General features: G+C 64.9%; 110 protein-coding genes and 1 pseudogene (2 of these 111 running past the window's edge). 49 read left to right on the top strand and 62 right to left on the bottom strand.

What is annotated here, in order from left to right:
* The 4 genes from ptsP (GCT19_RS10270) to GCT19_RS10255 form a co-directional block, all read right to left on the bottom strand.
* Positions 1 to 2,265: the 5' portion of a phosphoenolpyruvate--protein phosphotransferase gene (gene ptsP, locus GCT19_RS10270; protein ID WP_152851804.1), read on the bottom strand. The gene continues 333 nt to the left of window position 1, outside the view; the window shows 2,265 of its 2,598 coding nt (coding positions 1–2,265); its start codon is at positions 2,263 to 2,265; the stop codon falls past the left edge of the window.
* An 11-nt stretch (positions 2,266 to 2,276) separates the two neighbouring features.
* Positions 2,277 to 3,293, bottom strand: coding sequence for an SIS domain-containing protein (locus tag GCT19_RS10265; RefSeq protein ID WP_193727390.1), 1,017 nt, complete (start codon positions 3,291 to 3,293; stop codon positions 2,277 to 2,279).
* A complete protein-coding gene (gene nagA, locus GCT19_RS10260) occupies positions 3,277 to 4,380 on the bottom strand; it encodes an N-acetylglucosamine-6-phosphate deacetylase (RefSeq protein WP_152851803.1) in 1,104 nt (367 codons plus the stop codon). Before nagA ends, GCT19_RS10265 begins: the two co-directional genes overlap by 17 nt.
* A gap of 75 nt (positions 4,381 to 4,455) precedes the next feature.
* Positions 4,456 to 5,190 carry a GntR family transcriptional regulator gene (locus GCT19_RS10255; protein WP_013088293.1) on the bottom strand — a complete coding sequence of 245 codons (735 nt, stop codon included), beginning with the start codon at positions 5,188 to 5,190 and terminating at the stop codon, positions 4,456 to 4,458.
* Between the two features lie 367 nt (positions 5,191 to 5,557).
* Here GCT19_RS10255 and GCT19_RS10250 point away from each other — a divergent pair, with 367 nt between their 5' ends.
* Entirely contained in the window at positions 5,558 to 6,484 is a 927-nt protein-coding gene (locus GCT19_RS10250; protein WP_152851802.1) for a bifunctional helix-turn-helix transcriptional regulator/GNAT family N-acetyltransferase, read from the top strand.
* A gap of 77 nt (positions 6,485 to 6,561) precedes the next feature.
* On the opposite strand, the gene GCT19_RS10245 is transcribed toward GCT19_RS10250, so the two are convergent.
* Positions 6,562 to 7,374 carry a MetQ/NlpA family ABC transporter substrate-binding protein gene (locus GCT19_RS10245; RefSeq protein ID WP_152851801.1) on the bottom strand — a complete coding sequence of 271 codons (813 nt, stop codon included), beginning with the start codon at positions 7,372 to 7,374 and terminating at the stop codon, positions 6,562 to 6,564.
* Between the two features lie 274 nt (positions 7,375 to 7,648).
* Here GCT19_RS10245 and GCT19_RS10240 point away from each other — a divergent pair, with 274 nt between their 5' ends.
* Complete coding sequence (locus tag GCT19_RS10240) at positions 7,649 to 7,939, top strand: YciI family protein (RefSeq protein ID WP_018434713.1); 291 nt, start codon at positions 7,649 to 7,651, stop codon at positions 7,937 to 7,939.
* Between the two features lie 75 nt (positions 7,940 to 8,014).
* Here the strand turns inward: GCT19_RS10240 and GCT19_RS10235 are convergent, their stop codons facing one another.
* From GCT19_RS10235 to GCT19_RS10215, 5 genes are read right to left on the bottom strand one after another with little or no spacing between them, the layout of a single operon-like run.
* A complete protein-coding gene (locus GCT19_RS10235; protein ID WP_152851800.1) occupies positions 8,015 to 8,644 on the bottom strand; it encodes an SCO family protein in 630 nt (209 codons plus the stop codon).
* 4 nt (positions 8,645 to 8,648) lie between these two features.
* Complete coding sequence (gene cyoE, locus GCT19_RS10230) at positions 8,649 to 9,554, bottom strand: heme o synthase (RefSeq protein ID WP_026228536.1); 906 nt, start codon at positions 9,552 to 9,554, stop codon at positions 8,649 to 8,651.
* A 5-nt stretch (positions 9,555 to 9,559) separates the two neighbouring features.
* The gene (locus GCT19_RS10225) at positions 9,560 to 10,669 is read right to left on the bottom strand and encodes a COX15/CtaA family protein (RefSeq protein WP_152851799.1); all 1,110 of its coding nucleotides are present in this window, start codon (positions 10,667 to 10,669) and stop codon (positions 9,560 to 9,562) included.
* Between the two features lie 22 nt (positions 10,670 to 10,691).
* Positions 10,692 to 11,378: an SCO family protein gene (locus tag GCT19_RS10220; RefSeq protein ID WP_176136910.1), complete on the bottom strand. Its 687-nt coding sequence runs from the start codon at positions 11,376 to 11,378 to the stop codon at positions 10,692 to 10,694.
* A 51-nt stretch (positions 11,379 to 11,429) separates the two neighbouring features.
* Complete coding sequence (locus GCT19_RS10215) at positions 11,430 to 12,146, bottom strand: SURF1 family protein (RefSeq protein ID WP_018434717.1); 717 nt, start codon at positions 12,144 to 12,146, stop codon at positions 11,430 to 11,432.
* Positions 12,147 to 12,257: 111 nt separating this feature from the next.
* On the opposite strand from GCT19_RS10215, the gene GCT19_RS10210 reads away from it, so the two are divergent.
* Complete coding sequence (locus tag GCT19_RS10210) at positions 12,258 to 12,467, top strand: twin transmembrane helix small protein (RefSeq protein ID WP_018434718.1); 210 nt, start codon at positions 12,258 to 12,260, stop codon at positions 12,465 to 12,467.
* Positions 12,468 to 12,658: 191 nt separating this feature from the next.
* Here GCT19_RS10210 and GCT19_RS10205 read toward each other — a convergent pair whose 3' ends face one another.
* The 8 genes from GCT19_RS10205 to GCT19_RS10175 form a co-directional block, all read right to left on the bottom strand.
* The gene (locus GCT19_RS10205) at positions 12,659 to 13,516 is read right to left on the bottom strand and encodes a cytochrome c oxidase subunit 3 (RefSeq protein WP_018434719.1); all 858 of its coding nucleotides are present in this window, start codon (positions 13,514 to 13,516) and stop codon (positions 12,659 to 12,661) included.
* 125 nt (positions 13,517 to 13,641) lie between these two features.
* Positions 13,642 to 13,851 (bottom strand): DUF2970 domain-containing protein, encoded by a 210-nt coding sequence (locus tag GCT19_RS10200; RefSeq protein WP_018434720.1) that lies wholly within the window; start codon positions 13,849 to 13,851, stop codon positions 13,642 to 13,644.
* Between the two features lie 50 nt (positions 13,852 to 13,901).
* Complete coding sequence (locus tag GCT19_RS10195; RefSeq protein WP_018434721.1) at positions 13,902 to 14,537, bottom strand: cytochrome c oxidase assembly protein; 636 nt, start codon at positions 14,535 to 14,537, stop codon at positions 13,902 to 13,904.
* A gap of 42 nt (positions 14,538 to 14,579) precedes the next feature.
* Positions 14,580 to 14,714, bottom strand: coding sequence for a cytochrome oxidase small assembly protein (locus GCT19_RS43290; RefSeq protein ID WP_018434722.1), 135 nt, complete (start codon positions 14,712 to 14,714; stop codon positions 14,580 to 14,582).
* 123 nt (positions 14,715 to 14,837) lie between these two features.
* Positions 14,838 to 16,451, bottom strand: coding sequence for a cytochrome c oxidase subunit I (ctaD, locus tag GCT19_RS10190; protein ID WP_013088281.1), 1,614 nt, complete (start codon positions 16,449 to 16,451; stop codon positions 14,838 to 14,840).
* A gap of 44 nt (positions 16,452 to 16,495) precedes the next feature.
* A complete protein-coding gene (gene coxB, locus GCT19_RS10185) occupies positions 16,496 to 18,124 on the bottom strand; it encodes a cytochrome c oxidase subunit II (RefSeq protein ID WP_152851797.1) in 1,629 nt (542 codons plus the stop codon).
* Between the two features lie 64 nt (positions 18,125 to 18,188).
* Positions 18,189 to 18,665 carry a DUF2244 domain-containing protein gene (locus GCT19_RS10180; RefSeq protein WP_018434724.1) on the bottom strand — a complete coding sequence of 159 codons (477 nt, stop codon included), beginning with the start codon at positions 18,663 to 18,665 and terminating at the stop codon, positions 18,189 to 18,191.
* Positions 18,666 to 19,060: 395 nt separating this feature from the next.
* A complete protein-coding gene (locus GCT19_RS10175; protein ID WP_152851796.1) occupies positions 19,061 to 20,026 on the bottom strand; it encodes a methyltransferase domain-containing protein in 966 nt (321 codons plus the stop codon).
* A gap of 121 nt (positions 20,027 to 20,147) precedes the next feature.
* Here GCT19_RS10175 and GCT19_RS10170 point away from each other — a divergent pair, with 121 nt between their 5' ends.
* Together GCT19_RS10170 and trmL are read left to right on the top strand one after the other, a co-directional pair.
* Positions 20,148 to 20,894, top strand: coding sequence for a ComF family protein (locus GCT19_RS10170; RefSeq protein WP_321576782.1), 747 nt, complete (start codon positions 20,148 to 20,150; stop codon positions 20,892 to 20,894).
* Positions 20,895 to 20,912: 18 nt separating this feature from the next.
* Positions 20,913 to 21,383, top strand: a complete 471-nt coding sequence (gene trmL / locus GCT19_RS10165; protein WP_152851795.1) for a tRNA (uridine(34)/cytosine(34)/5-carboxymethylaminomethyluridine(34)-2'-O)-methyltransferase TrmL — start codon at positions 20,913 to 20,915, stop codon at positions 21,381 to 21,383.
* Here trmL and GCT19_RS10160 read toward each other — a convergent pair.
* The 5 genes from GCT19_RS10160 to GCT19_RS10140 form a co-directional block, all read right to left on the bottom strand.
* Positions 21,356 to 21,916, bottom strand: coding sequence for an O-acetyl-ADP-ribose deacetylase (locus tag GCT19_RS10160; protein ID WP_152851794.1), 561 nt, complete (start codon positions 21,914 to 21,916; stop codon positions 21,356 to 21,358). The two genes, trmL and GCT19_RS10160, sit on opposite strands and share 28 nt — an antisense overlap.
* Before the next feature lie 96 nt (positions 21,917 to 22,012).
* Positions 22,013 to 23,011, bottom strand: a complete 999-nt coding sequence (locus GCT19_RS10155; protein WP_152851793.1) for an NAD(P)H-dependent glycerol-3-phosphate dehydrogenase — start codon at positions 23,009 to 23,011, stop codon at positions 22,013 to 22,015.
* A gap of 22 nt (positions 23,012 to 23,033) precedes the next feature.
* Positions 23,034 to 23,510: a protein-export chaperone SecB gene (gene secB, locus GCT19_RS10150; protein ID WP_013088273.1), complete on the bottom strand. Its 477-nt coding sequence runs from the start codon at positions 23,508 to 23,510 to the stop codon at positions 23,034 to 23,036.
* Between the two features lie 147 nt (positions 23,511 to 23,657).
* Complete coding sequence (grxC, locus tag GCT19_RS10145; protein ID WP_013088272.1) at positions 23,658 to 23,918, bottom strand: glutaredoxin 3; 261 nt, start codon at positions 23,916 to 23,918, stop codon at positions 23,658 to 23,660.
* Positions 23,915 to 24,340 (bottom strand): rhodanese-like domain-containing protein, encoded by a 426-nt coding sequence (locus GCT19_RS10140; protein ID WP_013088271.1) that lies wholly within the window; start codon positions 24,338 to 24,340, stop codon positions 23,915 to 23,917. The genes grxC and GCT19_RS10140 overlap by 4 nt, the downstream gene beginning before the upstream one ends.
* Before the next feature lie 137 nt (positions 24,341 to 24,477).
* On the opposite strand from GCT19_RS10140, the gene gpmA reads away from it, so the two are divergent.
* The 3 genes from gpmA (at position 24,478) to GCT19_RS10125 (ending at position 28,145) form a co-directional block, all read left to right on the top strand.
* Positions 24,478 to 25,224, top strand: coding sequence for a 2,3-diphosphoglycerate-dependent phosphoglycerate mutase (gene gpmA, locus GCT19_RS10135; RefSeq protein ID WP_018434731.1), 747 nt, complete (start codon positions 24,478 to 24,480; stop codon positions 25,222 to 25,224).
* Between the two features lie 356 nt (positions 25,225 to 25,580).
* Entirely contained in the window at positions 25,581 to 27,164 is a 1,584-nt protein-coding gene (locus tag GCT19_RS10130; RefSeq protein ID WP_152851792.1) for a S41 family peptidase, read from the top strand.
* Between the two features lie 222 nt (positions 27,165 to 27,386).
* Complete coding sequence (locus tag GCT19_RS10125) at positions 27,387 to 28,145, top strand: HesA/MoeB/ThiF family protein (protein ID WP_152851791.1); 759 nt, start codon at positions 27,387 to 27,389, stop codon at positions 28,143 to 28,145.
* A gap of 97 nt (positions 28,146 to 28,242) precedes the next feature.
* Here the strand turns inward: GCT19_RS10125 and ptsP (GCT19_RS10120) are convergent, their stop codons facing one another.
* From ptsP (GCT19_RS10120) to GCT19_RS10090, 7 genes are all read right to left on the bottom strand, one after another.
* Positions 28,243 to 29,988: a phosphoenolpyruvate--protein phosphotransferase gene (gene ptsP / locus GCT19_RS10120; RefSeq protein ID WP_013088267.1), complete on the bottom strand. Its 1,746-nt coding sequence runs from the start codon at positions 29,986 to 29,988 to the stop codon at positions 28,243 to 28,245.
* A 400-nt stretch (positions 29,989 to 30,388) separates the two neighbouring features.
* On the bottom strand, positions 30,389 to 30,658 hold the full coding sequence (locus tag GCT19_RS10115) for an HPr family phosphocarrier protein (RefSeq protein ID WP_013088266.1): 270 nt from the start codon (positions 30,656 to 30,658) through the stop codon (positions 30,389 to 30,391).
* Positions 30,659 to 30,782: 124 nt separating this feature from the next.
* Positions 30,783 to 31,310: a PTS sugar transporter subunit IIA gene (locus GCT19_RS10110; protein WP_018434734.1), complete on the bottom strand. Its 528-nt coding sequence runs from the start codon at positions 31,308 to 31,310 to the stop codon at positions 30,783 to 30,785.
* Positions 31,311 to 31,579: 269 nt separating this feature from the next.
* A complete protein-coding gene (gene gshB, locus GCT19_RS10105) occupies positions 31,580 to 32,536 on the bottom strand; it encodes a glutathione synthase (protein WP_152851790.1) in 957 nt (318 codons plus the stop codon).
* 103 nt (positions 32,537 to 32,639) lie between these two features.
* A complete protein-coding gene (gene gshA / locus GCT19_RS10100; protein WP_018434736.1) occupies positions 32,640 to 33,929 on the bottom strand; it encodes a glutamate--cysteine ligase in 1,290 nt (429 codons plus the stop codon).
* A gap of 245 nt (positions 33,930 to 34,174) precedes the next feature.
* Positions 34,175 to 35,683, bottom strand: coding sequence for an ammonium transporter (locus tag GCT19_RS10095; protein ID WP_152851789.1), 1,509 nt, complete (start codon positions 35,681 to 35,683; stop codon positions 34,175 to 34,177).
* Positions 35,684 to 35,728: 45 nt separating this feature from the next.
* Complete coding sequence (locus GCT19_RS10090; protein ID WP_013088261.1) at positions 35,729 to 36,067, bottom strand: P-II family nitrogen regulator; 339 nt, start codon at positions 36,065 to 36,067, stop codon at positions 35,729 to 35,731.
* A 387-nt stretch (positions 36,068 to 36,454) separates the two neighbouring features.
* On the opposite strand from GCT19_RS10090, the gene GCT19_RS10080 reads away from it, so the two are divergent.
* Both GCT19_RS10080 and GCT19_RS10075 read left to right on the top strand, forming a co-directional pair.
* Positions 36,455 to 36,709 (top strand): accessory factor UbiK family protein, encoded by a 255-nt coding sequence (locus GCT19_RS10080; RefSeq protein WP_026228952.1) that lies wholly within the window; start codon positions 36,455 to 36,457, stop codon positions 36,707 to 36,709.
* Between the two features lie 121 nt (positions 36,710 to 36,830).
* Positions 36,831 to 38,453 (top strand): YifB family Mg chelatase-like AAA ATPase, encoded by a 1,623-nt coding sequence (locus GCT19_RS10075; RefSeq protein ID WP_152851787.1) that lies wholly within the window; start codon positions 36,831 to 36,833, stop codon positions 38,451 to 38,453.
* Between the two features lie 332 nt (positions 38,454 to 38,785).
* On the opposite strand, the gene GCT19_RS10070 is transcribed toward GCT19_RS10075, so the two are convergent.
* Positions 38,786 to 39,340, bottom strand: coding sequence for a hypothetical protein (locus GCT19_RS10070; RefSeq protein WP_152851786.1), 555 nt, complete (start codon positions 39,338 to 39,340; stop codon positions 38,786 to 38,788).
* A gap of 301 nt (positions 39,341 to 39,641) precedes the next feature.
* Here GCT19_RS10070 and GCT19_RS10065 point away from each other — a divergent pair, with 301 nt between their 5' ends.
* On the top strand, positions 39,642 to 40,178 hold the full coding sequence (locus GCT19_RS10065; RefSeq protein ID WP_013088257.1) for a TlpA disulfide reductase family protein: 537 nt from the start codon (positions 39,642 to 39,644) through the stop codon (positions 40,176 to 40,178).
* 60 nt (positions 40,179 to 40,238) lie between these two features.
* Here the strand turns inward: GCT19_RS10065 and GCT19_RS10060 are convergent, their stop codons facing one another.
* The 7 genes from GCT19_RS10060 to GCT19_RS10030 all read right to left on the bottom strand — a co-directional run bounded on the left by GCT19_RS10060 (position 40,239) and on the right by GCT19_RS10030 (position 48,472).
* Positions 40,239 to 41,588, bottom strand: coding sequence for a sigma-54-dependent transcriptional regulator (locus GCT19_RS10060; protein ID WP_018436770.1), 1,350 nt, complete (start codon positions 41,586 to 41,588; stop codon positions 40,239 to 40,241).
* A gap of 31 nt (positions 41,589 to 41,619) precedes the next feature.
* Positions 41,620 to 43,716 (bottom strand): sensor histidine kinase, encoded by a 2,097-nt coding sequence (locus tag GCT19_RS10055; RefSeq protein ID WP_026228954.1) that lies wholly within the window; start codon positions 43,714 to 43,716, stop codon positions 41,620 to 41,622.
* A gap of 40 nt (positions 43,717 to 43,756) precedes the next feature.
* Positions 43,757 to 45,037, bottom strand: coding sequence for a dicarboxylate/amino acid:cation symporter (locus tag GCT19_RS10050; protein WP_184132022.1), 1,281 nt, complete (start codon positions 45,035 to 45,037; stop codon positions 43,757 to 43,759).
* A 377-nt stretch (positions 45,038 to 45,414) separates the two neighbouring features.
* Positions 45,415 to 46,167 carry a glycerophosphodiester phosphodiesterase gene (gene ugpQ / locus GCT19_RS10045; RefSeq protein ID WP_176137026.1) on the bottom strand — a complete coding sequence of 251 codons (753 nt, stop codon included), beginning with the start codon at positions 46,165 to 46,167 and terminating at the stop codon, positions 45,415 to 45,417.
* 111 nt (positions 46,168 to 46,278) lie between these two features.
* The gene (gene lipA / locus GCT19_RS10040; RefSeq protein ID WP_018436774.1) at positions 46,279 to 47,286 is read right to left on the bottom strand and encodes a lipoyl synthase; all 1,008 of its coding nucleotides are present in this window, start codon (positions 47,284 to 47,286) and stop codon (positions 46,279 to 46,281) included.
* 13 nt (positions 47,287 to 47,299) lie between these two features.
* Complete coding sequence (lipB, locus tag GCT19_RS10035; protein ID WP_018436775.1) at positions 47,300 to 48,025, bottom strand: lipoyl(octanoyl) transferase LipB; 726 nt, start codon at positions 48,023 to 48,025, stop codon at positions 47,300 to 47,302.
* Positions 48,026 to 48,145: 120 nt separating this feature from the next.
* On the bottom strand, positions 48,146 to 48,472 hold the full coding sequence (locus tag GCT19_RS10030) for a DUF2917 domain-containing protein (RefSeq protein WP_013088248.1): 327 nt from the start codon (positions 48,470 to 48,472) through the stop codon (positions 48,146 to 48,148).
* Between the two features lie 98 nt (positions 48,473 to 48,570).
* Here GCT19_RS10030 and GCT19_RS10025 point away from each other — a divergent pair, with 98 nt between their 5' ends.
* Positions 48,571 to 49,554 carry a transcriptional regulator GcvA gene (locus GCT19_RS10025; protein WP_152851785.1) on the top strand — a complete coding sequence of 328 codons (984 nt, stop codon included), beginning with the start codon at positions 48,571 to 48,573 and terminating at the stop codon, positions 49,552 to 49,554.
* Positions 49,555 to 49,575: 21 nt separating this feature from the next.
* Here GCT19_RS10025 and GCT19_RS10020 read toward each other — a convergent pair whose 3' ends face one another.
* From GCT19_RS10020 to GCT19_RS09975, 10 genes are all read right to left on the bottom strand, one after another.
* Entirely contained in the window at positions 49,576 to 49,845 is a 270-nt protein-coding gene (locus GCT19_RS10020) for a DUF493 family protein (RefSeq protein WP_013088246.1), read from the bottom strand.
* Positions 49,817 to 50,776 (bottom strand): D-amino acid aminotransferase, encoded by a 960-nt coding sequence (locus GCT19_RS10015; protein WP_152851784.1) that lies wholly within the window; start codon positions 50,774 to 50,776, stop codon positions 49,817 to 49,819. Before GCT19_RS10015 ends, GCT19_RS10020 begins: the two co-directional genes overlap by 29 nt.
* 13 nt (positions 50,777 to 50,789) lie before the next feature.
* A complete protein-coding gene (locus GCT19_RS10010; protein WP_013088244.1) occupies positions 50,790 to 52,019 on the bottom strand; it encodes a D-alanyl-D-alanine carboxypeptidase family protein in 1,230 nt (409 codons plus the stop codon).
* Between the two features lie 321 nt (positions 52,020 to 52,340).
* A complete protein-coding gene (locus tag GCT19_RS10005; protein WP_018436779.1) occupies positions 52,341 to 52,985 on the bottom strand; it encodes an alpha/beta hydrolase in 645 nt (214 codons plus the stop codon).
* Positions 52,986 to 53,017: 32 nt separating this feature from the next.
* Positions 53,018 to 53,341 carry a (2Fe-2S) ferredoxin domain-containing protein gene (locus tag GCT19_RS10000; RefSeq protein WP_013088242.1) on the bottom strand — a complete coding sequence of 108 codons (324 nt, stop codon included), beginning with the start codon at positions 53,339 to 53,341 and terminating at the stop codon, positions 53,018 to 53,020.
* 136 nt (positions 53,342 to 53,477) lie between these two features.
* A complete protein-coding gene (locus GCT19_RS09995; protein WP_018436780.1) occupies positions 53,478 to 54,635 on the bottom strand; it encodes a VanZ family protein in 1,158 nt (385 codons plus the stop codon).
* 31 nt (positions 54,636 to 54,666) lie between these two features.
* A complete protein-coding gene (locus GCT19_RS09990) occupies positions 54,667 to 55,293 on the bottom strand; it encodes an ABC-type transport auxiliary lipoprotein family protein (protein ID WP_152851783.1) in 627 nt (208 codons plus the stop codon).
* A gap of 30 nt (positions 55,294 to 55,323) precedes the next feature.
* The gene (locus GCT19_RS09985; protein ID WP_018436782.1) at positions 55,324 to 56,301 is read right to left on the bottom strand and encodes an MlaD family protein; all 978 of its coding nucleotides are present in this window, start codon (positions 56,299 to 56,301) and stop codon (positions 55,324 to 55,326) included.
* A gap of 46 nt (positions 56,302 to 56,347) precedes the next feature.
* A complete protein-coding gene (locus GCT19_RS09980) occupies positions 56,348 to 57,226 on the bottom strand; it encodes an ABC transporter ATP-binding protein (protein WP_018436783.1) in 879 nt (292 codons plus the stop codon).
* On the bottom strand, positions 57,223 to 58,356 hold the full coding sequence (locus GCT19_RS09975; protein ID WP_018436784.1) for an MlaE family ABC transporter permease: 1,134 nt from the start codon (positions 58,354 to 58,356) through the stop codon (positions 57,223 to 57,225). The genes GCT19_RS09980 and GCT19_RS09975 overlap by 4 nt, the downstream gene beginning before the upstream one ends.
* 147 nt (positions 58,357 to 58,503) lie before the next feature.
* Between GCT19_RS09975 and GCT19_RS09970 the strand changes: the two genes are divergently transcribed.
* The 3 genes from GCT19_RS09970 to GCT19_RS09960 all read left to right on the top strand — a co-directional run bounded on the left by GCT19_RS09970 (position 58,504) and on the right by GCT19_RS09960 (position 60,596).
* Entirely contained in the window at positions 58,504 to 59,442 is a 939-nt protein-coding gene (locus tag GCT19_RS09970; RefSeq protein WP_152851782.1) for a biotin--[acetyl-CoA-carboxylase] ligase, read from the top strand.
* A complete protein-coding gene (locus GCT19_RS09965; RefSeq protein WP_152851781.1) occupies positions 59,439 to 60,278 on the top strand; it encodes a type III pantothenate kinase in 840 nt (279 codons plus the stop codon). Before GCT19_RS09970 ends, GCT19_RS09965 begins: the two co-directional genes overlap by 4 nt.
* A 78-nt stretch (positions 60,279 to 60,356) precedes the next feature.
* Entirely contained in the window at positions 60,357 to 60,596 is a 240-nt protein-coding gene (locus GCT19_RS09960; protein ID WP_152851780.1) for a hypothetical protein, read from the top strand.
* Positions 60,597 to 60,665: 69 nt separating this feature from the next.
* Here the strand turns inward: GCT19_RS09960 and rfaE2 are convergent, their stop codons facing one another.
* The 6 genes from rfaE2 to GCT19_RS09930 form a co-directional block, all read right to left on the bottom strand.
* On the bottom strand, positions 60,666 to 61,148 hold the full coding sequence (gene rfaE2 / locus GCT19_RS09955) for a D-glycero-beta-D-manno-heptose 1-phosphate adenylyltransferase (protein ID WP_152851779.1): 483 nt from the start codon (positions 61,146 to 61,148) through the stop codon (positions 60,666 to 60,668).
* 153 nt (positions 61,149 to 61,301) lie between these two features.
* Positions 61,302 to 62,180, bottom strand: a complete 879-nt coding sequence (locus tag GCT19_RS09950) for a ferritin family protein (protein ID WP_013088232.1) — start codon at positions 62,178 to 62,180, stop codon at positions 61,302 to 61,304.
* 620 nt (positions 62,181 to 62,800) lie between these two features.
* The gene (locus tag GCT19_RS09945; protein ID WP_152851778.1) at positions 62,801 to 63,646 is read right to left on the bottom strand and encodes a PhaM family polyhydroxyalkanoate granule multifunctional regulatory protein; all 846 of its coding nucleotides are present in this window, start codon (positions 63,644 to 63,646) and stop codon (positions 62,801 to 62,803) included.
* An 82-nt stretch (positions 63,647 to 63,728) separates the two neighbouring features.
* Entirely contained in the window at positions 63,729 to 64,586 is an 858-nt protein-coding gene (locus GCT19_RS09940) for an enoyl-CoA hydratase/isomerase family protein (protein ID WP_152851777.1), read from the bottom strand.
* A gap of 54 nt (positions 64,587 to 64,640) precedes the next feature.
* Positions 64,641 to 65,894 (bottom strand): ABC transporter substrate-binding protein, encoded by a 1,254-nt coding sequence (locus GCT19_RS09935; RefSeq protein ID WP_152851776.1) that lies wholly within the window; start codon positions 65,892 to 65,894, stop codon positions 64,641 to 64,643.
* Between the two features lie 196 nt (positions 65,895 to 66,090).
* Positions 66,091 to 67,074: a fumarylacetoacetate hydrolase family protein gene (locus tag GCT19_RS09930; RefSeq protein WP_013088227.1), complete on the bottom strand. Its 984-nt coding sequence runs from the start codon at positions 67,072 to 67,074 to the stop codon at positions 66,091 to 66,093.
* A gap of 160 nt (positions 67,075 to 67,234) precedes the next feature.
* On the opposite strand from GCT19_RS09930, the gene GCT19_RS09925 reads away from it, so the two are divergent.
* From GCT19_RS09925 to GCT19_RS09895, 7 genes and pseudogenes are all read left to right on the top strand, one after another.
* Positions 67,235 to 68,161 (top strand): IclR family transcriptional regulator, encoded by a 927-nt coding sequence (locus GCT19_RS09925; RefSeq protein ID WP_018436794.1) that lies wholly within the window; start codon positions 67,235 to 67,237, stop codon positions 68,159 to 68,161.
* 41 nt (positions 68,162 to 68,202) lie between these two features.
* Entirely contained in the window at positions 68,203 to 69,486 is a 1,284-nt protein-coding gene (locus tag GCT19_RS09920; protein WP_152851775.1) for a DUF3108 domain-containing protein, read from the top strand.
* 151 nt (positions 69,487 to 69,637) lie between these two features.
* Positions 69,638 to 70,426, top strand: a complete 789-nt coding sequence (locus tag GCT19_RS09915; protein WP_018436796.1) for an alpha/beta fold hydrolase — start codon at positions 69,638 to 69,640, stop codon at positions 70,424 to 70,426.
* A gap of 120 nt (positions 70,427 to 70,546) precedes the next feature.
* A complete protein-coding gene (locus GCT19_RS09910) occupies positions 70,547 to 70,804 on the top strand; it encodes a BTH_I0359 family protein (RefSeq protein ID WP_013088223.1) in 258 nt (85 codons plus the stop codon).
* Between the two features lie 292 nt (positions 70,805 to 71,096).
* Complete coding sequence (locus GCT19_RS09905; protein WP_013088222.1) at positions 71,097 to 72,167, top strand: homocysteine S-methyltransferase family protein; 1,071 nt, start codon at positions 71,097 to 71,099, stop codon at positions 72,165 to 72,167.
* 80 nt (positions 72,168 to 72,247) lie between these two features.
* Positions 72,248 to 74,974: pseudogene (gene metH / locus GCT19_RS09900) on the top strand (methionine synthase); the annotation flags it as partial.
* 189 nt (positions 74,975 to 75,163) lie between these two features.
* Positions 75,164 to 75,361, top strand: a complete 198-nt coding sequence (locus tag GCT19_RS09895) for a hypothetical protein (protein ID WP_018436798.1) — start codon at positions 75,164 to 75,166, stop codon at positions 75,359 to 75,361.
* A gap of 132 nt (positions 75,362 to 75,493) precedes the next feature.
* Here the strand turns inward: GCT19_RS09895 and GCT19_RS09890 are convergent, their stop codons facing one another.
* Entirely contained in the window at positions 75,494 to 75,820 is a 327-nt protein-coding gene (locus GCT19_RS09890) for a DUF1840 domain-containing protein (RefSeq protein ID WP_013088219.1), read from the bottom strand.
* Positions 75,821 to 76,288: 468 nt separating this feature from the next.
* On the opposite strand from GCT19_RS09890, the gene argS reads away from it, so the two are divergent.
* From argS to GCT19_RS09850, 8 genes are all read left to right on the top strand, one after another.
* Positions 76,289 to 78,079, top strand: a complete 1,791-nt coding sequence (gene argS, locus GCT19_RS09885) for an arginine--tRNA ligase (RefSeq protein ID WP_152851774.1) — start codon at positions 76,289 to 76,291, stop codon at positions 78,077 to 78,079.
* A gap of 61 nt (positions 78,080 to 78,140) precedes the next feature.
* On the top strand, positions 78,141 to 78,980 hold the full coding sequence (locus GCT19_RS09880; RefSeq protein ID WP_152851773.1) for an SPOR domain-containing protein: 840 nt from the start codon (positions 78,141 to 78,143) through the stop codon (positions 78,978 to 78,980).
* Between the two features lie 176 nt (positions 78,981 to 79,156).
* Positions 79,157 to 79,795, top strand: coding sequence for a thiol:disulfide interchange protein DsbA/DsbL (locus GCT19_RS09875; RefSeq protein WP_152851772.1), 639 nt, complete (start codon positions 79,157 to 79,159; stop codon positions 79,793 to 79,795).
* Between the two features lie 15 nt (positions 79,796 to 79,810).
* Positions 79,811 to 80,584, top strand: coding sequence for an SDR family oxidoreductase (locus GCT19_RS09870; RefSeq protein ID WP_152851771.1), 774 nt, complete (start codon positions 79,811 to 79,813; stop codon positions 80,582 to 80,584).
* Positions 80,585 to 80,587: 3 nt separating this feature from the next.
* Entirely contained in the window at positions 80,588 to 81,406 is an 819-nt protein-coding gene (locus tag GCT19_RS09865; RefSeq protein ID WP_152851770.1) for a helical backbone metal receptor, read from the top strand.
* 281 nt (positions 81,407 to 81,687) lie between these two features.
* Entirely contained in the window at positions 81,688 to 83,274 is a 1,587-nt protein-coding gene (locus GCT19_RS09860) for an ABC transporter substrate-binding protein (protein ID WP_152851769.1), read from the top strand.
* Between the two features lie 225 nt (positions 83,275 to 83,499).
* Positions 83,500 to 84,246, top strand: a complete 747-nt coding sequence (locus GCT19_RS09855; RefSeq protein ID WP_152851852.1) for a LysM peptidoglycan-binding domain-containing protein — start codon at positions 83,500 to 83,502, stop codon at positions 84,244 to 84,246.
* Positions 84,234 to 84,677 (top strand): lysozyme inhibitor LprI family protein, encoded by a 444-nt coding sequence (locus GCT19_RS09850; protein WP_152851768.1) that lies wholly within the window; start codon positions 84,234 to 84,236, stop codon positions 84,675 to 84,677. The genes GCT19_RS09855 and GCT19_RS09850 overlap by 13 nt, the downstream gene beginning before the upstream one ends.
* A gap of 102 nt (positions 84,678 to 84,779) precedes the next feature.
* Here the strand turns inward: GCT19_RS09850 and GCT19_RS09845 are convergent, their stop codons facing one another.
* A complete protein-coding gene (locus GCT19_RS09845; protein WP_152851767.1) occupies positions 84,780 to 85,853 on the bottom strand; it encodes an MBL fold metallo-hydrolase in 1,074 nt (357 codons plus the stop codon).
* A gap of 158 nt (positions 85,854 to 86,011) precedes the next feature.
* Between GCT19_RS09845 and GCT19_RS09840 the strand changes: the two genes are divergently transcribed.
* From GCT19_RS09840 to bioB, 11 genes are all read left to right on the top strand, one after another.
* On the top strand, positions 86,012 to 86,416 hold the full coding sequence (locus GCT19_RS09840; RefSeq protein ID WP_018436808.1) for a MerR family transcriptional regulator: 405 nt from the start codon (positions 86,012 to 86,014) through the stop codon (positions 86,414 to 86,416).
* A gap of 39 nt (positions 86,417 to 86,455) precedes the next feature.
* Complete coding sequence (gene aceK / locus GCT19_RS09835) at positions 86,456 to 88,273, top strand: bifunctional isocitrate dehydrogenase kinase/phosphatase (RefSeq protein WP_152851766.1); 1,818 nt, start codon at positions 86,456 to 86,458, stop codon at positions 88,271 to 88,273.
* A 72-nt stretch (positions 88,274 to 88,345) separates the two neighbouring features.
* On the top strand, positions 88,346 to 89,554 hold the full coding sequence (locus GCT19_RS09830; RefSeq protein WP_152851765.1) for an acetyl-CoA C-acetyltransferase: 1,209 nt from the start codon (positions 88,346 to 88,348) through the stop codon (positions 89,552 to 89,554).
* Positions 89,555 to 89,581: 27 nt separating this feature from the next.
* Positions 89,582 to 90,259 (top strand): SDR family oxidoreductase, encoded by a 678-nt coding sequence (locus tag GCT19_RS09825; protein ID WP_018436811.1) that lies wholly within the window; start codon positions 89,582 to 89,584, stop codon positions 90,257 to 90,259.
* Between the two features lie 33 nt (positions 90,260 to 90,292).
* Complete coding sequence (locus GCT19_RS09820; protein ID WP_018436812.1) at positions 90,293 to 91,423, top strand: acyl-CoA dehydrogenase family protein; 1,131 nt, start codon at positions 90,293 to 90,295, stop codon at positions 91,421 to 91,423.
* A gap of 7 nt (positions 91,424 to 91,430) precedes the next feature.
* Positions 91,431 to 91,886 (top strand): YchJ family protein, encoded by a 456-nt coding sequence (locus GCT19_RS09815; protein ID WP_152851764.1) that lies wholly within the window; start codon positions 91,431 to 91,433, stop codon positions 91,884 to 91,886.
* Positions 91,887 to 92,511: 625 nt separating this feature from the next.
* On the top strand, positions 92,512 to 93,819 hold the full coding sequence (locus GCT19_RS09805; protein WP_152851762.1) for a dienelactone hydrolase family protein: 1,308 nt from the start codon (positions 92,512 to 92,514) through the stop codon (positions 93,817 to 93,819).
* A gap of 446 nt (positions 93,820 to 94,265) precedes the next feature.
* Complete coding sequence (bioA, locus tag GCT19_RS09800; RefSeq protein ID WP_152851761.1) at positions 94,266 to 95,627, top strand: adenosylmethionine--8-amino-7-oxononanoate transaminase; 1,362 nt, start codon at positions 94,266 to 94,268, stop codon at positions 95,625 to 95,627.
* On the top strand, positions 95,627 to 96,811 hold the full coding sequence (gene bioF / locus GCT19_RS09795) for an 8-amino-7-oxononanoate synthase (protein ID WP_152851760.1): 1,185 nt from the start codon (positions 95,627 to 95,629) through the stop codon (positions 96,809 to 96,811). Before bioA ends, bioF begins: the two co-directional genes overlap by 1 nt.
* On the top strand, positions 96,808 to 97,548 hold the full coding sequence (bioD, locus tag GCT19_RS09790; protein ID WP_152851759.1) for a dethiobiotin synthase: 741 nt from the start codon (positions 96,808 to 96,810) through the stop codon (positions 97,546 to 97,548). The genes bioF and bioD overlap by 4 nt, the downstream gene beginning before the upstream one ends.
* A gap of 52 nt (positions 97,549 to 97,600) precedes the next feature.
* Positions 97,601 to 98,701, top strand: a complete 1,101-nt coding sequence (gene bioB, locus GCT19_RS09785; protein ID WP_152851758.1) for a biotin synthase BioB — start codon at positions 97,601 to 97,603, stop codon at positions 98,699 to 98,701.
* A 107-nt stretch (positions 98,702 to 98,808) separates the two neighbouring features.
* Here the strand turns inward: bioB and GCT19_RS09780 are convergent, their stop codons facing one another.
* Positions 98,809 to 99,846, bottom strand: a complete 1,038-nt coding sequence (locus tag GCT19_RS09780; RefSeq protein WP_152851757.1) for a sulfate ABC transporter substrate-binding protein — start codon at positions 99,844 to 99,846, stop codon at positions 98,809 to 98,811.
* A 101-nt stretch (positions 99,847 to 99,947) separates the two neighbouring features.
* Positions 99,948 to 100,550 carry an RBBP9/YdeN family alpha/beta hydrolase gene (locus GCT19_RS09775; RefSeq protein WP_152851756.1) on the bottom strand — a complete coding sequence of 201 codons (603 nt, stop codon included), beginning with the start codon at positions 100,548 to 100,550 and terminating at the stop codon, positions 99,948 to 99,950.
* Positions 100,551 to 100,866: 316 nt separating this feature from the next.
* Between GCT19_RS09775 and GCT19_RS09770 the strand changes: the two genes are divergently transcribed.
* The 6 genes from GCT19_RS09770 to GCT19_RS09745 all read left to right on the top strand — a co-directional run bounded on the left by GCT19_RS09770 (position 100,867) and on the right by GCT19_RS09745 (position 105,041).
* Positions 100,867 to 101,808 carry a 2-hydroxyacid dehydrogenase gene (locus tag GCT19_RS09770; RefSeq protein ID WP_152851755.1) on the top strand — a complete coding sequence of 314 codons (942 nt, stop codon included), beginning with the start codon at positions 100,867 to 100,869 and terminating at the stop codon, positions 101,806 to 101,808.
* 116 nt (positions 101,809 to 101,924) lie between these two features.
* Positions 101,925 to 102,851 carry a hydroxymethylglutaryl-CoA lyase gene (locus GCT19_RS09765; RefSeq protein ID WP_152851754.1) on the top strand — a complete coding sequence of 309 codons (927 nt, stop codon included), beginning with the start codon at positions 101,925 to 101,927 and terminating at the stop codon, positions 102,849 to 102,851.
* A gap of 33 nt (positions 102,852 to 102,884) precedes the next feature.
* Positions 102,885 to 103,406 (top strand): YbaK/EbsC family protein, encoded by a 522-nt coding sequence (locus tag GCT19_RS09760; RefSeq protein WP_152851753.1) that lies wholly within the window; start codon positions 102,885 to 102,887, stop codon positions 103,404 to 103,406.
* A gap of 5 nt (positions 103,407 to 103,411) precedes the next feature.
* Positions 103,412 to 103,657 (top strand): DUF1289 domain-containing protein, encoded by a 246-nt coding sequence (locus tag GCT19_RS09755; protein ID WP_152851752.1) that lies wholly within the window; start codon positions 103,412 to 103,414, stop codon positions 103,655 to 103,657.
* Positions 103,654 to 104,127: a MaoC family dehydratase gene (locus tag GCT19_RS09750; RefSeq protein WP_152851751.1), complete on the top strand. Its 474-nt coding sequence runs from the start codon at positions 103,654 to 103,656 to the stop codon at positions 104,125 to 104,127. Before GCT19_RS09755 ends, GCT19_RS09750 begins: the two co-directional genes overlap by 4 nt.
* Positions 104,124 to 105,041 (top strand): MBL fold metallo-hydrolase, encoded by a 918-nt coding sequence (locus tag GCT19_RS09745; RefSeq protein WP_152851750.1) that lies wholly within the window; start codon positions 104,124 to 104,126, stop codon positions 105,039 to 105,041. The genes GCT19_RS09750 and GCT19_RS09745 overlap by 4 nt, the downstream gene beginning before the upstream one ends.
* Positions 105,042 to 105,340: 299 nt before the next feature.
* Here the strand turns inward: GCT19_RS09745 and GCT19_RS09740 are convergent, their stop codons facing one another.
* Positions 105,341 to 106,279, bottom strand: coding sequence for a DMT family transporter (locus tag GCT19_RS09740; protein ID WP_013088189.1), 939 nt, complete (start codon positions 106,277 to 106,279; stop codon positions 105,341 to 105,343).
* Between the two features lie 113 nt (positions 106,280 to 106,392).
* Between GCT19_RS09740 and GCT19_RS09735 the strand changes: the two genes are divergently transcribed.
* Positions 106,393 to 106,863 (top strand): Lrp/AsnC family transcriptional regulator, encoded by a 471-nt coding sequence (locus tag GCT19_RS09735; protein WP_018436828.1) that lies wholly within the window; start codon positions 106,393 to 106,395, stop codon positions 106,861 to 106,863.
* Between the two features lie 38 nt (positions 106,864 to 106,901).
* On the opposite strand, the gene GCT19_RS09730 is transcribed toward GCT19_RS09735, so the two are convergent.
* On the bottom strand, positions 106,902 to 107,792 hold the full coding sequence (locus tag GCT19_RS09730) for an alpha/beta fold hydrolase (RefSeq protein ID WP_152851749.1): 891 nt from the start codon (positions 107,790 to 107,792) through the stop codon (positions 106,902 to 106,904).
* 314 nt (positions 107,793 to 108,106) lie between these two features.
* Here GCT19_RS09730 and GCT19_RS09725 point away from each other — a divergent pair, with 314 nt between their 5' ends.
* A complete protein-coding gene (locus GCT19_RS09725; protein ID WP_018436830.1) occupies positions 108,107 to 109,066 on the top strand; it encodes an NAD(P)H-dependent flavin oxidoreductase in 960 nt (319 codons plus the stop codon).
* 38 nt (positions 109,067 to 109,104) lie between these two features.
* Here GCT19_RS09725 and icmF read toward each other — a convergent pair whose 3' ends face one another.
* Positions 109,105 to 112,497: a fused isobutyryl-CoA mutase/GTPase IcmF gene (icmF, locus tag GCT19_RS09720; RefSeq protein ID WP_152851748.1), complete on the bottom strand. Its 3,393-nt coding sequence runs from the start codon at positions 112,495 to 112,497 to the stop codon at positions 109,105 to 109,107.
* A gap of 118 nt (positions 112,498 to 112,615) precedes the next feature.
* Positions 112,616 to 112,710 carry the end of a LysR family transcriptional regulator gene (locus GCT19_RS09715; protein ID WP_152851747.1) on the bottom strand. 838 nt of this gene lie beyond the right edge of the window, so only the last 95 of its 933 coding nucleotides appear in the window; its start codon lies off the right edge, out of view; it ends in the stop codon at positions 112,616 to 112,618.

The raw sequence follows: 112,710 nt of genomic DNA, 5'->3' as shown, positions 1-112,710 counted from the left end.
TGCGAGCGTGTATTGAGTCAGGTCGTTGGTGCCGATCGACAGGAAATCGGCGTGCTGTGCGAGCTGATCGGCGAGCAATGCAGCCGACGGCACTTCGATCATCACACCTACTTCGACCGGCTCGGTGCTGCCCGCTTCGCGTGCAAGCTCGTCGATACGCTTGCGGATGCGGATCAGTTCGCCCGCGTCGGTGACCATCGGCAGCAGGATGCGCACGGCGCCGATCGGACGCACCGCGAGCAGGCCGCGCAGCTGGTCGTCGAGCAGATCGGGGCGCACCTGCGCGAGGCGCACGCCGCGCAGGCCGAGCGCGGGATTCGGCTCAGGCGGCAGCGTCAGATAGTCGACTTCCTTGTCCGCGCCGACGTCGAGCGTGCGGATGATCGCGGTGCGGCCGCGCAACGCATCGACGATCGCCTGATAGCTGTGGCGATGCTCGTCCGCGCTCGGCGCGGCCGGGCGGTGGATGAACAGCAGCTCGGTGCGCAGCAGACCGACCGAGTCGGCGCCGTTATCGACCGCGGCGTTCGCGTCGTCGAGTGTGGCGATGTTCGCGGCCACTTCGATCGCGCGGCCGTCGGCGGTCGCCGCTGCCTGTTGCGACGTGCGGCGATTCGCTTCGCGCACGTCGGCGAGGCGGCTGCGTTCGCGCCGGGCGCGTTCGACGTCGAGTTCGGTCGGCGCGAATTCGAGCCGCCCGGTGCTCGCGTTCACCACCACCTGAGTGCCCTCGGGAATCGCATGCAACGCGTCGCCGACCGCGACCAGCGCAGGGATGCCCGCCTGCCGCGCGAGAATCGCCGCATGCGAGGTCGCGCCGCCGCGCGCCATCACGAGCGCGGTCACCCGCGTGCGGTCGAGCGACGACAGATCCGACGGCGTAAATTCGTCGGCCGCGAGCACCGCTTCGTCCGGCAGTGTGCGGGCCGCGCTGCTCGTGTAGCCGAGCGCGCGCTGCACGCGCTTTTCGATGTCGCGCAGATCGGCGGCCCGCTCGGCGAGCAGTGCATCTTCGACATTGCTCAGGATGTCTATTTGCGCGCGGATCGCCTCGCGCCACGCAAAACCCGCGCTCTTGCCAAGACTGATCAGATCGCGCGCGGCGTCGAGCAGCGTCGGATCTTCGAGCAGCACGCGATGCACCGCGAAAATTCCCGCCTCGCCGACCGAGCCGCGTTGCGACGCATCGCGCACGATCGTGTCGAGATCGGCGTCGACGGTCGCGATCGCCTTGTCGAGCAGACGGCTCTCCGCCGCCGACGTGCCGCTCGCCTGCTCCGGCGGATCGACATCAGCGTCGTCCCAGCGCACCAGCTTGCCGACCGCGACGCCCGGCGCCGCGCACACGCCCGCGAGCGTATTCGGCGTGAGCGGCTCGCCCGTGGCGGGCACGGCAACCACGGTCGTCGGTGCTGCCGCCGGCTTCTGTTCGCGCTTCTGCTCGACTTCGCCGTGCGCTTCGCGAGTCAATTCGTGAGCAATCGCATCGACCGCCGCCTGCGCCTGCGGACCGACGCCGAGCAGTTCGACGCTCGCGCCTTCGCCGGCACCGAGTCCCAGCAGACCCACGACGCTTTCGATCGGCGCCTTGCGGCCGTCGTAGCGCACCTCGACGCGCGCGTCGAAGCCGCGCGCCGCTTCGCGCGCTCGCGCCGCGGGCCGCGCATGCAGACCGCCCGCGTGCGTCAGCGTGATCTGTCGGCGCGCTTCGTCCATCACCTGAGCGGCGCACGCCTCACGCACTGCGTCATGACTGACGCCGTCGCGCGCGCGCAGCACCAGCAGCGGCGTTTCGCCGGCCTCGGCGTGCCCGTTTGGCGCCCGCTCGATGACCTCGAACGTTTCCGAATTCGCGATCGCGACCACCGACACGAGGCTCGGCGCATTCAGCGCGACCTGATCCTGATCGAACTCGATCAGCACGTCACCAGCGCGGACCTGCGCGCCCTGCGCGACCATCGGCGCAAAACCCTTGCCGTTCAGCCCGACCGTGTCGATACCGATATGCAGCAGTATCTGCGCGCCTTCGGCGCTCTCCAACGTCACCGCGTGGCCGGTGCGCGCGAGATGCGTGACGACGCCGTCGCACGGCGCGACGAGCCGCCCCTCGAGCGGATCGACGCCGATGCCGTCGCCGAACATGCCGCCCGCAAACACCGGGTCCGGCACCTTCGCGAGCGGCACGACCGGACCGGTCAGCGGTGCAAGCAAAACAATGTGATCTTCGGAATGGCTCATCAGGTTGGACTTCTCGACACGTCGCATCGTCGTTCTCGTCAGTGAGTTTCGGTGACTTTGTTCAGATGGCGTGGCGCGTCGGGATTGCGCCCGCGCGCGGCGGCAAGATCCGCGGCCATCACGTAAAAGGACAGGATGGCGGCGATCGGATCGAGCGCCGCGTGTGCGGTGGCGACGAGCGGCAGCGAAGCTTCCGCGACGTCATCGGGTGCCGCGAGCAACACGCGCGCGCCGCGCGCGCGCATGTCGTGCGCCAGTTGCAGCAGACCCGCCTGCTCCGGCCCGCGCGGTGCGAACACGAGCAGCGGATAGTCGCGGTCGATCAGCTCCATCGGACCATGACGCACTTCCGCGCTCGAAAACGCTTCGGCCTGAATGCCGGAAGTTTCCTTCAGCTTCAGCGCGGCTTCCTGCGCGATCGCGAGGCCAAGGCCGCGGCCGATCACGATCATCCGCTCGATGCCGCGCAACTCGTTGACGGCCATCGACCAGTCGAGCCGGCCCGCGCGTTCCAGCGCGTCGGGCAGCGTATTCAGTCCGGCGAGCAACTCGGCGTCGTTCTGCCAATGCGCGATCAGTTGCGCGGAGATCGACAGCATCGCGATGTAGCTTTTGGTCGCCGCGACGCTCAGCTCGGGACCGGCGACGAGCGGCAGGTGCCACTCGCACGCGTCGGCGAGCGGCGAGTTCGGTGCGTTGACGGCGGCGACCGTCAGCGCGCCGGCTGCACGCAACGCGTTCATCGTGCCGACGAGGTCGGGGCTCTTGCCCGATTGCGAAAACGCGAGCGCAAGCTGATCGCGCACCTGCAGCGGCGCCTGCTGCAGCGTCGCCACCGACATCGGCAGCGACGCGACCGGCACGCCGAGGCGGCTCATCGTCAGCGATGCAAAGTAACTGGCGGCATGGTCCGAGCTGCCGCGCGCGACGGTCAGCGCGACGTGGCGCGGCTGTTGCGCGAGCTTCGCGGCGAGCGCCGCGACGCGCGAGGTGTCCTTGAGCTGCTCGGCGACCGTTGCGGCCGACGCGAGCGCTTCTTTAAGCATATTCGACAATGGCTTCTCCTTCGACGTAGGTTGCGCTAAGCGCCAGCTCGCGGTCGAAGACGACCACGTCGGCCCACGCGCCACGCGCGATGCGGCCGCGGTCCTCGATGCCGAGATAGTCGGCGGCGTAGCGCGACAAACGGTGGGATACATCGGCGATCGGCAGGCCGATCGAGACAAGATTGCGCAGCGCCTGATCCATCGTCAGCGTGCTGCCCGCGAGCGTGCCGTCGGCCAGACGTACGCCGCCCAGACACTTGGTCACGTGCTGGCTGCCGAGGCGGTACTCGCCGTCGGGCATCCCGGTGGCCGACGTGCTGTCCGTCACCACGTACAGGCGCGGAATCGCGCGCAGCGCGGTGCGGATCGCGCCCGGATGCACGTGCAGCAGGTCGGGAATGATTTCCGCGTATTCGGCGTGCGCGAGCGCCGCGCCGACGAGGCCTGGATTGCGGTGATGCAGCGGCGACATCGCGTTGAACAGATGCGTGAAGCCGCATGCGCCGTGCTTGAGCGCGGCGACCGCGTCGTCGTAGGTGCCGAGCGAATGGCCGAGCTGCACGCGCACGCCGCGCGCCGCCATCTCGGAGATGATCTCCATGTGGCCGGCGATCTCGGGCGCCAGCGTGACGACCCGAATCGGCGCGATCGACAGATACTTGAGCACCTCGTCCAACACCGCCGAGACCGCCGCGTCGGGCTGCGCGCCGAGCTTGCCGGGGTTGATGTACGGCCCTTCCAGATGCACGCCGAGCACACGCGCGCAACCCGGCGTGCGCAGCCGCGTGACGTTGCCGAGCCCGGCGACGACGTTCATCAGCTCGTCGCGCGGCGCGGTCATCGTCGTCGCGAGCAGGCTCGTGGTGCCGTAGCGCGCATGCGTGCGCGTGATCGTTTCGATCGCGTCGCCGGCTTCCATCACGTCGGCGCCGCCGCCGCCATGCACGTGCAGATCGATGAAGCCGGGCAGGATGTACGGTGCGTCGTTCGTCGACGGATCGACGCGCTCGCCTGACAGCGCCGTGATGCGGCCGTTTTCGTATTCGAGCGTGCCGTGGATCCACCCTTCGGTGGTGAGTATGTTTCCGGTCAGCATGAGTCTCTCTGGTGCGTGATACGTATGCGGCAAAAGTGCGTTCGCCGGACTTGCGGCCTATGCGGCCCGCGCAGTTCAGGTGCGCAGTTCAGCGACGAAGTCGTAGTAGTCGTCGCGGCAATAGGTGTCGGTCAACTCGATCGCGCGTTGATCCGCGCTGTAACCGATACGGGTAATGACCAGCAGTGCGGTGCGCGGTTCGATGTCCATCAGCGCGGCGATTTCGCTCGACGCGTTGACCGCGCGGAAGTGCTGCAACGCGCGCACCACAGCAGCGCCGCGTTGCTCGAGATAGCTGTACAGCGAGTCGCCGATCACGAGCGGATCGGGCACGATCGCGACCGGCAGCGCCGAATGCTCGACCGCCATCACGATGCCGTCCGCGCGCCGCAGCCGCCGCAGGCTCGCGACGGCCGCCCCCGGCGACAGGCCGAGGTGCAGCAGTTCGTCGCGATTGGCGGCGCGCACGTCACGTTCGAGCCATACCGAATCCGGGCGGAAACCGCGCTGCTGCATCTTCTTCGTGAAGCCGGTGAGACGCGACAGCGGGTCTTCGACGCGCGGCGTGATGAAGCTGCCGGCACCGCGCGAGCGCCGGATCAGTCCTTGCTCGACCAGCAGCTCGATTGCCTTGCGCGCGGTGATGCGCGATACGCCGATCGCGTCGGACAGTGTGCGCTCGGAAGGCAGAGCCTCGCCGGCCGACCAGACGCCGCAATGGATCGCCGTCGCCAGGTTGCGCGCGAGCTGCAGGTAGAGCGGCGTGACGTTACGCACGTCAGGCATCAATGCGGACCAGCGAGTTTCCATGGGGCTCCAAGGACGCCGCGAGCAGCACGGCCTCGAAAAATGAGAGCCCATTATATAACCAACATAATACCAGTCAACGGACTGGCTTCACTCTGGTCCTGCTCCCCTAAAAGCCTTGCCAGATAAGGCTCACAGGCAATTTTGAGGGCTGCCGACGTGGGGATTCGCAGACCAGGACTTTCCCGAATCACACCACTAGACGATACCAGCGAGCGGTTATCGGCCTTTAGTGGTATCAAAACTCTGTCTATGCTCAATACCTGTTTAATACCAGTTGGCGTCTGGCCGCGATGGACTGGCTTTGTAAATAAGGGTCGCGCCGATATAGTGCGCTGTACCGACCATCAAAGTTTCGGGGGAGCTGTCCTTGACTGATTCCGAGGCGCTGCGGCGCGCTCAGGCCGTCCGCCATTTCAATCGCTTCTATACCCAGTGCATCGGTGCCCTGCACGAGCATCTGGCGCGAAGCGAGTTCTCGCTGACGGAAGTGCGCGTGCTGCACGAGCTATCGCGCGCCCGTGCGCAAACCGCATCGGTGCTCGGGCGCGCGCTCGGGCTCGATAGTGGCTATCTGAGCCGCCTGCTGACCAGTTTCGAGCGACGCAACCTGATCTCGCGCCGCCCGTCCGACACCGACGCGCGCCAGTCGCTGATCGCGCTCACTGAGCACGGCCACGCGACCTACGCGCCGCTCGACGCCGCTGCCATCCACGAAGCACTCGGCTTGCTCGACAAACTCAGCGCGTTATCGCAGGAGCAGTTGATCGCCGCGATGAAGCTGATCGAGCGGCTGCTCGGCGACAAGCCGAAGCATGAACTCGTGGTGCTGCGTCAGCCGCGCGCCGGCGAATGCGGCTGGCTGGTGCATCGTCAGGCGCAGTGGTTCGCCGCGCAGTACGGTTGGGATCACACGTTCGAGGGCTTGCTTGCGCGCGTCGTCGCCGAGTACGCTCAGCGCAACGACCCACTGCGCGAGAAGTGCTGGATCGCCGAACAGGAAGGTCTGGTGGTCGGCTCGGTTTGCCTCGTCGGGGTCTCGACGACAGTCGCGGGCATACGGCTGCTGTGGGTCGAACCGGACGTGCGGCGGCTAGGCATCGGCACGCAGCTGATCAGCGAATGCGTGCGCTTCGCGCGGCGCGCGGGCTACACGAAGCTCACGCTGACCACCGCGAGCGCATTGACGGAGCCGCGCCGGCTTTGCGAGCGCGCTGGGTTCAAGCTGGCCGATAGCACGACGCAGCGCCGCTTCGGCCACGATCTGATGATCGAAAGATGGGAGTTGGAGCTATAAAAAAAGCACGCACCTGTACGGCGCGTGCTTTTCTCGATGCTATGCGACTGCGCGGGTGATCGCGCTGAACGCGTCGCTTAGAACGACGGCACCATCGATCCCTTGAACTGCGTCTTGATGAACTGGCGCACGTCTTCCGACTGATACGCGGCGACCAGCTTCTTCACCCATGGCTGATCCTTGTCCTTCGCGCGCACGGCGATCAGGTTCGCGTACGGGCTGTGGATGTCTTCGAGCGCGATCGCGTCCCTGGTCGGCTGCAGGCCGGCGGCCAGCGCGAAGTTCGTGTTGATGACGGCAGCATCGACGTCGGCGAGCGAACGCGGCAGTTGTGCGGCATCCAGTTCGACGAACTTGATCCTCTTCGGATTGTCAGCGACATCGAGCGGCGTCGCGTTGTTGCCGCCCGTGGCTGCGCCGTCCTTCAGCTTGATCAGGCCTTGCGCCTGCAGCAACAGCAGCGCGCGATTTTCGTTCGACGGATCGTTCGGCACCGCGACCTTCGCGCCTTGCGGCAGGTCCTTCAGCGACTTCAGTTTCTTCGAGTATGCGCCGAGCGGCGAGATGTACGTGAGGCCTGCATTGACGAGTTTGTAGCCGCGCTGCTTGATCTGGCTATCGAGATACGGCTGGTGCTGGAAGCTGTTGGCGTCGAGGTCGCCGGCGTCGAGCGCGGCGTTCGGCTGGATGTAGTCGTTGAACTCCACGACCTTCACGTTCAGGCCTTCGCGCTTCGCAACCTTGGTGACGACTTCCCAGATCTGCGCGTCCGGGCCGCCGATCGTGCCGACCTTGATGAGCTTGTCGTCGGCGTGCGCGCCGAAGCTGGTCAGGATCGCCGCACCGGCGACGACTGCGGTGAGAGCCTTGAGGATATTTCTGCGCTGCATGTGTTTCTCGCTGTTGCGGTTCGACTTTTTGAGTCGATGGCTCCGATGGATGCCGGAGTCGGATGAAAATGGGCGGCGCTCCAGTTCGTGCCGGTGCGCCGTCGGCCAAGCCCTAAATTGTTTCATACGGGCGGCACGTTGGGGAAATACCCTTAGCGCATATGGATATGCAGAGCGCGAGCGCGCTGGCTAGCGCGACGCAAAAACCGCAGCTAATCGATAATCCGGAGCCGTGGCCTCGCACGGCCCCACTCAACCGCCACTGAGAACGACCATGTATGTGATCAACCTGATCTACACCGCCCCGCTCGATCGTATCGACGACGCGCTCGACGCGCATCGCGCGTTTCTCGCGAAGCAGTTTGACGCGGGTATCTTCGTCGCGGCCGGTCCGAAAGTGCCGCGCGACGGCGGCATCATCCTCGCGGTGCGTATCGAGCGCGACAGGCTGGATCGCATTCTCGCTAGCGATCCGTTCGCCGAGCAACAGCTCGCGCGCTACGAGGTGACGGAGTTCAAGGCAACGCGTATCGCGCCGGGGCTGAATTTGCCGACGCCGGTTTGAGCGCGAGTTGCGAAGAGGAGATCGATGCGGGGACGCGTGAGCGGCGTCGCTATAAAAAGCCGCCTGCGATGCGCGTCAATCGAGCAGAAGCTTGAAGTCGTGCACCCACGGCGTCGCGCCCTGACCATCGCGCGCGAACAGACGCAGCTTGCCGTCCGTGTCGAACACATAGCTCGCGGCCGTGTGGTCCATCGTGTAGCTGTCGGGCGTCTTGCCCGGCACCTTCGCGTAGTAGACGCGGAAGTCTTTCGCGAGCTTCGCGAGCTGCTCTTCGCTGGCAGGACGCAAGCCCACGAAGCTCGGATTGAACGCCGGCACGTATTGCTCGAGCAACTGGGGGGTGTCGCGCTCGGGGTCGAGCGTGACGAACAGCACCTGCACCCGCTTCGCGTCTTCCGGGCCGAGTTGCTGCAACGCCTGTGACAGCTCGGCCATCGTCGTCGGGCAGACGTCCGGGCAATGCGTATAGCCGAAGAACAGCACGACGACCTTGCCTTTGTAGTCGGCAAGCGTGCGAATCTTGCCGGACGTGTCGGGCAACGAGAAATCGCTGGCGAATTGTGTATTGCCGGTGATGTCGAGATTCGTAAAAGCCGGCGGCTGCTTGCCGCAACCGGTCATCAGCAGTGTGCCGCCGAGCGCCGCGCCGAGCGCGCAAGCGATCACAGCGGCGCGCGCGACGCGCGCAAAGCGGTTGTTGAGCATGGTGTTATGCGCCGATCACGACGCGCGCATAGTGGTCGATCAGCAGCGCGGCGAACAGCAGCGACAGATAGACGATCGAATAACGGAAGGTTTTGCGCGCGAGCTCGTCCGAATACTCCCGGTAGATCTTCCACGCATACGCGAGAAACACGGCGCCCAGTAGCACCGCCGCCGCGAGATACACGACGCCGCTCATGCCGGAGATGAACGGCATCAGCGTGACCGCGAACAGAATGACCGTGTAGAGCAGGATATGCAGGCGCGTGTACTTTTCGCCGTGCGTGTTCGGCAGCATCGGCAGGCCGGCGTTTTCGTAGTCCTTGCGGCGATACAGCGCGAGCGCCCAGAAATGCGGCGGCGTCCATACGAAAATGATCAGCACCAGAATCCATGCATCGCCGGGCACGTGGCCGGTGACCGCTGCCCAGCCGAGCGCCGGCGGCATCGCGCCCGACGCGCCGCCGATCACGATGTTCTGCGGCGTGGCCGGCTTCAGCAGCAGCGTATAGATGACCGCATAGCCGACGAACGTGGCGAGCGTCAGCCACATGGTCAGCGGATTGGCGAACGTGTACAGCGTCCACATGCCGAGGCCGCCGAGCACGGCCGAGAACAGCAAAATCTGCGGGGTGGTGATTTCGCCGCGCGCCGACGGACGCCACGACGTGCGGCGCATTTTTGCGTCGATCTGCTGCTCGACGAGGCAATTGATCGCGAACGCAGCGCCGGCCAACAGCCAGATGCCGACGGTGCCGCCGATCAGGACGGTCCACGGCACCATGCCCGGCGTCGACAGAAACATGCCGATGACCGCGCAGAACACCGCAAGCTGCGTAACACGCGGCTTGGTGAGAGCGAGATATTGGGAGACCCGGCTGCCGGGCGTTTGGGAGAGTGTTGTGCTGTCCATGTGAGTCACGCTGGCGCGGCTTCGCGCGCAGGGATCGCAGCGCGGCCGGGACGGCTATAAGCGATCCGAAAGTTTAACATAACGAGCAGTAGCAGCAGGATCGCGGCCCCGCCGTTATGGGCGACCGCGATCGGCAACGGCCATTGCAGCACGATGTTCGACAAGCCGGTGACGAACTGGATCAGCACCACCAGCAGCACGCCGTTGGCGGGTCGCCGCAGCGACTCGAAACGTCGCATCTTCACCGCGAACCACACCAGATAGGCGATTACGGCGAATGCGAACGTGCGATGCGTCCAGTGAATCGCGACCAGCGCATCCTGCGTGATCACGTCGCCGTCGCCGGTCATGCCGAGCGCGCGCCACAGGTGAAAGCCGTGCGCGAAGTCCATCGGCGGAATCCATTGGCCGTTGCAGGTCGGGAAGTCGGTGCACGCGAGCACCGCGTAGTTCGTGCTGACCCAGCCGCCCAGCGCGATCTGCAGCACCAGCAGCGCGAGACCCGCTAGCGCCGCCGCGCGCCAGCGCGCGGCCTCCGGCTCATAGGCGGGCAGCGGCGTCAAGCGCGCTGCGAGCCAGCCGAGCGTGCCGAGCAGCGCGAGGCCGAGCAGCAGATGCGTGGTCACGATGATCGGCTGCAGCTTCATCGTCACGGTCCACGCGCCGAACGCACCCTGCACGACGATCAGGAGCAGCAGCGAAGTCGGCCACCACGGTGACACATGCAGCGAACGTCGCTTGATGCGCGCAGTCCACGCAATGAGCGTCTGCGCGATGATCAGCACGCCGATCGCCATCGCGAAGTAGCGGTGGATCATTTCGATCCACGCCTTCGTCATGCTGACGGGGCCGCTCGGCATCGCCTGATAGGCGGCGGAGATCGCCGCGTGCGCGATGAACGGCGACGACGTGCCGTAGCAACCGGGCCAGTCCGGGCACCCGAGGCCCGAATCGGTGAGGCGCGTGAAGCCGCCGAACATCACGAGATCGAGCGTCAGGAAGGTGGTGAGCCAGACCAGCTTGCGGAATTTGTTGTCGTCGGCCTTGACCCATACGTAGGACAGCGGCAACAACGCGATACACAAGCCGATCAGGCCCAGTTGCAATACGAACATCTCATTTACCCAGGTTGCGGCATCAGCCGATGGTCGACCATTTGAGCAGCTTGGTCAGGTCGCCTTTGATCTTGCTCGGGTTCGCATCCTTCGGAAAACGCATCATCAGATTGCCGTTCGGATCGACCAGGTAGATGTGGTCGGTAATCTGTGTGCCGGTGTCGGCGGGCAGCCACGCGGCAACCTGCGCCGGATCAGCGATCAGCATGTCGGTGTTGGGGTAGGCGGTTTGTACCACATCGGCGACCTTGTCCGCATCGGTGCGCAGCCACACCTCCACGACGCGCTCCCGTTCCGGGCCCTGAGCTGCGCGGATTTGTCGCATGAAGTACAGCTTCGTCACGCAGGCTTTGTCGCACGCGCTGTTGTCGACCGAGATCATCAGCCAGCGGCCGTGCAGCGACGCGAGCTTCAGCGGCTTGCCGTCCTCGCCGGTGACGACGAGCGACTCGGGGATCGGCCGTTGCGGGTCGATCAGTGCGCCGTAGTTCGTGCTGCCGCCGGTTGGCTTGACGACGTAGTACATGAAGTACGAGATCGCGATCGGCGCCGCGCAGATCACCGCGAGCAGCAGCAGCACCCAGCGGCCGCGCCGCCACGAGCCCGGGCCGTTCGGTTGGCCGGGCATCGGCCTGGCCGCGGCGGGTTTGCCGGTGGGATTGCCAGCGGATTTGCCAACTTCCGGCGAACGGGGAGTTTGAGTCGACACTACAGAACCTCTTTCAATGTTTGGACGGCGGCGAGCCGTGCCGTGCGTTCCTCACGCGCCCGGCGCGTGTTCTTTTTTGCCCGCGCGGCGCGCCGCATACAAACCGAACGCGAGCGCCGCGGCGGCCATGCCCCACCACTGCAGCATGTAGCCGTAGTTGCGCTCGACGCCGGTGGTCGGCGCGGGCCAGTCGCGCACCAGACCGTCGCGGGCGTCGCCGATCTGCTGGATCACGAACGATTGCAGCGGCAATCCGGTCTCCGCCGCGTACGCGGCGACATCGAGATTTTGCCGGATCAGGTGATGCGCGGCCGATCCACCCTCGCCGAGTTCGAACGCGCGCGACGCGTCGGCACGCGCAATCCCTTCGATCTCGACCTCGCCCGACGGCGTCGCGTACGGCGCGATGGCCTCTCGATTGCTGAGGTTGCGCGGCAGCCAGCCGCGATTGACGAGCACATAGCCGCCGTCAGCGAGTCTAAAAGGCATCACGACGTAAAAGCCCGGTTGATCGTTATACGGACGATTATCGAGGTACACGACCTTGTCCGCGACGAAGCTGCCGCGCGCTTTCACGCGATGAAACTCGACGTCCTTCAGCGCGAGCGGCGCCGCGCTGACCGGCAGCGCGGGCGCGTTCTCGAACTGCGTGATGCGCGCCTCGAGCGCTTCCTTCTGATGCGCGCGATCGCGCTGCCAGAAGCCGAGCCGCCCCGTCACGACGACGACCAGCAGGATCAGCAGCACGGGAATCAGGCGAAACTTCATTGCAGGTACTCCGTCATCACTTTCCGGGCCGCCGGGAACCTGCGGCAGACGCCCGCTCGCGGTGCGATAATGAGTGTTTTGCCACTGCGCTTTCCGGTTTCAGTTGGTTCCATGCACATTATCGTTCCCATCGCCTTTGCTCTGATCATCGCCAGCATGGTGTCGGCGCTGTATTTCATGATGCACGACAAAGGCAAGACCAAGCGGATGGTCTGGTCGCTCGCCACGCGGGTAGGCCTGTCGATCTCGCTGTTCCTGTTCATCCTGTTCGCATACTGGATGGGCTGGATTCAGTCGACCGGGATTCCGTACGGGCGCTGACGCTCGCGGATAGGTCGTCGGCGCAAACCGTCCGCGGCAAAATTTCCCCGCCATCAAACAAAACGCCGCCCTGACAGGTCGAGGGCGGCGCTGCATTCATCCTTGCATACTGCTCGTGCGCGCCGCCTGACAGCGGTTGCGCGCACGTCCCGCGCCTGCGCCGACGAGCGACGCGCGCGGGTCTGACCGCATTACAGCCAGTACACGACGACGTACAGACCGAGCCACACGACGTCGACGAAGTGCCAGTACCAGGCCGCGCCTTCGAACGCGAAGTGATGTTCCGCTGTGAAATGACCACGAATCAGGCGCACCAGCACGACGGCCAGCATCGTGCCGCCGAGGAACACGTGAAAGCCGTGGAAGCCGGTCAGCAGGAAGAACGTCGAACCGTAGATGCCCGAAGCCAGCGTCAGGTTCAGCTCCTTGTAGGCATGGAAGTATTCGAAGCCCTGCAGGAACAGGAAGCACACGCCCAGCACGAGCGTCGCCGCGAGCCATGCGATCGCCTTCTTGCGATGGTTGTCGCGCAGCGCGTGGTGCGACACCGTCAGCGTCGCACCCGACGACAGCAGCAGCGCCGTGTTGATGGTCGGCACCGGCCACGGCTGCATCGACTTGTAGGTGCCCACGAGCTCGGCCGGGCCGTTGTTCGGCCACACCGCCGTGAAATCCGGCCAGATCAGCTTGAAGTCGAGGCTGCCCAGCTGATGCATCGCGATTTCGCGCGCATAGAACAGCGCGCCGAAGAATGCGCCGAAGAACATCACTTCGGAGAAGATGAACCAGCTCATGCTCCAGCGGTACGAGCGGTCGACGTTCTTGCCGTACATGCCGCCTTCCGACTCGGCGATCGCGTCACCGAACCAGTGCCACAGCGTAAAGAGTAGCCACAGCAGACCGATGAGCACGCCGAGCGGCGCCCACGTGTGGTCGTTGATCCAGGCCGCAAGCGATCCGAGCATGACCAGCAACCCGGTAGCGGCGCTGATCGGATGCCGCGACGGATGCGGTACGAAATAGTACGGGCTCTCGTTTTGACCGCTCATTCTTGATTCTCCACTTCAGTCCAGTTGTTCCGGAATCACCGGCTGTATCTTCGGCGGCGCGTCGATACCGCACCGCTTCTCTCTAATTCGTGGGCTCTTCTTTGCTGCTGTGCCCTGCTACTGCCTCAACCGACCACGAGGCGCACGACCAGAATCAGCACCCCGATCAGGATTGCCGCGCCGATCAGCGCCGCCACGATCACATGCAGCGGGTTTAGCTGCGTCGCGTCCGCTTCGAGATCGCGGCGCTTGCGCACGCCGAAAAACGACCAGAACACCGCGCGCATCGACTGACCGAAACTGCTCTTGCGCGGACTGCCGCCGTTATCGCTCATCTCGCTTCGTCTTCCTTCGTTCGTCCGCGTCTCGCACCGTCAAAGCTGCTTCAGGCCGGCTTCGCGGGAGTGGCTGCCGCGTTCACTGCATTGTTCACTGCATTCGTCTTCGGCACCGCATCGTCCTCGTTCGCCGCCGCCGGCGTGTTCAACTCGAAAAACGTGTACGACAGCGTGATCGTCTTCACGTCCTTCGGCAACTTCGGATCGACCACGAACACCACCGGCATCCGCTTCGTCTCATTCGCGTTCAACGTCTGCTGCGTGAAACAGAAACACTCGATCTTCCTGAAGTACTCGGTCGCCTGCTTCGGCGCGTAGCTCGGAATGGCCTGCGCACGGATCGTGCGCGACTGCTCGTTGCTGACGTCGTACATCACCGTCGTCACTTCGCCGGGATGCACGTCGAGACTGCGCTGCTCCGGCTTGAAACCCAACAGGCCGCGTGCGTTCGCATCGAATTCGATCGATATCGTGCGGCTCATGTCGACCTGCGTATTCTTCGCCTCGCGCGCCGAAACGTCGCGCTGCACGAGGTTGTTCACGCCGGTGATCTGGCAGATCGCGCGATACATCGGCACCAGCGCGAAGCCGAAACCGAACATCATCAAAGCGACGACGAACAGCTTGATCAGCATCGAACGGTTGAAAGAGCGGTCGGCCTCGGCGGGCGGTTGCGTCGACATCTGAATCCTCAACAAACCTGCATACGGACTGCGACTGCGGCGTTAGCTGAACCAGCACTGCTTCACAATGATGCTCGCGAAAAACACCGCGGCGATCGCGAACATCACCAACCCTATCCGCCTGTTGCCCGCGCGAATCTTCTCCGGCGTACGTCTTTCCTGTGGATTGCGCGTCATGCTCGACTTTCTGAATACAGTTCTTGACTGGTGAGACCGCCCGACCGCAGCCGCCTCGCGAAGCACCCGGTTCCGGTGGCGGCATCTCGCGCCGCCGGAACCGGGCACCTCGCCTTGAGATGCTTACTCGACGGTAGGCGGATGCTCGAACGTGTGAAACGGAGCCGGGCTCGGCACGGACCACTCGAGGCCCGTTGCGCCGTCCCACGGCTTGTCGCCCGCCTCGACGAGCTCACCGCCGCCACGGTAAGCCGGCAGCGCCACCGCGAACAGGAAGTAGACCTGAGACAGACCGAAGCCGAAAGCGCCGATCGAGATCACCTGGTTCCAGTCGGTGAACTGTGCCGGGTAGTCCGCATAGCGACGCGGCATGCCCGCGAGACCGACGAAGTGCATCGGCAGGAACGCGAGGTTGAAGAAGAACATCGACGCCCAGAAGTGGATCTTGCCGCGCGTTTCGTTGTACATCCAGCCGGTCCACTTCGGCGCCCAGTAGTACCACCCGGAGAACAGCGCGAACAGTGACCCCGCCACCAGCACGTAGTGGAAGTGCGCGACTACGAAATAGGTGCCGTGATACTGGATGTCGAGCGGCGCCATCGCGAGCATCAGACCCGACAGGCCACCGAACGTGAACACGATCAGGAAGCCCACCGCGAACAGCATCGGCGTTTCGAACGACAGCGCACCGCGCCACATCGTCGCGACCCAGTTGAACACCTTCACGCCGGTCGGCACCGCGATCAGCATCGTCGCGTACATGAAGAACAGCTGGCCGGTCACCGGCATGCCGGTCACGAACATGTGGTGCGCCCAGACCATGAACGACAGGATCGCGATCGACGCCGTTGCGTACACCATCGAGCTATAGCCGAACAGCGGCTTGCGCGAGAACGCCGGAATCACCTGCGAGACGATCCCGAACGCCGGCAAGATCATGATGTACACCTCGGGGTGTCCGAAGAACCAGAAAATGTGCTGGTACATGACCGGGTCGCCGCCGCCTGCCGCATTGAAGAACGACGTGCCGAAGTGGCGGTCGAACAGCACCATCGTGATCGCGCCCGCCAGAACCGGCATCACGGCGATCAGCAGGTACGCGGTGATCAGCCATGTCCAGACGAACATCGGCATCTTCATCAGCGTGAGGCCGGGTGCGCGCATGTTCAGGATCGTCACGACGATGTTGATCCCGCCCATGATCGACGACGCACCCATCAGGTGAACCGCGAAAATCGCGAAGTCCATGCCCGGGCCCATCTGCGTGGACAGCGGTGCGTACAGCGTCCAGCCTGCGGCGGTCGCGCCGCCCGGAGAGAAGAACGAGCCGACCAGCAGAACAGCCGCGACTGGCAGCAGCCAGAAGCTGAAGTTGTTCATCCGCGCGAAAGCCATGTCCGATGCACCGATCTGCAGCGGCACCATCCAGTTCGCGAAGCCGACGAACGCCGGCATGATCGCGCCGAACACCATGATCAGCCCGTGCATGGTGGTCAACTGGTTGAAGAACTCGGGACGCATGATCTGCAGGCCCGGCTCGAACAGTTCGGCACGGATCATCAGCGCCATCACGCCCCCGGACAGGAACATGGTGAACGAGAAGATCAGGTACAGCGTACCGATGTCCTTGTGATTGGTGGCGAACAGCCAACGGCGCCAGCCGTGCGGCGTTTCGTGGGCATGGTCGCCGTGCACGTGCTCGTGGCCCGCGACTACATCGTGTCCGATGCTAGACATGACAATCTCCTAAAGCGAATTCTGCGGTGCTGACCATGAACACGTCAGGCTGCCGGGCTGATCTGAACGCGCCGGGCTTCCTTCGCGTCGGTGCCGCCGGTGATCGTTTCCGGCTTCTTCAAAATAATATGGTCTTCGGCAATGCCGGCTGCTTTCAGTGCGTCGCGAACGGCCTCGGCACGACTCTTCGCGAGCTTCGCGTTGACGTCGGCGGAGCCGGTTGCGTCGGTGAAGCCTGACAGCGTGAATTTCGCGTCCGGATGCGCCTTCGCGTAGGCCGCGGCCGCGTCGACCGCCGCTTTCGCGTCGGCCGGCAGCGTGCTCTTTCCGGTCTCGAAGTAGACGCTCGCCGGCAGCGTGGCCTCTGCGCTATTCGCAGCGGCCGCGCCAGCGTCAGTGCCCGATGCAGCCGAAGCCGCTTCCGCACCCGACGCCGCCGCCGCGCTGCTTGCCGCGGCACCCGCGGCGGCCAGATGGTCGCCGCCTTCCGGCAGCTTGCCGTTGCGCGCGTCGGTGACTTGCTTGGGCTGCAGGATGTCGCCCGTGTGGTTGCCCCACGAGTTACGTTCGTACGTGACCACCGAGGCGATTTCGACGTCGTTCAACGTCGGCGCCCACGAAGGCATTGCGTTCTTGCCCTTCAGCACGAGGCTCACGTGCTGACCGATCGGGCCGTTGGCGATCTTGCTGCCGTCGAGCGCCGGGAATGCGCCCACGCCCTTGCCGGTCGGCTGATGGCAGACCGCGCAGTTCGTCGCGTAGACCTTGCCGCCGCGCTCCATCAGCTCGGCCATCGTGTAGGTCTTGTTCGGATCGTCCTGGCCGGCGGCCATTTTCTTCTTTTCCTGGTCGACCCACTTCGCGTAGTCGTCGGCCGACAGCACCTCGACGACGACCGGCATGAACGCGTGTTCCTTGCCGCACAGCTCGGTACAGAAGCCGCGGAACGTGCCGGTGCGGGTAGCCTTGAACCACGTGTCGCGCACGAAGCCGGGGATCGCGTCCTGCTTCACGCCGAAGGCCGGCACGTACCAGGAGTGGACCACGTCGTTCGCGGTGGTGATGATGCGGATTTTCTTGTCTACCGGCACCACGAGCGGGTTGTCGACCTCCTGCAGATACAGCGTGGAGATCGGCTCGCGGCCTTCAGTTTGCGCGCGGGGCGTGGCGAGCGTGGACAGGAAGCCGATGCCCTCGCCCGGACCCTTCACGTAGTCGTAGCCCCACTTCCACTGGTAGCCGGTGACCTTGATCGTGAGATCGGCGTTAGAGGTGTCCTTCATCGCGACGACGGTCTTGGTGGCGGGCAGCGCCATCAGCACGACGATGATGAACGGCACGATCGTCCAGATGATTTCGACGGTGGTGCTTTCGTGGAAATTGGCGGCCTTGTGGCCTTTCGATTTGCGGTGCGCGAAAACCGAATAGAACATCACGCCGAATACACCGATGAAAATGACGGTGCAAAGGCCCAGCATGAACATGTGGAGGCTAAACAGCTCCTCAGCGATTTTCGTTGCAGGCGGCTGGAGATTGATCGCGTTGACGGCGGGGCCGCCCGGAGCATCGCCCACTGCCAGGGCAGCACCGGCGAAAAGCAGTCCGCTCGTCGCCAGCACGCTCATGAGCGCTCGCTTGATTGTTTTCATAGCTTCCTTACCCAAATTTTCCATTCAAACCCCTCGACCCCGCTGGCAGCGTGTCGCGCCCCCTTGAACGCCGCGCGTCCGGCACCATCTAACAACGTGCCAGCCACATACGCAGTTCGCCTGCGAACTGCGTGCGCCGATTCTGCGCGAGATGTTGCCCGATCATGATCGTCTGCCCGCGCGAGACCAGCTTGATCTGATCGCGCGGCGTTGCGCCCGGCTCTATCCGCACCCAGCGCGGATTGAATTCGAACTGCGTAATCTGCTCGGCGCTGACCTGCTCGATCACGAGCCGGTTCGGAAACAACCGGATGCGCTCGTAATCGACAGCATGACGCGCATATATTGCAAACGCGATACCTACCGCCAGCAATTCGATTCCGGTGAACGGCAACACCAGCCAGGCGCCGACCAGAACCAGCATGAATGCAATTGCCAACGAGAACAACGCAAGCGACACGTACAGACAGACGAACTGCCGCGGCGACATCGAACAGTTGCGCTTCATGGTCCAGTCCTTGAGGACCGGCTCAGAATCCGCCAGCAGATGATCTGATGCGCCCATCGCTGCCTCCTGCGATTCGTCGCGTCCGGCCTGCCTTCTTTTACTTCCGGATGCATCTCGCGGCCGCCGCTCATGTCACTGTTTACAGCATCAATCGCGACCGCGCCAACCCCTACCGCATCACTTCATTTTGCAGCCCTGCGCCTCGGGCTTGCCACCGTAAATGTGGGAACGTCGGGTGACAAACTGACGCATTATAGGCGCGATCCATAGCATCGACAAGCAAGCCCCGATCGGCCCGCAAGCCCGGCGCGACAAGCCTTCGCGCCATTTTGCCCGGCATTTTGCGGCTCTTTCGGAGGGCAAATCCCAGGCATAACGGATGTCCTCTTTACCGCTTTTGCAACAGGTCAACCGCACCGTCGGCAAGCAGTTGATGAGCGCGCCGCAATCTGCTACCCACGCTTGCCCGGACCTCGTCCGATGTCCTCGAGCCGCACGATGCCATGTCCTTCGGCCGTGGTGCGCGGCACCGCTTTCCATGCGTGTCCGTAGATCACCTCGAAGGTCAGCGCGATCGTACCGTCGGCGCGCCGGCGCGCTTCGAGCGCGGCGAGCAAGGCTTTGTGCAACCGACGCGCGAGCGCACCGTCATGCGCATCGCGCTCGAACGGGTATGCGCCCCAGCGGCGCACGTCCGCGAGCAGCGACTCGGGCGACTTGTAGGTGATCGTCAGCGTCTCCTGGTCCATCACCGGAATCTCGAAGCCGGCCTCGACGAGCATGTCGCCGAGATCATGCATGTCGACGAAGTCGATCACATGCTTGCGCGACGCGACGCCGTGCGCGGCCTCGATCTCGGCGTAGGCGCCGCGCAATTCCTTCAGCGTGTCGGGGCCGAGCGTACTGAACATCAGCAGGCCGTTGACCTTCAACACGCGCTGCCATTCGGGAAAGACCAGATCCGGCCGCGAGTGCCAGTGCAGCGCAAGGTTGGACCAGATGAATTCGAATGCGCCGGCCGCGAACGGCAGCGCGGAGAAATCAGCTTGCGCGAAGCGCGGACCACGCGCGCCGAGCGCCTTGCCGAGCGAAGGGGGAAGAAAGCGCCGCCAACTGGTGTCACCGGCGTCGTGACGCAGCGCGCGGCGGAGCATGCCGTGCGACAGATCGGCGCCGAACACGGGCGCCTCGGGGAAGCGGGCGCGCAATGCCGGGATGTCTTCGCCCGCGCCGCAGCCGGCGTCGAGCACGCTCGAGGGCGCGACCTTGATGTAATCGAGACGCTCGCGCATGCGCTGTGCAATCTCGCGCGGCAGGAACGCAACGTCATCGAAGATGGCGGCGCGACGGTCGAAAATACGCCTGAGGCGCCGTGAATCGTAGGCCGGACGGCCAGATTGAGCGGATGTTGGGGACATGTGTGTCGTGCTGGCGTGAGCTCGAAGTATACTCGTTCGTTCCCCTCCATTCAGCGTGAACGGCTTTCAGCGGCACTCACTCGTGCGATTCCAGTCATTTTCTTCATCGTGTCGAAATCAGGTGGCGCGTGTCGCGCGCGGTCTGTATTCGGCATGGCCACGCGCCTTGAACGTCGCGCTGCCGAACCTGTGCGCGTTATGCGGCAATATGTCGCATAAGACGCTGTGCGACGGTTGCGACGCGGCCTACTGGAACGAGAGCCGCCTGCGCTGCAGCGTTTGTGCGGTGCCCTTGCCGGCGTCACGCTGGGTCGCTCAGGCGCGGTATCGCTGCGCGGATTGCGTGGCCGAGCCGCCGTCGTTCGACGCGAGCTTCGCGCTCGCGGACTATCGGGCGCCGCTCGATACGCTCGCTGTCGGCCTGAAGTTCCGCGCCCGGTTGATGCTCGCGCGCGACTTCGCGCAACGTCTCGCGCGGCTCGCTCGGGACAACTGGCGCGACGCGGCCGAGCGGCCCGACGTGATCGCGCCCGTGCCGCTCGCCAGTCGCCGTCTGGTCGAGCGCGGCTATAACCAGGCCTGGCAGATTGCGCGGCCGCTCGCGGGGGCGCTCGCCGTGCGCAGCGACGCGACGCTGCTCGAACGAACGCTCGACACCGTGCCGCAATCGCGCCTCGATCTCGATGCGCGCCGGCACAACGTCGGGCGCGCGTTTCGCATTGCGCGCCCGGTGCGCGGCTCGCACGTCGGCATCGTCGACGACGTGATGACGAGCGGCGCGACGCTCGAAGCGCTCGCGCATACGCTGAAGGCCGCAGGCGCGCGGCGGGTCACGAACTTCGTCGCGCTGCGCACTCCGAAAAACTAGCTTTTACGTGGTCCCCTTATGTTCAACGTCGTTCTCGTAGAACCAGAAATTCCGCCCAACACCGGCAACGTGATTCGCCTGTGCGCGAATACCGGCGCCCGACTGCACCTGATCGAGCCGCTCGGCTTCCCTCTCGACGACACCAAGATGCGGCGCGCCGGCCTCGACTATCACGAGTACGCGGAAATGCACGTTCACACCGATTGGGACGCGTTCATCGCGAAAGAAACGCCCGACCCGTCGCGCATGTTCGCGTTCACCACACGCGGCTCGGGGCGCTTTCACGACCACGCGTTTCAACCGGGCGACTGGTTCGTGTTCGGCGCCGAAACGCGCGGCCTGCCCGACACGGTGCTCGAGCGCTTTGCGAACGAACAGCGCGTGCGTCTGCCGATGCGTCCTGGCAATCGCAGTCTGAATCTGTCGAATACGGTGGCGGTCGTGGTGTTCGAAGCGTGGCGTCAGGCCGGCTTCGAGGGCGGCGCCTGACGGCGTTCGAGCTCGGCCTCGTAGCGCGCGAACATCGCGTCGTCGAAACACGCGAACGTCACGTGCTTCATGTGGGGCGTGCGCGGCAACGTGTTGAGCACGGTCCCGACCGCGATGCTGACCGCATCGTCGGCGGGGAAACGGTAGATGCCGCAACTGATCGCGGGAAACGCAATGCTCGTGCAATGCGTCTCGCGCGCGATTTCGAGCGAGCGCTGATAGCACGATGCGAGCAGGTCGGCTTCGCCATGCGCGCCGCCGCGCCACACCGGACCGACCGCATGGATCACATGCTTCGCGGGCAGCCGATAACCAGCGGTGATTTTGGCGTCGCCGGTCGCGCAGCCGCCGAGCGTTTCGCATTCGCGCAGCAACTCCTTGCCGGCCGCGCGATGAATCGCGCCATCCACACCGCCGCCGCCGAGCAGCGACGTATTCGCGGCATTGACGATCGCATCGACGGCGAGCGTCGTGATATCGACCACGCGCGCTTCGAGCGTGCATGTGCCGTGACTAAGATTGAAGGTGGGCATGGGAACCTCGCTGACCCGAGTTTCGATAACGAAGTGGACAGCCAGGTGAGGCAGCCGTTCAACGCGAAATGCGCTAAACGGCTGAAAGAAAAGACTTTATTCGGCCTTCGAATCGCGCCGCAGCAGCGCGCTGACCGCATCGCGCGGCGCCACGCCGTCGAACAGCACCGCGCAGACCGCTTGGGTGATCGGCATTTCGATTGCATGGGCGCGTGCGATCGACAGGACCGCCTTCGCGCAGCGCACGCCTTCGGCAACGTGACCGAGGCCGCCGAGAATGTCGTCGAGCGTGCGGCCCGTGGCGAGTTGCAGGCCCACGGTGCGGTTGCGCGACAGATCGCCAGTCGCGGTCAAAATCAGATCGCCCAGGCCGGTCAGCCCGGTAAAGGTTTCCGCGCGCCCACCTAGCGTCACGCCAAGACGCGACATTTCGGCGAGGCCGCGGGTGATCAGCGCCGCGCGTGCGTTGAGGCCGAGGCCGAGGCCATCGGCGATGCCCGTCGCTATGGCGAGCACGTTTTTCACCGCGCCGCCCACTTCGACGCCGACGACGTCATCGCCGGTATAGATGCGCATCGCGCCGTGATGGAACGCCGCGACCGTGCGTTCGCGGCACGCCGACGACGAACTCGCGATCGTCAACGCTACCGGCAGCCCCTGCCCGACTTCGCGCGCGAAGCTCGGTCCGGACAACACGCCGTTGCTCGCATGCTCGGGCAACTCCGCCGCCACCGCCTGATGCGGCAACAACTGTGAATCCGCTTCGAAACCCTTGCACAGCCACACGATATGCGCGGGCACCTTGCCCGCATCGCGCATCGCACGCAACAGACCGCGCAGGCCAGCCACGGGAGTCGCGACCACGCACAGCGCAGCGTCGGCGAGCGCGTGATCGAGCGCCGCATTGAGATCCGCTTCGTAGCGAAGCGCGGGCGGCAACGCGACGCCCGGCAGATAGCGGGCGTTTTCGTGCGAAGTGGAAAGCTCGGTGATGAGCGCGGACTCGCGCGCCCACAACACCGTGTCGTGCCTTACGGCCAGATGGCCAGCGAGGGCGGTGCCCCAGGCGCCAGCGCCGAGAACGGCGACCTTCATAGCCGGCACTACCTGCGGCGCCTTAATGCGTGACGCCGTTTTGCGCCGCGCCGCCCTGCTGGGCCGCGCTCATTTGCGCGAGACGCTGCTCGTACAGCGCCTGGAAGTTGATCTCGGCGAGGTGGATCGGCGGGAAGCCGGCGCGGGTGATCGCGTCGGCGATGTTCGAGCGCAAGTACGGGAACAGGATGGTCGGGCACGCGATGCCGACGAGCGGATCGATCTGCTCGGCAGGAATGTTGCGAATGTCAAAAATGCCGGCCTGTTTCGCTTCGATCAGGAACGCGACCTTGTCCGACACCTTGGCCGTGACCGTGCCCGTCACCAGGATCTCGAACACGGATTCCGCGAGGCGCTCGGCCTTCACGTCGACTTCGACTTCGACCGACGGCATTTCCTGCTCGAGGAAGATCGCCGGCGAATTCGGCTGCTCGAGCGACATGTCCTTCAGATAAATGCGCTGGATGTTGAAGAACGGCTGGTTATTCTCGTCGGACATGATGGTGATTCCTGATAGGTATGCGTGGCGGCGGCCGATGCACGCATGGGCCGCCAGATTATTGCGCCGGCTCGCCGGCTCCGCGAGGAGCGCACGCGCCGGCTTATCGAATGGTCCGCCCGCTCGCGCGGCGCGAAACGCGCGAACTCAGGCTGCTTCGAGCAGCGGCGTCAGACCGCCCGCGCGATCGAGCGCGGAAAGATCATCATAGCCGCCGACATGCGTCTCGCCGATGAACACCTGCGGCACCGTGCGACGACCGGTCCGGGTCATCATCTCCTCACGACGGGCCGGGTCTTTATCGATCAGTACTTTCTCAACGTGCTCGACGCCGCGCGACTTTAAAAGACGTTCGGCCATCTGGCAATACGGGCACACCTGGGTGCTGTACATGATCACTTTGTTCACTTGGCTGCTCCTTGTTTCACAACCGGCATACCGGCTTTCTGCCAGGCGTCGACGCCGCCCTCGAGAACATGGACTTCCGCGTATCCCGCTTCCTGCACGATACGCGCTGCCTTGTTCGACTGCTGGCCGGTCTGGCATACCAGCAGCACCGGGTTGCTCTTGTTCTTCGCGAGTTGCGTGACTTTCGCCTGCAACTCCGCGAATTCGAAATGCCGTGCCGAGGGCAGGTGCCCCTTGGCGTAATCGGCGGACGGCCGCAGATCGATGACCGCCGCGTTGCGCCGGTTGATCAGTTGGGTAGCTTCAGCGGCCGACAGGCCGCCACGTCCACGCCGACTGATGGTCGGCCACAGCAGCAACCCACCAGAGATAAGGACGATTGCGATCAGGACAAGGTTTGTGTATTCGGTGAAAAACTTCACGGAAGATCCGCCGGAAAGAGAGAAATCGAAAAGGTCAACCCGAGCATTATAAAATAACCGTTTGACGCGATGGCGATGCGCCGCCAGAGGCACCGCACAGCGCAAGACCGCTTCCTCACTACCGACCGGCAACTCACATGTACAAACTCGTTCTCATCCGCCACGGCGAATCGACGTGGAACAAGGAAAACCGCTTTACCGGCTGGGTCGACGTCGACCTCACCGAGCAGGGCAACCTCGAGGCGCAGCAGGCGGGCGTGCTGCTCAAGGAATCTGGATACACGTTCGACATCGCCTATACGTCGGTGCTGAAGCGCGCGATCCGCACGCTGTGGCACGTGCAGGACAAGATGGACCTGATGTACCTGCCCGTCGTGCATTCGTGGCGCCTGAACGAGCGCCACTACGGCGCGCTGTCGGGTCTGAACAAGGCCGAAACGGCCGCCAAATTCGGCGACGAACAGGTGCTGGTCTGGCGCCGCAGCTACGACACGCCGCCGCCCGCGCTCGAGCCGACCGACGAGCGCGCGCCGTACACCGACCCGCGCTACGCCAAGGTGCCGCGCGAGCAACTGCCGCTGACCGAGTGCCTGAAAGACACGGTCGCGCGCGTGCTGCCGCTGTGGAACGAGTCGATTGCGCCGGCCATCAAGTCAGGCCGCAGCATCCTGATCGCCGCGCACGGCAACTCGATCCGCGCGCTGGTCAAGTACCTCGACAACATCTCGGACAGCGACATCGTCGGCCTGAACATTCCGAACGGCGTGCCGCTCGTCTATGAACTCGACGAAGATCTGAAGCCGATCAAGCACTACTATCTCGGCGACCAGGACGCGATCGCGAAGGCACAAGCCGCGGTCGCGAGCCAGGGCAAGGCGGGCTGACCGAGCGTTTCCGGCCGCGGGCCCCTCGCGACGAAAGCGCGCGGGGCCGCACGGAGACAACCGGCCCGGCAAGAAATACTGTATTGCGCCCGGCGGTCAGATTTAGCGGTCCGCCGCAGAGATCACCGTAGCGGCGACCGCATCCGCTGGCCTTCTGCGGCAAGTGTCGGTTCCGCACCGTCGGGTGACATATCGCACCGCTCGCCATCCGCGGGCCGGTTCGCAAGAACCAGGACCTTCCCGTACTGTCGAAGCACGATTGCCTGCACCGCGCCCTGAGCAGGCGGGTGTGCAGTTATACTTGTCCGTCCAATCTTTATCGACGCTGCCACGCGCTTCCGACCGCAACAGACTCTATGCGAAAGAACCTGAAAAATTTCGGCCTGATTGCCGCGGGCCTTGCTACCGGTGTCTTTGCCACCTTGCAATTCTCCGCCTCGGCCCAGCAACCCGCTAGCGCCGCGATCGCTCCGCTGCCGCTAGACCAGCTCAGGCTCTTCGCCGAAGTGTTCGGGCAGATCAAGCACGAATACGTCGAACCGGTCGACGACAAGAAGCTCCTCACCGCCGCGATCAAGGGCATGGTGTCGAGCCTCGACCCGCACTCGTCGTACCTCGACAAGACCGACTACGAAGAGCTGCAGGAGCAGACCAAGGGCCGCTTCGCGGGCCTCGGCATCGAAATTTCGTCGGAAGACGGCCTGATCAAGGTGATTTCGCCAATCGAAGACACGCCCGCGTTCCGCGCCGGCATCCGTCCGGGCGACCTGATCACGCGCATCAACGACAAGCCCGTGCGCGGCATGACGCTCGACCAGGCGGTCAAGCAGATGCGCGGCGAGCCGGGCACCAAGGTCACGCTGACCATCTTCCGCAAGACCGACGACCGCACGTTCCCGCTCACCGTCACGCGCGCAATCATCAAGGTGCAGTCGGTGAAGGGCAAAATCGTTGCGCCGGGCTTCGCGTACGTGCGCATCACGAGCTTCCAGGAGCGCACCACGCCTGACCTCGCGGCCAAGCTGCAGGATCTCGCGCGCCAGGAGCCGAACCTGAAGGGCCTCATCCTCGACCTGCGCAACAATGGTGGCGGTCTGCTGCAAAGCGCGGTCGGCGTCGCGGGCGCGTTCCTGCCGCCGAATTCGGTGGTGGTGTCGACCAACGGCCAGATTCCGGATTCGAAGCAGATCTATCGCGACACCTACGATAACTACCGTCTGCAATCGTTCGACAGCGATCCGCTGAAGGACGTCCCGGCCATCTTCAAGACCGTGCCGATGATCGTGCTGACCAACGCGTACTCGGCGTCGGCATCGGAAATCGTCGCGGGCGCGCTGCAGGATCAGCACCGCGCGCTGCTTCTCGGCAAGACCACGTTCGGCAAGGGCTCGGTGCAAACCGTACGCCCCATGACGGCGGACACCGCACTGCGACTGACCACCGCGTATTACTACACGCCGAGCGGCCGTTCGATCCAGAACAAGGGCATCCGCCCCGATCTTCCGGTCGATCAATACGCGGACGGCGATCCGGACGACGCGCTCGTTACCCGCGAAGTCGACTACTCGAATCACCTTGCGAACACGCAGGACCCGAACGAGAAGAAGGAAGCGGAGAAACGCGAGTCGGAGCGCATGGAGCAGTTGCGTCAGCTCGAAGAGCAGAACGACAAGAAGACGCCGGAACAGCGCCAGAAGGAACGCGAACGCAAGCCGGTCGAGTTCGGTTCGAACGACGACTTCATGCTGCAGCAGGCGGTCGGCAAGCTCGAAGGCAAGCCGGTTCAGGAATCGAAGTCGCTGATGGAACGCCGGCTCGCACAGAACAAGCCGGGCACGTCGGCCTCCGCGCCGGTGGCGGTGAAGCCGACGCAACCGGTGCCGGGCGCATCGGGACCGGCGCCGGCTTCGGCTCCGGCTCCGGCTCCCGCTGGCAAATAAGCAGCGAACCCGCGCGTGTCTTCGCAGCACAATAGTCTGCGAAGACACGCCGCAGCAGTTTCAGCAAAAGCCGCCGCTCAACCGGCGGCGCCTCACGGCAAACCGCAACATCCACCCTCCCCGCGCGATTAAAATAACAGCCACGAATGCGCGCCGCGGCCCCTCGGCCTGCCTCTCCTTGCGCGACACCGCGACCTAGCGACACACCCCACGCGCCCCGCCATGAACGACGATCAACTCCTTCGCTACTCCCGCCACATCCTTGTCGACGAAATCGGCATCGAGGCACAGCAGCGTTTTATCGACGCCCACGCGATCATCGTCGGCGCGGGCGGGCTCGGTTCGCCGGCCGCGATGTATCTCGCGGCGGCGGGCGTCGGCCGTCTGACGCTCGTCGATGCCGATACCGTCGACCTGACCAATCTGCAGCGCCAGATCCTGCACGTCAGCGCGTCGGTTGGACGCAGCAAGGTCGAATCCGGGCGCGAAATGCTCGCGCAGATCAATCCCGAGGTCGTCGTCAACGCTGTGGCTGAGCGCGTCGACGATGCGTGGCTCGATCGCGAGGTGCCCCACGCGAATGTCGTGCTCGATTGCACCGACAACTTCGCGACGCGTCACGCGATCAACCGCGCGTGCGTCAAGCATCGCGTGCCGCTCGTGTCGGGCGCTGCGCTGCGCTTCGACGGCCAGATCAGCACTTTCGACTTCCGCGACGAAGCGTCGCCATGCTACGCGTGCGTGTTTCCCGAAGATCAGCCGTTCGAGGAAGTCGCCTGCTCGACGATGGGCGTGTTCGCGCCGACGGTCGGCATCGTCGGTTCGATGCAGGCTGCCGAAGCGCTGAAGCTCATCGGCGCAATCGGCACCCCGCTCGTGGGCCGCCTGACGATGCTCGATTCGCTGCGGATGGAATGGAACACCATGCGCATCGGACGTCAGCCGGATTGCCCGGTGTGCGGCCGCGCGCACGGGTCCTGAGGCCGTTCTACACTGCCCGTCCGAGCGACACCGAAATAGAAAAACGCCGCACATTGCGGCGTTTTCGTTCAGCGAGGCGCGACGAAGCGCGTCGGATTCAAACCAGTGCGACCCGCTTGAGCGCCGCCTGCACCTCTTCCGGCTCGAACGAAGCCAGCACGTCGGCCACGGGCTTTTCGAGCGTCTTCAGATGCGAGCGCAGCACCTCCTGCTTGACCTCGAGCAGTTGGCTCGGATGCATCGAAAACTCGGTCAGGCCCATGCCGAGCAACAGACGCGTCAACGCCGGATCGCCCGCCATCTCTCCGCACACGGAGACGGGCACACCTGCCCGCTTCGCCTCGCGCAGCGTGAACGCGATCAGATGCAGCACGGCCGGATGCAGCGGGTCGTATAGATGCGCGACCGCGTTGTCCGCGCGATCGATCGCGAGCGTGTACTGGATCAGATCGTTGGTGCCGATCGACAGGAAATCGAGTCGCTTCAGGAACAGCGGCAATGCGATCGCCGCGGCCGGAATCTCGATCATCGCGCCGACCTGCACGTTCGGATCGTAAGCGATACCCGCGTCGTCCAGTTGACGCTTGGCTTCGCGGATCAGATCGAGTGTCTGGTCGATTTCCTGCGCGTGCGCGAGCATCGGGATCAGGATCTTCACCTTGCCGAACGCCGACGCGCGCAGGATCGCGCGCAGCTGCGTGAGGAACATCTGCGGCTCGGACAGGCTCCAGCGAATCGCGCGCAAACCGAGCGCCGGATTCACGGCGGTCTCGTAGCCGTCGCCGCCGCCCATCGAATCGAGCGGTTTGTCGGCGCCGACGTCGATCGTGCGGATCGTGACCGGCAAGCCGTTCATCAGCTCGACCGCGCGACGATACGCGCTGAACTGCTCCTCCTCTTCGGCCATCCGGTCCTTGTGATTCATGAACAGGAACTCGGTGCGAAACAGACCCACGCCGGTCGCGCCCGATTCGATCGCCGCGCGCGCGTCGTCCGGCAACTCGATGTTCGCGCACAGTTCGATGCGCGTGCCGCACAGCGTTTGCGTCGGCGAGAACTTGAGCCGTTGCAGTTTGCGCTGCTCGAGCTCCTTCTCGCTTTGGCGATACGAGTATTCCTCGAGCACGATCGGCGCGGGGTCGACGATCACGATGCCGTGGTCGCCATCGACGATGATCAGATCGTCCTGGCGGATCAGCGCGCTCGCATGCTGCACGCCGACCGCGGCCGGAATGCCGAGGCTGCGCGCGACGATAGCGGTATGCGACGTGCGCCCGCCGAGATCGGTGACGAAGCCCTGGAACGTCTGCGTCTTGAACTGCATCATGTCGGCGGGCGCGATGTCGTGCGCGACGACGATCATTTCATCGCACGCGCCATGCACGTTGTCGACGATGCCCGGCGCGCCCGCCAGCGCCTTCAGCACGCGCTCGACGACCTGTTCGATGTCGGCTTTGCGTTCGCGCAGGTATTCGTCTTCGATGTCGTCGAAATGGCGCGAGAGTCTTTCGAGCTGTTCGGTCAGCGCCCACTCGACGTTGTAGCGGCGCGTGCGGATCAAGTCGATGGTTTCCTGAACGAGCATCACGTCGTTCAGGATCATCATGTGAACGTCGATGAACGCGCCCATTTCAGTAGGAGCATCCGCGGCGAGATCGGCGCGCAATACGTTGAGTTCTTCATGCACGCGTTGCTGAGCCGCGCGAAAGCGCCCGACCTCCCCTTCGATCTGCGCGGGTTCGATCAGATAGTGGTCTACGTCGAGTGCTGCCGGGGCGATCAGATAGGCCCGCCCAATGGCGATACCGCGTGACACGGGAATTCCATGCAGCGTGAATGACACGCGCACCTCCTCTAGTTGTGTAATGCCGCGGCAAACCGCTGCAATGCTCTCAGACTGTACTTGGCATTATAAATTCCGCGCCTTTTTGAAGTATGCCGGCGGTGTGTGCAGCGCAGCACGGGTAATCGCAATCAGGTGTCCTCGTACCGGCGAAGCTTCGCTCTATACGCGTCGCGCAGAACAATGGTTTAAACATTGAAAACGCGTGTCACCTTACGCGCATGTCGCCATACACGCGTGTGGCCTTACGCACTCTTCCCTGCGGCTTTCGCGCCGCTTGTACATCCCTTTAATGTCGATTAACCGCGGGCCTCTTCTGATATTCAAATGTCGGCGGCGAAAAAAAACCGCGGACTGAGCCGCGGCATTTTCGGAATTGTCGAACGCAAAGCGCGCCGCGTTATTGACCTTCGCCAAATTTATCGGCAATCAGTTTCAACAGCGCGTCCATCGCTTCCTGTTCGTCGGTACCTTCCGTTTCGATCAGCACGGTACTGCCGATGCCCGCGGCCAGCATCATCACGCCCATGATGCTCTTCGCGTTGATACGACGGCCATTGCGGCTCATCCAGATTTCCGCCTGGTAGTTGCCCGCGAGTTGCGTCAACTTGGCCGACGCGCGCGCGTGCAGCCCCAGCTTGTTCACAATTGTCGTTTCCTGTTGCAGCATGTGATGGTCCGAAGCGCGGGTGAATGAAATGGTGAAAGGTGAAACTGCAAAGCGGCTGCAATGTGCCTCACGCCGTTGCGATACCGCTTGAATCCGTCGAAGTTCGCCTCCGAACCAGCCCGAGTTACAAGCCGGGCGCGTCCGGCTTCTGCGTCAGATCGGCATCGGCCGGCAACGCGGGAACACAGTCGGCGGGCGCCGCGTCGGGCGGCAGCGCCGGCAGGCAATCGGCCGGGCACGCTGGCGCCGTGACCGGTTCCGGCGTCGCCGGTCCGATCGCGTGCACACCCTTGGTCGCGCCGGCGAGCGCCTTGTCGACGAGCGTGTCGAGCGGCGTCGCGCGATAGCAGACCGCGCGCACCAGCATCGGCAGATTGACGCCGCACAGCACGCGCACGTCCGGGACGGCGGCGAGCCGGCCTGCGATGTTGGCCGGCGTCGCGCCGAACATGTCAGTCAACACGAGCGCGCCGTTCTCTTCCTTCAACCGCGCGACTTCCGAATCCGCGAACGCGACGACCTGCGCGGGATCGCAATCCGGCGACACATCGATCACGCCGATACGCGCCGGCAAACCGCCATAGATGTGGGAAATGCAATCGCGCAACGCGGTGGCGAATGGAGCGTGCGCAATGATCAGAATGCCTGCCATGTCAGCCTTACTGCAAAAGAAACGGCCCCAAACCGTGGACCGGGACTAGAGCCCGGTTCGCCATCGCCCCGGACCGGCCGTGGGTCGCGAGGGCGCAGATGCATCGTCGGGCGAGCGGGCATTGTAGCAGCCTCATTTTCGCGCCAATCCCGACGGCGCGCCTGATGCGGATTTACTACCCAGATTGGGGGGTGCGGCCGGGCAATCAAGGCCGCTCGAGTCGCCGCTCAAGTCGGCGCGCGAGGCGTGTGCGCAGCCAGCGCCGCGCGTCAGCCGACCGCGCGCTCCAGCGCGTCGACGAACATCGCGGCGACGTCGAAGCCGGTCTGATCCATGATCTCGCGGAAACACGTCGGGCTCGTGACGTTGACTTCGGTGAGCCAGTCGCCGATCGCATCGAGCCCCACCAGCAGCAAGCCGCGCGCAGCCAGCACCGGCGCGAGGGTATCGGCGATCTTGCGATCCTGCTCGCTGAGCGGCCGCGCGACACCCAGTCCGCCGGCCGCCAGATTGCCGCGCACCTCATTACCCTGAGGAATGCGCGCGAGCGAGTACGGCACCGCTTCGCCGCCGATCAACAGGATGCGCTTGTCACCCTCCTTGATCTCGGGGATGAATTTCTGCGCCATCACCGAGCGCGCGCCGTCGTGGCTCAGCATTTCGACGATCGAGCCGAGGTTCATGCCGTCAGCCTTCACGCGGAACACGCCCATGCCGCCCATGCCGTCGAGCGGCTTCAGGATCACGTCGCCATGCTGCTCGTGAAACGCGCGCAGACGCGCCGGATCGCGCGTGACCACCGTCGGCGCGACGAACTGCGCGAACTCGCCGATCGCGAGCTTCTCGGAATGATCGCGAATCGCCTGCGGCTTGTTGAAGACGCGCGCGCCGCCACGCTCGGCCAGCTCGAGCAGCCACGTCGACGTCACGTATTCCATGTCGAACGGCGGGTCTTTGCGCATCACGACCGCGCCGAAGCTCGCCAGCGCGCGCGGCGCAGCGACATCGGCGGCGAACCAGACGTCACGATGCAGATCGGTGGTATCGCCGGTGATCGCGATGCGCTGCACGTTCGCTTCGACATCGCCGCCCGTCCACGCCAGATGCTTCGGCTCGCAGGTGTACACCGTGTGACCGCGGCGCGCCGCTTCGGCCATCATCGCGTAGGTCGAGTCTTTGTAAATCTTGAAATGGGCGAGCGGATCGGCGATGAAAAGAATGTCCATGAAAGTCCCGGTGCGCCCTGACGGGCGTGACATTGTTCGTCAATATAGTCTTTGAAGACGGCGATGGCGGCACGCATGCCGCCATCCTGCCGCACGAGGTGGCTTAGACCTGGATCGCTTCCGGATCGGTCTTCTCGAGTTCGACCGAGGCGGCCAGCAACCCGAGCCGCGCCACGACGCCATACATATAGAAGCGGTTCGGCGGCGCCGCGCCGGGCTTCGCGTGCGCATCGGGCAGCGCCGTATGTTCGAAGCCGAGCGGCACGAAGTGCATGCCCGGCGCGTTCAGATTCTGGTCGCGCTCGCGGCTGCCGTGCACGCGATAGAAGCCGCCCACCACATAGCGGTCGATCATGTAGACGACCGGCTCGGCGACTTCCTCGCCGATGCGCTCGAACGTGTACACGCCTTCCTGCACGATCACGTCGTGCACTTCGAGGCCGTCTTTGGTCGCGGCCATGCGCGTGCGTTCGCGCTTCGTCAGCGCGGCGACTTCCGACGCGTCGTGCACGGTCATCACGCCCATGCCGTAAGTGCCCGCATCCGACTTGATCACGACATACGGTTTTTCGGAGATGCCGTACTCGCGATACTTGCGCGCGATCTTCTTCAGCACGCCGTCGATCGCATCGGCAAGCGCTTCCTCGCCGGTGCGCTGCTGGAAGTCGACGCCCTCGACGTGCGCGAAGTACGGATTGATCATCCACGGATCGATCTCGACCATCTTCGCGAACTTCTTCGCGACGTCGTCATAGCACGAGAAATGCGTCGACTTGCGGCGCACCGCCCAGCCCGCGTGAAGCGGCGGCAGCAGGTACTGCTCGTGCAGATTCTCGAGCACGGGCGGAATACCGCCGGACAGGTCGTTGTTCAGCAGAATCGAGCAGGGGTCGAAGTTCTTCAGCCCCAGGCGCCGCTGCGAGCGCTCGAGCGGTTCGAGCACCAGTTTCTGGCCGTCGGACAACGCGATCGTGACCGGGCCGTTGATGGTTTCGTCGAGCGTGCCGAAGCGTACGTTCAGGCCCGCCTGGCGCATGATCGACGCGAGCCGGGCGACGTTTTCGAGGTAGAACGCGTTGCGTGTGTGGCGCTCCGGAATCACGAGCAGATTCTTCGCGTCCGGGCAGATCTTTTCAATCGAGGCCATCGCGGCCTGCACCGCGAGCGGCAGCACTTCCTGCGGCAGATTGTTGAAGGCGCCGGGAAACAGGTTGGTGTCGACCGGCGCGAGCTTGAAGCCCGCATTACGCAGATCGACGGAACAATAGAACGGCGGCGTGTGCTCCTGCCATTCAAGCCGGAACCAGCGTTCGATAGCGGGCGTGGCGTCGAGGATCTTCCGCTCGAGGTCGAGCAGCGGGCCGTTTAACGCCGTAACTAGGTGCGGAACCATTGATCACTCGCAGACTGGAGAAAAAAGATTGTAGAGCAAATGCTTTGTCCATTTGGGGACGGTTTCTCCATTCGCAAGCAGACTCGAATGCATTCTCCCTATCTCGATGATAGGCGCGGAAAATTACCGTTCGCAACCCGATCAGCAAGAAAAAAGCCCGCCATGAAGGCGGGCGAATTTGCTGCGCTTAACTTTTCCTGACTGGCGGGCCCGGGAGCGCGGGCCCGAAGCGGGACAGGTTTCCGTTATTCGACTTTCTCGCCGTGCAGGCTCACGTCGAGGCCTTCGCGCTCCTGCTCTTCGGTCACGCGGATGCCGATCACCATGTCGATGATCTTCAGCAGCACGAAGCTCACCACGCCGCTGTAGATCAGCGTCGTCAGCACGCCCTTCGCCTGCAGGATCAGGCTGCCGTCGAAGCCGCTAATGTCCTTGACCGCGAACACGCCGGTCAAGAGCGCACCAATGATCCCGCCCACGCAGTGCACGCCGAACGCGTCGAGTGAATCGTCGTAGCCGAGCTTGTGCTTGAGCCACGTGGCCGACCAGAAGCAGAGCACACCGGCGACAATGCCGATCACCAGCGCGCCAAGCGTGCCGACGAAGCCCGACGCCGGCGTTACCGCCACCAGACCCGCGACCGCGCCCGACACGATACCGAGCACCGACGGCTTACCCTTGGCCGCCCATTCGGCGAACATCCACGCGAGCGCCGCCGCGGCGGTCGCCACCTGCGTCGCGAACATCGCGAAGCCGGCACGGCCGTCCGCCGCCACCGCCGAACCCGCATTGAAGCCGAACCAGCCGACCCACAGCATCGCGCCACCGATCAGCGTCAGCGTCAGGTTGTGCGGCGCCATCGCCTCCTTGCCGTAGCCGATGCGCTTGCCCAGCACCAGACAGCAGACCAGACCTGCGATACCCGCGTTGATGTGCACCACCGTGCCGCCCGCGAAGTCGAGGATGCCCGCGGTAGCCAGCCAGCCGCTCGGCTCCCACACCATGTGCGCGATCGGCGAGTAGACGATGATCGACCACAGCGTCATGAACACCAGCATCGCCGAGAACTTCATGCGGTCAGCGAACGCACCGGTGATCAGCGCCGGCGTGATGATCGCGAAGGTCATCTGATAGACGAAGTAGACCGTCTCGGGGATCGTCGGCGCGAGATGGCTGACGGTCAGGGTCGTGGCCTTGTCGCCCTTGATGTAGTTCATGCCCGTCATGAACACCCGCGAGAAGCCGCCGATGAACGAGTTGCCCGGCGTGAACGCGATGCTGTAGCCCACCACGGTCCAGACGATCGTCACCAGACAGGTGATCGCGAAGCTTTGCATCAGCGTCGCGAGCACGTTCTTCTTGCGGACCATGCCGCCGTAGAACAGCGCGAGACCCGGGATCGTCATGAACAGCACCAGCGCGGTCGAGGTCAGCATCCACGCGGTGTCGCCGGAGTTGATCTTCGATGAATCGACCGAGAACGGGGCGGTCGGCGCGGCCGGCGCGGCGGCAGCGGCGGCCGATGCGTCGGTGGCGGCCGGTGCGCTTGCGGCCGGCGCGGCGGACGCATCGGCGGCGGGAGCCGAGGCAGCCGGGGCAGCAGCTGCGGCGGAGGCGTCCGGAGCAGGCGCGCTCGCCGTCGTATCGGGGGCGGAGGCGGCCGCGGGAGCGGACGCGTCGTCAGCCAGGGCGGTGCCGACACCGGCCACGAGCAGCGAGCCGGCCATCAGCAGGGACATCATTAGTTTGCGCATCTTGGTTTTCCTCTTGTCGCTATCCGTGTCGCTATGCTCTGATCTTTACAGAGCGTCCGCGCCGGTCTCGCCGGTGCGGATCCGAACCACCTGCTCGATCGGCGTGACGAAGATCTTGCCGTCGCCGATCTTGCCGGTACGCGCGGCGCGCTCGAGCGCCTCGATCGCCTGGTCCACGATGTCGTCCGATACCGCTGCTTCGATCTTCACCTTCGGCAGAAAGTCGACGACGTATTCGGCGCCCCGATACAGCTCGGTGTGGCCCTTCTGCCGCCCGAAGCCTTTGACTTCCGTGACCGTGATACCCGACACGCCGATTGCCGACAGGGCTTCGCGCGCTTCATCCAGCTTGAACGGCTTGATGATTGCGGTGATGAGTTTCATGAATTCCTCGCTAGTTGTTGCTGAACCGTTGCTGCCCGTTGCGTACCCCTTGACCGCGGTCTCCTGCGCTCCCGGTAAAAGTGCCCTGGCAGTGCGCGCGCGGCAGTAACAGCAACTCCTATGCCATGTTGTGTCAGACTGCGCGTCGCGCGCGTGGCGCAGCGCGCCCGGACGGCCTTGTCCGAACGGCCAGCGGCGCTGTCGGCGGTGGCGCGGCGGGGGGATCGTTGCTAGAGTGTTCGAACGTTCTGAACGCGAGGCGCGCACCAAACGCGCTCACGCGGCCGCGGCAGCGAAGGAGCCGCGCGCACCAGGATCGCCCATTCGCTGCCACGGAGAACGGGCGCAATGAAACATGCACATTTTTTGTGCACCAAGGGGAACACGATGAAACAACCGAACGACGTTTTTAACGACTTCCAGGCTCGCGTCAGCGATCTGTTCAAGAATTCGCCGGCCAAGGATGTCGAACGCAACGTCAAGGCAATGCTGTCGCAGGGCTTCTCGAAGCTCGATCTGGTCACGCGCGAGGAATTCGATACGCAGACCCAGGTGCTCGTGCGTACGCGCGCGCGCCTCGAAGAACTCGAGCGCCGCGTCGCCGAGCTCGAACAGAAACTGCCGCTCACGCAGACGCCGTAAGCACTGGTTGCAGCCTTCGCGCTGCGCAGTGCCGCACATCACCGGCAAGCGGGCCGTGACGTCATCAGCGTTTTAGGGGATATGCGCGCGAAATGAGCGCGCCGTCCGACGGGAGGGGAATATGTCGCTTGCCGTGGTGCGCAGCCGCGCGCCGGCCGCTGGCCGTGCGCCCGAAGTGACCGCCGAGGTTCACCTCGCCAATGGACTGCCGTCCTTTGCGATCGTCGGCCTGCCCGACCTGGAAGTGCGCGAGAGCCGTGAGCGCGTGCGCGCGGCGCTGCAGAACTGCGGTTTTGATTTCCCGGTGCGCCGCATCACCGTCAACCTCGCGCCCGCCGATCTACCCAAAGAATCCGGTCGTTTCGATCTGCCTATCGCACTCGGCATCCTCGCCGCGAGCGGGCAAATTCCGGCCGAATCGCTACTCCATCGCGAGTTTGCCGGCGAGCTGTCGCTGACCGGCGCGCTGCGGCCGATGCGCGGCGCGTTCGCGATGGCATGCGGCACCGCGCGGGGCGCTCTGGCGAGCGCTGAAGCCGCCGGCGCAGACGCCGACGCATCATCTGAAACGCGTTCTGCGTTGCCAGCACTCGTCGATCAGGTAACCGCCCAGGCGTTCCACACCCCACAGCTTTACCTGCCGGCCGCCAGCGCGGCGGAAGCGGCGCTCGTACCCGGCGTCGACGTGTTCGGCGCTGCCGATCTGCCGTCGCTCTGCGCGCATCTCGCAGGCGCGCCGGACGCGCGTCTTAGGCCGGTCGCCGCGCCCGAGCTCGACGTGCACGCCGCCGCCCCGGCACCGGACATGGCCGACGTGATCGGCCAGCGCGCGGCTCGGCGCGCACTCGAAGTCGCGGCGGCCGGTGGCCATCACGTGCTGCTGATCGGGCCGCCCGGCGCCGGCAAGTCGATGCTAGCGGCTCGCCTGCCCGGCCTGCTACCGCCCATGACCGACGACGAAGCGCTCGCTTCAGCCGCGCTGCTGTCCGCGAGCCGCATCGGCTTCAAGCCGTCGCAGTGGCGGCAGCGGCCGTTTCGCGCGCCGCACCATTCGTCGAGCGCGGCGGCGCTGGTCGGCGGACGCAATCCGCCGCAGCCTGGCGAGATCACGCTCGCGCATCTGGGCGTGCTGTTTCTCGACGAGCTTCCCGAATTCGATCGTGTGGTGCTCGAAACGCTGCGCGAGCCGCTCGAAGCCGGGCGCATCACGATCTCGCGCGCCGCGTGGCAAGCGGATTTTCCCGCCGCCTGCCAACTGATCGCCGCGATGAACCCGTGCCCGTGCGGCTGGCGCGGCGATCCGGGCGGGCGCTGCCGCTGTACGCCGGAAGTTGCCGCGCGCTATCTGCGTAAATTGTCTGGACCGCTGCTCGACCGCATCGACATCCAGCTCGAAATTCCAGCACTGACCGCCACCGAACTCGCGGCCCGCGCCGCCACGGCCGGCGAAGCAAGCGCGGCGATCGCATACCGCGTGAGCGCTGCACGCGAGCGGCAACTGGTCCGGCAAGGCAAGACCAACCGCGAGCTGGACGGACGCGAAGTCGACGATGTGTGCCGCCCGGACGCGGCCGGCGAGGCACTGCTGCGCGAAGCCGGCGAGCGCTTTGGCTGGTCGGCGCGCGCGTACTACCGGGTGTTGAAGGTCGCGCGCACGGTCGCGGATCTGGCTGGCACGGCGATGCCGAGCGCCGCGCAGGTCGCAGAGGCAATCCAGTACCGCCGCGCTTTTGGCTCGTTATGAGGAGAAAAATCTACTGTCAAGACTTGACTTATTCACACAGCCACGCTCCTGTTAGATTTTGATACAACCCGAAAGCGCGCAGACAGGCATCTCACGAAGGCATTGATTTCATTGAGTTTTTTAAAATACCGTACGCTCGTGAATTTTGACGAAAGGCCCGCCTGATGGGCTTTTGCGGCCATTGAGGCCGACTTCTCAACAGAGTTATCCACAGGTTGTGCGCGTAACTCAAAAAGCTCAACGTAAACCAATAATTAGCGCGCAAAGCTGCGAAGGAACTTTCACTGCGTTCGGCGTTCTGAGGCGCGTCCGCTCGGCCAAAAATACCGCGTTCAGTACAGCTGGAACGACGAAAAAAACTGGTCGACCTGGTCTTGCGGCAGCGGTTGATCGGCGATGATCGCCGCCTGATAGACATGTCGGCCGCGCGCGACGAGCCGGGCATACACGGTGCGCGGCTCGTGTTTGGCGCCCGCCGCGCCGCTCACCGTCATTTCCAGCCCGGAGGTCTTGCCGCCCGCCGCCAGCGGGATCTGCACCGCGTGAGCATCGGGCGTCGCGCCGACGTTGCGCGCCAGTCCCGCGCGCAGGAAATTGAGCGCGGCGCGCTGCGTCGCGTCGCTATCGTCGGGCAGCATCACGGTGCCGACCGCGAAGACCGCATTGCCCGCTTCGGCGGTCTGCATCGCCATCTGCATGGGTGTGCCGTCGATCTGCACCGCGCGCTGGTCGTTGCCCGGCTTGGCCGGGAAGTCGACCGTGTAGCCCTTGTCGTTGTTCATCACGGTGCGCCAGTCGAAGGTCGGCGAGCAGGCGCTGAGCGCGACGCCGAGCGCCAATGCGGCCGTCGCCGAGCCAAGTACTGTACGAGCGCGCCCCGGTCGCATGACGACACCCGCGCCGCGGGCGGGCAATCGATTGATCAACGGAAAATGGCACGAAACGCGGGTAACTAAACGGCAGATACGACGAACGGTTTGGAGCATGGGCGAAAGATCGGGCTTGCGGAGCATAAAGCGCCATTATCCGCTGATCCGCTGCCGGCCCGGCGCGTCGAGCCGCGCGCTCGCGCCATTTCGGCGCAGCCGCCGCGTTGCAGCTACAATAGAAAAGCTATTCAGCACAGGCCAGAGCGCCATTACACCGCCCCATTGTTCCGCGCCGCGCGCGACTCACGAGGTCCCGTCCATGAGTTCAACTTCACCGACCGCCGCCCGGCGCACGAGCCCGCTTCGCTATCTAATTGCGGTGGCCGTGGCCATTGCGCTCGCCGTCGCCGGTTACTTCGCGTTTGCCGGCCAGCAGCGCGTGCCCGATGCAACCTTCACGCTGCTATCCGGACAGAAGCTCACGACCGCCGACCTGAAAGGCAAGGTTTATCTCGTCAATTTCTGGGCAACGAGCTGCGACACCTGCATGAAGGAAATGCCGCAGATGGTCGAGACCTATAACCGCTTCAAGGGCCAAGGCCTCGAATTCGTCGCGGTGGCGATGAATTACGACGCGCCGATGTACGTCACCAATTACACGCAAACGCGTCAGTTGCCGTTCAAGGTCGCCATGGACGACGGCTCGGCCGCCAAGCAGTTCGGCAATGTGCAGCTCACGCCAACCACCTTCGTCATCGATAAAGACGGCAAGATCCTGAAGCGCTATGTCGGCGAGCCGCAGTTCGCGGAACTCGACCAGTTGCTCGCGAAGGCGCTGAAGGCTGGCGCGGCTTAAGCCGGTTCAAGCAGATCCTCAACGCGCCGGCGCACTCTCCCGCCGCCGGCGCCGCTCTCGTCACCGCTCCCCTTCCCCTTTGGCCGCAAGGCCATATCGCTTGATCTTCTCGTAGAGCGTCGCCTTGCCGAGCTGCAGCCGGTCCGCTGCGACCGCGACCGCGCCGCCCGCCTGCTCCAACGCCTCGGCGATCATCGCGCGCTCGAACTGCTCGACCCGCTCCTTCAGCGGATGGGTCGTCCCGTCGTCTTCGCCGAACGACAGCACCGGTTCGTCGGCGATGCCGAGCACGAAGCGGTCGGCGGCATTGCGCAGCTCGCGCACGTTGCCCGGCCAGTCGCGCTGCATCAGGCTCGCACGCTGGCGATCGGTGAGCATCGGCGCTGGCCGCTGATAGCGGACCGCCGCATCGAGCAGGAAATGCTCGAACAGCGGCACGATATCCTCACGACGCTCGCTCAACGGCGGCAGCGCGATCGTCACGACGTTGAGCCGGTACAGCAAATCGCGCCGGAACGAGCCGTCCGCGACGTGCTCGGCCATATCGCCTTTCGCCGCCGCGACCACGCGGCAATCGACGCGAATCGGCTGATTCGAGCCGAGCCGCTCGAGCACGCCGTCCTGCAGCACGCGCAGCAGCTTGACCTGCAGCGCGAGCGGCATGCTCTCGATCTCGTCGAGAAACAGCGTGCCGCCCGACGCGTGTTCGAGCTTGCCGATCCGCCGTTTCGCCGCGCCGGTGAACGCCCCCGGTTCGTAGCCGAACATCTCCGATTCGAACATTGGCTCGGGCAGCGCGCCGCAGTTCACCGCGATGAACGGCTTGTCGCGCCGCGGCGACAGCTCGTGAAGGCTGCGCGCGATCAGCTCCTTGCCCGCGCCGGTATCGCCGTTGATCAGCACGGACGCATCGGTCGGCGCGACGTTGGCGATCAGCCGCCGCACCTGCTCGATCGCCGGACTGCGGCCGATGATGCGCGGCGCGACCGCGTTCTGCCCAGCCAGCTCACGGCGCAACGCGAGGTTTTCGAGCACGAGCTTGCGGCGCTCCAGCGCGCGCCGCACGGTTTCGATCAGCCGCTCGGACGCGAACGGCTTTTCGATGAAGTCGTAGGCGCCGTCGCGCATCGCCTGCACGGCCATCGAGATATCGCCGTGGCCGGTGACCAGAATCACCGGCACGTCGGGCGCGCGCTCGTGGCACTGCGCGAGCAGATCGAGGCCGCTCGCGCCGGGAAGCCGGATATCGCTGACGATCACGCCGGAAAAGTCCGCGCTGATCAGCTTCGCCGCCGCCTCGACCGATGCATGGCCGATCACGTCGAAGCCCGCCAGTTGCAAGCTTTGCACGCTCGCGCGCCGCACCAGTTCGTCGTCTTCGATATACAGCACTTGCAGGCCGTCGTTCATTGCGTGTTCCGGGTGATGCTTCGGGGTGAAATCAGGAGCCAGCGGTCAGCGGATCGTGCGAGGGGCTGGTCTGCACGCGCGCGCGACGCAGCGTCAACACGAATGATGCACCGCCTTGCGGCGCGTTGCGCGCGACCAGCGAGCCGCCGCAATCACGCGCGATCGACGATGAAATCGCGAGGCCGAGGCCGAGCCCCTGGCCCATTTCCTTCGTCGTGAAGAACGGTTCGAACAGGTGGGGCAACACGTCGTCGGGAATGCCGGGGCCGTTGTCGCCGACCGCGATCGACAGGTTCGCGGCGCCGGCCTCGACTTCGACCGTGATACGCGGGGGGTTCATGCCGGCGGTGGCGTCGAGCGCGTTGCCGAGCAGGTTGATCAGCACCTGTTCGAGCCTAAGATCGTCGCAATTCGCGACCAGCTCCGGATGATCGTCGGCGAGATTCAGCGGCATGCGCGCGCCGCCTGGCGCAGCGGCGGCCCCGGCGTCGATGTCCGCCTCGGCATCGATCAGCACGAATTCGAGCTCGACGCCCTGCAGACGCTTTTGCAGCAATGCAACGACGTTGCGCAGCGCCCGCACGATCGACGCGCGTGCGCTACGCGGCCGCGCGCGGCCGACGAACAGCTTCAGCTGGTTGGTGATCTTGCCCATGCGCTCGGTGAGCGCCGCGATCGCTTCGAGATTCTCGCGCGCCGATGCCTGATCGCCGCGTTCGAGCAGCACGCGCGTGTTGTCGGAGAAACTGCGCAGCGCCGCGAGCGGCTGGTTCAGCTCGTGCGTGATGCCGGCCGCCATCTGGCCGAGCGCGGCGAGCTTGCTCGCCTGGATCAGTTCGTCGTGGGCGGCGCGCAGCTCCTGCTCGGCGCGGGTACGCTCGGCGACTTCCTTGTGCAACTGCTCGTTCGCCTCGGACAGATCCGCGGTGCGCTCGGCGACGCGCTGGTTCAGCTCGGCATACGCCTTCTGCAGCAGCGCGCGGCTGCGCATCACTTCGCGCACGCGCGCGCGCCGCATGCGCCAGTAGAACGCGAGCAGCACCAGCGACACATAGCCGAAACCGGTGACGATGGTCGCCTTGCGCGCGTCGGCATCGACGGGATCGACCGGCGACATTGTGATCAGATGCCAGTCCGGCTCGCCCATCGCGTGCCGCGACGCGAGGTAGCGCGGCGCTAAGCGCCCGCCGCCGATGCGCAGAATCTGTGCGTTGCCTTCGAGCATGCGCTCGACCGTCACCGGCAGCGGCTCGATCGGCTGCTGCGCGTACTGGCGCGCCTGGTAGATCGAATCGGCGATCCGGCCGGGCAGCGGCCGGATCGTGTGGTACTTCCATGCCGGCACCGACGACAGAAAGATCACGCCATGATCGTCGGTGACGACAAGCGGCTCGGACGCGTCGACGCCCTGAAACCATTCGAGATCGAGCTTGACGACCGCTACGCCGACGATCTTGCCGTCGCGCCGCACCGGCTGCGAGATGTAGTAGCCGGGCGCCTGCGAAATCGTGCCGATGCCGAAGAAGCGGCCGACGCCGCCATTCATCGCATCGACGAAATACGGCCGGAACTGATAGCCGGCGCCGACGAAGCTGCCCGGGCCGCGCCAATTGCTGGCGGCGACGCAGTAGCCGTCGAGCGAAATGATGTAGGTGACCGTCGCGCGCGCGTGGCGGTTCAGGTCTTCGAGATAGAGATTCGCGCGCTTGACGTTGGCGGGAGACGGATCGATCAGCACGTCGTGCACGATCGGATGCTCGGCGAGCAGGTAAGGCAGCGATTCATAACGCTCGAGCGTGCTCTTGAGCGCGCTCGCGGTGCGCTCGGCGCGCACGGCGGCGTTGCGCCTCAGCGTGTCGACACCGCTTTTCCACGCAAGGCTGTAGGTGAGCCAGCATGCCACCACGAGCCCGGATGCGAGCGCGAAGAGAATCAGCAGGCGGCGGGTCACGTTGGCAAGGTCCGATCGATGGGCATCGGACATTGTGGCATAGGGCGGCAAGAGATCGCCGCCGAACGGGTCGCGGGCATAGCCGCGGGTTCGGCTGGCGGTCTCGCCGGAGGTAGGCGGGGAAAGCTCCGGGGAGGCCGGAGACGCCCCGGAAGAATGCGCGGACGCCGGTTTCATGCTTAAGCGTCCGCGCTGGTCACGACAGGGCTGGCGAGGCTCAAACGCCGGCCGGCTCTTTGACGGCCACCTCGCCGCGCAGCACCTTGTTCAGCCTGCTGCGATCGAGCTCCTTTTCCCAAGCGGACACGACGACCGTCGCGACACCGTTGCCGACGATGTTCGTCAGCGCGCGGCACTCGCTCATGAAGCGGTCGATGCCGAGGATCAGCACCATGCCCGACAGCGGAATCGTCGGCACCACGGCCAGCGTCGCGGCGAGCGTGATGAAGCCCGCGCCGGTCACGCCGCTCGCACCCTTCGAGGTCAGCATCGTCACGGCGAGCAGCGTCAGCTGCTGGCCCCACGAGAGGTCGGTGTTGGTCGCCTGGGCGATGAACAGCACCGCCATCGTCATGTAGATGTTGGTGCCATCGAGGTTGAACGAGTAGCCGGTCGGCACCACGAGGCCCACCACCGAGCGCGAGCAGCCGAGATTTTCGAGCTTTTGCATCAGTTGCGGCAGCGCGGCTTCGGACGAGCTCGTGCCGAGCACGATCAGCATCTCTTCCTTGATGTACGCGACGAAACGCAGGATGTTGAAGCCCACCATCCGTGCGATCGCGCCGAGCACGACCACCACGAACACGATCGAGGTCAGATAGAACGTGCCGATCAGCTTGAGCATCGGCAGCAGCGAGCCGATGCCGTACTTGCCGATCGTGAAGGCCATCGCGCCGAACGCGCCGATCGGCGCGAGCTTCGTGATGATGCGCACCATGCCGAACAGGATGTGCGACAACCCTTCGATGAAGTTCGTGACGGGCTTGCCCTTCTCACCGGCCGTCGCGAGCACGGCGCCGAACAGCAGCGCGATCAGCAGAATCTGCAGGATCTCACCCTGCGCGAACGCCGACGACAGCGTGTCCGGAATCAGGTGCATGAAGAAGTCGACGGTCGACTGGCCGTGCGCCTTCGCCGCATACGACGCGACCGCGCGGCCGTCGAGCGAGGCCGGGTCGACGTTGAAACCGGCACCGGGCCGCAGCAGGTGCGTGGCGACGAGGCCGAGCACCAGCGCGAACGTCGAGACGATTTCGAAGTACAGCAGCGCCTTGCCGCCGACGCGTCCGACCTTCTTCATGTCTTCCATGCCGGCGATGCCCGTCACGACCGTGCAGAAGATGATCGGCCCGATCACCATCTTGATCAGTTTGATGAAGCCGTCGCCGAGCGGCTTCATGTCGATGGCGAGGTTCGGGTAGAAATGCCCGAGAACGATGCCGATGATGATCGCCACGATCACCTGGACGTACAGCACTTTATGGATAGGTTTCTTCACGATGGTTCCTGCGAGGGATATGAGCGAATGACTTGCCGCGACGCGCGACACGCAAACGAAAGGTCGTCACGTGCGCGCACGATAGCGGGCCGCTGCAAAGACGACGAATTCAGAAATACCGGGAAGGGAAATCGGACATCGGTGTCTCCTTGCTTTTTTGTCGGACCGTGGCGGCCACGCGTTTTAATTCGCAAGGTCGATGCCAGTTTGATTTCAGACTGAGAGCCTTGATTTTTATGGATTTTCCGGCAAGGCGCGGCGCGTGCCGTCCGGGATTCCGGAAATCCGGACAAATGCTGTCGGGGAATCCGGAATCCGGTGCGCGCGCGGTTGCGGGAAAACCCGCAGCGGTTGGGGCGAAGCTTGCGAGCGCGACTTCAGGTCAACAGATCGATCCGATCCGTGCAAATCATGTCCACGCCCCATTCTTCGAGCACCCGCGCGCGCGCCGGATCGTTCACCGTGTAGGCGAGCACGCGCAGCCCGGCCGCGCGGATTTGGGCGACCAGCGGCTCGCTCAGATAACGGTGACTCGCATGCAGCGAAACGCAGTCGAGCTCGCGCACGATGCTCAACCAGTCCGCCGGCACCTGCTCGAACAGCATGCCGCGCGGCAGCGACGGCGCGGCCGCGCGCGCAGCGGCGAGCGCGTCGAACGAAAACGACGACAGCAGCGGCGGAGTCTGCCCTTGCCAAAGCTCGAGCGCGCCTTGCGCGACCAGCGTGCCGGTGATGACTTCGCGGCCCGGACACGGCTTGATCTCGATGTTCGCGGCGATGCCGTCGCGCGCACAACGCTCGGCCGCGTCGGCGAGCGCCGGCAACCGCGTGCCGGCGAACTCAGCGCCGCGCCACGCGCCGGCATCCAGAGCGGCGAGTTGCTGCCACGTATGCGTGGCAGCAGGCCCGTGGCCGTTGGTCGTGCGATCGAGCGTGTCGTCGTGCAGCAGGAACAGCGCGTTGTCGGCGGACAGCTTCGCGTCGAATTCGACCATGCGATAACCGTAGCGCACGCAGGCGTCGAAACCGGCCAGCGTGTTTTCCGGCGCGAGGGTGCCGCCGCAGCGGTGCGCGATCAGCCGCGGATAAGGCCATTGTGCGGAGGTCCCGCGATCGATCCCAGTTGCCACGTGTCGTTTCCTTACTGATAGATGAACAGTTCAAAAAAAAGCCCGCACATCGGCGGGCTTTTTCGTTTTTGCGGGCGTGAAGCGAGGCAACAGCCGCGAGGCGCCAGCGCGTCAAACTACGCCGGCTCCATGCGCCTGCACGTCGGCGTGATAGCTCGAACGAACCATCGCGCCCACCGCGGCGTGCGTGAAGCCCATCTTGTACGCCTCTTCCTCGTACATCTTGAAGGTGTCCGGATGCACGTACGCGCGCACCGGCAGATGGTGCTCCGACGGCTGCAGATACTGGCCGATCGTAAGCATGTCGACATCGTGATCACGCAGATCGCGCATCACCTGCAGGATTTCCTCTTCGGTTTCGCCGAGGCCGACCATCAGGCCGGACTTGGTCGCGACGTGCGGATGCAGCGCCTTGAAGTCCTTCAGCAGCTTCAGCGAATGCGCGTAATCGGAACCCGGGCGCGCTTCCTTGTACAGACGCGGCACCGTTTCGAGGTTGTGGTTCATCACGTCGGGCGGCGCCGCGTTCAGAATGCCGAGCGCGCGGTCGAGGCGGCCGCGGAAATCCGGCGTCAGGATTTCGATACGCGTTTCCGGCGACAGCTCGCGCGTCTGACGAATACATTCGACGAAGTGCGCCGCGCCGCCGTCGCGCAGATCGTCACGGTCGACGCTGGTGATCACCACGTACTTCAGCTTCAGGGCGGCGATGGTGCGCGCGAGATTGGCCGGTTCGTCGGCGTCGAGCGGATCGGGACGGCCGTGGCCGACGTCGCAGAACGGGCAGCGGCGCGTGCACTTGTCGCCCATGATCATGAAGGTCGCGGTGCCCTTGCCGAAGCATTCGCCGATGTTCGGGCAGCTCGCCTCTTCACACACCGTGTGCAGGTTGTGCTCGCGCAGGATCTGCTTGATCTCGTAGAAGCGCGAATTGCCAGTGGCCGCCTTCACGCGGATCCAGTCCGGTTTCTTCAGCTTTTCGATCGGGACGACCTTGATCGGGATGCGCGCGGTCTTGGCTTGCGCTTTCTGCTTCGCGGTAGCGTCATAGGCGGCGGGGGCCGGCACGCCTTCGGGCGCGGAGGTGGCTGCTGCGGAGTTCGCGGTTACGTCAGTCATTCGTTCGATCCAGTCAGGCGGTGAGCGCACCGGTCTGCGGTTGGGCGACGGCCGCGGGTTTGCCGTCGAGGTTTGCGGTGAGACTTGCTGCGAGGGTACGGGCCACGTCGTCCCAGCCGGCGGCGACGCCGAGCGTCGCCATGTCGACTGTTTCGAGCCCCGCGTAGCCGCATGGATTGATCGCGAGAAACGGCCGCAGGTCCATGTTCACGTTCAGACTCACGCCGTGATAGCTGCAGCCGTTGCGGATTTTCAGGCCAAGCGCCGCGATCTTGGCGCCGGCATGCGGCCCGGCCTCGGGCCCGGGCGCCACGTAGATACCGGGGGCGCCCGCCTTGCGTTCTCCGGCGAGATTATACGCCGCCAGGGTGTCGATCACGGCCTGCTCGATCCGCGTAACCAGCTCGCGCACCATCAGCTTGCGCCGGCGCAGGTCGAGCAGCAGATAAGCGACCACCTGGCCGGGCCCGTGATACGTGATCTGACCGCCTCGGTCCACCTTGACGAGCGGAATGCTGCTGTCGGCGGCGAGCAGGTGAGCCGGATCACCGGCCTGGCCGAGCGTGAAGACGGGTGGATGTTCGACGAGCCAGATTTCGTCGGGGGTGTCGGCGGTGCGGGCGTCGGTGAACGCGCGCATCGCGTCGAAACTGGCTTCGTAGGGTTCGCGGCCGAGCCAGCGCAGCGTGGGCGGCTCGATGGCAGCAAAAGGAGACGGAGAAACCGGGGTGGCGCACATGATCCCGGGAGTTTACCGAAATCTGGGAACCCGCGCCCGAGGAGACAGGGAACTCGACACAGCGGGGCTGGCGCGCCGCCAGCCCCATCGCAAGACGCGGCGCAGCCGCCGCGCCCACGCTCAAACTGTGCGCCAGCCGCCGCGCACGCGCATCATCCAGCGCTCGCCGATGCGCGCGAACCAGTTCAGCGCGCGCTTGTCGCAGCGGGTCGGCACCGAGAACGTGACCTTCGCGAACGTGGCGCCCTCGGCGCTGAGCCAGAGCCGCTCCCCGCGCCGCAGATGCAGCGTCTGGCCGGGCTGCAGCCAATAGTCTTTCGTGTCGTCGCTGCGCGTGACCCACACCGCGCCGCCTCGCACAGTCAGCTTCGTGCTGCGCGCGACCTTCAGCGGCAGCGTGTCACCAGTGCGGATTTCATATGCAATGCTAGAGGAAATTTCTCGCATGAGGCCCTCGCCAAAAATCGTTTCCTGACTAGAATCCTAGGTGCACCAAGGATTGGGGCAAAACGATCAATTTTCACGTCTATGTGAGAAATATTGCGATGGACCTGCGTCAACTCCCCGCCCTGAACGCGATCAAGGCGTTCGAAGCCGCCGCCCGCCACGAGAGCTTTTCGCGCGCCGCCGACGAGCTCTTCGTCACGCACGGCGCGGTCAGCCACCAGATCCGCGCGCTCGAGGCCGAGCTCGGCGTGTCGCTGTTCGCGCGTGACGGCAAGCGCGTGCGCCTCACCGAAACCGGCCGCCGCTACGCCACCCAGGTGCGCGCCGCGCTGATGGAGCTCGCCGATGCGACCCGCGCGATTCGCGCCGGCGACCGCGAGCGGCGCCTCGTGATATCGATGCTGTCGTCGTTCGCGGCGCGCTGGGTGACGCCGCGCATCGGCAGCTTTATCGAGGCGCATCCGCAGTGGGATCTCGAGCTGCTGACCACCAATGCGCTGACGGACTTCGCGCGCGACGACGTCGACGTCGCGATCCGTTTCGGCTTCGGCAAATATCCGGGACTGCACGCGGAGCTGCTGCTCGACGAGATTTTCTTCCCGGCCTGCTCGCCCAACTTCAACGGCGGCAAGCTGCCGCAAACCCCGGCCGATCTCGCCAAAGTCCCGCTGCTGCGCTCCGACGACGAGCTATGGCGCCCCTGGTTCGACGCCGCCGGCCTCACCGACTGGCCGGAGCCGAAACGCGGCGTGCTGTATCAGGATTCGTCGAATCTGCTGCAGGCGGCCGTCGACGGCCAGGGAGTCGCACTCACGCGCCGCTCACTCGCGATGCACGAAATCGCAGCAGGCCGGCTCGTGCGGCTCTTCGACGTGGATGGGCCCAGCCCGTGGCAATACTATTTGGTCTGCCTGCCGCAAACGCTGGAGACCGCGCGGGTCAAGGCGTTTCGCGACTGGGTGGTCGACGAGGTGGCGCGCTTCAGGCAGCTGTTCGATCTCGCCTGCGCGGCGGGGCCCGAGGCGAGCGCGCGCCTGGCGGCAGAAGGGGCGACGGCGGACGCGTTGCGCGTCGCGCCGTGAGGTGAAAAACCGCGCGCGGTGTTACAGCACGACCTTGACCATCGGATGGCCGGTCAGCGCGCGATAGATGTCGTCGAGATGCGCGCGGCTCGTCGCGCGCACGTGCACGGTCAGCCCCGTGTAGGTGCCGCTGCTCGACGGTCGCGTCTCGACGCGCGACGCATCGACCTCGCTATCGAACTCGCGCACCACTTCGACGATCGTCGCGGCAAACTCAGGATGCGATTTGCCCATGATCTTGATCGGGAAATCGCAGGGGAATTCAAACAGTGAGTCGTTCTCGGGATTCATTCTCTACTCCTTCTTGCGCCGCGGCGGCTTCGGCCGCCTTGGCTCGCTGATACGCCGCATACAGCGCCGCAAACACCGCGCCCGGCTGGCCCGCGCCGACCGGCGCGCCGTCGAGCCGCGTGACCGGCAGCACTTCCTTGGTCGCCGAGCTGACGATGATTTCATCGGCCGCGCGCACTTCGGCCTCGGTGATGTCGCGCGCCTCGAAGCGGATGCCGCATTCGGCCGTCAATTCCTCGATGAGCCCGTAGCGGATCCCTTCGAGAATCTTGTTGCTGCGCGGCGGCGCGGCCAGCACGCCGTCTTTAGCGATCCACACGTTCGACGACGACCCTTCGGTCAGCAAACCATCGCGGAACTGCAGCGTCTCGAAGGCGTCGTTTTCGGCCGCGTATTGCGCCATCAGCACGTTGCCGAGCAGTGACACCGACTTGATGTCGCAATTGAGCCAGCGACGATCCTCGGCGCTCACGCATGCGACACCGCTCGCGCGCTGCGCGGCGCCGGGCAGGCTCAGCGGGGTGACCATCACGAACACGGTCGGCTTCACGCCGGCCGGAAACGCGTGACCGCGCTTCGCCACGCCGCGCGTGACCTGGATGTACGCGATCGCGTCCTGATCGGCACGCAAGCCGCCGTCCGTTTCGTTGGCCTCGGCCACCCGTCCGATCAGCTCGTGCCAGCCGGCGTCGTCGAACGGATTGGCGATGCCGATCTTGCCGACCGAGCGCGCGAGACGCGTCAGATGCTGCTTCAGACGAAACGCGGTGCGGCGGCCGCTCGCATGCGCGTACAACGGCGCCACTTCGTAAATGCCGTCGCCGAAAATGAAACCGCGGTCGAGCACCGGCACGCGCGCTTCGGACAACGGCACCAGTTCGCCGTTCAGATAAACGATCGGGTCCGGCGAGACCTCGGAGACAGCGGTCATTGCGGCGTAGCCCTTACTTCTTCTTGTTGAACATCAGCATCAGCGAATCCCACACGCGGCCGACCACACCGGCTTGCGGCACTGGCTGCAGCGCGACGACCGGGAACTGCGCGAGCACCTTGCCGTCGGCGACGAGCTTGGCGGTGCCGATCTGCTGCCCGTTCGCGATCGGCGCGATCAGCGGATCGTTCAGTTCGATCTGCGGCTTGGCCTTGTCGCCGGCACCCTTCGGCAGCGTGATGTACTGGTCGCTCTTCACGCCGACCTGCACGCTGTCCTGCGAACCCTTGTAGACGCGCGGCGTGGCCACGACCTGGTTCGCCTTGTACAGGCGCGTCGTGTCGTACGCGGTGTAGCCGTAGTTCAGCATCTTCAGGCTGTCCTGCACGCGATCGTGCTCCTTGGTCTCGCCCATCATCACCGAGACGAGACGGCGCGACGCGTCGGTCGTGCCCGGCAGCGGACGCTTCGCGCTCGCGATCAGGCAGTAGCCGGCCGCTTGCGTGTGGCCGGTCTTCAGACCGTCGACGGTCGGATCGATCCACAGCAGACGGTTGCGGTTCGGCTGCTTGATCTTGTTGTACGTGAATTCCTTGACCGAGAAGATGTTGTAGTAGTCAGGATAGTCGCGGATCAGGCGCGCCGACAGGATCGCGAGATCGCCCGCGGTCGTGTAGTGCTGCGGGTCGGGCATGCCGTTCACGTCGGCGAAATGCGTGTTCTTCATGCCGAGCTTCTGCGCTTCCTTGTTCATCATGTCGACGAACTGCGCCTCGCTGCCGCCCACCAGTTCGGCGAGCGCGATCGCCGCGTCGTTGCCCGACTGCACGATCATGCCGTACACGAGGTCGTGCACGGTCACCGGCTTGAGCGCCTCGATGAACATGCGCGATTCGTCGTTGCGCACGCGCCGCACGGCTTCGCTCGGCTCGATGCTCTGATCCATCGTGATCTTCTTGGTGTCGAGCGCCTCGAACACCAGATACGCGGTCATCAGCTTGGTCAGCGATGCCGGCTCGACGCGTTCGTCGGCATTGGCGGACGCGAGCACCTGGTTGCTGGTCGCGTCGACGAGCACCCACGAGCGCGCGTTGACGCCCGGCGGCGGCACCTGCGCGAACGCGGTGCTCGCGACCAGCGTGGCCGGCAGCACGAGGCCGACGGCGATGGCACGATTGAGCGAAGTGGGAATGAAAGAAGCGACTGACGGGAAGGACGTGCGGCCAGAGGAGGAGAAACGCATAGGGTCGATTCGTGCAGAAAGATACGTTGCGCGACAGCGCGCGGAGTTGGGGGAGCCGGTCGGCGGGGCGTCTGGCCGTAAAACGGCGGGCGCCCGTTGGACTGATGGCGACGCAATCGGTTCGCGAGCACAGCGCTGCGCACCCGGCCGCGCCCCCCCGCGAAATGATTCCGCGGCGCGCGATTCTGCCGGCTGGGCGGCGCTGTGCCCAAAAAAAGAGCGCTCATTATACGCGCGCTACCTGGTCAACTCCGCGCGTGTGTCGTCGATTTGCACACGTTTGCGCGTACCTGTCCCCCGCAAAACGCGCGTCGCGCGTTTTCAGCGCCAGGCGTCGACGATGATGCGCTTCAGGATGTGAAGCTTGCGATGCAGAAAGTGCTCGGCGCCCGGAATCACGACGACCGGCAGTTCCTGCGGCCGCGCCCAGTCGAACACGGATTGGATCGGAACGGTCTCGTCGACTTCGCCGTGAATCACGAGTGTGCCTTCGGGCACCGGCGCGACGTCCCAGCGGCTCGCCGCGGTACCGACGAACACGATGCGCTCGATTTCCCGGCCCTCGTCGCGCAGCTTTGCCGCGACGTGCGACAGCACCACGGTGCCGAACGAAAAGCCCGCGAGCACGAGCGGCAGATCGCCGTAGTTCGGATCTGCGCGCATGTGCTCGAGCACCGCGCGCAGATCGTCACGCTCGCCGACGCCCGCGTCGTGCTCGCCCTGAGTCTGGCCGACGCCGCGGAAATTCGACCGGTAGGTGACGTAGTTCAGTTGCACCAGCGTACGCGCGAGCGTCTGCGCGACCTTGTTGTCCATCGTGCCGCCAAACAGCGGATGCGGATGCGCGACGAGCGCAATGCCGCGCGGCGCGGCGCTTTTATCGCGCACGTCGTCGGGCAGGTCCAGCGCGACCTCGATCTTGCCGACCGGGCCGTCGATCAGATACTTCTTCGTGTTGACGTTCATCGGGATGCCTGTGGATCGTTTCGTGGTTCGCGTTATTGATCGATCTTCAGACGCTCGACGATCTTGCCGTTCACGAGATGCGATTCGACGATTTCATCGATGTCGCTCTCGTCGACGTAGGTGTACCAGACTGCCTCGGGATACACGACGAGCGCCGGGCCGAGTTCGCAGCGATCGAGGCAGCCGGCCTTGTTGATGCGCACCTGGCCGGGACCGGCGAGGCCCAGTTGCTTCACGCGTTTTTTCGCGTACTCCTGCATCGCCTGCGCGTTGCAGTTCGCGCAGCTCGGACGCTCGGCGCCGGGGTCGCGTTGATTCAGACAGAAAAAAACGTGGTGCTTGTAGAAGGAATCCATGATGTTCGGGAGGCGAGCCTGAAAGGAAGTGCAATGGCGCCGTCAACATGCGGTATGCCGCAGCGCCCGTCGTGCGGACGATTATAGCGACCGGGCTGTGCAGGCGCCGGAGCCTGGCGTCGGGCACGCGAGCACGTCAGGCCGGCTTCGCGCGCCGCTTCAGCCATGCCCGCTCGACCGCGAACGCGAGCCACACCAGCGCCGCATAAGGCCACATCCACGCGAGCCAGCGCGCGAGCCCGTTGAAATGCAGGTAGCGCCCCTGCCGCCAGTCGGCGAGCACCGCGTCGAAATACGGGTTCACCGGCAGCAGATTGACGAACACGAGTGCGATCACGAGTGCGACGCCCGCGAGCGTCGCGCGCACGCGCCGCCGCAGCGGCAGCGCGACGAGCGCCGCGACGGTGCCGCACACGAGTCCGAGCAACGCGCCGGGCGTCGCCCAGTCGAACGCGAGGCCGGATTGCGATTGCAGGAACGTCGCGCCGGCCTTCACGCACAAGGTCGCGACGATGAACACGAACAACAGACGCACGCGCGGCGCATGACGGCGCATCGGCAGCGACGCAAGCGCGAGCGCCGCGAACAGGTTCAGCGTCGTGATCAGCGCTTCCCACGTGTCGTCGTCCAGCCACGCGGCGGCCGCCGCCGGCCATACGCCGACGTGCCACGCGGACGGCGTCCACGCGAGCAGCGCGTCCTGGGTGGCCGGATCGACGCTCAGCCACAGCGCGCGCGGCCAGTTGCCGAGACCGAACAGACGCGGCGCCGGAAACATCGTCGCGAACGGCCACGCGGCGACGACGCACGCGAGCGTCGCATGGCCGCGCTCGAACCACAGCAGCCGCAGCCGCCTGAGCAAGCCGCGATCGAGCAGCGCGCCGGTCAATGGCGACATCATCGCCGCGCCGACGAGCGCGCCGAGCGTGTTTGCGGCAAGGTCGAGATTGGACGCGACGCGGGCCGGCAGATAGGTCTGCACGGCTTCCATCGTGCCCGACAGCAGCCCTCCCGACACGAATGCGAGCGCGACCGCCAGCGTGCCTCGCCAGCGTGGATACACCGCGAGCACCACCAGCGCGCCGAACGGCATATAGCCGAGCACGTTGGTGACGACGTCGAACGCCGTCAGGTACTGCGGCATCGGATCGAACAGATAGGCGAACGGCGCGATGCCGAGCGAGCGCCAGCCCGAGAACGGATACCACGATCCGTACACGATTAGCGCCGCGTACAGCAGCAGCGCTCGACGGGCCAGCGTCGACGGGCGGCGCAGCCAGGGGCGTTCGCTCATGCAGCGCTCCGTTGCGTGCGCTGCTCGCCCGTCATTGCGCGGCGACCAGCGCCTGCGAGCCGAGCCACGTGGCGATCTGCGCGACCAGGTCGTCGCTGGCCGCGGCGAGCGCGCGCGCGCCGCCGGCCGCATCCGCCGAATGCGCTGGCGCGTGCGCGACGAAAGTGTGCTGGCCGACCACCTTGCCGCCCTGCATCAGGGTGGCGCGCGCGGTGATTGCGCCGTGGCTGTCCGTGGGGCTGGCGAACACCTGCTCGAACTCGGTCAGATCGACCCGCAGCACCGGCGCACTCACGCCGTCCGCGCCCGTCAGCACGGTGCCGCGCTCGCTCATCGCGTTGCGCAGGCGCTGCGTCAGCAGTTGCGACGGCATCATCGTCCAGTGGCTGTTGGCGTAGGCGGCCGTCTGCTGCGCATCGGCGTAGCTCAGCCGATAGGTCAGCCGGTCCGATTCGAGCACGGACGGCGCGCTGACCTCGAGCACCTTGACGGCCGGCAGCCGGCTCACGGCGGCGCTCTGAGGCGGCGGTCCGAAGTCGTAGCGGACGTCCGACACGACCGCGGACGTGCCCGCGCAGCCCGCCGCCAGCACGCCGAACGCGAGCAGCGCCGCGAACGCGGCACGCGAGGACAACAGTCGGTGAATCGAGCGTGACATGGGCATCTTCCTCTGTTCTAGCCTGCGAATTTAATGGGCTGCGGGGGCTGTGGGCGCGGCGGCGGCGGGCCACGCGAAGCCGGCCTCGCCCGGACCCGGCGCCGCGCGCGGCGCGCCGAACAGCACGCTGCGCGGATTGGTATTGAAGGTGTCGGCGGCGCGATCGATCGATTGCGCCGCCGAGCGCACGTCCTCGGTCAGCGAATTGACGCGCGGCAGCGTCTCGAAGCCGACCCGCGCGGACAGGTCCTGCATCGTCGTGTTCATCTGCGTGAGCGCCTCGCCCGCCTGCTGCGCGGCCGTGCCGACCTTGTTCAGATTGCGCTGGAGGGGCCCGTCCGGGCGGTTCAGGCCGGTGATCATCTGGTTGGTCGACGCGAGCGTGTGGTTCAACTGATCGATCGTGCCGGGCAGCTTGCTCGCGACCGGCGCCATCTCACGAGTCAGCGTCGCGACGCCCGAGGCCGCCTGCGCGATGCTCGCCGCCGTCTCGTGCAGCTGTTCGACCATTTCCGGCGACAGCATGTCGTTCACGTTGTCGGTGACTTTTTCGAGCTTGCGCAGCAGCACGTCGCCGCGTTGCTGCAACTGATCGAGCAAACCGGGGCGCATCGGCAATTGCGCGACCTGGTGCACCGACGAGTGCAGCGGAGTCAGGTCGCGCCCGGTATCGTCGAGCTGGATGAACGCGATGCCGGTCACGCCCTGCAAGCCGAGGCTGCCGAACGTCGAATGCGTGATCGGCGCGTGCTCGTCGACCATGATGCGGATCAGGATCTGCCCCGGATGTGTCGGATCGAACTTGATCGACTGTACGCGGCCGACGTCGAGCCCGCGAAAGCGCACCGCCGCGTCCGCGAAGAGGCCGGTCACGTTGGTGCGCGCGATCAGGTCGTACGGCACCCGCACGGTGCGGTCGACATTGAACAGATATGCGGCCAACGCAATCGCCGCTGTCAGCACGACCGTAAAGAGTCCGGCCCAGAACGCATGTGCTTTGTTTTCCATTGTCAGTTTTCCTGGTTCATAGCGGCCCGCTTCGCGGCGACCGGCCTCACAGCGACAACTCGGACGACGCCGGCTCGAGCGCCGCCCGCGGCAGCTTCGCGCGACGCTCGGGCGGCAGCGCCTGCAGCGCGCGGCGCCCGCGCAGGCCGAGGAAATATTCGCGGATGAACGGATGGTCGACGCCCGCGGCCTCCTCGACCGGCGCGTTGACGAGCACCTTGCGATCGGCAATCACCGCCACCCGCGTCGACAGCGCGACCATCGTGTCGAGGTCGTGCGTGACCATCACGACCGTCAGACCGAGCGCGCGATGCAGCCCGGAGATCAGCTCGACGAATTCGTCGGACGCCTGCGGGTCGAGGCCGGCGGTCGGTTCGTCGAGGAACAGCAGTTCGGGTTCGAGCGCGATCGCGCGCGCGATGCCGACCCGCTTGATCATGCCGCCCGACAGCGCCGACGGCATCTTCGACGCGTGCTTGCAGGGCAGCCCGACCATTTCGAGCTTCAGCATCACGATGTCGCGCAGCAGGTCTTCGGGCACCTTGCCGAGCTCGCGCACCGGTTGCGCGACGTTGTCGAACACCGACAGCGACGAGAACAGCGCGCCGCGCTGGAACAGCATGCCGGAGCGGCTGCGCATCAGCAGCGCGGTCTCGGGCGAGATCGTGGCGAGGTCTTCGCCGAACAGCTTGATCGTGCCCCGCGACGGCCGCTCGAGGCCGAGAATCTGCCGCACCAGCGTGGTCTTGCCCGAGCCCGAGCCGCCGACGATCGACACGATCTCGCCGCGCCGCACGTCGAGGCTCAGATGCTGATGCACGATGTTGCGGCCGTAGCGCTTGGTGATGTCGATCACCTCGATCACCGGCTCGGCGATCGACGGTACGGGCTGGCCGCGTACGGCTTCGGTTAGTGGCGCAATCATCCGAGCCCCACATTCTGAAAGAGGATCGCGAACACCGCGTCCGCGAGAATCACGATGGTGATCGACGTGACCACCGAGGTCGTCGTGCCTTCGCCGAGACTCTGCGAATTGGCCTTGATACGGAAGCCGAAATGACAGCCGGCGATCGCGATCAGCATGCCGAACACCGCGCCCTTGCCAAGGCCGATCCACAGGTTCGCGATCGGCACGACGACCGGCAGTTGCCGCGCGAAGAAGCTCATGTCGATGCCGAGCACGAGCTTCGCGGCGAGCGCACCGCCCGTCAACGAAATTACGTTGGTCCACATCACGAGCAGCGGCATTGCGACGGCCAGTGCGATCACGCGCGGCAGGATCAGCCGCAGGCCGTGCGGGATGCCCATCACGCGCATTGCGTCGAGCTCCTCGGTCACGCGCATCACGCCGATTTGCGCGGTGATCGCCGAGCCCGAGCGGCCCGCCACCAGAATCGCCGACAGCACCGGGCCGAGTTCGCGAATCACCGCGAGCCCGAGAATATTGACGATGAACTGGTTCGCGCCAAAGATGCGCAATTGCTGTGCCGACAGATAGCTCAACACGATGCCGATCAGGAACGCGACGAGCGCGGTGATCGGCAGCGCACGGGCGCCGGCGTTGTAGATGTTCGCGGAAATCTCGGTCCACGGCGTGAGTTTCGGCTTGCGCAGGATCGCCAGCAGATCGAGCACGAAGCGCCCGAGCATCGCGACGCCGCCCTGCATGTGCTCGACGAACGAGAAGATGCCAAGGCCGAGACGCGTGAAGGGATCGAAGCGCGTGACCGGCTCGGCGCTCTCGCGCACCGTGTCGAGCAGCGCGATGCGCTCGAAGATGTCGCGCTGCGTGTCCGTGAGCGCGGTGCCCGGCGGCAATTTGCGGCCCCACACGCGCCACAGCGCCTGCCCGCCGACGTGGTCCATGCTGTCGACGCGCGACAGGTCCCACCCGCCGATGCCTTGCGCACCGGTCAGCGAACGCAGTTGCGGAATCACGTGCCCGGTGTCGCGATCGCGCGCGAGCGCGAGCGCCGTCCACTGGCCCGAGAGACGGACGATCTTGCCTTGGCTGCCGGCCGCGACTTCAAGGCCGGGCGGAATGTCGTAGTTCAAGGATCGCGTGAATCTGGTTATCGGATTAGCGGCCATTGTAACGAAGGCTCGGCCGCCGGTCCGCCAGGATGTGCATCGATCCGCGTCGCCTCCTCGCCGGTCCGCATTCGGGTCCCGGGCGGGTTTGCTGTGGCTACAATACGAGGCATGAATGCCTCCAAAACTCCCGCCTCTCGGTCCGCTGCGGCAAGCGCGGCCGCGGCCTCGTCGTCGGCTTCGGCGGACTGGCGCATCGATCGCGAACGCGCGGTCAAACTGTTCGGCGCGCATGCGCATGACTGGCCGATCGAAATCGTCGAAGAAACCGGTTCGACCAACGCCGATCTGATGGCCCACATGAAAGCACTACCGCGACACGCGAACGCGCTGCCGCGGCCGATCGTGCGCGTCGCTTATCTGCAGACCGCCGGGCGCGGCCGTCGCGGGAGGCCGTGGTACGCGGAGCCCGGCAACGCGCTGCTGTTTTCGGTCGCGTGCGTGCTGCCGCGTCCGCTCGAAGGGCTCGCGGGCTTGAGCCTCGCGGTGGGTGTCGCGCTCGTCGACGGGCTGCGCTCGCTACCGGTCGCGGGTCCCGGACAAATCGCGCTGAAGTGGCCGAACGACGTACTGCTCGAAGGCGACAAGCTCGCCGGCATCCTGATCGAAACCGCGTGGAGCACGGACGACGCGAGCGCGGTCGTGATCGGCATTGGCACCAACGTGAAGGGCGCCGACGAACTCGCGGCGAAAGTCGGCGCGCTGAACGCCGAGGTACCGCCGCAGGCGCGCGGCACCGTGCCGACCGCTTTGCAGCGCGCGCTGCCTAACGCGAATCTGACCGATACGCTGGCCGCCGAATTGAGTGCGCTCGAACCGATGCTGCAGCGCTTCGGCGCTGAAGGCTTCGCGCCGTTCCAGCCGCGTTGGAACGCGGTGCATGCGTACGCGGGCCGCGATGTGGTGCTGCTCGAGCAAGGTCAAGAACTCGCGCGCGGCGTGGCGGCGGGCGTCGACGAACGCGGCCAGTTGCTGCTCGATACGGCCGAAGGCCGCCAGAGCATCGCGACCGGCGACGTGTCGCTGCGCCTCGCCGACGGTGCCGCATGACGCAGCGCGCGCCTTTTCTGCTGATCGACGCAGGCAATAGCCGGATCAAGTGGGCGCTGGTGCAGCCGGACGGGACGCAGTTGGCGAGCGGTGCGCTCGCGCATCACGACGTTGCCGGGCCACGCGCGCAGTCAGGTTCGCAAACCGGGTGGGCTGACTTGCCGGCGCCATGCGGCGCATGGCTCTCCAACGTCGCGGGCGCGGAGATCGCGGCGCACATCGCCGCGTTCGTCGATGCGCACTGGCCGCAACTGCCTCTCACGACGATCCGCGCGAGCGCTCATCAATGCGGCGTGACCAATTGCTATACGACACCGCAGTCGCTCGGTAGCGACCGCTGGTGCGGCATGATCGGCGCGCACGCGGCCTTTCCCGGCGAACATCTGCTGCTCGCGACCTTCGGCACCGCGACGACGCTCGAGGCGTTGCGCGCGGACGGCGCGTTTATCGGCGGATTGATTGCGCCGGGCTGGACGCTGATGATGCGCTCGCTCGGCGAGCACACCGCGCAACTGCCGACGCTCGACGCCGCGCACGCGCGCGGTCTGCTCGATGGAGCCGATACGGCCGACGCGGCTCGACGCGGTCCGTTCTTCGCAACGGATACGCCGCGCTCGCTGTCGGCGGGCTGCACGCTGGCGCAGGCCGGATTGATCGAGCGAATGTGGCGGGATCTGCTGGATGAGTGGCGGGTGCCGGTGCGTCTCGTGGTCAGCGGCGGCGCCGCCGACGAAGTGGCGAGCGCGCTGAAAGTGCCGCATACTCGCCACGATTCGCTGGTGCTGTCGGGGCTCGCGCTGATCGCCGCCGAGGATACGGCGCGCCGAAGCGGTTGATTGCCTGCCGGGCGCGTGCGCCCGAGTTGCGCTCTCGGACCCCTGGCTCAACTTCTCTCTGGATTGGAAACACCCACAATGCTTCGCTGGTCGATCGCCATTCTGATTGTTGTCAACGTGCTGGCTTTCGTCGCGCTGCGTGGCGCGTTCGGCCCGATACCCACCGCCAGCGGACGCGAGCCGAATCGTCTGCACCGCCAGATTCATCCGAACTGGCTGAAGGTGCGCCCGGTCAGCGCCGCCGATGCGGCCGACCAGGCCGTGGTCGGCGGACCCGCGCCGCAGGCGCCGATTTATACATCGGAGTTGCCGCAGTAATCAGGTGAGCGACGCGGTCGCGTTAGAGCTTAAACATTGCGCCGCACGTTCTCGCGGCAACGCGCGGCATCAACCCTGCGTGCGCACCTTCTTCAACAACGCGGTGGTCGAGCGATCGTGCTCGAACGCAATCGCGAGCGCCTTGCCGCCCCAACCGCGCACGAGCGCCGATTCGGGCAGCGCGTCCATGTCGTAGTCGCCGCCTTTCACGAGCACGTCCGGGCGCAGCGCGGAGATCAACTCGACCGGCGTCTTCTCGCCGAAGCCCACCACGTAGTCGACGCTTTCCAGCGCCGCGAGCAAGGCCATGCGGTCGGCCTCGTTGTTGATCGGCCGGTCGTCGCCTTTGCCGAGCATCCGCACCGATGCGTCGCTATTCACACCGACGATCAGGCACGCGCCCAACGCCTTCGCGTCGGCCAGATAGGTCACGTGACCACGATGCAGGATATCGAACACGCCGTTCGTAAATACGACGGGCGCGCGCAGCGAAGGACGCAGCTTCACCAGGGCATCGCGCGTCAGAATCTTGCGTTCAAAGATGGCGGTCATCGCACGGTCACAGAGTTGGGGAGTTACGGAGTTGCGGGAAGAGGAAGGCCGAGTGCCGCCACGATACACGCTGGGCGGCTCGAAGCAAAACGGTCCGGCAAGCTCACGCTTGCCGGACCGCCATTTGAAACGGTGCTGAAACCGCCCGAGCCGTTACGCTGGTTGCTGCTGCGCCGGGCTTTGTTCGGCGGCTTGCAGACGCGCGACCACTTCCTTGCGATAACGATTCAGTTCCTGCGCGGTGGTGAACGTGCGTTCGAACAGCAGCGACAGGTTGTGCAGAATGCGCTCGACGACCTTCTTTTCCCAGCCGTCGTCGAAACGGATCTGCTCGTCGAGCCAGCGCTCGAGCCATTCCGGGTCCGGCAGACGCGACTGGATCGTGTCGCGCGGGAACAGCGCCTGGTTCACGTGCAGGTTGGTGGGGTGCAGCGGCTTTTCGGTGCGACGCGCCGACGCCATCAGCACGCCGATCTTGGCGAAGGCGGCACGCGCGATGTCACCGGTCTGCGCCATCGCTTTCTTCATGTAGCGCAGATACGCGCCGCCGTGGCGCGCTTCGTCGCGCGAGATGGTTTCGTAGATGTGCTTGATGACCGGTTCGGTGTGCCATTCGGCGGCGCGGCGATACCAGTGATTCAGGCGGATTTCGCCGCAGAAGTGCAGCATCAGCGTTTCGAGCGGCGGCGCGGGATCGAACTCGAAGCGCACCGCGTGCAGTTCTTCCTCGGTCGGGACCAGTTCCGGCTTGAAGCGACGCAGGTATTCCATCAGCACCAGCGAGTGCTTCTGCTCCTCGAAGAACCACACGCTCATGAATGCGGAGAAATCGCTGTCGTGATGGTTGTCACGGAGAAACATTTCCGTGGCGGGCAACGCCGACCATTCGGTGATCGCGTTCATCTTGATCGTCGCGGCCTGCTCGTCGGTCAACAGCGATGCATCGAATTTGTCCCAGGGAATGTCCTTCTCCATGTCCCATCGAACGGATTCGAGCGATTTGTAAAGTTCCGGATAAAGCATGGTGTTCATAGTCCCACCCCTGTTCTGCACATACTGTGTGTGTCTGTTGCTGCTACGTGTAGCCGTTTTTACCTGCGACGAACGGACGTGCCGTTCATCGGCCAAGCATTCAATTTTACGCGTTAATCGGCCGCCCAGAAGCATCGGGCAGCAAAGAAGTCCGGGCTGTTGTATTGGCGCCTGAAGCGTGAATCAGGCGCCGCGGCCAACCGTGGGTGAGGAATACCCTTTGCCTGAGGTCGAGCCAGTCTGGGCGATAACCACACCGTCCAGCCCTGCACCGGTAGCGCCGGCGGCGCATGACGCAAGGGCGGCGGGATTGGTAGTTTTCGGCACACGCCCCAAAGCCAGATCAAGCTTACACAATCATAGCACGCGCCTCCCGCCAAACCCGTGACAGAAGCGGTGCGAGCGCGCTATGGCATTGACTTCTCTCAACAAAATTGGCAATTCACACGCGAGAAAATCGCCGGCGCTGAAATCCGGCGAAAACGTAGGCGATGGGTTGTCCTCGTCATCGGGCACTCATTCGCGGGCGACAGGTGGAGCAAGCGCGGGCTTCACCGCCCTCCTTTTTTCGTTGCTGTCGCTGCCACACCGGGCGCGAGCAAGTTGCCCGCACCGCCCGCTCACGTGGATTTTTTCGGCGTTGCCGCGCTCGTGCCCTCGCCGGACGCGCGTTTGGCCGATGTCGATGTCGCGGCGCGTTTCGCGGCCGGCCGTTTGGCGGCGGGCTTCGCGCTTTGCGCGGCGGCGCCCGACGCACCGCTCGACGGATCGCCGCTCGACGGATCGCCGCCCGACGGATCGCCGCCCGACGGATCGCCAGCCTTCGACGACTCCGGCTTGCCCTGCGTGCCCCCGCCAGCCGCGGCGACCGCGACGGACGGCTGCGTCATCGCGAACTGCGCGATCTGGTTGAACTGCGATTGCAGCAGATTCCACCACGCGGATGCATCGAAAGCGGGCGCGGCGGGCGCTTGCTGTTCGTCGCTGTCGGCTTGAGTGGCGCTTTCGGGCGCGGGCTCGGCGGGTTTCGTCCAGCTCGGCGCCGGCGCAGGGCTCGGGGCGGGGTTCGGTGCGTCACTCGCGGCGGCACCCGACGCGGCAGCCGCCGCCTGCGACATCGACGTTTGCGCGAACGCGCCGAACGCACGCAGCGTCGCGAGCGTCGCGCGTTGCACTTCGAGCGCCTGGATCGCCGACTGCAGCATGCTCAGATTCAGTTTCAGCCATTGCTCGACCGCGCGCATGTCGGTGATGCGCTTGTCGAGCTCTTCGACGCTCGTGAGCGGCGCCATCATGTCGGACATCATCGACAGCGACGGACTCGTGCCGCCACCCGGCTGCGCGCCCGTCATGGCGGCGCCGAACGGCGACAGCCGAATCATGCTCCACATCCGATCGAGCATTTCAGCGGGCGGGAAACCGGGAAAGCCGGGAAAGGGCGGCGCGGAGCCAAGGGTGTCGGTCATGGTTGTCGCCTCGGTACTGGATGACAGGTAGAGCGCGCGACGCCGCGCGCGTTGATTCGATCATACCGTTTGGGGTATGACATCACGATGGTTCGCCGTGACGCGGACGGCCCGCGCCAAAATCCGGCGCGCGCCGCTCGCGCAATGAACTCAAGCCCTCGCGCACATCGGGCCCCGCGAAGCCCATGAACTCCAGTGCGAGCGACGTATCGAACGCCGGTCCCGCCGTGCGCAGCCAGTTGTTCAGCGCGTACTTGGTCCAGCGGATGGCGGTCTGCGACCCGTCGGCGAGCTTGCGCGCGACTTCGAACGCTTTCGGCAGCAGCGCGCTTTCGTCGACCGCGAGCGAAACGAGTCCGATGCGCTCCGCCTCCTCGCCGCTCACCGGCTCGCACAGCAGCAGGTAGTACTTTGCCTTCGCCATGCCGCACAAGAGCGGCCAGACGATCGCCGCATGATCGCCCGCGGCGACACCGAGACGCGTATGTCCGTCGATGATGCGCGCCGTCTTCGCCGCGATCGAGATATCGGCGAGCAACCCCGCGACTAGCCCCGCGCCGACCGCCGGCCCGTGCATCGCCGACACGATCGGCTTGCCGCAGTTGATCACGTTGTAGACGAGGTCGCGCGCTTCGCGCCACACCCGCGTGCGCACGTCGAAATCGTTCGCCATGTCCTCGACGAGCTGCAGATCGCCGCCGGCCGAAAAGCCCTTGCCCTCGCCGCGAATGATCGCGACGCGCGTGTCGGGATCGCGATCGATGTCGCGCCAGATTTCCGCGAGCTCGTAGTGCATGCGTGCGTCCGCGGTCGCGAGGCCGCTTTTATTCGCGCCCTCGCCGCTCATCACGACTTCGAGCACGCCGTGCGGATGACGCTGCAAACGCAGCGACTGGTAGTGCGCGTAGTACGCGTCGTTCGATTGCGATGACTGAGTCATGGTGAGCAGTCCATAGGTGAATCGTTCAGTCGCGCGTGGAACGTCGCGACCGGTTCAATGCGGCTGATAGAGCCACTTGCCATTAGTGATTTCGATCATCACGCGCGCGCGCTGATCGAGCCCGAGATGATCGGCCGCGCTCATGTTGACGACGCCGTTGGTATCCGCGAGGCCGCGGGTTCCTTCGAGCGCGTCGCGCAGCGCGCGGCGAAACGCCGGCGTGCCAGGCGCACCGGTCTTCAACGCGAGCGGAATCGCGTGCTCGAGCAACGCGTCCGCGTCCGACGTGTACGAACCGAACGCCGACACGCTGCCCGCGCCGTGCTGCGCCTCGAAGCGCGCGATGTATTCGAGCGCGAGCCGCCTGGCCGGATGATCGGCCGGCAATTGCGCGGCGACCAGCACCGGGCTAGCGGGCAGGAACGTGCCGTTGCAATCGGCGCCGCACACACGCAGGAAGTCGTTATTGCCGACGCCGTGGTTGTGATAGATGACGCCCTTGTAGCCGCGCTCGCGCAGCGTTTTCGGCGGCAGCGCGGCAGGTGTGCCGGCCGCGCCGACCACCACCGCGTCCGGGTGGGTCGCGAGAATCTTCAGCACCTGGCCGGTCACGCTCGGATCGGTGCGATTGAAGCGCTCGCTCGCCACCACGTCGATGTGATGCAGCTGCGCGAACTTCGCGACCTCGGCATAGAACGTCTCGCCAAGCGCGTCGGCCTGGCCGATGAACGCGATCGTCTTCACGCCGTGTCCGCTTGCATGCTCGGCGATCGCCGAGGCCATCATCGCGTCGGTCTGCGGCGTCTTGAAGACCCAGCGACGTTTCGCATCGACCGGTTCGATGATTTTCGCGGACGACGCGAGCGAGATCATCGGCGTTTCACCCTCGGCGACCACGTCGATCATCGCGAGCGAATTCGGCGTGATCGACGAGCCGATGATCGCGTCGACGTGATTCTCGCTGATGAGTTTCTTGGTGTCCTGCACGGCTTGGGTCGTGTCCGAGGCATCGTCGAGCACGATGTACTCGACGTTCTGCCCGCCGATCTGTTTGGGCAGCAGCGCGACCGTGTCGCGCGCGGGAATGCCGAGCGATGCGGCCGGCCCGGTCAGCGACAACACGAGACCGATCTTCACCTGCGCGAACGATGTCAGCGGCAACGCGCAGGCGAGCGCGGCGCACAGCGTCGCGGCGCGCCGCGCGAAGCGCCGGCCGCGTTGACACGAGCCACGCGCGGTCGTGCGCGCTTCAACGAGTGACGCACCAGCGCGTCGATGTCCAGCTGCGGGGAAGTCCAATCGCGGCATGCTGTCTCCTCACCTCGGGGTTTTCGTTGTGATGTATTGCCGATGTGCTACCGATGCGTTGCTGCACGCTATCTGACATTCGCGCCGTCCCAGCCGGCGCGCCAGTCAGTGTAGCCGCGCGCGCGGGCGGTGGCATCGGGCGAAACCCTTTCGCGCGCGCCACCGCGTCAAAGCACTGCCGCGTGGCCGCCGCGCTTCATTCGAGCGGCGCGATGCCCTGCTCGATCGCACCGAAAATCGACTTGCCCGCGTCGTCGAACATTTCGATTTTCACGGTGTCGCCGTACTTCATGAACTCCGTTTGCGGCGCGCCGTGCTCGATCGTTTCGAGGCAGCGCTTCTCGGCGATACAGCAGTAGCCGCGCTTCGCGTCCTTGTTCGACACCGTGCCCGAACCGACGATCGAACCAGCACGCAGATTGCGCGTTTTCGCCGCATGCGCGATCAGCTGACCGAAGTGAAACACCATATCGGTACCCGCGTCGGGCTGGCCGACCTTCCTGCCGTTCCAGTGAACGATCATCGGCCGATGCACGCGGCCTTCGCGCCAGTGTTCGCCGAGCTCGTCGGGCGTCACCGCGACAGGCGCGAACGACGTGGCCGGCTTGCTCTGGAAAAAGCCGAAGCCCTTCGCGAGTTCGGCAGGGATCAGGTGGCGCAATGACACGTCGTTGACGAGCGTCACCAGTCGCACGCCGCGCAGTGCCTGCTCGGGCGTCGAGCCCATCGGCACATCGCCGGTGATGACCGCAACTTCAGCCTCGAAGTCGATGCCGTACGCTTCCGATGCGCATACCACGTCGTCGCGCGGGCCGATGAAGTCGTCGCTGCCGCCCTGGTACATCAGCGGGTCGGTCCAGAATTCGGGCGGCATTTCCGCACCGCGTGCGCGCCTCACGAGTTCGACATGATTCACGTAGGATGAACCGTCGGCCCACTGGAACGCGCGCGGCAGCGGCGCCATGCATTCCTTCGCGTCGAACGAAAAGCTGTTGCGCGCGCGGCCCTGGTTCAGCGCATCGTAGAGGTCGTGCAGTTGCGGCGCGTAGAAGGCCCAGTCGTCGAGCACGCGCTGCAGCGTGGGCGCGATCGCGTCGGCGATGGCCGCCGTGTGCAGGTCGCGGGACACGACGATCAGTTGACCGTCGCGCGTGCCATCCTTCAGCGAGGCAAGTTTCATAGAGCTGTGAACCGTGTATTAGTGACGATGGAAGGAATCTATTCTACGATGGTGAATCGGCGCGGCCCAATATGTGCGTGTTCCTCGTCGTTGTCACTGTAACTACCGCCACTACGCGCCTCTTGCGATTAACGAACGCGCTGCCCGCGCCCTTTTGCACATGTCCGCCAACGCCCGCTCCGGCACGATCCGCACCCGCACCGACTCCGCGCCCGCCGACGATCTACTCGACCAGGCCGATGCCACCGACGCAACCAGCGCCGATGACGAGACCGGCGAACCCGGCGAAGAAAAACTGCGCTCGGGCATCCAGTCGATCGAGGTCGGTTTCAGGCTGCTCGACGTGCTGACTCACGAGCCGCGCGCGATGATGCTGCGCGATCTCGCGCAGCGCGCGGGCATGAGTCCGGCGAAGGCGCATCGGTATCTGGTCAGCTTTCTGCGCCTCGGCGTGGTCGCGCAGGACCCGCTTTCGGGCCGCTATGAACTCGGCGGCTTCGCGTTGCAGCTGGGGCTCGCGCGGCTTGCGCGAGTCGACGGTGTGAAGCTCGCGCGCATCGCGCTCGCCGAGTTGCGCGACCGGCTCGATCTGACGGTCGGCATCGCGGTGTGGGGCAATCAGGGGCCGACGATGGTGCACTGGATGGAGTCGAGCTATCCAGCCAAGGCATCGTTGAAACTCGGCGACGTGATGCCCTTGCTCAGTTCCGCGACCGGCCTGCTGTTCGCAGCCTACCTGCCGTCCGGCAAGACCGCCGCGATGGTCGAGCGCGAGCTGGCCGACTCGCGGCGCTCGTCGTATAGCGGCGCGCCGCGCACCCGCGAAGACGTCGACAAGGTGCTCGCCGAGGTGCGCGAGCACGAGGCCGCGCGCGTCGAAGGCATGCTGCTGCCGACGATCCACGCGTTCTCGATGCCGGTGTTCGATTCGACCGGCGAACTCGCGCTCGGTCTCGTCGCGCTCGGTCATGAAGGCGCATTCGACATCCGCTGGGGCGGCGAGATCGATACCGCATTGCGCGAATGCGCGCGCAAGCTGTCGTACGAACTCGGCTATAGCGCGACGCCGCGTAGCGACAACGGCTGATACGCGCCAATCCTTTCAAGCTCTCAACGATTCAAGCGCCGATGGATTTTGCTTCCGCCCACCGCCGTCGTGATCGCCTTCCCGCTTTTGGCAGCGGGCCGGGAAGCGGGGCGCGCGCGGGACGCTGGATCGCGGTGCTCGTGGCCGTGGCGGTCGTGCACTGGATCGCGGCGCAATGGTTCGAACGCAATCGCGTGGATCTGAATCCGGCGAATCACGAGCATGTGCCGGTGCAGGTCGCGCTGCTGACGCCCGAGAGAGTCGAGCGTCAACCGGCACCACAGCCGGCCGCGCCGGCAGCGCACCCGCCCGCGCCCGTACGCAAGCCCGCGGCGCATCCGCCGCGCGAGCCGCATGCGCTGACCGCGTTGCAGCCGGCTAAACGGAACGAGGCGGCGGCCACGCCGGCATCGGAGGTCGCTTCAAGCGCGCCACCCGCGGCCGCGAGCGCGAATGCGCCGGTCAATGCCAACGCCAGCGGCGCCGCCGCGAGCGCCCCTGGCGCGGCCAGCGCGCCGCAAGCGTCGCAGGGCGTGAAGTTTTCGGTGCCGCCGTCGGCCGAACTCGACTACGACACGTTCTACAACGGCGTGCGCAACGCGCCCGGCACGATCCATTGGGCGAGCAATGGGCAACGCTACGAAATGGTCGTATCGGTGCCGCTGCCGTTCGTCGGTCCGTTCGTGTTTTCGAGCCACGGCGGCATCGATGGCTTTGGCCTCGCGCCGGCGCAGTACAGCGAAAAGCGTGGCCGTCGTGCGGAAGACATCGCAATCTTCAATCGCAGCGACAAGAAGATTGCCTTCACGCGCACGCCCGCCTCGCTGCCGTTACCGGACGGCGCGCAGGACCGCTTCAGCGTCGTGATGCAACTCGCCAGCCTCGTGCGCGGCGATCCCGACGCCTATAAGCCCGGCGTGACGCGACAGTTTTTCGTCGTCGATTCCGATAGCGGCGAGAACTGGCCGATCGAGACGATCGGCGACGAATCGATCCGCGCGGCGCAGGGCTATCTGCAGACGCGTCATTTCAAACGTCTGCCTCGGCACGATGGCGACCAGCGCCGCATCGACGTGTGGCTCGCGCCGTCGCTCGGCTGGCTGCCCGCGCGCATTCTGCAGACGGAGCCGAACGGTACCCAGTTCGAGCTGGTGTGGCGCGGCAAGCTGAATGTCGATGAGGCGTCGCCACAGGGTGCCACGCCCGCAGTCCCTTCTGCCACGAGCCCTGCAACGCCGGCACCCGCCGACGCATCGGCAGTAACGCCCGAAGCCGCCCCCGCCGCACCAGTCGATTCAACCGCTCCAACAGTCATCAAACCGTGACACTTCTGGTGACACAGTGTCACGAGCAGAACCGCCCGAGATCGGCGAAACTTACTTTGCGACGCTCACTCGCACGTCAATGGCGCCTCCGTTTGCGCGAACGGGGCGACCCACCACGTTTTTTCACTGCGTTTCCTTTAAAGGAGTCTGCATGCAAGTGAACATCAACGGTATCGAAACACGCTACGTGCTGAGCAACGAAGGCGGCGGCCCGTGGCTCACGTTCATCCATCAGCTGGGTGGCGATCTTTCCGTCTGGGATCAGATGGCCGGCTATTTCCGCGACGATTACACGGTGCTGCGCTACGACGTGCGCGGCCACGGCCACAGCGCGGTCGCGCGCGAGCCGTTCACCATGCGCGATCTGGCCGACGATCTCGCCAAACTGCTCGATGCGCTCGGTGCGCCGACGACGCACGTGGTCGGCCTGTCGCTCGGCGGCATGATCGCGCAGCAATTTGCGCTCGACCATCCGTCGCGTCTCGACACGCTGACGATCGCCGACAGCACCGGCGGCACTCCGCCCGAAAACCGCGAGTTGTGGAATCAGCGCGCCCACACCGCTCGCAGCGACGGCATGGAGGCGCTGTTACCGTCGACGATCGCGCGTTGGCTCACGCCCGACTTTCAGGCCGGGCATCCCGAAGCGGTCGAGCCGATCCGTGAGGCATTTGCGCGCACCCCGCCGGAAGGTTTCGCGATGGCCTGCGAGGCGCTACGCGATTTCGACCTGCGCGGCAAGCATGGCGCGATCCGCTTGCCGACGCTGACGGTGGCCGGACGTCACGATACGGGCACGCCCCCTGCTGCTACGCAGGCAATAGCGCAGGCGATCGAGGGCGCCCGCTTCGAGCTGCTGGACGCCGCGCATCTCGCGCCCGTCGAGCAATCTCACCGTTTTGCCGCGTTGCTTGAATCGTTTCTGGAGCGGCGAGTCTAACCGTCAGGTCCGGAGTTTTTTTACTTGCGTCGTCCGGACCCACCCCTTGAATTCCATCCCCCATGCTCCACCTATGTTGCAGAAAAGGGCAGGAGCCCAACGGAAATAAGGAGTGTCGCCATGCAAATGATCTATAACAGCCCTAACTACTGTGTCGTCGAGTTTCCTCCGCAGGAAGGTCAGCTGGCCATGAAGTCGGGCGGCTACGAGATTGTTGACAAGAACATGCAGCGCGAAATCTACATCGACGGTGCAATGGCGGCGCGTTTTCGCGAGCATGTGCAAAAGCTGATCGAAGGCGAGCCGACGCTCGACGAGGTCGACGAATTCCTCGGCCAATTCGACAGCTTGATGCACCAACCAGTGGTTCTTCATTGACCGGAGGGGTTTAGCTGGCGCTCAGGCGACATCGGTCGACCGCGCCGCACGGCTTTGCCGCGCGGGTTCATCTGGCGGTCGGCGGCAACGAAACAGCCCGGCAGGCTTTGGCTTGCCGGGCTATTTTTTATTGCTTCGTTTGTTAGCGCGTTCCGAATTGCTGACACGGCGCATTCCTATCGGTCGATTTTGCCGGCCGCGCCTCACCCCCTCCCGCTCGCCGGGCGCATCCGCGCGGCAGCGGCTACAATGACAGGCTTTCCGCCAACGCCGGCGCAAGCCCTCGTCCGCCATGACCCAGCCTGCTCAATCCATCACGCCAGTCCGTTCCGAGCCCGCCTATACCCGCGGCGCAGCGCTGCCCGCGCTGCTGAACTCGCGCATCCTGATCCTGGACGGCGCGATGGGCACGATGATCCAGCGCTACAAGCTCGACGAAGCCAGCTATCGCGGCGAGCGCTTCAAGGACTACCCGCGCGACATCAAGGGCAACAACGAACTGCTGTCGATCACCCAGCCGCAGATCATCTCCGAGATTCACGAGCAGTATCTGGCGGCGGGCGCGGACATCATCGAGACCAATACGTTCGGTGCGACCACGGTCGCGCAGGCCGACTACGGCATGGAGTCGCTCGCCGTCGAGATGAACATCGAATCGGCGAAGCTCGCGCGCGCGGCGTGCGACAAATACGCGACGCCGGACAAGCCGCGCTTCGTCGCCGGCGCAATCGGCCCGACGCCGAAAACCGCCAGCATTTCGCCGGACGTCAACGATCCGGGCGCGCGCAATGTAACGTTCGACGAACTGCACGCCGCGTACTACGAGCAGGCGAAAGCGCTGCTCGACGGCGGCGCGGACCTGTTCCTCGTCGAAACGATCTTCGACACGCTGAACGCGAAAGCCGCACTGTTCGCGCTCGACGAACTGTTCGAAAACACCGGCGAGCGTCTGCCGATCATGATCTCGGGCACCGTCACGGATGCGTCGGGCCGGATCCTGTCGGGCCAGACCGTCGAGGCCTTCTGGAACTCGCTGCGTCACGCGAAGCCGCTCACGTTCGGCCTGAACTGCGCGCTCGGCGCGGCGCTGATGCGTCCGTACATCGCCGAGCTCGCGAAGCTGTGCGACACCTACGTGTCGTGCTATCCGAACGCTGGTCTGCCGAATCCGATGAGCGACACCGGCTTCGACGAATTGCCCGCGGATACCTCGGGCCTGCTGAAGGAATTCGCCGAAGCGGGGCTCGTGAACATCGCGGGCGGCTGCTGCGGCACGACGCCCGAGCACATCGCGGCGATCGCGAAGGCGCTCGCCGAGTTGAAGCCGCGCAAGTGGCCGAGCCAGTATCGCGACGCGGCCTGAGCCGGCCTCACGCACTTCACCCCGACGCCCAGCACGCCCAGCACGCCCAGCACGCCCCTTAACGCACGCACCCGACTCGCACATACGCCATGACCGATCACACCATGCGCCTTAGCGGCCTCGAGCCGTTCAACGTCACGTCCGGGACGCTCTTCATCAACGTTGGAGAACGCACCAACGTGACCGGCTCGAAAGCGTTCGCGCGAATGATCCTGAACAATCAGTTCGACGAGGCGTTGGCCGTCGCGCGCCAGCAGGTCGAGAACGGCGCGCAGGTCATCGACATCAACATGGACGAGGCGATGCTCGATTCGAAAGCGGCGATGGTGCGCTTCATGAATCTGATCGCGTCGGAGCCGGACATCGCGCGCGTGCCGATCATGATCGACTCGTCGAAGTGGGACGTGATCGAGGCGGGCCTCAAATGCGTGCAGGGCAAGGCGATCGTCAACTCGATCTCGCTGAAGGAAGGCAAAGAGCAGTTCATTCACCACGCGAAGCTGATTCGTCGCTACGGTGCGGCCAGCGTCGTGATGGCCTTCGACGAACAGGGCCAGGCCGATACGTTCGCGCGCAAGAAGGAAATCTGCCGGCGCTCGTACGAGATCCTCGTCAACGAAGTCGGCTTCCCGCCCGAAGACATCATCTTCGATCCGAATATCTTCGCGATCGCGACCGGTATCGAGGAACACAACAACTACGCAGTCGACTTCATCGAAGCGACGCGCTGGATCAAGCAGAACCTGCCGTACGCGAAGGTGAGCGGCGGCGTGTCGAACGTATCGTTCTCGTTTCGCGGCAATGACCCGGTGCGCGAAGCGATTCACACCGTGTTCCTCTATCACGCGATCCAGGCGGGGATGGACATGGGCATCGTCAACGCCGGTCAGCTCGGCGTGTATGCCGAACTCGATCCCGAACTGCGCGAGCGCGTCGAAGACGTCGTGCTGAATCGACGTGAAGACGGCACCGACCGTCTGCTCGAAATCGCCGACAAGTTCAAGAGCGGCGCCGCGAAGAAGGAAGAGAACCTCGAGTGGCGCAACCAGCCGGTCGAAAAGCGTCTCGCGCACGCGCTTGTGAGCGGCATCACGACCTTCATCGTCGAAGACACCGAGGAAGTGCGCGCGAAGATCGCTGCCGAGGGCGGCCGTCCGATCAACGTGATCGAAGGCCCGCTGATGGACGGCATGAACATCGTCGGCGACCTGTTCGGCCAGGGCAAGATGTTCCTGCCGCAGGTCGTGAAGTCGGCGCGCGTGATGAAGCAGGCGGTCGCGCATCTGATTCCATTCATCGAGGAAGAAAAGCGCCAGCTCGCGGCGGCCGGCGGCGATGTGCGCGCGAAGGGCAAGATCATCATCGCGACCGTCAAGGGCGATGTGCACGACATCGGCAAGAACATCGTGTCGGTCGTGCTCCAGTGCAACAACTTCGAAGTGGTCAACATGGGCGTGATGGTCCCGTGCAACGAGATCCTCGCGAAGGCGAAGGTCGAGGGCGCGGACATCGTCGGGCTGTCGGGCCTCATTACGCCGAGTCTCGAAGAGATGGCCTACGTCGCGTCGGAAATGCAGCGCGACGACTATTTCCGCGTGAAGAAGATTCCGCTGCTGATCGGCGGCGCGACGACCTCGCGTGTGCACACCGCGGTGAAGATCGCGCCGCAGTACGAGGGTCCGGTGGTCTACGTGCCGGACGCGTCGCGCTCGGTGTCGGTCGCCTCGAGCTTGCTGTCCGACGAGGGCGCCGCGAAGTACATCGACGAGCTGAACGCCGATTACAACCGCATCCGCGATCAGCACGCGAACAAAAAAGCGCAGCCGATGGTCACGCTCGCCGAAGCGCGCGCCAATAAGACGAAGATCGACTGGGCGGGCTATCAGCCCGTCAAGCCGAAGTTCATCGGCCGGCGCGTGTTCAAGAACTTCGATCTGAACGAGCTCGCGAACTATATCGACTGGGGTCCGTTCTTCCAGACGTGGGATCTCGCCGGCCCGTATCCGGCGATCCTCAACGACGAGATCGTCGGCGAATCGGCGCGGCGCGTGTTCTCCGACGGCAAGTCGATGCTCGCGCGCCTGATTCAGGGCCGCTGGCTGCAGGCCAACGGCGTGATCACGCTGTTGCCGGCCAACACGGTGAACGACGACGACATCGAAATCTACACGGACGAATCGCGCACCGAAGTCGCGCTGACGTGGCGCAATCTGCGTCAACAGAGCGTGCGGCCGGTGGTCGACGGGGTGATGCGGCCGAACCGCTCGCTCGCCGACTTCATCGCGCCGAAGGGCTCGGGCGTCGCCGACTACATCGGCATGTTCGCGGTGACAGCGGGCCTTGGCGTCGACGTGAAGGAGAAGCAGTTCGAGAAGGATCTCGATGACTACAGCGCGATCATGCTGAAGGCGCTCGCGGACCGGCTCGCCGAAGCGTTCGCCGAAGCGTTGCACGCGCGCGTGCGGCGCGACCTGTGGGGCTACGCGAACAGCGAAAACCTGTCCAACGACGAGCTGATCGCCGAAAAATACCGCGGTATCCGCCCGGCGCCAGGCTACCCGGCCTGCCCCGATCACCTCGTCAAGCGGGACATGTTCGAGGTGCTGCAGGCGAATGAAATCGGTATGAGCGTGACCGAATCGCTGGCGATGCTTCCGGCGGCGAGCGTGTCGGGCTTCTACCTCGCGCATCCGGACAGCACCTATTTCTCGGTCGGCAAGATCGGCGCGGATCAGCTCGACGACTACGCACAGCGGATGTCGCTCACGAAAGCGGACGCCGAGCGCGCGTTGGCGCCGTTGCTTTGAGCGTTAAGCGACGCATGGCCCGGCCGTGAGGCCGTGGGCCATGCCTGCGCGACTATATCGAGTTCGAAAGACCGAAGATTTGGCGCCACGGCAATTTCGGCTTTGTAGACTGAGTCGGCTTTCATCCCGTCAGGCGCGAGCACAACGCGCCGGCTCATCGAGATTGCAACCGTCAACGGAGAAAATCGTATGAAGATGCTGACACTGTTATTGACCGCTGTTTCACTGGCCGCGGGCGCTTCCGTGGCGCTGGCGCAACCCGCCGCGCCGGGCGGATCGAGTTCGGTCAGCTCCTACTCGCCCCCCACCGAGGCGCATGTCAAAAAGGCGAAGAAGCAAAAGATGAAGAAAGGCGAGGCAGCGTCGGCGGCCTCCGAGAGCCAATGAGCGGCACGGCTAATAAAACCTTCTGAATGGCAAAGAGCCCGCGTCGAGCGGGCTCTTTTCTTTGCGTGCGCCAAAAGAGCGCTTACGAAAACCTTGGGGGTCCGGGCCGCGGCGCTCGGGACCCAGCAGAAATCAAATCCCCCAGACGATGTCCGCGTTTTCCTTCTGTGCCGCGCGCAGCATGTCGAGGAACGGATACGCACGCTGCGCGAGACCGGGCGGAATCTCGTGACGATCGCGGCCGTCCTCGCCCTCGTGGAAATGGCCCTCGTGCTCGGCGCGCTCCTGCTTGTCGGACGTGATCGCCGCTTCGAGCTTTTCGATGGCCGGGCCCAGTTCGTCGTGAGTGATGACGCCCCGCTGCCCAAGGCGTTTGCCGACAATGCCGACCAGATACTGCGCCAGATTCTCCAGCATCATCACGTCCGGGCAGGCGTGGCACTTGAAAGTAATCAGCATGACTGTTCCCTTTTTCGTTATGTCGGGTGAGCGCACGAGCGTCCCAAGGGCGGCAACTGCGCGCGCCTGACGTGGCGCCGGCAAGGCACGGCGGCCACACCCCTCGCGGGCAACTCATTGAACATATTAGCACCTGCTAAAATCCGTCTGAACGGAAAAGCGCGCCGCCCGGCGCCACGTACGGCGAGGCTCGACGAGCATCGCGCACGTGCAACCGGGGGCGTCGAATCATCGGCCGCAATCCGCATACCGCGCGAGCCTGTGCAACGGCAAGCCGCCGTGCGGAGTCCACCGCGTTGCGCCGCTTGCGTTGCTTGCGTTGCGGGTCGTCGCATTGCCTCGGAGACGCTCTGCCGGCGGCGCAGCGATCCGCGCCGCCAAGCGCGGCCACGCTCCACGCTTGCGACACCGGCCGCGGCCGGCGCCTCTTCCGCCTTACCGGATTGCCTCACTGGACTTGCAACAAGCATGCTGCCCGCACATAAACACACACTCGAAACACTGCTCGCCGACACGGTGAAGCAGGTCGCGACCGCCACGCAAGGCGCGACCGAAGCCGCTTTCGTCTCGCCCGCCATCGCGCTGGAGCGCCCGAAAGTCGCCGCGCACGGCGACGTCGCGTGCAACGTCGCGATGCAGCTCGCCAAGCCGCTGCGCGCCAATCCGCGCCAGCTCGCGCAACAGATCGTCGAGGCGCTGCTCGTCAATCCGCAGGCCAAGGGCCTGATCGATACCGCCGAAGTGGCTGGCCCCGGCTTCATCAACCTGCGCCTCACGGCCGCGGCCAAGCAAGGTGTGATCGCCGCCGTGTTCGCCGAGAAAGACGCGTACGGCCGCTCGCGGCGCGACGCTGGCAAGCACGTGCTGATCGAGTTCGTGTCCGCCAACCCGACCGGCCCGCTGCACGTCGGCCACGGCCGCCAGGCCGCGCTCGGCGACGCGCTCGCGCATGTGCTCGAGTCGCAAGGCTGGGACGTGCATCGCGAGTTCTACTACAACGACGCCGGCGTGCAGATCCACACGCTCGCGCTGTCGACCCAGGCACGCGCACGCGGCCTCGCCCCCGGCGACGAAGGCTGGCCCGCTTCGGCCTATAACGGCGAGTACATCGCCGACATCGCGAAGGACTATCTGAACGGCATCACGGTCGAGGCGAGCGACGGCGAGCCCGTCACCGGCGCGCGCGACGTCGAAGACCTCGAGGCGATCCGCCGCTTCGCCGTCACGTATCTGCGGCGCGAGCAGGACATGGACCTGCAGGCGTTCGGCGTTAAGTTCGACCAGTACTACCTGGAATCGTCGCTGTACACGGAAGGCCGCGTCGAGAAAACCGTCGACGCGCTGATCGCCGCTGGCAAGACCTACGAGCAGGAAGGCGCGCTGTGGCTGCGCACCACCGACGACGGCGACGACAAGGACCGCGTGATGCGCAAGACCGACGGCACCTACACGTACTTCGTGCCGGATGTCGCCTATCACGTCGCGAAGTGGGAGCGCGGCTTCACGAAGGTCATCAACGTGCAGGGCTCGGATCACCACGGCACGATTGCGCGGGTGCGCGCCGGTCTGCAGGGTCTCGGCATCGGCATTCCGAAGGGCTACCCCGACTACATCCTGCACAAGATGGTCACGGTCATGCGCAACGGCGAAGAGGTGAAGATCTCGAAGCGCGCGGGCAGCTACGTGACGGTGCGCGATCTGATCGAATGGTCGGGCGGCGCGACGCCGGGCTCGGAAGCGGCCGTCGATCTGATCGACGAGGAAACCATTCGACGCGGCCGCGATGCGGTGCGCTTTTTCCTGATCTCGCGCAAGGCGGACACCGAGTTCGTGTTCGACATCGACCTCGCGCTGAAGCAGAACGACGAGAATCCGGTGCATTACGTGCAGTATGCGCACGCGCGCATCTGCTCGGTGATCGCCGAGTGCAACGCGCGCTACGGCCTCGACGAGAGCGCACTCCCTAGCGTCGATCTCGCACCGCTCGCGAGCGAGCGCTCGATGGCGCTGCTCAACAAGCTCGCCGAATTCCCGGACATGCTGCAGCACGCCGCCGACGAGCTCGCGCCGCACGCGGTCGCGTTCTACTTGCGCGAACTCGCCGGCGAATTTCACTCGTTCTACAATGACCGTGCCGAGCGCGTGCTCGTCGACGATGCGGCCGAACGCAACGCTCGCGTCGCGCTGCTCGCGGCCACGCGCCAGGTGCTGGCCAACGGTCTCGCGACGATCGGCGTCTCCGCTCCCGTCAAGATGTAACTCCTCCAGCGTAATATGCGCGCGGCCGTCGCTATAATCGGCGGCCGTTCCTGGATTCTTTTTGCAGGTGATTCGTACGATGGCAAAACCACGCCGCACAACAAAGCAATCGAAGCAAACCGGGGGCACTTTTCTCGGCATCGTGCTGGGCCTGATCGTCGGCCTGGCGATCGCGGTAGTGGTGGCGCTGTATATCACCCGTGCGCCTACGCCGTTCGTGTCGAAGGTCGCGCCGCCCGCGCCAACCGACAACGGCGCGAGCCAGGCGCAATACGATCCGAACCGTCCGCTGCAAGGCAAGACGCCGGGCCAGCCGGTGCCGCAGGCCGCGCAACCCGCACCGCCGAACACCGCGCCGGGCCAGACCAACGCGCAGACCCAGTCGGGCATGCTCGAAGAACCGCAGATCGTCGAAGTGCCGCCGTCGGGCGGCAACGCGAATAACAACGGCACGGCGGTCGCGCCGAATCCCGCGCAAGAAAACGGCGCCGGCGGTATCGTCGCGCCGGCACCGGCGAAGAAGCCGCAGACCTCGAGCGCGCCGGCCGCCACTGCGGCAGGCTCCGCGCCGAAGAGCTCGAGCGCGACCACCCTGGCCAACGTCAAGCCTGGCTCGGCTGCGGCGCCCGCGCCCGCGCCCGCGCCTGCACCGGGCGACGCGAACACCGGCTACTTCCTGCAGGTCGGCGCGTACAAGACCGCCGCCGATGCCGAGCAGCAGCGCGCGCGCCTCGCGTTCCAGGGCTTCGAATCGAAGGTCACGCAGCGCGATGCCGGCGGCGTCACGTACTACCGCGTGCGCATCGGGCCGTTTTCGAAATTCGAGGACATGAATTCGAGCCGTCAGCGTCTGTCGGACGCGGGTGTCGATACCGCGGTGATCCGCTTCACCAAACAATAAATAAACGGTAATGCCGGCCCGCGCGGCGCGTCGAACTATCGGCGCGGCGCGCGAGTCACAAGCACGATGGCCGCTTCGACCTGTATTGTGGCGGGCGACCAGACCGAATCCCACCAGCGGTGAGGGGCCTTTCGCATGGCGTCGCCGCGCTACCGCCTTATCCGGGTCTACACGACATGAAAAAACTGCTGAGCATCCTGTTCCTCTCGCTGGGCCTGATCGCGGCCAGCGCGCATGCGTCGCCGACCGCGCCGGTCGCCGGCAAGGACTACACCGTGCTGGCCTCGCCGCAACCTACCGACGTGCCGGCCGGCAAGATCGAAGTCATCGAATTCTTCTGGTACGGCTGCCCGCACTGCAATGAATTCAACCCGTTCCTCGAAGCGTGGGTCAAGAAGCAGGCCCCGGACGTCGTGTTCCGCCGCGTGCCGGTCGCCTTCCGCGACGACTTCATCCCGCACTCGAAGATGTTCCACGCGCTCGACGCGCTCGGCCTCGCGAACGAACTGACGCCGAAGGTCTTCAACGAAATCCACGTCAACAAGAACTATCTGCTGACGCCGGAAGACCAGACCAAATTCCTCGCGAAGTTCGGCGTCGATCCGAAGAAGTACATGGAAGCGTACAACTCGTTCTCGACGCAAAGCGCGCTGCAGAAGGACAAGAAACTGCTCGAAGGGTTCAAGATCGACGGCGTGCCGACGCTCGCCGTGCAGGGCAAGTATTTGACCGGCCCGGCCGCGACCGGCAGCCTGCCGGGCACGATCCAGGTGCTCGACTACCTCGTCTCCCAAGTCCGCGCCAAAAAGATGTAATCACGAGGCGCCGGTATGACCTCTCCGCTGAAGGTTTTCATTACCGGCGCTTCGAGCGGCATCGGCCTCGCGCTCGCCGGCGAATATGCACAACGCGGCGCGATTCTCGGCCTCGTCGCCCGCCGCGGCGACGCGCTCGCCGCGTTCCAGCAGTCCCATCCCCAGAACACCGTCTCGATCTATGCGCTCGACGTGCGCGACGCGGAAGCGCTCGCCGATGCCGCTGCGCGCTTCATCGCCGAGCACGGCCTGCCCGACGTCGTGATCGCCAATGCCGGCATCAGCCGCGGCGCGCTGACCGGTCACGGCGATCTGCGCACGTTCCGCGAGGTGATGGACATCAATTACTTCGGCATGGTCGCAACGTTCGAGCCGTTCGCCGCCGCAATGGCGAACGAAAAGCGCGGCACGCTGGTCGGCATTGCGAGCGTCGCCGGTGTGCGCGGCTTGCCGGGCTCGGGTGCATATAGCGCGTCGAAGTCGGCGGCGCTGAAGTATCTCGAAGCGTTGCGCGTCGAGATGCGGCCGTTCGGCGTCGGTGTCGTGACGATCGCGCCCGGCTATATCCGCACGCCGATGACCGAGCACAATCCATACAACATGCCGTTCCTGATGGACGCCGACCGCTTCGCGGCGAAGGTCGCGCGGGCGGTCGAACGGCAGACGTCGTTCGGGGTGTTTCCGTGGCAGATGCGCGTGGCCGCGATGTTGCTGCACGTGCTGCCGCGCTGGCTCTACGACCGCGTGTTCGAACGCGCGCCGCGCAAGCCGCGCGCCGCCACCGAGTAAGTCATGCAACCAAGTGCGATCGATTCAGCCGGCGTCGCGCACGAATCCGCGGGCGCCGATGCGCGCATCGTGTCGCTGGTGCCGAGCCTCACCGAAACCCTGTTCGCGCTCGGGCTCGAGCGGCAGATCGTCGGACGCACCGGCTTTTGCGTGCATCCGCGCGACAAGGTCCGCACGGTGCCGAAGGTCGGCGGCACGAAAGCCGTCAAACTCGACGCGATCCGCGCGCTGCGCCCCACCCACCTGATCGTCAATATCGACGAAAACGAACGCGACACCGTCGAGCAACTGCGCGCGTTCGTGCCGCACATCGTCGTCACTCATCCGCAGACGCCGCGCGACAACCTTGCGCTGTACGCGCTGCTCGGCGCGATCTTCAGACGTGAAGAGGAAGCGCGGCGCTTGAGCAGCGCGCTCGATGCGCGTCTGCGCGAAGCCGCCGCTCACACCTTCGCCGCGCAGAACGTGCTGTACCTGATCTGGCGCGAACCGTGGATGAGCGTCGCGCGCGACACCTACATCGCCGCGATGCTGCGTCTCGTGAACTGGCACACGTTGCCCGACGTGCACGGCGGCAGCGCGGGTGCCACGCGCTACCCGACGCTCGACTTCGACGCCGCGCCATGGCTCGCGCAAGTCGACCGCGTGCTGCTGTCGAGCGAGCCGTACCGCTTCACGGCCGCGCATCGCGATGCGCTCGCGCGCGATCCGCGGTTCACCGGCAAGCGCATCGAGCTGATCGATGGGGAAATGACGTCGTGGTACGGCGTGCGCGCAATCGATGGCATCGGCTATCTGCTGCGCGAGGCCGCGGCGGCCTGAGGCGGCAACACAGCCACGCCGCCCCCATATGGATATGTCGATTAAATTGTTGTCGCCATAATGGCCCTTCGATAAGCTTTCGCGAAGGCGCGCCGCCGGCCATGCCTCGAAGCCAGGCCCCTGTGCCTCAGGCCGGGATCGCCCGACCTGTACGGCGGCGCCGGGAACGTATCACAATCGTGGCGACGCGTGCGCTGGGACCGCTCTCCTGCCCGCTCACGCATCGCTGCCATAAACACAACCAGCCGCACTGCCTGACTGCGCTCGTTACCGGAGATCCTATGCGCTTCAAACTGCTCGCAGCCGCCATCCTGCTCACGGCGCCCGCGCTCGCGCTCGCCAAACCGTTGACCGTCTGTACCGAATCGAGTCCCGACGGCTTCGACGTCGTGCAGTTCAATTCGCTCGTCACGACGAATGCATCGGCCGACGTGATCTTCAACTCGCTGGTGTCGTTCGACGAAGCCGCGAAGAAGGTCGTGCCCGCGCTCGCCGACAAATGGGAAGTGAGCCCCGACGGCCTGACCTACACGTTCCACCTGCGTCCGAACGTGCAGTTCCAGACCACCGACTACTTCAAGCCCACCCGCGCGCTGAATGCCGACGACGTGATCTTCACGTTCGACCGCATGCTCAACGACAGCAATCCGTGGCACAAGGTGGCGGGCGCGAGCGGCTTCCCGCACGCGCAGTCGATGGGGCTGCCGAAGCTGATCAAGTCGATTACCAAGGTCGACGACAACACGGTGAAGTTCGAGTTGAACGAGCCGAACGCGACGTTCGTGTCGATCCTGACGATGGGCTTCGCGTCGATCTATTCGGCCGAGTACGCGGACCAGTTGCTGAAGGCCGGCCAGCAGGTCGACCTGAACGCGAAGCCGATCGGCACCGGCCCGTTCGTGCTGAAGAGCTATACGAAAGACGCGGTGATCCGTTATGACGCGAACCCGACCTACTGGGGGCCGAAGCCGAAGATCGAGCGTCTGATCTACGCGATCACGCCGGACGCGACCGTGCGCGCGCAGAAGGTAAAGGCTGGCGAATGCCAGATCGCGTTGTCGCCGAAGCCGCAGGATCTCGCCGACGCGAAGAAGGACAAGTCGCTCGCGATCGTGCAGACGCCCGCGTTCATGACGGCCTTCGTCGCGCTGAACACGCAGCAGAAGCCGCTCGACAACCAGAAGGTGCGCGCCGCGCTGAACATGGCGTTCGACCGCACGACGTATCTGAAGACCGTGTTCGACAACACCGCGACGCCGGCCGTGAACCCGTTTCCGCCGAATACGTGGAGCTACAACCACTCGATCAAGGGCTGGCCGTACGACCCGGCGAAGGCGAAGCAATTGCTCACCGACGCGGGTTTTCCGAACGGCTTCCAAACGACCATCTGGGTGCGTCCGAACGGCAGCGTGTTGAATCCGAATCCGAAGGCCGGTGCCGAACTGCTGCAGGCCGACTTCGCGAAGATCGGCGTGAAGGCGGACGTCAAGGTGATCGAATGGGGCGAACTGATCAAGCAGGCGAAGCAAGGCCAGCATGACTCGCTGTTCATGGGATGGGCGGGCGACAACGGCGATCCGGACAACTATCTGTCGCCGCTTTTCAGTTGCAACGCGGTGAAGTCGGGCATCAACTTCGCGCGCTTCTGCGATCAGGATCTCGACAAGCTGATCGCCGACGGCAGAGCAACGTCCGATATCGCCAAGCGCACGAAAGCGTATGAAGCCGCGCAGCAGATCATCCATGACGAAGCGCTGTGGATTCCGCTCGGCTATCCGACCGCTGCTGCGATCACCCGTACGAACGTGAGCGGGTATCACGTGAGTCCGTTTGGACGGCAGAATTTTGGGGCGGTGGTGGTGCAGTGATTTTGCGCCGCGGTTGACGCAGACGGCCCTGCGAGAAAGCCCGGTTCTTGAACCGGGCTTTTTTTATCTGACGCGCGAATTGGCTGATCGCATATGACACTGCGTAACCTTTTTCCGACGTGGATCTCGGGCCTTTGCCCGCGAGACCGACTCCTAATGCAATTTTCCTCAGGCAAGAAGCTAATAATCGTTTGCAAAGTAACGGCCCACACTTTGACAAAAGGAATGGTTACGGCAATGCAAGCTCCAGCGAGGACAGGTTTTGAACGGTGGCAGGATGGCGTTAGCAAGGCTGTAAGCGATGCGAGATGGAATTCCTGGGATTGCGAAATCCAGATGGCAGTCAACGAGTACAACCTCCATCTTCGCGGCACCTCGGGGTACGTGGCCTTGGATTGGCAGATTATCAAGGCGATATTGTGGGTTGAAACAGGTGCACACGATCCTCAGTGGAATTCCAAGCCGATGCGCATTGGGGTTGCAGGCGATCCAGGGTTAACATCGCTGCTTTCGGGCAAAGAAGGCGGCGATTTGATTCTGCCGCCAGCCTGGAAAGGACGGCTGACAATGGCCTCAGCCAGAACGATACCGGCGTATAACATCCGTGCTGGCATTGGCTATTTGCTCATGCGCATGGCGCGTTTTAAGTACCGAAGCGTACTCGGTGCTGACCCTGCGGTTTACGAAATGACTGTGAGGCTAGGGGATAGCCTCGACAAGATGGCGAAGGCTCAGGGCACCACCATCGACACGCTAAAAATGCTGAATTCCACCGCCACCGTTCTGCACCCCGGACAGATATTGAAGTACCGGAAAGCTTCGGTTCAAAACACTATTGCAAGCTGGCACCCCATCTCCACGGCATTGATAGCGGAGCGTTACAACGGAGGCGGTGACATCAATTACGCCAGGAAGCTCGACTACGCTTTACCACTGGTGCGCAAAGGAAAGGTAGCCCTATGCGTGCAGTGAAGCAGATCTGTTTCGGCTTGGCCGCCTGCCTGTCAACAATGGCCCTCGCGACCTCAGCTGCTCCCGTCGCAAGCGAGCGGGCCTTACGTGAGGAATGCAGCGCGTTCTCGCAAGCGGGGATGCGGGACTGTCTGGCAGAAAAAGCAGAGGCCAGTCGGAAAGCCCTCAGACGCGCCGAGGAGAAGATGGCCGGCACCCTCTCCAAATGGGATGAAGACGACAAGTACGTCAACCAGGCCAAGGCAAAACTCGCCGCATCAAACAGGAAATTCGCTCAGTACCGTGAGGCTCAATGCGACTTCGCAGCTTCGTTAAGTGGTGGTGGAGCCGGCAGTGCGCGCGAAGTGCGCCGTTTAGCTTGCGTTTCCGAACTCAACAACCGGCGGGCCGAGCAACTACGCAACGCTGCATCTGACATGCCCTTGAAGTAATTCGCATGAGAGAGGACACCCAGCATCGTTGCGCCGCTCAGTGCCTTCGCCCAGCGCGGACATATTCGTCCGCGCTTCTTCGCCCGCGGCGAAGGTCCGAGATCACACCGCCGCAAACCGGATCACCCCATCCTCATCGTGCGTCCGCTTCAACTCCCCCGCCCGCCACAACAGATGCAAGTGCGCGAGCGCCTCACCCATCGCGAACGTCATCTGATGGATATCGAGTTGGCGCTTGAACATCAGCGGCACGATATCGGCGGCGCTACGCGGCCTTTCCGCGCACGCTTCGCGCACTTCGGCGAGCCGCGCGTCGTGATGCTCGCGCAGTTGCTGAATGCGCGTGCGCACGCCGCGAAACGGCTTGCCATGCGACGGCAGCACGAGCGTGTCTTCGGGCATCACCTCGTAGCGGCCAAGCGACTCCAGATACAGTTCGAGCGGCGAGCCCTCGGGTTCGATATCGAACACCGAGACGTTGGTCGAAATGCGCGGCAGTACCATGTCGCCTGAAATCAGCGTGTGGGTTTCCGCGCAGTGCAGCGCACAGTGTTCCGGCGAGTGGCCGAAGCCCGTCACCACGCGCCACGTCCTGCCGCCGATTCTCACGTCCTCGGCTTCGCGCAAACGGCGGTATTGCCCCGGAATCGCCGGCACGAGGCTCGAGTAATAGCTCTTGCGATTGCGCAGTTTGTCGAGCGAGTCGGCGTCATTCAAACCATGCCGCGCGAAGTGCCGCGCCGCGGCCTCGCCGCCCGCGTTCGAACCGTCACCCGTCGCCATTACGCGCGCCTGCATGTATTCGCCGAGCGTCATCCACAGCCGCGCGTCCCAGCGCCTTTTATCGCCGCCGCCGCACACCCAGTGCGCGAGGCCAATGTGATCAGGATGGCAATGCGTGACGATCACGCGCAGCACCGGCAGCCCATCGAGCACCGAGTCGAACACGCTCTCCCAATTCGCCTTGATCGTGTCCGACGTGATGCCGCAGTCGACCACGGTCCAGCCTTGCTGGCCGTCGATCTCATCGCGCAGCAGCCACAGGTTGATATGGTCGAGCGCAAACGGTAGCGGCATGCGCAGCCAAAGCACGCCGGGCGCAACTTCCATCGTGCGGCCCGAGTCGGGCATCGCGTCGTTGAACGGGTATTGGAGTTGGTGTTCGAGTGCATTCATGGGGACTGTCTTCCTCCGACGACTCTCCGGCATGGCCAGGTATGCGATGCCGGTCGGCCTGGTTGTGGTTGCTTTCCGCTCAGGTTGACGATAACGTAAACGTCGATTCTATCGTCCAATCCGGTTTTGTGCCGGCCAAGCGGCCACGAGATGTCCCGATGAATACGCAATACACGATCACCGAACTCGCGCGCGAATTCGACGTCACGCCACGCGCAATCCGTTTCTACGAAGACCAGGGTTTACTCTCGCCGAGCCGCGAGGGCTCGAGCGGCTTGCGGCGCGTCTATTCCGGCCGCGACCGCACGCGTCTGAAGCTCACGCTGCGCGGCAAGCGTCTCGGCTTCACGCTGTCGGAGATTCGCGACCTGCTCGACGTCTACGAGTCGCCGACCGACACCGTGCCGCAATTGCACGCGTTTCTCGCGACGGTCGCGCGGCATCGCGAAGTGCTCGAACGTCAGCGCGAAGATCTCGACGCGACGCTCGAAGATCTCGCGCAGTACGAAGCGCAGGCGCGCGCGTTGCTCGATGGCACGAGGCACGACGCGAAACCTGCCTGAAGCTGCTTGACTCTGACCGGCGTTTGCGGAGCGCGCGTGATGAATCACTTCCCCAAACTGTTATCGTCGCAAATCGGTTTCGACGTCGCGCAGACGATGCTCGAAGGGTTCGACCGTCACTACCGGATCTTTCGCGATGCGGCAATCCATGCGAAGACGCTGTTCGAAGCCGGCGACTGGCACGGCCTGCAAAAGCTCGCGCGCGACCGCATCGCGTCGTACGACGATCGCGTGCAGGAATGCGTGCACCAACTCGAAGACGAATACGACGCGGAGAACATCGACGGCGAAGTGTGGCAGCAGATCAAGCTGCACTACATCGGCCTTCTGACCACGCACCGTCAGCCCGAGTGCGCGGAAACCTTCTTTAATTCGGTTTCCTGCAAGATCCTGCACCGCTCGTACTTCAACAACGATTTCATTTTCGTGCGCCCGGCGATTTCGACCGAATACATCGAGAACGACGAACCGGCCGCGAAGCCGACCTATCGCGCGTATTACCCCGGCACGGACGGACTTGCCGCAACGCTGGAGCGGGTGGTCACGAACTTCCAGCTCGATCCGCCGTTCGAGGATCTGACGCGCGACGTCGCCTGTGTGGTGCAGTCGATTCGCGAAGCATTCGGCGTGTTCGACGAAGCGCCGAATTTCCAGATTCACGTGCTGTCGTCGCTGTTTTATCGCAACAAGGCTGCGTACATCGTCGGGCGCATCATCAACGGCGACGCGCTGCTGCCGTTCGCGGTGCCACTGCGTCACGTGAAACCGGGCGTGCTCGCACTGGACACTGTGCTGCTAAAGCGCGAGCAGTTGCTGATCATTTTCAGCTTCTCGCACTCGTATTTTCTGGTCGACATGGAAGTGCCGTCCGCGTATGTCGAGTTTCTGCGCACGGTGATGCCGGCCAAGCCGAAGGCGGAAATTTATACGTCGGTGGGTTTGCAGAAACAGGGCAAGAATCTCTTTTATCGCGATCTGCTGCATCACCTCAAGCATTCGAGCGACCGCTTCATCGTCGCGCCCGGCATCAAGGGGCTGGTGATGCTGGTGTTCACGCTGCCGTCGTTCCCCTACGTGTTCAAGCTGATCAAGGACAACTTTCCGCCGCCGAAGGAAACCACGCGCGCGCAGATCCAGCAGAAGTATCTGCTCGTCAAACGTCACGACCGGCTCGGCCGTATGGCCGATACGCTCGAATATTCGAGCGTCGCGCTGCCGCTCGCGCGGCTCGACGAAACGCTGTTGCGCGAACTCGAGAAAGAGGTGCCGTCGCTGATCGAATACGACGGCGACAACCTCGTGATTCGCCATATGTACATCGAGCGACGCATGATCCCGCTCAATCTGTTCCTGCAGAACGGCAACGACGACGACATCGAGCACGGCATCAAGGAATACGGCAACGCGGTGAAGGAGCTGATCCAGGCGAACATCTTCCCCGGCGACATGCTGTACAAGAACTTCGGCGTGACGCGCCATGGCCGTGTCGTGTTCTACGACTACGACGAGATCGAATACCTGACCGACTGCAATGTGCGCGCGGTGCCGGCGCCGCGCAACGAGGAAGAGGAAATGTCGGACGAGCCGTGGTACGCAGTCGGTCCGCACGATATTTTCCCGGAGACGTACGGCACGTTCCTGCTCGGCGATCCACGCGTGCGCCGCTCGTTCATGCGGCATCACGCGGATTTCTTCGAGCCCGAACTGTGGCAGCGATACAAGGATTTTCTGTTGAAGGGCGAGTTGCCCGATTTTTTCCCATACGACCAGAGCGTGCGCTTCTGCGTGCGTTATCCGGAGCGCTTCGCCGAAGCAACCGATGCAGAGGCGAACGAGCCGAATGTGCGCGTGGCTTGATGAATCTCACGAGGGTTCTCAGCAGGTCACGCGCGGCGGTAGCCATCCAAGCTATGACCAAGGAGCTCAAACATGAGTGACGCAATTCAAAGTGGTATCCACGCCGATCCGATCGTCATCGTCAGCGCGGCACGCACGCCGATGGCCGGCTTTCAGGGCGACTTCGCGTCGCTGAGCGCGCCACAACTCGGCGCGGTCGCGATCAAGGCGGCCGTCGAGCGCGCGGGCCTGAAGCCCGAACAGATCGACGAAGCGGTGATGGGCTGCGTGCTGCCCGCCGGCCTCGGCCAGGCGCCCGCGCGCCAGGCCGCGCTCGGCGCGGGTCTGCCGCTCGCCACAGGCTGCACGACGGTCAACAAGATGTGCGGCTCCGGCATGCGCGCGGCGATGTTCGCGCACGACATGCTGGCCGCGGGCTCGCTCGACGTGGTCGTCGCGGGCGGCATGGAAAGCATGACGAACGCGCCGTATCTATTGCCGAAAGCGCGCGGCGGCATGCGCATGGGCCACGGCCAGGTAATCGACCACATGTTCTACGACGGCCTCGAAGACGCATACGACAAAGGCCGTCTGATGGGCACGTTTGCCGAGGAATGCGCGGCGTCGTTCGACTTCACCCGCGAGGCGCAGGACGCATTCGCGGTCGAGTCGCTGAACCGCGCAAAGCGCGCGAACGAGGACGGCTCGTTCGACTGGGAAATCGCGCCGGTTACGGTGGCGGCCCGCAAGGGTGACGTCACGATCGCGCGCGACGAGCAGCCGTTCAAGGCCAACCTCGACAAGATCCCCACGCTGAAGCCCGCGTTCAGCAAGACCGGCACCGTGACGGCGGCGAACTCGTCGTCGATCTCGGACGGCGCGGCCGCGCTCGTGATGATGCGCGAGTCGACCGCGAAGCGGCTTGGCGTCGCGCCGCTCGCGCGCGTCGTCGGTCATTCGACGTTCGCGCAGGAGCCCGCGAAGTTCACCACCGCGCCGGTCGGCGCGATCCGCAAGCTGTTCGAGAAGAACGGCTGGCGCGCCGGCGACGTCGATCTGTACGAGATCAACGAAGCGTTCGCGGTCGTCACGATGGCCGCGATGAAAGAGCACGATTTGCCGCACAACAAGGTCAACGTGAACGGCGGTGCGTGCGCGCTCGGCCATCCGATCGGCGCCTCGGGCACGCGCATTCTGGTTACGCTCATCGGCGCGCTGAAGAATCGTGGTCTGAAGCGCGGCGTCGCGTCGCTATGCATCGGCGGTGGCGAGGCGACCGCGATGGGTATCCAACTGATCTGAAGCGTTGACCAAACTTCGAGGAATACGATGAAAACAGTGTTGATCGTCGGTGCGTCGCGTGGCATCGGCCAGGAATTCGTGCGGCAGTACAAAAAGAGCGGCTGGCGCGTGCTCGCGACCGCGCGCGACGGCGCCGCGCTCGACGCGCTCAACGAGCTCGGTGCCGAAACCTTCATGCTCGACGTCACCGCGCCCGAAGAGATCGCGGCGCTAGGCTGGAAGCTAGACGGCGAACGGCTCGATGCGGCGATCCTGGTGTCGGGCGTGTACGGTCCGCGCACCGAAGGCATCGAGACGATCACCGCCGAGGACTTCGATCACGTGATGCACACGAACGTGCGCGGCCCGATGCAGTTGCTGCCGATCCTGCTGCCGCTCGTCGAGGAAACGGACGGCGTGCTCGCGGTGATTTCGAGCCGCATGGGCAGCATCGCCGATGCGAGCGGCACGACGGGCTGGCTGTATCGCGCGAGCAAGGCGGCGCTGAACGCCGTGCTGAAGCTCGCGTCGCTCGACGCGCAACGCGCGACCTGCGTGTCGCTGCATCCCGGCTGGGTGCGCACCGACATGGGCGGCGCGCAGGCCGCGCTCGATCCGGCGCGCAGCGTCGCGGGCATGCGCGAGGTGCTGGCGCAGGCGGCGGCATCGCGCGATGCGTTCCACGGCCGCTTCTTTCAGCACGACGGTACGCAGCTCGACTGGTAGACAACCGGGTTGCATCGGATCGGAGACACACTCATGGTGCTTGACCAGGACCACCTGATGGTGCGCGACGCGCTGCGCACCTTCGTGCGCGAAGCGATCACGCCGTACGCGGCGCAATGGGACCGCGAGCGCACCTTTCCGCGCGACGTGCATCGGCAGCTCGCGGAGCTCGGCGCCTATGGCGTGCTGGTGCCCGACGCGTATGGCGGCGCCGGCATGGACGCGCTCGCGCTCGCGCTGATCCTCGAAGAAATCGCGGCCGGCGACGGCGGCACGTCGACCGCGATCTCGGTGAACAACTGCCCGGTGTGCAGCATCCTGCTCACCTATGGCAACGACGCGCAGAAGCGCGACTGGCTCACGCCGCTCGCGCGCGGAGAGATGCTCGGCGCGTTCTGCCTGACCGAGCCGCAAGCGGGCTCGGATGCGTCGGCGCTGCGCACCACCGCGACGCGCGACGGCGCCGCGTACGTGCTGAACGGCGTCAAGCAGTTCATCACGAGTGGCAAAAACGGCGACGTCGCGATCGTGATGGCCGTCACCGACAAGACCGCCGGCAAGCGCGGCATCAGCGCGTTCATCGTGCCCACCAGCACGCCGGGTTACGTGGTCGCGCGTGTCGAGGACAAGCTTGGACAGCATTCGTCGGACACCGCGCAGATCGTGTTCGAGGAGTGCCGTGTGCCCGCCGCGAATCTGATCGGGGCGGAAGGCGAAGGCTACCGTATCGCGCTATCGGGACTCGAAGGCGGGCGCATCGGCATCGCCGCGCAAAGCGTCGGCATGGCGCGCGCCGCGTTCGAAGCGGCGCTGACTTACGCAAAAGAACGCGAAAGCTTCGGCGCGCCGCTGTTCTCGCACCAGGCGGTGCAGTTTCGTTTGGCCGACATGGCCACGCAACTCGAAGCCGCGCGTCAATTGATCTGGCACGCGGCGTCGCTGAAGGACGCGGGCCAACCGTGTCTGACCGAAGCCGCGATGGCAAAACTGTTCGCGTCCGAAGCGGCCGAGCGAATCTGCTCAGCGGCGTTGCAGATTCACGGCGGCTATGGTTATTTGAGCGACTTCCCGGTCGAGCGGATTTACCGTGACGTGCGCGTGTGCCAGATTTACGAAGGCACGAGCGATATCCAGAAGATCCTGATCGCTCGCGCGCTCAACTGAAATTTCAATGAATAAGCCATTGTTGTCACTGCAAAGACCTGTCGACTGTCCATGCGGCGGCGCCGCGCCCGCCGCACGCGGAGGCTCCGCGACTAAAGCTCCGCGTTTTGCGCAATGCTGCGGACGCTATATCGACGGCGGCGAAGCGGCGCCGCGCGCGCTCGAACTGATGCGCTCGCGCTATAGCGCGTACGTGCTCGGTGCAACCGCCTACCTGCGCGCGACGTGGGACCCCCGCACCTGCCCTGCCGACCTCGACGTCGATCCCGCCGCATCCGACGCGCCGCAGTGGCTCGGACTGCAGATCAAAGCGTTCGCCGAAAGCGATGCCGACCACGCGACCGTTGAATTCATCGCCCGCTACAAAGTGGGGGGACGTGCGCATCGGCTGCATGAATTGAGCCGCTTTCTGCGTGGCGATGATGGCCGCTGGCGTTATGTAGATGGCGACGTCACTGAGTGAGTGAAGAGCGAATGTCGATTAAGTAACCGCTGCATTGCGCGTAGAGGCTTTCCCATGTCTTTCACTCGCTCTCCGCAAAACTCATAAAAGGCCCTCGTCCGGGGCCTTTTTTTCGTTCGATTCACGCAGGTTCTTTCGTTGGGCTCGCACCACAGCACTTACATGACCTTTAGTCGCCGCCTCCCGCCCATGTCCCCAGCCCTTGCCTGGCAAGGCTTTGAGGCCTCATTCGCACATGCAGCAATTTTTTCGTCGCGGGTTCTCCTTGATTGCACAAAACAAAATTGTCGTGCCAGGATGAGTCCGTAGTTTCATGACGTCACATTGCGAGAGCGGGTCACACCAGTTCCGCAACATGCAAAGGAAGCCTGACCGGCCGCTGATCGAAAGCGCGCCGCGCGGGCTCCGGCAGCATCGAGTGACGCTCATCCTCGGCGCGTGGGGTCGCGTCGGCCGTTGGGTTCATCCCGTGCGATCTCGATTTGCGTGCGTGCGCTTTGCGCACAACGCACGCGAGTGAGTCTGTTTGTGTCGAAAACGCGAACGAAAGCTGAACGTCAGCAGCGTTTTTGGCAACCGGACAGCACGGAGTTCAGGACAGGTCTTTCAAGCAGCAGGTGCGTCAATGGTGTTGAGCAAGGTTCTGACGAAGTGTGCGGCGATCTGCGCCGCAGCCACGTGTGCTGTCACGATCGCGCACGCCGATCCGCTCGCCCACTCGTCGCTTTCGGCACACAACGCGACGCCGACCAGTGACACCCAGGGACCGCTGTCGCGCGCCCGCGTACCGCGCCTCGCGCTCGACGACGACGTCTACCTGCCCACCGCTCACCTGAACGAAAAGATCATCCGCGTGCCGGTCGACGCCGCCGGCACAGTCACGCTCGAAACCACGATCTACAAGCCCGACGGCGCCGGCCCGTTCCCGATGATCGTGTTCAACCACGGCAAGATTCCGGGCGATCCGCGCACGCAGGAACGCAGCGACCCGCTGCCGTTCGCGCGCGAATTCGTGCGCCGCGGCTACGTGGTCGTCGCGCCGAACCGCCAGGGCTTCGGTCACTCGGACGGCGTGTACGAGCAGGACGGCTGCGACGTCGAGCGCAATGGCCTCGGCCAGGCTGGCGACGTGGCAGCGACGATCGATTACATGTCGAAGCAACCTTACGTCGACGCGGCGCACATCGCGGTGGCCGGCACCTCACACGGCGGTCTCGCGACGATCGCGTACGGCACCGAAGCGGCGCCCGGCGTGCGCGCGCTGATCAATTTCTCGGGCGGCCTGCGCCAGGACACCTGCGAGGACTGGCAAGGCAACCTGACGCGCGCATTCGGCGCGTACGGTGAGAAGTCCACGGTGCCATCGCTGTGGCTCTATGGCGATAACGATTCGGTGTGGAACGCGCCGCTCGTCGCCGGCATGTACGCCGCGTATGGCGCGCATGGCGCGAGCGTGAAGATGGTCGACTTCGGCAAGTACAAGAACGACGCGCATCGGCTGGTCGGCGACCGCGACGGCGTGCGCGTATGGTGGCCGGCCGTCGAAGCGTTCCTCGCGCGCGCCGGCATGCCGACGGCTGTGCAGTATCACGTCGCCGATCCGGCCGCACCGAAGGCAACCGGCTTCGCCGCGCTCGACGCTGTCGACGCGGTGCCGTACCTCGACAACGAGGGCCGCAATGGCTATCGCAACTTCCTGCATCAGTATCCGAGCCGCGCATTCGCGGTGTCGGATTCGGGCGCGTGGTCATGGGCCGAGGGCGGCGACGATCCGATGTCGGTGGCGGTGGCGAATTGCCAGAAGCAGAGCTCCGATCCGTGCCGGCTGTATGCGGTCGATAACTCGGTCGTGTGGGGCAATCAGAACTCGCAGACGGCGGATGCGGGTGATGCCGATGCGAATGGCCGGAAAGCGATTGCGAGCCGGGAATGAGGTACACATAGCATCTGGATTTGAGTTCGGTTTCGACGTGTCGAAGGCCTGCTGATTCAGCAGGCCTTTTTGCATTCTGGCCGCCGTTGCACCATCACAGCAGCGAGCGCTCACGCCGCGCTCATGCAAAAACACCTCTTCGCCACAAATTCTCGCCAGTAATAGCCCATTACTTTGACGTCGCTATCTCCGTCGATTAGCGAGCTTCCATCTCGAAGTCGAACGAGCTGCATCGAACAGCCGCAAACCTCGACGCCATGGCGAAAAACGCGCGTTTCGCAGCTGATGCGCGCGACGAAATAAACCGCTAATCTCGACCCCGCGCACTCGCCAAGGCCCACCCGTTGCGACCGGAACAGGTCGGCGGAACGACGGGGAACGCCTTTCAAAAAGGCTTGAAATCGCCCTCGTCCGTGCGTGGCATAAAAGCACCTCGGAGTACCTCTTTGGAAAATTCAGCAGCCCCCCCGGTCGCCCCTGAAGATTGGGTCGCCCGCAGCCTTCGCGCGGTATGGCATCCGTGCACGCAGATGAAGCATCACGAACGTCTGCCGCTGATTGCCGTCGCGCGCGGTCAAGGCGCATGGCTATACGATCGCTCGGGTCATCGCTATCTCGACGCGATCAGCTCGTGGTGGGTCAATCTGTTCGGTCACGCGAACCCGCGCATCAATGCGGCGCTGAAAGATCAGCTCGATACGCTCGAACACGCGATGCTCGCCGGCTGCACGCACGAACCCGCCGTCGAGCTCGCCGAACGTCTGCACGCGTTGACCGACAACACGCTCGGCCACGCGTTCTTCGCGTCGGATGGCGCGTCGGCGGTCGAGATCGCGCTGAAGATGAGCTTTCACAGCTGGCGCAACCGGGGCTACGCCGACAAGCAGGAATTCGTCTGCCTTGCCAATAGCTACCACGGCGAGACGATCGGCGCGCTCGGCGTCACCGACGTCGCGCTGTTCAAGGACGCGTACGATCCGCTGATTCGTCACGCTCACGTCGTCGCATCGCCCGATGCACGACTCGCGCAAGCAGGCGAAACCGCTGCCGACGTCGCGCATCGCGCGCTCGACAATGTGCGCGCGCTGTTCGAGGCGCGCGCGAACCGCATCGCCGCGCTGATCGTCGAGCCGCTCGTGCAGTGCGCGGCCGGCATGGCGATGCACGACGCGTCGTACGTCGCCGGATTGCGCGCGCTGTGCGACCAGTACGGCGTGCATCTGATCGCCGACGAAATTGCGGTCGGCTGCGGCCGCACCGGCACCTTCTTCGCATGCGAACAGGCAGGCGTGTGGCCCGATTTCCTGTGTCTGTCGAAAGGCATCAGCGGCGGCTATCTGCCGCTGTCGATCGTGCTGTCGCGCGACGAGATCTTCGCGGCCTTCTATCACGACGACACCGCGCGCGGCTTCCTGCATTCGCATTCGTACACCGGCAATCCGCTCGCGTGCCGCGCCGCGCTCGCGACGCTCGATCTGTTCGCGAGCGACGACGTGCTCTCCGCCAACGCGCGCAAATCAGCGACGCTCGAGGCGGCGCTCGCGCCGCTCGCCGAGCATGCGCAGGTGCGCGATCTGCGTCAGCGCGGCACCATCTTCGCGTTCGATGCGGTGATCGACGATCCTCAGCGAGCCAAAACATTCTCGCGCCGCTTCTTCGAAAACGCTCTCCAACGCGAGCTACTGTTGCGCCCGATCGGCACCACCGTCTACCTGATGCCGCCGTACATTCTCGACGACGAAGAACTCGCGCTGCTCGCCGCGCGCACACGCGACACCTTCGACGCCACGCTCGCGGAGGCCCGCTGATGCATCTGCTCGACACACTCGCCGAAGGCTTGAAGGAAATCGACGCGCGCGGCCTGCGCCGCCGCCGCCGCACCGCGGACACACCCTGCGCCGCGCACATGACGGTCGACGGCCGGGAAATCATCGGCTTCGCGAGCAACGACTATCTGGGCCTCGCCGCGCATCCGCAGTTGATCGAGGCGATCGCCGAAGGCGCGCGGCTGTATGGCGCGGGCAGCGGCGGCTCGCATCTGCTCGGCGGTCATTCGCGCGCGCATGCGCAACTCGAAGACGATCTCGCGGCATTCGCCGGCGGCTTCGTCGACGATGCCCGCGCGTTGTATTTCAGCACCGGCTATATGGCGAACCTCGCGACGCTGACCTCGCTCGCGGGCCGCGGCACGACGCTGTTCTCCGATGCGCTCAATCATGCGTCGCTGATCGATGGTGCTCGGCTGTCACGCGCCGATGTGCAGATCTACCCGCACTGCGACATGGATGCGTTGAGCGCGATGCTCGAAGCGTCGGAAGCGGACGTCAAGGTCATCGTCTCCGACACGGTGTTCAGCATGGACGGCGACATCGCGCCGCTGCCGCGTTTGCTCGAACTCGCGGAGCGGCACGGCGCGTGGCTGATCGTCGACGATGCGCACGGCTTCGGTGTGCTCGGTCCGCAAGGCCGCGGCGCGATCGCGCAAGCCGCGCTGCACTCGCCGCATCTGATCTCGATCGGCACGCTCGGCAAGGCGGCGGGCGTTTCCGGCGCGTTCGTCGTCGCGCATGCGACCGTGATCGAATGGCTCGTGCAGCGCGCGCGTCCGTATATCTTCACGACCGCGTCGGTGCCGGCCGCCGCGCATGCGGTGTCGGCGAGCCTGCGCATCATCGGCGGCGACGAAGGCGATGCGCGCCGCGCGCATCTGCAGCAATTGATCGAGCGCACGCGCGCGATGCTGAAGGCGACGCCGTGGCTGCCCGTCGATTCGCATACGGCCGTTCAACCGCTGATCATCGGCGCGAACGATGCGACGCTCGACATCGCCGCGTCGCTCGATCGCGCGGGGCTGTGGGTGCCCGCAATCCGTCCGCCGACCGTGCCGACCGGCACGTCGCGCTTGCGCATCTCGCTGTCGGCCGCGCACTCGCATGCGGATCTCGACCGGCTCGAAGCCGCGCTGCAACAAGTCGGAGCGCGCGCCGCATGAGCAACCTGAATAACGATGGCGCCGCACTGTCGCTGTTCGTCACCGGCACCGATACTGAAATCGGCAAGACCTTCGTGTCGTCGGCACTATTGCGCGGCTTCGTGCGTGAAGGTCTGCAAGCGGCCGCGATGAAGCCGATCGCGGCGGGCGCATTCGAAGTGAACGGCGTGCTGCACAACGAAGATGCGGATCAACTCGATGCCGCATCGAGCGTGCTGCTGCCGCCTGCGATCCGCACGCCGTATCTGCTGAAGGAACCGGCCGCGCCGCACATCGCTGCGGCGCTGGAAAACGTCTCGTTCGATCTCGACCACATCGTTGCGTGCCATCGCGACGCGCTGAAGCTCGCCGAGGTCATCGTCGTCGAAGGTGTTGGCGGTTTTCGCGTGCCGTTGACCGCGACGCAGGACACCGCTGATCTCGCCGTCGCGCTGAAGCTGCCGGTGGTGCTGGTGGTCGGCATGCGGCTCGGCTGCATCAGCCATGCGCTACTGACCGCAGAGACGATCGCCGCGCGCGGTCTCACCCTCGCGGGCTGGGTCGCGAACCGCATCGACCCGGATATGACCTTCCCCGACGAAAACATCGCGTCGATTCGCGCGCATCTTGCGCAAGCGTACGACGCACCGCTGCTCGGTATCGTGCCGCATATCAGCCCGCTGTCGCCGGAGCTTGCGGCCGAACAACTCGACATTCGACGGCTTCTGCAAACGCTGCGCCAGTTGCGCGCGGCATAGCGCTGCCCAGCAACGCCGAACCCCATTTCATCCGTACACGAGGATCGATCACATGACACAACTGAACATCGCAGCGGGCAGCGCCGACACGAGCGCCGCCAACGGCAATCCGACTGCCGCCGCCACTGAAGCGAAGCCGCTCGCGCGCTGGCGCGTCGCCGATATCGTCGCGTTGTACGAACTGCCGTTCAACGACCTGCTGTTTCGCGCGCAGCAAACGCATCGCGAGCATTTCGACGCGAATGCAGTGCAACTGTCGACGCTGCTGTCGATCAAGACCGGCGGCTGCGAAGAGGATTGCGCGTACTGTCCGCAGTCGGTGCATCACGACACGGGCCTCGCGGCCGACAAGCTGATGCCGGTCGACGAAGTGCTCGCCGCAGCGAAACTGGCAAAGGACAACGGCGCGACGCGCTTCTGCATGGGCGCCGCGTGGCGCAATCCGAAGGACCGCCACCTCGAGCCGATCAAGGACATGATTCGCGGCGTGAAGGCGATGGGCCTCGAAACCTGCGTGACGCTCGGCATGCTCGAAACGCACCAGGCGCAAGCGCTGCGTGATGCGGGCCTCGACTACTACAACCACAACCTCGATACGTCGCCGGAGTTCTACGGCCAGATCATTTCGACGCGCACCTACCAGGATCGCCTCGACACGCTGGAGCGCGTGCGCGACGCGGGCATCAACGTGTGCTGCGGCGGCATCGTCGGCATGGGCGAATCGCGTCGCGAACGCGCGGGGCTGATCGCGCAGCTCGCGAACATGGAGCCGTATCCGGAATCGGTGCCGATCAACAATCTGGTGCAGGTACAAGGCACGCCGCTGACCGGCACCGAACCGATCGACCCGTTCGAATTCGTGCGCACGATCGCGATTGCGCGCATCACGATGCCGCGCGCAATGGTGCGTCTATCCGCCGGTCGCGAGCAGATGGACGAGGCCTTGCAGGCAATGTGCTTCCTCGCGGGCGCGAATTCAATTTTCTACGGCGATCAGTTGCTGACCACGAGCAACCCGCAGGCAGAAGCGGACCGCCAGCTGCTCGCGCGTCTGGGCATTCGCGCTGAGGCTGCGCAGCAGATGCCGGTCGAGAAGAGTGAGTGCGAGCATGGGTGCGCGCATGGGTATGGCGATCACGGCGTGGCGAATTGAGTCACGGAACGGCTGCATCGGTAACTCGCATGCGCTAAGCGTGCGGGAATAAAAAAGGCTGCCTCGTTTTGCGAGGCAGCCTTTTCTTTTTGCGCAAATTCCGGCGCTTACTTCCGGTCAACAACAATCTGATCGAACGTCCCCCCATCGGAGAAGTGCGTGTCCTGCGCCTTCTGCCAGCTGCCGAACATCTGCTCAACCGTGAACGTCTTGATCGGCTTGAACTCGGCCGCGTGCTTCGCGAAGACGTTCTTGTCGCGCGGACGCAGATGGTGCTGCGCGATGATCTCCTGTGCGGCCGGCGACCACAGATAGTCGAGATACGCCTGCGCTTGCTTGCGCGTGCCACGCTTGTCGACGACCTTATCGACGATCGACACCGGCGGCGCCGCGAGCAAACTCACGGATGGATACACCGCTTCATAGCTGCCCGCGCCGACACCCGTATCGATCAACGACACTTCGTTCTCGAACGTGACGAGCACATCGCCGATACCGCGCTGCGTGAACGTCGTCGTAGCTCCTCGGCCGCCGGTATCGAGCACCGGCACGTTGCGGAAGATCCCCTTCACGAAGTCGAGCGCCTGCGCATCGGTGCCGCCGTGCTGCTTGCGATAACCCCACGCGGCCAGATACGTATAACGTCCGTTGCCCGACGTCTTCGGATTAGCGATCACCGCCTGGATGCCCGGCTTCGCGAGGTCGTCCCAGTCCTTGATGTGCTTCGGATTGCCCTTGCGCACGAGGAACACCATCGTCGTCGTGTAGGGCGCGCTATCGTCCGGCAAACGCGCGCGCCAGTCGGCCGGGACCAGGCGGCCCTTTTCGGCGAGCAGATCGATGTCGTTCGGCTGATTCATCGTCACCACGTCGGCCTGCAGACCCTGCAGCACCGACAGCGCCTGCGCGCTCGATGCGCCGTGCGACTGCCGCACCGACACCGTCTCGCCGCGCTTTTGCTGGTAGTCCGCGATGAAGCCCGCGTTGATGTCCTTGTACAGCTCGCGCGTCACGTCGTACGACACGTTCAGCAGCGACGTATCCGCACGCGCCGTCGTGACGCCGCCGAACGCGAGCGCAATTACCGTGATGCCAGCCGTGACGCCCGCTTTGAGCCGGCGTGATGTCCCCGTGTTGCCCTTCATTGTTTCCCCGTCTGTCGATGATAAAACCTGTAGCCGCGCATACGCGGCGTGACGCGGGATTCTAACGGATTGCTTACCTCGCGCGCGTCAGCAGCGGGTGCTCACACGAGCGCATGCTGCGCGCTATCGATCGCCTCGTCGCGAAAGCGCAGCGGCGCCGCGCAATGCACGAGCGTATCGATGAAGTACTTCGCGCGCGGCCACGGACCGAAGCCCGCTGCCGTGTTGATATGCCCCGCATCGCCGAGATTGACGAACGCGCTGCCGAAACGCTGCGCGAGATCGCGCGCATCGGCAAGCGTCATCCACGGATCGGTTTCGCTGCCGATCAGGATCGACGGCACGCCCACACGCCGTGCGTCGAACGGTCCCGCGAAGTCGAACTTGCGCGGACTCGCGGGCGCGACGAACAGCACACCGACCACGTCGCTGGCGAGCGCGCCCTGCTGCAACGCATGCGCAGTCGCAAGGCAGCCGAAGCTGTGCGCGGCCAGCACGAACGGACCGCGTTCGCGCGCGAGCAGATCGCGCAGCGACTTCGCCCATAGCGCGAGATCGGGCGCGTCCCAGTTAGCCTGCTCGACGCGCAACGAGCGCGCGAACTGCCGCTCCAGCCATGTTTGCCAATGCGTGCCTTCGCTGCCGTGCAGGCCGGGAACGGTGACGAGCCGTGGCGGCCAGCTCGATCGGGTGCATGAAAGCATGTGCGTGCCTCGCTGCGCAGGGAATCCGGGCGATCATTGTCCCGCTCGGTCGCGCGTCGATGAACCAAGATTTTGTGCTTTGGTTATGGGGCAAACGAGGAAATGCGCCGTTACGTGCCGACTCGACGCCCCGCGACCCTGCGCATCCCCGAAGCGCACGCCCGTGCGCAGACGCGCGCGATTTGCGTCGAAAAAGTAGAATGAAGCCTATTTCAACGGGAGGAGACCCGATGCCGCTCGCGTCGCCCGATCGCCGAGGCGCACTGACAGTCCGCCCCGTTGATGCTCAGATCGACGCCGCCGCAATCCGTACCGCATGAAAATTCTCTTCTACGCACCGCACACCGAAGCCGCCGCGTGGCTGCACGACTTCGCGCGCGCTTTGCCCGCGGCCGAGCTGCGCGAATGGCAGCCCGGCGACAACGCGCCAGCCGATTTCGCGGTGGTCTGGCGTCCGCCGCGCGAGATGCTGGCCGGCCGCACGACGCTGCGCGCGATCTTCAATCTCGGCGCGGGCGTCGATGCGATTCTCGCTCTCGAACGCGCGCACCCCGGCACGTTGCCGCCCGAGGTGCCGCTGATTCGCCTCGAAGATACCGGCATGGGCGCGCAGATGGCCGAGTATGTAACGCATGCGGTGCTGCGCTATCTGCGCCGCTTCGACGAATATCAGATGCTGCAGGGCGAGCGCCGCTGGAAAGTGCTCGAGCCGCATCCACGCGCAACGTTCACGGTGGGCGTGCTCGGGCTCGGCGTGCTCGGCACGCAGGTCGCGCAAACGCTCGCTTCGTTCGGCCTGCCGGTGCGCGGCTATAGCCGCAGCGCGAAGCAGATCGACGGTATCGCGACGTTCGCCGGCGACGCGCAGTTCGATAGCTTCCTCGACGGCGCGAAGGTGCTCGTCAATCTGCTGCCGCATACACCCGACACGGAAAGCGTGCTGAATGCGCGAGTCTTCTCGAAGCTCGCGCGCGGCGCATATCTGATCAACGTCGCGCGCGGCGCGCATCTGGTCGAAGCGGATCTGCTCGCCGCGCTCGCGAGCGGCCAGCTAGCCGCCGCGACGCTCGACGTGTTCCGCGAGGAACCGCTGCCCGCCGATCATCCGTTCTGGCGCGAGCCGCGCATCACGATCACGCCGCACACGTCGGCGCTGACGTTGCGCGAGGACAGCGTCGCGCAGGTCGCGGACAAGATCGGCGCGATGATGCGTGGTGAGGTGGTAAGCGGCGTAGTGCAGCTGGAACGCGGCTACTGAGTGAAACCCGCGCCCGCGCAAGTCGCAAAGGCGCGGGCTGAATTGAAATACGGCAACGCGACAGCACCCATCCGGTATGGGACTGCGATAAAGCCGCATCGGATCGGAGACACATCATGTCGTTACCGCAACAAGTGAAAATCGTCGAAGTGGGTCCGCGCGACGGACTGCAGAACGAGAAGGAATTCGTCCCGACTGCGACCAAGATCGAACTGATCAACCGACTGTCGGCGGCGGGTTTTCGCAACGTCGAAGCGGCGTCGTTCGTGTCGCCGAAATGGGTACCGCAGATGGCCGACGGCGCCGATGTGATGACCGGCATCGAACGCCGCGCCGGCACGATCTACTCGGTGCTGACGCCGAACCTGCGCGGCTTCGAAGGCGCGCTCGCCGCCCGGGCCGACGAGATCGTGATCTTCGGCGCGGCGAGCGAGGCGTTCTCGCAGAAGAACATCAACTGCAGCATCGCCGAGAGCATCGAGCGCTTCGCGCCGGTTGCCGCAGCGGCGAAACAACATGGCTTGCGAATTCGCGGCAGCGTGTCGTGCGCGCTCGGCTGCCCGTATCAGGGCGAGGTGCCGGTCGCGTCGGTGCTCGACGTCGTCAAGCGCTTCGCGGCGCTCGGCTGCGACGAGATCGATATCGCCGACACGATCGGCGTCGGCACGCCGAAGCGCACCCGCGAGGTGTTCGAGGCGGTGACCGAAGTATTTCCGCGCGAGCATCTGTCGGGACATTTCCACGACACCTACGGCCAGGCGCTTGCGAACATCTACGCGGCGTTGCTCGAAGGCATCGAGATTTTTCATGCGTCGGTCGCGGGGCTCGGCGGGTGCCCGTACGCGAAGGGTGCGACCGGCAACGTCGCGACCGAAGACGTGCTGTACCTGATGAACGGCCTCGGCATCGAGACCGGCATCGACCTCGCCCAGGTGGTCGAAATCGGCGACTTCATTTCGAACGCGATCGGCCGGGCCAACGTGTCGCGCGCCGGCAAAGCGCTGCTCGCGAAGGCGCGCAGCGAAGCGAATACCTGCGTATAAACGCTCCATCCATCTTGAATCAGGATTCCAACGATGAACGACCTCGCGTCCTTCGACTCCGACGATCTCGCCGCGCTGCCCGACTCGGCACGCCGCGTCGCGCTGCTGCTGCGCGAACGCGGTCACGCGGGACGAATCGTGATGCTGCCGGAAACCGGCAAGACTTCCGCCGAAGCGGCCGCTGGACTCGGCTGCTCGGTCGCGCAGATCGCGAAGTCGATCCTGTTCCGGCGCCGCGAAGACGACGCCTCGGTGCTCGTGATCGCGAGCGGCGCAAATCGCGTCGACGAAAAGAAAGTGGCCGCGCAAGTCGGCGAGATCGGCCGCGCGGATGCGAAGTTCGTGCGTGAAAAGACCGGCTATGCGATCGGCGGCGTGTGTCCGGTCGGTCATGCGACCGAGCCGGTCACGCTGATCGATGCCGATCTGCTCGAGCTGGAGAGCCTGTGGGCGGCCGCTGGTCATCCGCACGCGGTGTTCAACCTGACCGCGCAGGAGCTGATCGCGCTGACGGGCGCGCCGGTCGTCGATGTCGCGTTGCGCGAGACGGCCTGAACACGATGGCGAGCAGTAAGCCTTACGAACAAAAAGCCGGCGACGGCTCCGTGCCGTCGCCGTGCATCAACGTGTGCAGAATGGATGCGTCGACGGGCTGGTGCGAAGGGTGCCTGCGCACGATCGACGAAATCGCCCGCTGGTCGACGTTCGACGGCGACGAAAAGCGCGCGGTGTGGGATGCGATCGAAGCGCGCCACGCGGAATTCATCTCTAGCCGCACGACATCGGCGACGAAGGAGAAGCAATGAAAGCCGCGCCGCGCGTCGTCACGCTCGGTGAGACGTTCAGTTCGACGCTCGAGTTGTCGGCGGATTCGATCAAATCGTTCGCAACGCTCGTCGTCGATCTGAACCCGCTGCATCACGATGAAGCGTATGCCGCGCAAAGCCGCTTTGGCGGGCTGATCGCGTCGGGCACGCAACCCACCGCATATTTCATGGCGTTGCTCGCCACGCATTTCTCTACTTACGCGCAGCCGCTCGGCCTCGAATTCGATATCAAGCTGAAGAAGGCGGTGCAGGCGCACGACACGCTGACGATCACATGGCGTGTGCGCGACGCTCACTGGAAGCCGAGCCTGAACGGTGACCTGACCTACCTCGAAGGCACGGTGGTCAATCAGCGCGGCGATCTGATGTTGACGGCTACGTCGACGATCCTCGTGATGCCGAAGCCCGACGCGGTCGAGCACGCGCAATCGAGAACGGCCACCCCATGATCGCACTGCCCGCATCGATCCAGGTGTTCGAGCGCGGCTGGCTGTCGTCGAACAATGTTCTGCTCGTCGACGACGCCTGCGCGGCGCTCGTCGATACCGGCTATGCGACGCACGCTTCGCAGACGGTCGCGCTGGTGCGCAACGCGTTGCACACGCGGCCGCTCGATCTGATCATGAACACGCATCTGCATTCGGATCACTGCGGCGGCAACGCGCTATTGCAGGCCACATGGCCGTGCCGCACGCTGATTCCATCATCCGAAGCCGATGCCGTGCGCGACTGGGACGAAGCGCGCCTCAGCTTTCGCGCGACCGGTCAAACCTGCGAGCGCTTCGGCTTCACCGGCACGCTCGCACCCGGCGCACACGTGCGGCTGGGCGCGCTCGACTGGCAGGTGCTCGGCGCGCCGGGCCACGATCCGCATTCGCTGATGCTTTATTGCGCGGACGAACGCTTGCTGATCAGCGCGGACGCGCTATGGGAAAACGGCTTCGGCGTGATCTTTCCCGAACTCGAAGGCGAAAGCGGATTCGCCGAGCAGCAGGCCGTACTCGACATGATCGCGACACTCGACGTGCGGGTCGTGATCCCTGGCCACGGCGCGCCGTTCACGCATGTCGGTCCGGCGCTCGAACGCGCGATGTCGCGCGTCGCCTGGTTGCGTGCCGACCCCGCGCGCAACGCGAAGAACGCGCTGAAAGTGCTGATCGTATTCAAGCTGCTCGAAGTCCGCGAGATGAGCGTGGAGACACTTTTACGCATGCTCGACGACGCGTCCGTGATGCGCGCCGCCGCGTCGATGCTGAAGCCACGCAGCGAATGGCCAACGCTGCTGAAGGGAATGATCGGGGAACTCGCAGCGAACGGCGGACCGCTCGAAGTGGACGGCACACGCATTCTCGCGCGGCGTTGAACGTGTGATCGGCGCATGCGGCCGGTGCAGTGGAACAGCGTACCGGAACCCAAAACCGTTACTACAAAAAGAAAGCCGCTCGACAAGGCGAGCGGCGGAACATCTGTGTGGACGTGATCAGCGTCGACATCAATGATACCCGCGCGAATATTCGCAACGCATCGGTGATTTCCCTACAGAAAATTGACACCGCGTTTTACAAATGCATACATCTTCTGTCATCAAGCCGCGTTAGGCGTTCGATGCACATGCCTTATTCCGGAATCCCTGGCAATATCCGATCGCGCGCCGAATCGGCATTACGTGGATGACAAGCGCTTTTTCTGCGGCACGATCCGCCACCCGAGATTGACGCCCGCCGCCGCCAGCAGAATCAGCACGGCGCCAAGCACCTGAATCCATGCGAGCGTCTGTCCGAACGCAAGCCGGTCGACGATGATCGCGACCACCGGATAGATGAACGACAACGCGCCCGTCATCGACGTCGGCAGCTTCTGGATCGCGCCATACAGCAGCACGTACATGAGACCGGTGTGGACGACGCCGAGCACGACCAGTTCGAGCCACTGCACGCCGCTTGCCGGCAACGCGTCGAAGCGCACGAATGGCGCGAGCAACAACACGCCGAGCGACACCTGGATCAACGCGAGCAGATGGGGCGGCGTGCCCTTCAGCCGCTTCGTGATGATCGACGACACCGCGTACATCGCCGCCGCACCGACCGCATAGGCGACGCCGACCAGATATTGCCCCGGCACCGCGAGCACGGCCGGCTCGACCTTTACGACGAACACCAGCCCGACGAACGCGACCACGAGCCACGCGATCGTCGATGCGCTGATGCGCTCGCGAAACACCAGCGCGCCGAGCCCGACAAGCATGAATGGCTGCGTGTTGTAGACGGCCGTCGCCATCGAAATCGACGCGCGGGAATACGCCGCGAACAGCAGCACCCAGTTCACGACGATCGCCGCGCCGCCGAGTAGTGCGAGGCCGAGCATCTTCCACGAAAACAGCTCGCGGCGGAACAGGCCGAGCACGGCGCACACGAGCGCGAGCGTCGCGCCGCCGAAGATGCAGCGAAAAAACACCACGTTAAATGGGCTTTGCTGCGACGACACGACGAGCCAGCCGATCGTGCCCGACATCAGCATCGCGATGCTCATCTCGGCCGCGCCGCGGCGGATGTCGCTGGACGAACTGCTCGTGGTCGTCGCTGAAGCCTTGTTTGAAGCCATGATTCGATCCCGGATTGATGACTACATGACTTGCAGTGTAAATAATCCGCGCGCCCGAATACATGGCTAAACTTAAGCGTCACTGCACTTCTACCTCGTAAACGAAGGCCATCATGAGCAAACGCCTTGCTTCGATCGCACCGATAGCACTCGACGACACCGACCGCGCACTGCTCGCCGCGCTCGCGCAGGACGCGCGTCAGCCGGTCAGCGAACTCGCGCGCGTCGTTGGCTTATCGCCGCCCAGCACGGCCGAGCGCGTGCGGCGGCTGGAAGCGCAGGGCGTGATCGAGCGCTTCACCGTGCAGATCGATCCGCGCGCGCTCGGCTTCACGCTGCAGGCGATCGTGCGCGTGAAGCCGCTGCCTGGCCAGCTGCATCTGGTGGAGGAAGTGATCCGACGCATTCCGGAGTTCGTCGAATGCGACAAGGTGACCGGCGACGACTGTTTCATCTGCCGCCTGTACCTGCATTCGATCGAGCAGCTCGATGAGATCCTGTCGAAAGTGACCGAGCGCGCGGAGACCAGCACCGCGATCGTCAAGTCGACGCCGGTCACGCGGCGGCTGCCGCCGCTCGGCTGACAAAGCTCGAACGAGGGCCGCGCGAAGCGGCCTGTCGCTTATTGTTCAACCGCCTCGAAGAACGACAGCATCTCGGCGACCAGTTCCTCCGGCGCTTCCTCGGGCAGATAGTGCCCGCACGCTAGCGCGCGACCGCTCACGTCGCGCGCGACACGCCGCCATTCGTCGAGCGCATCGAAGCATTTTTCGATCACGCCCTTGTCGCCCCACAGCACGCGCAGCGGACAGCCGATCTTGTTGCCGCGCTCGATATCCGCGCGATCATGTTCAAGGTCGATGCTCGCCGACGCGCGATAGTCCTCGCACATCGCGTGCACCGCGCCCGGTTGCGCGAGCGCTGCGCGATAGGCGTCGAGCGCGGCGGGATCGAACGGCGCGAGGCCCGCGTGACGTGCGCCCATCACCGCGTCCACATAGGCGGCCGGATTCGCGCCGATCAACGTTTCGGGCAGCGGCTCGGGCTGAATCAGGAAGAACCAGTGGAAGTAATGCGTCGCGAACGTGCGGTCAGTGGCTTCGTACATCGCGAGCGTCGGCGCGATATCGAGCAGCATCAAACGCTCGACCGCATCGGCGTGATCGAGCGACATCCGGTGCGCGACGCGCGCGCCGCGATCGTGCGCGCAGACGAGGAAGCGCTCGAAACCGAAGTGGCGCATCACCGCGACCTGGTCGGCGGCCATAGCGCGCTTCGAATACGGCGTGTGCCCGGCATCGCTCGACGGTTTGCCCGATGCGCCATAGCCGCGCAGATCGGTTGCGATCACCGTGAAGTGCTGCGCGAGCGGTTCGGCGCAGCGTTCCCAGATCAGATGCGATTGCGGATGGCCGTGCAGCAGCAGCAGAGGCGGCCCGGCGCCGCCCTTCACTCCGAAAATATCGACATCGCCGACGGCGACACGAAAAGGCGTGAAATTTTCGAAGGCCATGACGTCTCGTTGATCGTTTGAGGTCCGTGCATTGTAGAAGGCCGGCAGGTCCGTGCGAGGTGGGATAACCCACGCAGACACGGAACCTGAATACTCCTTCGAACCGTTTCAAACGGACCACCGAGCGGGGGTCGTCCGCTTCGCCTATAATCGAACGACCGTTCTTAAATGATTGCCACGATTTCGGCATGCCGGTTTGGTGCGATTGCCACACGCATTCGCCGGTCGACATCCCGCAAGCCGCGTGCCGCTAAACTCATCCATGCCCCCGGGCGCCCCGTCGCACCGGTTTGCCCAATCTGGAGATTCGCACCATGGCACTGCCCGCCGTTCTGCAAAACCTCGCGCTGCCCGTCGTCGCTTCACCGATGTTCATCGTCAGCTATCCCGAACTCGTGCTGGCACAGTGCAAGGCCGGTATCGTCGGCTCGTTCCCCGCTCTCAACGCGCGCCCGGCCGAGCTGCTCGACGAATGGCTCACGCAGATCCAGGCGCAACTGGCCGAACACAAGGCCGCGAACCCGGATGCGGTGATCGGCCCGATCGCGGTCAATCAGATCGTTCATCAGTCGAATGCGCGGCTCGAGCACGACGTGCGCGTCTGCGTCGAGCACAAGGTGCCGGTCTTCATCACCAGCCTGCGCGCGCCGGCGCGCGAGATCGTCGATGCAGTGCATAGCTATGGCGGCATCGTGCTGCACGACGTGATCAATCTGCGTCATGCACAAAAGGCGCTGGACGCCGGCGTCGACGGGCTGATTCTGGTTGCGTCGGGCGCGGGTGGCCACGCGGGCACCACTTCGCCGTTCGCGCTGGTCGGCGAGGTGCGGCGCATTTTCGACGGCCCGATCGTGCTGTCGGGCTCGATTGCGAACGGCGGCTCGATTCTCGCCGCGCAGGCGATGGGCGCGGACCTCGCGTACATGGGCACCCGCTTCATCGCGACCAAAGAAGCGCACGCGGTCGACAGCTACAAGCAGGCGATCATCAACGCGAAGGCGTCGGACATCATCTACACGAACCTGTTCACCGGCGTGCATGGCAACTACATCCGCGAGAGCATTCTGAACGCGGGACTCGACCCCGACGCGCTGCCCGAATCGGACAAGACCAAGATGAACTTCGGCAGCGAAAAAGCGAAGGCGTGGAAGGACATCTGGGGCGCGGGCCAAGGCGTCGGCCTGATGGACGACGTGCCCGACGTCGCCGAACTCGTGCGGCGTCTGAAGAAAGAATACGACGACGCGAAGGCGCGGCTCGGCATCGCGCGCTGACGTGTCGAACGGGAGCGGGCCGGGCCGCCCCTCGCGGCCTACATATTCCGCCGATACTGCCCGCCCACCTCGAACAGCGCGTGGGTGATCTGCCCGAGCGAACATACGCGCACCACGTCCATCAACACCGCGAACACGTTGCCGTCGTCGATCACCGTGCGCTTCAGGCGTTCGAGCGCTTCAGGCGCGGCGTTGCGATGGCGCGTCTGGAAATCGCGTAACCGCCGCAGCTGACTCTGTTTTTCCGCGTCGGTGGACCGCGCCAGCACCAAAGGCCGCGGCGCTTCATGCGGATGCGAGCTCAGGAACGTGTTCACGCCGACGATCGGATACGAGCCGTCATGCTTGCGATGCTCGTACAGCATCGACTCGTCCTGAATCCGTCCGCGCTGATAGCCGGTTTCCATCGCGCCGAGCACGCCGCCACGCTCGGTGAGCCGCTCGAACTCGGCGAGCACCGCTTCCTCGACCAGATCGGTCAGCTCATCGATCACGAAGCTGCCCTGATTCGGATTCTGGTTCTTCGCCAGCCCCCATTCGCGATTGATGATCACCTGGATCGCGACCGCGCGGCGCACCGATTCCTCGGTCGGCGTCGTGATCGCTTCGTCGAACGCATTGGTGTGCAGCGAGTTGCAGTTGTCGTAGATCGCGATCAGCGCCTGCAGCGTCGTGCGGATGTCGTTGAAATCGATTTCCTGTGCGTGCAGGCTGCGTCCTGACGTCTGCACGTGATACTTGAGCTTCTGGCTGCGCTCGTTCGCGCCGTAGCGCTCCCGCATCGCGATCGCCCAGATGCGTCGCGCGACGCGGCCGAGCACCGTGTACTCCGGGTCCATGCCGTTCGAGAAGAAGAACGACAGATTCGGCGCGAAGTCGTCGATCGACATGCCGCGCGCGAGATAGGCCTCGACGTATGTGAAGCCGTTGGCGAGCGTGTAGGCGAGCTGCGAGATCGGGTTCGCGCCGGCCTCGGCGATGTGATAGCCCGAAATCGACACCGAGTAGAAATTGCGTACGCCGTGTTCGACGAAATACGCCTGGATGTCGCCCATCACCTTCAGGCTGAATTCGGTCGAGAAGATGCAGGTGTTCTGCCCCTGGTCTTCCTTCAGGATGTCGGCTTGCACGGTGCCACGCACGTTTTCGAGCGCAGCGCGGCGCGCTGCGGCGAGTTCGGCTTCGCTCAGCGGGCGGCCTTGCTGTTGCTCTTTCAAAGCGATCTGCTGGTCGATCGCGACGTTGAAGAACATCGCGAGGATCGTCGGCGCGGGGCCGTTGATCGTCATCGACACCGAGGTTTCCGGCGAGCACAGGTCGAAGCCGTCGTACAGCGTCTTCATGTCGTCGAGCGTCGCGACCGACACGCCCGAATTGCCGACCTTGCCATAGATGTCCGGGCGCTCGTGCGGCTCCTCGCCGTACAACGTCACCGAGTCGAACGCGGTGGATAGCCGTTTGGCCGGCATGCCTTCCGACAGCAGCTTGAAGCGCCGATTGGTGCGCTGTGGATCGCCCTCGCCCGCGAACATGCGCGTGGGATCCTCGTTCTCGCGGCGAAACGGAAATACCCCGGCGGTGAACGGGAAATAGCCGGGCAGATTGTCGAGCATCAGCCAGCGCAGGATCTCGCCGTGATCGACGAATTTCGGCAGCGACACTTTGCGGATTTCGGAGCCGGACAGCGTCGTGACCGTCAGCGCGGTGTGGATTTCGCGATCGCGGATGCGCACCACGTGTTCGTCGCCGGCATAGGCGGCCACTGTTTGCGGCCACGCATCGAGCAGCTTGCGTTCGCGCTCGCCGAGCGCGGCGTCGCGTTGCTCGATCAGCGCGTCGAGCGACGCGGCGTCGTTGCCCGCCTCGCCGAGCATGCGGCGCGTCTCGACGAGCTGCCAACGCTCGCGCGCGATCTGCGCCTGCGCGTCGGCTCGCTCGCGATAGCCGCGCACCGACTGCGCGATGTCGGCCAGATAGCGCACGCGCGCGGGCGGCACGATCGCGTGCAGGTTGCTCGAAAAGCGCAGGCCTTCCGGCGCACCCAGCCGTGCGCCGCCGTCGCGCAGACCGTGTGTGCGCAGCGCAGCGGCGATGCGCAGGTACAGCGCGGTCACGCCGTCGTCGTTGAAGCGCGACGCGATCGTGCCGAATACCGGCATCGCGTCGGGCGATGTCGCGAAGTCCGCGCGATTGCGCTGCACCTGCTTTGCGACGTCGCGCAGCGCATCCTGCGCGCCTTTGCGATCGAACTTGTTGATCGCGACGAAGCTCGCAAAGTCGAGCATGTCGATCTTCTCGAGCTGGCTCGCGGCGCCGAACTCCGGCGTCATCACGTACAACGATTCGTCGACGAACGGCACGATCGCCGCATCGCCCTGACCGATCCCCGAGGTCTCGACGACGATCAGATCGAAACCCGCGACCTTGCACAGCATCAGCGCGGCGGGCAGTGAATCGGAGAGTTCGGTCGAGGCCTCGCGCGTCGCCATCGAGCGCATGTAGACGCGGGCGCCGCCACGGTCGCCGCCGCCCCAATCGCCGATCGCGTTCATGCGGATGCGGTCGCCGAGCAGCGCGCCGCCGGATTTGCGGCGCGACGGATCGATCGCGAGCACGGCGATGTTCAGCGTGTCGTCGTAGTCGAGCCGGAAGCGGCGGATCAGCTCGTCGGTCAGCGACGATTTGCCCGCGCCGCCGGTGCCGGTGATGCCGAGCACGGGAACCCGCGTGGTTTGTGCCAGTGTCGAAAGCTGGTCGCGTGCGGCGGCGTCGACGCTGTTCGTTTCGAACGCACTGATCAGTTGCGCGAGGCGGCGGAAGATCGGCGCGGCGGGATCGGCGGTGTGCGAGCCCGGGGGAGTGCCGCCGTTCGGAGCATTGGTCTCGAAGCAGAGCGGCAACGGCCGCGCGGCCAGCTCGGCGAGCCATTCGCGCACCGGCGTCGGCTGCGCCGCATCGGCCGCGCGCGCGCCTTCGACGCAGCGCGCGATCATGTCGTCGATCATGCCTTGCAGGCCGAGCCGCTGGCCGTCGTGCGGCGAGTAGATCCTTTCGACGCCGTCGCGCTCGAGCGCGGCGATCTCCTCGGGGACGATCACGCCTCCTCCGCCGCCGAACACCTTGATGCGCTCGCCGCCGCGCGCACGCAGCAATTCGACGAGATAGCGGAAGTATTCGTTGTGGCCGCCCTGGTAGCTCGACACGGCGACGCCGTCGGCGTCCTCGTTGAGCGCGGCGGTCGCGACTTCGGCGACGGAGCGGTTGTGGCCCAGGTGGATCACCTCGGCGCCGCTCGCCTGCAAGATGCGCCGCATGATGTTGATCGACGCGTCGTGGCCGTCGAACAGTGCGGCGGCGGTGACGAAGCGCAGGCGCCGGCCCGCCGGCAGTTCGTGGCTGCCGGCACGCTGCGGCGTGGACAGATCGGTCATGTCTCCCCCAATTCATTTAACTGATGGGTGTTGACAGTCAGTATATAGAAACGGGGTAAGACGGCGCCGGGGCGCCGGGCGGCCGATTGGCGGCGTCTGTTAGGTGCTTCGTGCAACGCTACCGCACAGCCAACGCCTTGATCTCGTCGAGCGACGGCCACAGCGATTCGTTCGCGAACCGCGCCGCCAGAAAATCGACGAACGAGCGCACCT

Origin of the sequence: Paraburkholderia atlantica (assembly GCF_009362785.1) — a bacterium.
GTDB lineage: Bacteria > Pseudomonadota > Gammaproteobacteria > Burkholderiales > Burkholderiaceae > Paraburkholderia > Paraburkholderia atlantica.
The sequence above is the reverse complement of the archived record's forward strand: the minus strand, read 5'-3'. Positions and strand labels throughout refer to the sequence as shown.

Excerpts from the sequence above, each read along its gene's own strand:
- nagA (WP_152851803.1), bottom strand. The coding sequence starts at position 4,380 with ATGCTGACCGGAAACATACTCACCACCGAAGGGTGGATCCACGGCACG.
- GCT19_RS10255 (WP_013088293.1), bottom strand. The coding sequence starts at position 5,190 with ATGGAAACTCGCTGGTCCGCATTGATGCCTGACGTGCGTAACGTCACG.
- GCT19_RS10245 (WP_152851801.1), bottom strand. The coding sequence starts at position 7,374 with ATGCAGCGCAGAAATATCCTCAAGGCTCTCACCGCAGTCGTCGCCGGT.
- GCT19_RS10240 (WP_018434713.1), top strand. The coding sequence starts at position 7,649 with ATGTATGTGATCAACCTGATCTACACCGCCCCGCTCGATCGTATCGAC.
- GCT19_RS10235 (WP_152851800.1), bottom strand. The coding sequence starts at position 8,644 with ATGCTCAACAACCGCTTTGCGCGCGTCGCGCGCGCCGCTGTGATCGCT.
- cyoE (WP_026228536.1), bottom strand. The coding sequence starts at position 9,554 with ATGGACAGCACAACACTCTCCCAAACGCCCGGCAGCCGGGTCTCCCAA.
- GCT19_RS10225 (WP_152851799.1), bottom strand. The coding sequence starts at position 10,669 with ATGTTCGTATTGCAACTGGGCCTGATCGGCTTGTGTATCGCGTTGTTG.
- GCT19_RS10215 (WP_018434717.1), bottom strand. The coding sequence starts at position 12,146 with ATGAAGTTTCGCCTGATTCCCGTGCTGCTGATCCTGCTGGTCGTCGTC.
- GCT19_RS10210 (WP_018434718.1), top strand. The coding sequence starts at position 12,258 with ATGCACATTATCGTTCCCATCGCCTTTGCTCTGATCATCGCCAGCATG.
- GCT19_RS10205 (WP_018434719.1), bottom strand. The coding sequence starts at position 13,516 with ATGAGCGGTCAAAACGAGAGCCCGTACTATTTCGTACCGCATCCGTCG.
- GCT19_RS10200 (WP_018434720.1), bottom strand. The coding sequence starts at position 13,851 with ATGAGCGATAACGGCGGCAGTCCGCGCAAGAGCAGTTTCGGTCAGTCG.
- GCT19_RS10195 (WP_018434721.1), bottom strand. The coding sequence starts at position 14,537 with ATGTCGACGCAACCGCCCGCCGAGGCCGACCGCTCTTTCAACCGTTCG.
- GCT19_RS43290 (WP_018434722.1), bottom strand. The coding sequence starts at position 14,714 with ATGACGCGCAATCCACAGGAAAGACGTACGCCGGAGAAGATTCGCGCG.
- ctaD (WP_013088281.1), bottom strand. The coding sequence starts at position 16,451 with ATGTCTAGCATCGGACACGATGTAGTCGCGGGCCACGAGCACGTGCAC.
- coxB (WP_152851797.1), bottom strand. The coding sequence starts at position 18,124 with ATGGAAAATTTGGGTAAGGAAGCTATGAAAACAATCAAGCGAGCGCTC.
- GCT19_RS10180 (WP_018434724.1), bottom strand. The coding sequence starts at position 18,665 with ATGGGCGCATCAGATCATCTGCTGGCGGATTCTGAGCCGGTCCTCAAG.
- GCT19_RS10175 (WP_152851796.1), bottom strand. The coding sequence starts at position 20,026 with ATGTCCCCAACATCCGCTCAATCTGGCCGTCCGGCCTACGATTCACGG.
- trmL (WP_152851795.1), top strand. The coding sequence starts at position 20,913 with ATGTTCAACGTCGTTCTCGTAGAACCAGAAATTCCGCCCAACACCGGC.
- GCT19_RS10160 (WP_152851794.1), bottom strand. The coding sequence starts at position 21,916 with ATGCCCACCTTCAATCTTAGTCACGGCACATGCACGCTCGAAGCGCGC.
- GCT19_RS10155 (WP_152851793.1), bottom strand. The coding sequence starts at position 23,011 with ATGAAGGTCGCCGTTCTCGGCGCTGGCGCCTGGGGCACCGCCCTCGCT.
- secB (WP_013088273.1), bottom strand. The coding sequence starts at position 23,510 with ATGTCCGACGAGAATAACCAGCCGTTCTTCAACATCCAGCGCATTTAT.
- gpmA (WP_018434731.1), top strand. The coding sequence starts at position 24,478 with ATGTACAAACTCGTTCTCATCCGCCACGGCGAATCGACGTGGAACAAG.
- GCT19_RS10130 (WP_152851792.1), top strand. The coding sequence starts at position 25,581 with ATGCGAAAGAACCTGAAAAATTTCGGCCTGATTGCCGCGGGCCTTGCT.
- GCT19_RS10125 (WP_152851791.1), top strand. The coding sequence starts at position 27,387 with ATGAACGACGATCAACTCCTTCGCTACTCCCGCCACATCCTTGTCGAC.
- GCT19_RS10115 (WP_013088266.1), bottom strand. The coding sequence starts at position 30,658 with ATGCTGCAACAGGAAACGACAATTGTGAACAAGCTGGGGCTGCACGCG.
- GCT19_RS10110 (WP_018434734.1), bottom strand. The coding sequence starts at position 31,310 with ATGGCAGGCATTCTGATCATTGCGCACGCTCCATTCGCCACCGCGTTG.
- gshB (WP_152851790.1), bottom strand. The coding sequence starts at position 32,536 with ATGGACATTCTTTTCATCGCCGATCCGCTCGCCCATTTCAAGATTTAC.
- gshA (WP_018434736.1), bottom strand. The coding sequence starts at position 33,929 with ATGGTTCCGCACCTAGTTACGGCGTTAAACGGCCCGCTGCTCGACCTC.
- GCT19_RS10095 (WP_152851789.1), bottom strand. The coding sequence starts at position 35,683 with ATGCGCAAACTAATGATGTCCCTGCTGATGGCCGGCTCGCTGCTCGTG.
- GCT19_RS10090 (WP_013088261.1), bottom strand. The coding sequence starts at position 36,067 with ATGAAACTCATCACCGCAATCATCAAGCCGTTCAAGCTGGATGAAGCG.
- GCT19_RS10080 (WP_026228952.1), top strand. The coding sequence starts at position 36,455 with ATGAAACAACCGAACGACGTTTTTAACGACTTCCAGGCTCGCGTCAGC.
- GCT19_RS10075 (WP_152851787.1), top strand. The coding sequence starts at position 36,831 with ATGTCGCTTGCCGTGGTGCGCAGCCGCGCGCCGGCCGCTGGCCGTGCG.
- GCT19_RS10070 (WP_152851786.1), bottom strand. The coding sequence starts at position 39,340 with ATGCGACCGGGGCGCGCTCGTACAGTACTTGGCTCGGCGACGGCCGCA.
- GCT19_RS10065 (WP_013088257.1), top strand. The coding sequence starts at position 39,642 with ATGAGTTCAACTTCACCGACCGCCGCCCGGCGCACGAGCCCGCTTCGC.
- GCT19_RS10060 (WP_018436770.1), bottom strand. The coding sequence starts at position 41,588 with ATGAACGACGGCCTGCAAGTGCTGTATATCGAAGACGACGAACTGGTG.
- GCT19_RS10055 (WP_026228954.1), bottom strand. The coding sequence starts at position 43,716 with ATGAAACCGGCGTCCGCGCATTCTTCCGGGGCGTCTCCGGCCTCCCCG.
- lipA (WP_018436774.1), bottom strand. The coding sequence starts at position 47,286 with ATGACTGACGTAACCGCGAACTCCGCAGCAGCCACCTCCGCGCCCGAA.
- lipB (WP_018436775.1), bottom strand. The coding sequence starts at position 48,025 with ATGTGCGCCACCCCGGTTTCTCCGTCTCCTTTTGCTGCCATCGAGCCG.
- GCT19_RS10030 (WP_013088248.1), bottom strand. The coding sequence starts at position 48,472 with ATGCGAGAAATTTCCTCTAGCATTGCATATGAAATCCGCACTGGTGAC.
- GCT19_RS10025 (WP_152851785.1), top strand. The coding sequence starts at position 48,571 with ATGGACCTGCGTCAACTCCCCGCCCTGAACGCGATCAAGGCGTTCGAA.
- GCT19_RS10020 (WP_013088246.1), bottom strand. The coding sequence starts at position 49,845 with ATGAATCCCGAGAACGACTCACTGTTTGAATTCCCCTGCGATTTCCCG.
- GCT19_RS10015 (WP_152851784.1), bottom strand. The coding sequence starts at position 50,776 with ATGACCGCTGTCTCCGAGGTCTCGCCGGACCCGATCGTTTATCTGAAC.
- GCT19_RS10010 (WP_013088244.1), bottom strand. The coding sequence starts at position 52,019 with ATGCGTTTCTCCTCCTCTGGCCGCACGTCCTTCCCGTCAGTCGCTTCT.
- GCT19_RS10005 (WP_018436779.1), bottom strand. The coding sequence starts at position 52,985 with ATGAACGTCAACACGAAGAAGTATCTGATCGACGGCCCGGTCGGCAAG.
- GCT19_RS10000 (WP_013088242.1), bottom strand. The coding sequence starts at position 53,341 with ATGGATTCCTTCTACAAGCACCACGTTTTTTTCTGTCTGAATCAACGC.
- GCT19_RS09995 (WP_018436780.1), bottom strand. The coding sequence starts at position 54,635 with ATGAGCGAACGCCCCTGGCTGCGCCGCCCGTCGACGCTGGCCCGTCGA.
- GCT19_RS09990 (WP_152851783.1), bottom strand. The coding sequence starts at position 55,293 with ATGTCACGCTCGATTCACCGACTGTTGTCCTCGCGTGCCGCGTTCGCG.
- GCT19_RS09985 (WP_018436782.1), bottom strand. The coding sequence starts at position 56,301 with ATGGAAAACAAAGCACATGCGTTCTGGGCCGGACTCTTTACGGTCGTG.
- GCT19_RS09980 (WP_018436783.1), bottom strand. The coding sequence starts at position 57,226 with ATGATTGCGCCACTAACCGAAGCCGTACGCGGCCAGCCCGTACCGTCG.
- GCT19_RS09970 (WP_152851782.1), top strand. The coding sequence starts at position 58,504 with ATGAATGCCTCCAAAACTCCCGCCTCTCGGTCCGCTGCGGCAAGCGCG.
- GCT19_RS09965 (WP_152851781.1), top strand. The coding sequence starts at position 59,439 with ATGACGCAGCGCGCGCCTTTTCTGCTGATCGACGCAGGCAATAGCCGG.
- GCT19_RS09960 (WP_152851780.1), top strand. The coding sequence starts at position 60,357 with ATGCTTCGCTGGTCGATCGCCATTCTGATTGTTGTCAACGTGCTGGCT.
- rfaE2 (WP_152851779.1), bottom strand. The coding sequence starts at position 61,148 with ATGACCGCCATCTTTGAACGCAAGATTCTGACGCGCGATGCCCTGGTG.
- GCT19_RS09950 (WP_013088232.1), bottom strand. The coding sequence starts at position 62,180 with ATGAACACCATGCTTTATCCGGAACTTTACAAATCGCTCGAATCCGTT.
- GCT19_RS09945 (WP_152851778.1), bottom strand. The coding sequence starts at position 63,646 with ATGACCGACACCCTTGGCTCCGCGCCGCCCTTTCCCGGCTTTCCCGGT.
- GCT19_RS09940 (WP_152851777.1), bottom strand. The coding sequence starts at position 64,586 with ATGACTCAGTCATCGCAATCGAACGACGCGTACTACGCGCACTACCAG.
- GCT19_RS09935 (WP_152851776.1), bottom strand. The coding sequence starts at position 65,894 with ATGCCGCGATTGGACTTCCCCGCAGCTGGACATCGACGCGCTGGTGCG.
- GCT19_RS09930 (WP_013088227.1), bottom strand. The coding sequence starts at position 67,074 with ATGAAACTTGCCTCGCTGAAGGATGGCACGCGCGACGGTCAACTGATC.
- GCT19_RS09925 (WP_018436794.1), top strand. The coding sequence starts at position 67,235 with ATGTCCGCCAACGCCCGCTCCGGCACGATCCGCACCCGCACCGACTCC.
- GCT19_RS09920 (WP_152851775.1), top strand. The coding sequence starts at position 68,203 with ATGGATTTTGCTTCCGCCCACCGCCGTCGTGATCGCCTTCCCGCTTTT.
- GCT19_RS09915 (WP_018436796.1), top strand. The coding sequence starts at position 69,638 with ATGCAAGTGAACATCAACGGTATCGAAACACGCTACGTGCTGAGCAAC.
- GCT19_RS09910 (WP_013088223.1), top strand. The coding sequence starts at position 70,547 with ATGCAAATGATCTATAACAGCCCTAACTACTGTGTCGTCGAGTTTCCT.
- GCT19_RS09905 (WP_013088222.1), top strand. The coding sequence starts at position 71,097 with ATGACCCAGCCTGCTCAATCCATCACGCCAGTCCGTTCCGAGCCCGCC.
- GCT19_RS09895 (WP_018436798.1), top strand. The coding sequence starts at position 75,164 with ATGAAGATGCTGACACTGTTATTGACCGCTGTTTCACTGGCCGCGGGC.
- GCT19_RS09890 (WP_013088219.1), bottom strand. The coding sequence starts at position 75,820 with ATGCTGATTACTTTCAAGTGCCACGCCTGCCCGGACGTGATGATGCTG.
- argS (WP_152851774.1), top strand. The coding sequence starts at position 76,289 with ATGCTGCCCGCACATAAACACACACTCGAAACACTGCTCGCCGACACG.
- GCT19_RS09875 (WP_152851772.1), top strand. The coding sequence starts at position 79,157 with ATGAAAAAACTGCTGAGCATCCTGTTCCTCTCGCTGGGCCTGATCGCG.
- GCT19_RS09870 (WP_152851771.1), top strand. The coding sequence starts at position 79,811 with ATGACCTCTCCGCTGAAGGTTTTCATTACCGGCGCTTCGAGCGGCATC.
- GCT19_RS09865 (WP_152851770.1), top strand. The coding sequence starts at position 80,588 with ATGCAACCAAGTGCGATCGATTCAGCCGGCGTCGCGCACGAATCCGCG.
- GCT19_RS09860 (WP_152851769.1), top strand. The coding sequence starts at position 81,688 with ATGCGCTTCAAACTGCTCGCAGCCGCCATCCTGCTCACGGCGCCCGCG.
- GCT19_RS09855 (WP_152851852.1), top strand. The coding sequence starts at position 83,500 with ATGGTTACGGCAATGCAAGCTCCAGCGAGGACAGGTTTTGAACGGTGG.
- GCT19_RS09850 (WP_152851768.1), top strand. The coding sequence starts at position 84,234 with ATGCGTGCAGTGAAGCAGATCTGTTTCGGCTTGGCCGCCTGCCTGTCA.
- GCT19_RS09845 (WP_152851767.1), bottom strand. The coding sequence starts at position 85,853 with ATGAATGCACTCGAACACCAACTCCAATACCCGTTCAACGACGCGATG.
- GCT19_RS09840 (WP_018436808.1), top strand. The coding sequence starts at position 86,012 with ATGAATACGCAATACACGATCACCGAACTCGCGCGCGAATTCGACGTC.
- aceK (WP_152851766.1), top strand. The coding sequence starts at position 86,456 with ATGAATCACTTCCCCAAACTGTTATCGTCGCAAATCGGTTTCGACGTC.
- GCT19_RS09830 (WP_152851765.1), top strand. The coding sequence starts at position 88,346 with ATGAGTGACGCAATTCAAAGTGGTATCCACGCCGATCCGATCGTCATC.
- GCT19_RS09825 (WP_018436811.1), top strand. The coding sequence starts at position 89,582 with ATGAAAACAGTGTTGATCGTCGGTGCGTCGCGTGGCATCGGCCAGGAA.
- GCT19_RS09820 (WP_018436812.1), top strand. The coding sequence starts at position 90,293 with ATGGTGCTTGACCAGGACCACCTGATGGTGCGCGACGCGCTGCGCACC.
- GCT19_RS09815 (WP_152851764.1), top strand. The coding sequence starts at position 91,431 with ATGAATAAGCCATTGTTGTCACTGCAAAGACCTGTCGACTGTCCATGC.
- GCT19_RS09805 (WP_152851762.1), top strand. The coding sequence starts at position 92,512 with ATGGTGTTGAGCAAGGTTCTGACGAAGTGTGCGGCGATCTGCGCCGCA.
- bioF (WP_152851760.1), top strand. The coding sequence starts at position 95,627 with ATGCATCTGCTCGACACACTCGCCGAAGGCTTGAAGGAAATCGACGCG.
- bioD (WP_152851759.1), top strand. The coding sequence starts at position 96,808 with ATGAGCAACCTGAATAACGATGGCGCCGCACTGTCGCTGTTCGTCACC.
- bioB (WP_152851758.1), top strand. The coding sequence starts at position 97,601 with ATGACACAACTGAACATCGCAGCGGGCAGCGCCGACACGAGCGCCGCC.
- GCT19_RS09780 (WP_152851757.1), bottom strand. The coding sequence starts at position 99,846 with ATGAAGGGCAACACGGGGACATCACGCCGGCTCAAAGCGGGCGTCACG.
- GCT19_RS09775 (WP_152851756.1), bottom strand. The coding sequence starts at position 100,550 with ATGCTTTCATGCACCCGATCGAGCTGGCCGCCACGGCTCGTCACCGTT.
- GCT19_RS09770 (WP_152851755.1), top strand. The coding sequence starts at position 100,867 with ATGAAAATTCTCTTCTACGCACCGCACACCGAAGCCGCCGCGTGGCTG.
- GCT19_RS09765 (WP_152851754.1), top strand. The coding sequence starts at position 101,925 with ATGTCGTTACCGCAACAAGTGAAAATCGTCGAAGTGGGTCCGCGCGAC.
- GCT19_RS09760 (WP_152851753.1), top strand. The coding sequence starts at position 102,885 with ATGAACGACCTCGCGTCCTTCGACTCCGACGATCTCGCCGCGCTGCCC.
- GCT19_RS09755 (WP_152851752.1), top strand. The coding sequence starts at position 103,412 with ATGGCGAGCAGTAAGCCTTACGAACAAAAAGCCGGCGACGGCTCCGTG.
- GCT19_RS09750 (WP_152851751.1), top strand. The coding sequence starts at position 103,654 with ATGAAAGCCGCGCCGCGCGTCGTCACGCTCGGTGAGACGTTCAGTTCG.
- GCT19_RS09745 (WP_152851750.1), top strand. The coding sequence starts at position 104,124 with ATGATCGCACTGCCCGCATCGATCCAGGTGTTCGAGCGCGGCTGGCTG.
- GCT19_RS09740 (WP_013088189.1), bottom strand. The coding sequence starts at position 106,279 with ATGGCTTCAAACAAGGCTTCAGCGACGACCACGAGCAGTTCGTCCAGC.
- GCT19_RS09735 (WP_018436828.1), top strand. The coding sequence starts at position 106,393 with ATGAGCAAACGCCTTGCTTCGATCGCACCGATAGCACTCGACGACACC.
- GCT19_RS09730 (WP_152851749.1), bottom strand. The coding sequence starts at position 107,792 with ATGGCCTTCGAAAATTTCACGCCTTTTCGTGTCGCCGTCGGCGATGTC.
- GCT19_RS09725 (WP_018436830.1), top strand. The coding sequence starts at position 108,107 with ATGGCACTGCCCGCCGTTCTGCAAAACCTCGCGCTGCCCGTCGTCGCT.
- icmF (WP_152851748.1), bottom strand. The coding sequence starts at position 112,497 with ATGACCGATCTGTCCACGCCGCAGCGTGCCGGCAGCCACGAACTGCCG.